General features: G+C 65.4%; 105 protein-coding genes and 1 pseudogene (2 of these 106 running past the window's edge). 54 read left to right on the forward strand and 52 right to left on the reverse strand.

What is annotated here, in order from left to right:
* Positions 1-4,036: the 3' portion of an HAD-IC family P-type ATPase gene (locus tag ACQPYR_RS36790; protein WP_433623802.1), read on the forward strand. It extends 806 nt beyond the left edge of the window; only the last 4,036 of its 4,842 coding nucleotides appear in the window; the start codon falls outside the window, past its left edge; it ends in the stop codon at positions 4,034-4,036.
* 22 nt (positions 4,037-4,058) lie between these two features.
* On the opposite strand, the gene ACQPYR_RS36795 is transcribed toward ACQPYR_RS36790, so the two are convergent.
* The 9 genes from ACQPYR_RS36795 to ACQPYR_RS36835 are packed head-to-tail and all read right to left on the reverse strand — an operon-like array spanning position 4,059 to position 10,583.
* Positions 4,059-5,885: a complex I subunit 5 family protein gene (locus tag ACQPYR_RS36795; RefSeq protein ID WP_433623804.1), complete on the reverse strand. Its 1,827-nt coding sequence runs from the start codon at positions 5,883-5,885 to the stop codon at positions 4,059-4,061.
* A complete protein-coding gene (locus ACQPYR_RS36800; RefSeq protein WP_433623806.1) occupies positions 5,885-6,232 on the reverse strand; it encodes a sodium:proton antiporter in 348 nt (115 codons plus the stop codon). Before ACQPYR_RS36800 ends, ACQPYR_RS36795 begins: the two co-directional genes overlap by 1 nt.
* Entirely contained in the window at positions 6,229-6,969 is a 741-nt protein-coding gene (locus tag ACQPYR_RS36805) for an MnhB domain-containing protein (RefSeq protein WP_433623808.1), read from the reverse strand. Before ACQPYR_RS36805 ends, ACQPYR_RS36800 begins: the two co-directional genes overlap by 4 nt.
* Entirely contained in the window at positions 6,966-7,208 is a 243-nt protein-coding gene (locus tag ACQPYR_RS36810; RefSeq protein ID WP_433623810.1) for a Na(+)/H(+) antiporter subunit B, read from the reverse strand. The genes ACQPYR_RS36805 and ACQPYR_RS36810 overlap by 4 nt, the downstream gene beginning before the upstream one ends.
* Complete coding sequence (locus ACQPYR_RS36815; protein ID WP_387292066.1) at positions 7,205-7,501, reverse strand: monovalent cation/H(+) antiporter subunit G; 297 nt, start codon at positions 7,499-7,501, stop codon at positions 7,205-7,207. The genes ACQPYR_RS36810 and ACQPYR_RS36815 overlap by 4 nt, the downstream gene beginning before the upstream one ends.
* Positions 7,494-7,757, reverse strand: coding sequence for a monovalent cation/H+ antiporter complex subunit F (locus ACQPYR_RS36820; protein ID WP_063043067.1), 264 nt, complete (start codon positions 7,755-7,757; stop codon positions 7,494-7,496). The genes ACQPYR_RS36815 and ACQPYR_RS36820 overlap by 8 nt, the downstream gene beginning before the upstream one ends.
* Positions 7,758-7,762: 5 nt before the next feature.
* Positions 7,763-8,227, reverse strand: a complete 465-nt coding sequence (locus tag ACQPYR_RS36825) for a Na+/H+ antiporter subunit E (protein WP_433623812.1) — start codon at positions 8,225-8,227, stop codon at positions 7,763-7,765.
* Positions 8,224-8,790: a hemerythrin domain-containing protein gene (locus tag ACQPYR_RS36830; protein ID WP_433623814.1), complete on the reverse strand. Its 567-nt coding sequence runs from the start codon at positions 8,788-8,790 to the stop codon at positions 8,224-8,226. The genes ACQPYR_RS36825 and ACQPYR_RS36830 overlap by 4 nt, the downstream gene beginning before the upstream one ends.
* Positions 8,787-10,583, reverse strand: coding sequence for a thiamine pyrophosphate-requiring protein (locus tag ACQPYR_RS36835; protein WP_433623816.1), 1,797 nt, complete (start codon positions 10,581-10,583; stop codon positions 8,787-8,789). Before ACQPYR_RS36835 ends, ACQPYR_RS36830 begins: the two co-directional genes overlap by 4 nt.
* A 127-nt stretch (positions 10,584-10,710) precedes the next feature.
* On the opposite strand from ACQPYR_RS36835, the gene ACQPYR_RS36840 reads away from it, so the two are divergent.
* On the forward strand, positions 10,711-13,560 hold the full coding sequence (locus ACQPYR_RS36840; RefSeq protein ID WP_433623818.1) for an FAD-binding and (Fe-S)-binding domain-containing protein: 2,850 nt from the start codon (positions 10,711-10,713) through the stop codon (positions 13,558-13,560).
* Between the two features lies 1 nt (position 13,561).
* Here the strand turns inward: ACQPYR_RS36840 and ACQPYR_RS36845 are convergent, their stop codons facing one another.
* Positions 13,562-14,818 (reverse strand): serine hydrolase domain-containing protein, encoded by a 1,257-nt coding sequence (locus ACQPYR_RS36845; RefSeq protein WP_433623820.1) that lies wholly within the window; start codon positions 14,816-14,818, stop codon positions 13,562-13,564.
* A 95-nt stretch (positions 14,819-14,913) separates the two neighbouring features.
* On the opposite strand from ACQPYR_RS36845, the gene ACQPYR_RS36850 reads away from it, so the two are divergent.
* From ACQPYR_RS36850 to ACQPYR_RS36885, 8 genes are read left to right on the forward strand one after another with little or no spacing between them, the layout of a single operon-like run.
* Positions 14,914-15,243 carry a plasmid stabilization protein gene (locus ACQPYR_RS36850; RefSeq protein WP_433623822.1) on the forward strand — a complete coding sequence of 110 codons (330 nt, stop codon included), beginning with the start codon at positions 14,914-14,916 and terminating at the stop codon, positions 15,241-15,243.
* A 4-nt stretch (positions 15,244-15,247) separates the two neighbouring features.
* A complete protein-coding gene (locus ACQPYR_RS36855) occupies positions 15,248-15,874 on the forward strand; it encodes a UdgX family uracil-DNA binding protein (protein ID WP_433623824.1) in 627 nt (208 codons plus the stop codon).
* Complete coding sequence (locus tag ACQPYR_RS36860; protein ID WP_433623826.1) at positions 15,871-17,625, forward strand: glycoside hydrolase family 15 protein; 1,755 nt, start codon at positions 15,871-15,873, stop codon at positions 17,623-17,625. The genes ACQPYR_RS36855 and ACQPYR_RS36860 overlap by 4 nt, the downstream gene beginning before the upstream one ends.
* 9 nt (positions 17,626-17,634) lie before the next feature.
* Positions 17,635-18,606 (forward strand): SDR family oxidoreductase, encoded by a 972-nt coding sequence (locus ACQPYR_RS36865; protein WP_433623828.1) that lies wholly within the window; start codon positions 17,635-17,637, stop codon positions 18,604-18,606.
* Positions 18,607-18,642: 36 nt separating this feature from the next.
* On the forward strand, positions 18,643-19,206 hold the full coding sequence (locus ACQPYR_RS36870) for a nucleotidyltransferase family protein (RefSeq protein WP_433623830.1): 564 nt from the start codon (positions 18,643-18,645) through the stop codon (positions 19,204-19,206).
* Positions 19,207-19,458: a BON domain-containing protein gene (locus ACQPYR_RS36875; RefSeq protein ID WP_433623833.1), complete on the forward strand. Its 252-nt coding sequence runs from the start codon at positions 19,207-19,209 to the stop codon at positions 19,456-19,458. It abuts the gene before it with no gap.
* Positions 19,459-19,476: 18 nt separating this feature from the next.
* On the forward strand, positions 19,477-20,199 hold the full coding sequence (locus ACQPYR_RS36880) for a metallophosphoesterase family protein (RefSeq protein WP_433623836.1): 723 nt from the start codon (positions 19,477-19,479) through the stop codon (positions 20,197-20,199).
* A gap of 12 nt (positions 20,200-20,211) precedes the next feature.
* Positions 20,212-20,664 (forward strand): hypothetical protein, encoded by a 453-nt coding sequence (locus ACQPYR_RS36885; RefSeq protein ID WP_433623838.1) that lies wholly within the window; start codon positions 20,212-20,214, stop codon positions 20,662-20,664.
* A 4-nt stretch (positions 20,665-20,668) separates the two neighbouring features.
* Here the strand turns inward: ACQPYR_RS36885 and ACQPYR_RS36890 are convergent, their stop codons facing one another.
* Positions 20,669-21,310 carry a TetR/AcrR family transcriptional regulator C-terminal domain-containing protein gene (locus ACQPYR_RS36890; protein WP_433623840.1) on the reverse strand — a complete coding sequence of 214 codons (642 nt, stop codon included), beginning with the start codon at positions 21,308-21,310 and terminating at the stop codon, positions 20,669-20,671.
* Positions 21,311-21,402: 92 nt separating this feature from the next.
* Between ACQPYR_RS36890 and ACQPYR_RS36895 the strand changes: the two genes are divergently transcribed.
* The 7 genes from ACQPYR_RS36895 to ACQPYR_RS36925 all read left to right on the forward strand — a co-directional run bounded on the left by ACQPYR_RS36895 (position 21,403) and on the right by ACQPYR_RS36925 (position 26,716).
* Positions 21,403-22,893, forward strand: a complete 1,491-nt coding sequence (locus ACQPYR_RS36895) for an FAD-dependent monooxygenase (protein WP_433623842.1) — start codon at positions 21,403-21,405, stop codon at positions 22,891-22,893.
* 408 nt (positions 22,894-23,301) lie between these two features.
* Complete coding sequence (locus ACQPYR_RS36900) at positions 23,302-23,706, forward strand: ATP synthase subunit I (RefSeq protein ID WP_433599346.1); 405 nt, start codon at positions 23,302-23,304, stop codon at positions 23,704-23,706.
* Entirely contained in the window at positions 23,703-24,491 is a 789-nt protein-coding gene (atpB, locus tag ACQPYR_RS36905) for a F0F1 ATP synthase subunit A (protein WP_433623844.1), read from the forward strand. Before ACQPYR_RS36900 ends, atpB begins: the two co-directional genes overlap by 4 nt.
* 82 nt (positions 24,492-24,573) lie before the next feature.
* Positions 24,574-24,831, forward strand: coding sequence for a F0F1 ATP synthase subunit C (locus ACQPYR_RS36910; protein WP_040687366.1), 258 nt, complete (start codon positions 24,574-24,576; stop codon positions 24,829-24,831).
* Between the two features lie 6 nt (positions 24,832-24,837).
* Positions 24,838-25,341: a F0F1 ATP synthase subunit B gene (locus ACQPYR_RS36915; protein WP_063043055.1), complete on the forward strand. Its 504-nt coding sequence runs from the start codon at positions 24,838-24,840 to the stop codon at positions 25,339-25,341.
* Between the two features lie 3 nt (positions 25,342-25,344).
* A complete protein-coding gene (locus ACQPYR_RS36920; RefSeq protein ID WP_433623846.1) occupies positions 25,345-25,953 on the forward strand; it encodes a hypothetical protein in 609 nt (202 codons plus the stop codon).
* 43 nt (positions 25,954-25,996) lie between these two features.
* The gene (locus ACQPYR_RS36925) at positions 25,997-26,716 is read left to right on the forward strand and encodes a Mut7-C RNAse domain-containing protein (RefSeq protein WP_433623848.1); all 720 of its coding nucleotides are present in this window, start codon (positions 25,997-25,999) and stop codon (positions 26,714-26,716) included.
* Between the two features lie 404 nt (positions 26,717-27,120).
* On the opposite strand, the gene hutC is transcribed toward ACQPYR_RS36925, so the two are convergent.
* On the reverse strand, positions 27,121-27,876 hold the full coding sequence (gene hutC, locus ACQPYR_RS36930) for a histidine utilization repressor (RefSeq protein ID WP_433623850.1): 756 nt from the start codon (positions 27,874-27,876) through the stop codon (positions 27,121-27,123).
* A 128-nt stretch (positions 27,877-28,004) separates the two neighbouring features.
* Here hutC and ACQPYR_RS36935 point away from each other — a divergent pair, with 128 nt between their 5' ends.
* Complete coding sequence (locus ACQPYR_RS36935) at positions 28,005-29,447, forward strand: purine-cytosine permease family protein (protein ID WP_433623852.1); 1,443 nt, start codon at positions 28,005-28,007, stop codon at positions 29,445-29,447.
* A gap of 141 nt (positions 29,448-29,588) precedes the next feature.
* Positions 29,589-31,865 carry an Rv1355c family protein gene (locus ACQPYR_RS36940; RefSeq protein ID WP_433623854.1) on the forward strand — a complete coding sequence of 759 codons (2,277 nt, stop codon included), beginning with the start codon at positions 29,589-29,591 and terminating at the stop codon, positions 31,863-31,865.
* A gap of 15 nt (positions 31,866-31,880) precedes the next feature.
* Here ACQPYR_RS36940 and ACQPYR_RS36945 read toward each other — a convergent pair whose 3' ends face one another.
* The 5 genes from ACQPYR_RS36945 to ACQPYR_RS36965 form a co-directional block, all read right to left on the reverse strand.
* Entirely contained in the window at positions 31,881-32,180 is a 300-nt protein-coding gene (locus ACQPYR_RS36945; protein ID WP_433623856.1) for a hypothetical protein, read from the reverse strand.
* 330 nt (positions 32,181-32,510) lie between these two features.
* Positions 32,511-33,812: a glycosyltransferase 87 family protein gene (locus tag ACQPYR_RS36950; protein WP_433623858.1), complete on the reverse strand. Its 1,302-nt coding sequence runs from the start codon at positions 33,810-33,812 to the stop codon at positions 32,511-32,513.
* 197 nt (positions 33,813-34,009) lie between these two features.
* Positions 34,010-35,593: a hypothetical protein gene (locus tag ACQPYR_RS36955; protein WP_433623860.1), complete on the reverse strand. Its 1,584-nt coding sequence runs from the start codon at positions 35,591-35,593 to the stop codon at positions 34,010-34,012.
* Between the two features lie 382 nt (positions 35,594-35,975).
* Entirely contained in the window at positions 35,976-36,377 is a 402-nt protein-coding gene (locus tag ACQPYR_RS36960; RefSeq protein WP_433623862.1) for a nuclear transport factor 2 family protein, read from the reverse strand.
* A gap of 71 nt (positions 36,378-36,448) precedes the next feature.
* Positions 36,449-37,747 (reverse strand): MFS transporter, encoded by a 1,299-nt coding sequence (locus ACQPYR_RS36965; protein ID WP_433623864.1) that lies wholly within the window; start codon positions 37,745-37,747, stop codon positions 36,449-36,451.
* Positions 37,748-37,900: 153 nt separating this feature from the next.
* Here ACQPYR_RS36965 and ACQPYR_RS36970 point away from each other — a divergent pair, with 153 nt between their 5' ends.
* The 5 genes from ACQPYR_RS36970 (at position 37,901) to ACQPYR_RS36990 (ending at position 42,408) form a co-directional block, all read left to right on the forward strand.
* Positions 37,901-39,286 carry a metallophosphoesterase gene (locus ACQPYR_RS36970; RefSeq protein ID WP_433623866.1) on the forward strand — a complete coding sequence of 462 codons (1,386 nt, stop codon included), beginning with the start codon at positions 37,901-37,903 and terminating at the stop codon, positions 39,284-39,286.
* A 12-nt stretch (positions 39,287-39,298) separates the two neighbouring features.
* A complete protein-coding gene (locus ACQPYR_RS36975; protein WP_433623868.1) occupies positions 39,299-39,457 on the forward strand; it encodes an SRPBCC family protein in 159 nt (52 codons plus the stop codon).
* Positions 39,458-39,544: 87 nt separating this feature from the next.
* Positions 39,545-40,570 carry an alpha/beta hydrolase gene (locus ACQPYR_RS36980; RefSeq protein ID WP_433623870.1) on the forward strand — a complete coding sequence of 342 codons (1,026 nt, stop codon included), beginning with the start codon at positions 39,545-39,547 and terminating at the stop codon, positions 40,568-40,570.
* Positions 40,571-40,699: 129 nt separating this feature from the next.
* Positions 40,700-41,785, forward strand: coding sequence for an S-(hydroxymethyl)mycothiol dehydrogenase (locus tag ACQPYR_RS36985; protein ID WP_433623872.1), 1,086 nt, complete (start codon positions 40,700-40,702; stop codon positions 41,783-41,785).
* On the forward strand, positions 41,782-42,408 hold the full coding sequence (locus ACQPYR_RS36990; protein WP_433623874.1) for an MBL fold metallo-hydrolase: 627 nt from the start codon (positions 41,782-41,784) through the stop codon (positions 42,406-42,408). The genes ACQPYR_RS36985 and ACQPYR_RS36990 overlap by 4 nt, the downstream gene beginning before the upstream one ends.
* Before the next feature lie 78 nt (positions 42,409-42,486).
* Here the strand turns inward: ACQPYR_RS36990 and ACQPYR_RS36995 are convergent, their stop codons facing one another.
* The 3 genes from ACQPYR_RS36995 to ACQPYR_RS37005 form a co-directional block, all read right to left on the reverse strand.
* Complete coding sequence (locus ACQPYR_RS36995) at positions 42,487-42,945, reverse strand: SRPBCC family protein (protein WP_433623876.1); 459 nt, start codon at positions 42,943-42,945, stop codon at positions 42,487-42,489.
* A gap of 38 nt (positions 42,946-42,983) precedes the next feature.
* Positions 42,984-43,826 carry an alpha/beta fold hydrolase gene (locus tag ACQPYR_RS37000; RefSeq protein ID WP_433623878.1) on the reverse strand — a complete coding sequence of 281 codons (843 nt, stop codon included), beginning with the start codon at positions 43,824-43,826 and terminating at the stop codon, positions 42,984-42,986.
* Positions 43,827-43,913: 87 nt separating this feature from the next.
* Positions 43,914-44,753 (reverse strand): DUF72 domain-containing protein, encoded by an 840-nt coding sequence (locus tag ACQPYR_RS37005; RefSeq protein ID WP_433623880.1) that lies wholly within the window; start codon positions 44,751-44,753, stop codon positions 43,914-43,916.
* Between the two features lie 66 nt (positions 44,754-44,819).
* Between ACQPYR_RS37005 and ACQPYR_RS37010 the strand changes: the two genes are divergently transcribed.
* Positions 44,820-45,131, forward strand: a complete 312-nt coding sequence (locus ACQPYR_RS37010; RefSeq protein WP_433623882.1) for a pyrimidine/purine nucleoside phosphorylase — start codon at positions 44,820-44,822, stop codon at positions 45,129-45,131.
* Here the strand turns inward: ACQPYR_RS37010 and ACQPYR_RS37015 are convergent.
* The 4 genes from ACQPYR_RS37015 to ACQPYR_RS37030 form a co-directional block, all read right to left on the reverse strand.
* The gene (locus ACQPYR_RS37015; protein ID WP_433623884.1) at positions 45,078-45,989 is read right to left on the reverse strand and encodes an NAD-dependent protein deacetylase; all 912 of its coding nucleotides are present in this window, start codon (positions 45,987-45,989) and stop codon (positions 45,078-45,080) included. The genes ACQPYR_RS37010 and ACQPYR_RS37015 overlap by 54 nt on opposite strands.
* Before the next feature lie 112 nt (positions 45,990-46,101).
* On the reverse strand, positions 46,102-46,650 hold the full coding sequence (locus ACQPYR_RS37020) for a YceI family protein (RefSeq protein ID WP_433599364.1): 549 nt from the start codon (positions 46,648-46,650) through the stop codon (positions 46,102-46,104).
* 131 nt (positions 46,651-46,781) lie between these two features.
* The gene (locus ACQPYR_RS37025) at positions 46,782-47,879 is read right to left on the reverse strand and encodes an LLM class flavin-dependent oxidoreductase (protein WP_433623886.1); all 1,098 of its coding nucleotides are present in this window, start codon (positions 47,877-47,879) and stop codon (positions 46,782-46,784) included.
* 82 nt (positions 47,880-47,961) lie between these two features.
* Entirely contained in the window at positions 47,962-48,663 is a 702-nt protein-coding gene (locus ACQPYR_RS37030) for a TetR/AcrR family transcriptional regulator C-terminal domain-containing protein (RefSeq protein WP_433623888.1), read from the reverse strand.
* 53 nt (positions 48,664-48,716) lie between these two features.
* Between ACQPYR_RS37030 and ACQPYR_RS37035 the strand changes: the two genes are divergently transcribed.
* Positions 48,717-50,174 carry an MFS transporter gene (locus ACQPYR_RS37035; protein WP_433623890.1) on the forward strand — a complete coding sequence of 486 codons (1,458 nt, stop codon included), beginning with the start codon at positions 48,717-48,719 and terminating at the stop codon, positions 50,172-50,174.
* Positions 50,175-50,355: 181 nt separating this feature from the next.
* Entirely contained in the window at positions 50,356-51,138 is a 783-nt protein-coding gene (locus ACQPYR_RS37040) for a hypothetical protein (RefSeq protein WP_433623892.1), read from the forward strand.
* Between the two features lie 18 nt (positions 51,139-51,156).
* Here ACQPYR_RS37040 and ACQPYR_RS37045 read toward each other — a convergent pair whose 3' ends face one another.
* Both ACQPYR_RS37045 and ACQPYR_RS37050 read right to left on the reverse strand, forming a co-directional pair.
* Positions 51,157-52,284 carry a serine hydrolase domain-containing protein gene (locus ACQPYR_RS37045; RefSeq protein WP_433623894.1) on the reverse strand — a complete coding sequence of 376 codons (1,128 nt, stop codon included), beginning with the start codon at positions 52,282-52,284 and terminating at the stop codon, positions 51,157-51,159.
* A 60-nt stretch (positions 52,285-52,344) separates the two neighbouring features.
* On the reverse strand, positions 52,345-52,998 hold the full coding sequence (locus tag ACQPYR_RS37050; protein ID WP_433623896.1) for an SDR family NAD(P)-dependent oxidoreductase: 654 nt from the start codon (positions 52,996-52,998) through the stop codon (positions 52,345-52,347).
* Between the two features lie 229 nt (positions 52,999-53,227).
* On the opposite strand from ACQPYR_RS37050, the gene ACQPYR_RS37055 reads away from it, so the two are divergent.
* From ACQPYR_RS37055 to ACQPYR_RS37065, 3 genes are all read left to right on the forward strand, one after another.
* On the forward strand, positions 53,228-54,781 hold the full coding sequence (locus ACQPYR_RS37055; RefSeq protein WP_433623898.1) for an LCP family protein: 1,554 nt from the start codon (positions 53,228-53,230) through the stop codon (positions 54,779-54,781).
* 126 nt (positions 54,782-54,907) lie between these two features.
* Positions 54,908-56,122 (forward strand): L,D-transpeptidase, encoded by a 1,215-nt coding sequence (locus tag ACQPYR_RS37060; protein ID WP_433623900.1) that lies wholly within the window; start codon positions 54,908-54,910, stop codon positions 56,120-56,122.
* A 63-nt stretch (positions 56,123-56,185) separates the two neighbouring features.
* A complete protein-coding gene (locus ACQPYR_RS37065) occupies positions 56,186-56,842 on the forward strand; it encodes a TetR/AcrR family transcriptional regulator (RefSeq protein ID WP_433623902.1) in 657 nt (218 codons plus the stop codon).
* A 1-nt stretch (position 56,843) separates the two neighbouring features.
* On the opposite strand, the gene ACQPYR_RS37070 is transcribed toward ACQPYR_RS37065, so the two are convergent.
* The 5 genes from ACQPYR_RS37070 to ACQPYR_RS37090 form a co-directional block, all read right to left on the reverse strand.
* Positions 56,844-58,874 carry a CocE/NonD family hydrolase gene (locus ACQPYR_RS37070; RefSeq protein WP_433623904.1) on the reverse strand — a complete coding sequence of 677 codons (2,031 nt, stop codon included), beginning with the start codon at positions 58,872-58,874 and terminating at the stop codon, positions 56,844-56,846.
* Positions 58,875-59,137: 263 nt separating this feature from the next.
* Entirely contained in the window at positions 59,138-59,332 is a 195-nt protein-coding gene (locus tag ACQPYR_RS37075) for a hypothetical protein (RefSeq protein ID WP_433623906.1), read from the reverse strand.
* Positions 59,333-59,408: 76 nt separating this feature from the next.
* Entirely contained in the window at positions 59,409-60,869 is a 1,461-nt protein-coding gene (locus ACQPYR_RS37080) for a flavin-containing monooxygenase (protein ID WP_433623908.1), read from the reverse strand.
* Between the two features lie 5 nt (positions 60,870-60,874).
* Positions 60,875-62,275 carry a wax ester/triacylglycerol synthase family O-acyltransferase gene (locus ACQPYR_RS37085; protein ID WP_433623910.1) on the reverse strand — a complete coding sequence of 467 codons (1,401 nt, stop codon included), beginning with the start codon at positions 62,273-62,275 and terminating at the stop codon, positions 60,875-60,877.
* Between the two features lie 33 nt (positions 62,276-62,308).
* On the reverse strand, positions 62,309-63,664 hold the full coding sequence (locus ACQPYR_RS37090) for a cytochrome P450 (RefSeq protein WP_433623912.1): 1,356 nt from the start codon (positions 63,662-63,664) through the stop codon (positions 62,309-62,311).
* A gap of 598 nt (positions 63,665-64,262) precedes the next feature.
* Here ACQPYR_RS37090 and ACQPYR_RS37095 point away from each other — a divergent pair.
* Entirely contained in the window at positions 64,263-65,165 is a 903-nt protein-coding gene (locus ACQPYR_RS37095) for an SGNH/GDSL hydrolase family protein (protein ID WP_433623914.1), read from the forward strand.
* 33 nt (positions 65,166-65,198) lie between these two features.
* On the opposite strand, the gene ACQPYR_RS37100 is transcribed toward ACQPYR_RS37095, so the two are convergent.
* Positions 65,199-66,080, reverse strand: coding sequence for an SDR family oxidoreductase (locus tag ACQPYR_RS37100; RefSeq protein ID WP_433623916.1), 882 nt, complete (start codon positions 66,078-66,080; stop codon positions 65,199-65,201).
* Positions 66,081-66,220: 140 nt separating this feature from the next.
* Between ACQPYR_RS37100 and ACQPYR_RS37105 the strand changes: the two genes are divergently transcribed.
* The 4 genes from ACQPYR_RS37105 to ACQPYR_RS37120 all read left to right on the forward strand — a co-directional run bounded on the left by ACQPYR_RS37105 (position 66,221) and on the right by ACQPYR_RS37120 (position 70,882).
* Positions 66,221-66,817, forward strand: coding sequence for a TetR/AcrR family transcriptional regulator (locus tag ACQPYR_RS37105; RefSeq protein WP_433623918.1), 597 nt, complete (start codon positions 66,221-66,223; stop codon positions 66,815-66,817).
* A 96-nt stretch (positions 66,818-66,913) separates the two neighbouring features.
* The gene (locus tag ACQPYR_RS37110; protein ID WP_433623920.1) at positions 66,914-69,352 is read left to right on the forward strand and encodes a beta-glucosidase H; all 2,439 of its coding nucleotides are present in this window, start codon (positions 66,914-66,916) and stop codon (positions 69,350-69,352) included.
* A 194-nt stretch (positions 69,353-69,546) separates the two neighbouring features.
* Positions 69,547-69,744, forward strand: a complete 198-nt coding sequence (locus ACQPYR_RS37115) for a hypothetical protein (protein WP_433635446.1) — start codon at positions 69,547-69,549, stop codon at positions 69,742-69,744.
* Positions 69,745-69,979: 235 nt separating this feature from the next.
* The gene (locus ACQPYR_RS37120; protein WP_433623922.1) at positions 69,980-70,882 is read left to right on the forward strand and encodes an aromatic prenyltransferase; all 903 of its coding nucleotides are present in this window, start codon (positions 69,980-69,982) and stop codon (positions 70,880-70,882) included.
* Between the two features lie 14 nt (positions 70,883-70,896).
* On the opposite strand, the gene ACQPYR_RS37125 is transcribed toward ACQPYR_RS37120, so the two are convergent.
* Together ACQPYR_RS37125 and ACQPYR_RS37130 are read right to left on the reverse strand one after the other, a co-directional pair.
* Entirely contained in the window at positions 70,897-71,700 is an 804-nt protein-coding gene (locus ACQPYR_RS37125) for a helix-turn-helix domain-containing protein (RefSeq protein ID WP_433635343.1), read from the reverse strand.
* A gap of 48 nt (positions 71,701-71,748) precedes the next feature.
* Positions 71,749-71,883, reverse strand: a pseudogene (locus ACQPYR_RS37130) (Ada metal-binding domain-containing protein); the annotation flags it as partial.
* 104 nt (positions 71,884-71,987) lie between these two features.
* On the opposite strand from ACQPYR_RS37130, the gene ACQPYR_RS37135 reads away from it, so the two are divergent.
* Positions 71,988-72,407, forward strand: a complete 420-nt coding sequence (locus ACQPYR_RS37135; RefSeq protein WP_433623924.1) for a nuclear transport factor 2 family protein — start codon at positions 71,988-71,990, stop codon at positions 72,405-72,407.
* Positions 72,408-72,482: 75 nt separating this feature from the next.
* On the opposite strand, the gene ACQPYR_RS37140 is transcribed toward ACQPYR_RS37135, so the two are convergent.
* Complete coding sequence (locus ACQPYR_RS37140) at positions 72,483-73,844, reverse strand: lipase family protein (protein WP_433635344.1); 1,362 nt, start codon at positions 73,842-73,844, stop codon at positions 72,483-72,485.
* A 489-nt stretch (positions 73,845-74,333) separates the two neighbouring features.
* On the opposite strand from ACQPYR_RS37140, the gene ACQPYR_RS37145 reads away from it, so the two are divergent.
* Together ACQPYR_RS37145 and ACQPYR_RS37150 are read left to right on the forward strand one after the other, a co-directional pair.
* Entirely contained in the window at positions 74,334-74,966 is a 633-nt protein-coding gene (locus ACQPYR_RS37145; protein ID WP_433623926.1) for a TetR/AcrR family transcriptional regulator, read from the forward strand.
* A gap of 32 nt (positions 74,967-74,998) precedes the next feature.
* Complete coding sequence (locus ACQPYR_RS37150) at positions 74,999-75,853, forward strand: class I SAM-dependent methyltransferase (RefSeq protein ID WP_433623928.1); 855 nt, start codon at positions 74,999-75,001, stop codon at positions 75,851-75,853.
* Position 75,854: 1 nt separating this feature from the next.
* Here the strand turns inward: ACQPYR_RS37150 and ACQPYR_RS37155 are convergent, their stop codons facing one another.
* The 8 genes from ACQPYR_RS37155 to ACQPYR_RS37190 form a co-directional block, all read right to left on the reverse strand.
* Positions 75,855-76,562, reverse strand: a complete 708-nt coding sequence (locus ACQPYR_RS37155) for a haloacid dehalogenase type II (RefSeq protein ID WP_433623930.1) — start codon at positions 76,560-76,562, stop codon at positions 75,855-75,857.
* Between the two features lie 6 nt (positions 76,563-76,568).
* Positions 76,569-77,207 carry a class I SAM-dependent methyltransferase gene (locus ACQPYR_RS37160; RefSeq protein WP_433623932.1) on the reverse strand — a complete coding sequence of 213 codons (639 nt, stop codon included), beginning with the start codon at positions 77,205-77,207 and terminating at the stop codon, positions 76,569-76,571.
* 309 nt (positions 77,208-77,516) lie between these two features.
* Positions 77,517-78,740, reverse strand: coding sequence for an FAD-dependent monooxygenase (locus ACQPYR_RS37165; protein ID WP_433623934.1), 1,224 nt, complete (start codon positions 78,738-78,740; stop codon positions 77,517-77,519).
* 357 nt (positions 78,741-79,097) lie between these two features.
* The gene (locus tag ACQPYR_RS37170) at positions 79,098-79,643 is read right to left on the reverse strand and encodes an Rv3235 family protein (protein ID WP_433623936.1); all 546 of its coding nucleotides are present in this window, start codon (positions 79,641-79,643) and stop codon (positions 79,098-79,100) included.
* Positions 79,644-79,813: 170 nt separating this feature from the next.
* The gene (locus tag ACQPYR_RS37175; protein WP_433623938.1) at positions 79,814-81,007 is read right to left on the reverse strand and encodes an ROK family protein; all 1,194 of its coding nucleotides are present in this window, start codon (positions 81,005-81,007) and stop codon (positions 79,814-79,816) included.
* 62 nt (positions 81,008-81,069) lie between these two features.
* A complete protein-coding gene (locus ACQPYR_RS37180) occupies positions 81,070-82,311 on the reverse strand; it encodes a sugar ABC transporter permease (RefSeq protein ID WP_433623940.1) in 1,242 nt (413 codons plus the stop codon).
* Positions 82,308-83,078, reverse strand: coding sequence for an ATP-binding cassette domain-containing protein (locus ACQPYR_RS37185; protein WP_433623942.1), 771 nt, complete (start codon positions 83,076-83,078; stop codon positions 82,308-82,310). Before ACQPYR_RS37185 ends, ACQPYR_RS37180 begins: the two co-directional genes overlap by 4 nt.
* A 75-nt stretch (positions 83,079-83,153) precedes the next feature.
* Positions 83,154-84,236 (reverse strand): sugar ABC transporter substrate-binding protein, encoded by a 1,083-nt coding sequence (locus tag ACQPYR_RS37190; RefSeq protein WP_433623944.1) that lies wholly within the window; start codon positions 84,234-84,236, stop codon positions 83,154-83,156.
* Positions 84,237-84,470: 234 nt separating this feature from the next.
* On the opposite strand from ACQPYR_RS37190, the gene ACQPYR_RS37195 reads away from it, so the two are divergent.
* The 9 genes from ACQPYR_RS37195 to ACQPYR_RS37235 all read left to right on the forward strand — a co-directional run bounded on the left by ACQPYR_RS37195 (position 84,471) and on the right by ACQPYR_RS37235 (position 90,328).
* Positions 84,471-84,953: a VOC family protein gene (locus tag ACQPYR_RS37195; protein WP_433623946.1), complete on the forward strand. Its 483-nt coding sequence runs from the start codon at positions 84,471-84,473 to the stop codon at positions 84,951-84,953.
* A gap of 530 nt (positions 84,954-85,483) precedes the next feature.
* On the forward strand, positions 85,484-85,813 hold the full coding sequence (locus ACQPYR_RS37200; RefSeq protein ID WP_433623948.1) for a type VII secretion target: 330 nt from the start codon (positions 85,484-85,486) through the stop codon (positions 85,811-85,813).
* Entirely contained in the window at positions 85,813-86,538 is a 726-nt protein-coding gene (locus ACQPYR_RS37205; RefSeq protein ID WP_433623950.1) for a WXG100 family type VII secretion target, read from the forward strand. Before ACQPYR_RS37200 ends, ACQPYR_RS37205 begins: the two co-directional genes overlap by 1 nt.
* Complete coding sequence (locus ACQPYR_RS37210; protein WP_433623952.1) at positions 86,539-87,027, forward strand: hypothetical protein; 489 nt, start codon at positions 86,539-86,541, stop codon at positions 87,025-87,027.
* Complete coding sequence (locus tag ACQPYR_RS37215; RefSeq protein ID WP_433623954.1) at positions 87,015-87,599, forward strand: hypothetical protein; 585 nt, start codon at positions 87,015-87,017, stop codon at positions 87,597-87,599. Before ACQPYR_RS37210 ends, ACQPYR_RS37215 begins: the two co-directional genes overlap by 13 nt.
* 144 nt (positions 87,600-87,743) lie before the next feature.
* Entirely contained in the window at positions 87,744-88,370 is a 627-nt protein-coding gene (locus ACQPYR_RS37220; RefSeq protein WP_433623956.1) for a dihydrofolate reductase family protein, read from the forward strand.
* An 80-nt stretch (positions 88,371-88,450) separates the two neighbouring features.
* On the forward strand, positions 88,451-88,681 hold the full coding sequence (locus tag ACQPYR_RS37225) for a hypothetical protein (RefSeq protein WP_433623958.1): 231 nt from the start codon (positions 88,451-88,453) through the stop codon (positions 88,679-88,681).
* 189 nt (positions 88,682-88,870) lie between these two features.
* On the forward strand, positions 88,871-89,893 hold the full coding sequence (locus tag ACQPYR_RS37230; protein ID WP_433623960.1) for a cytochrome P450: 1,023 nt from the start codon (positions 88,871-88,873) through the stop codon (positions 89,891-89,893).
* A 36-nt stretch (positions 89,894-89,929) separates the two neighbouring features.
* Positions 89,930-90,328: a hypothetical protein gene (locus tag ACQPYR_RS37235; RefSeq protein WP_433623962.1), complete on the forward strand. Its 399-nt coding sequence runs from the start codon at positions 89,930-89,932 to the stop codon at positions 90,326-90,328.
* A gap of 190 nt (positions 90,329-90,518) precedes the next feature.
* On the opposite strand, the gene ACQPYR_RS37240 is transcribed toward ACQPYR_RS37235, so the two are convergent.
* From ACQPYR_RS37240 to ACQPYR_RS37250, 3 genes are all read right to left on the reverse strand, one after another.
* Positions 90,519-91,019 carry a CGNR zinc finger domain-containing protein gene (locus tag ACQPYR_RS37240; protein WP_433623964.1) on the reverse strand — a complete coding sequence of 167 codons (501 nt, stop codon included), beginning with the start codon at positions 91,017-91,019 and terminating at the stop codon, positions 90,519-90,521.
* A 429-nt stretch (positions 91,020-91,448) separates the two neighbouring features.
* The gene (locus ACQPYR_RS37245; RefSeq protein ID WP_433623966.1) at positions 91,449-92,729 is read right to left on the reverse strand and encodes a diguanylate cyclase domain-containing protein; all 1,281 of its coding nucleotides are present in this window, start codon (positions 92,727-92,729) and stop codon (positions 91,449-91,451) included.
* 24 nt (positions 92,730-92,753) lie between these two features.
* A complete protein-coding gene (locus tag ACQPYR_RS37250) occupies positions 92,754-93,734 on the reverse strand; it encodes an SAM-dependent methyltransferase (protein WP_433623968.1) in 981 nt (326 codons plus the stop codon).
* An 8-nt stretch (positions 93,735-93,742) separates the two neighbouring features.
* On the opposite strand from ACQPYR_RS37250, the gene ACQPYR_RS37255 reads away from it, so the two are divergent.
* From ACQPYR_RS37255 to ACQPYR_RS37265, 3 genes are read left to right on the forward strand one after another with little or no spacing between them, the layout of a single operon-like run.
* On the forward strand, positions 93,743-94,849 hold the full coding sequence (locus tag ACQPYR_RS37255; RefSeq protein WP_433623970.1) for a cation diffusion facilitator family transporter: 1,107 nt from the start codon (positions 93,743-93,745) through the stop codon (positions 94,847-94,849).
* A 44-nt stretch (positions 94,850-94,893) separates the two neighbouring features.
* Positions 94,894-96,033, forward strand: coding sequence for a MerR family transcriptional regulator (locus ACQPYR_RS37260; RefSeq protein ID WP_433623972.1), 1,140 nt, complete (start codon positions 94,894-94,896; stop codon positions 96,031-96,033).
* Positions 96,030-96,530: a hypothetical protein gene (locus ACQPYR_RS37265; protein ID WP_433623974.1), complete on the forward strand. Its 501-nt coding sequence runs from the start codon at positions 96,030-96,032 to the stop codon at positions 96,528-96,530. Before ACQPYR_RS37260 ends, ACQPYR_RS37265 begins: the two co-directional genes overlap by 4 nt.
* A gap of 143 nt (positions 96,531-96,673) precedes the next feature.
* Here ACQPYR_RS37265 and ACQPYR_RS37270 read toward each other — a convergent pair whose 3' ends face one another.
* Together ACQPYR_RS37270 and ACQPYR_RS37275 are read right to left on the reverse strand one after the other, a co-directional pair.
* Positions 96,674-100,939 (reverse strand): TIR domain-containing protein, encoded by a 4,266-nt coding sequence (locus tag ACQPYR_RS37270; RefSeq protein WP_433623975.1) that lies wholly within the window; start codon positions 100,937-100,939, stop codon positions 96,674-96,676.
* A gap of 457 nt (positions 100,940-101,396) precedes the next feature.
* Positions 101,397-102,284, reverse strand: coding sequence for a sigma-70 family RNA polymerase sigma factor (locus ACQPYR_RS37275; RefSeq protein WP_433623977.1), 888 nt, complete (start codon positions 102,282-102,284; stop codon positions 101,397-101,399).
* A 113-nt stretch (positions 102,285-102,397) separates the two neighbouring features.
* Between ACQPYR_RS37275 and ACQPYR_RS37280 the strand changes: the two genes are divergently transcribed.
* Genes ACQPYR_RS37280 through ACQPYR_RS37295 form a run of 4 tightly spaced genes read left to right on the forward strand, consistent with a single transcriptional unit; the run spans position 102,398 to position 105,936 of the window.
* Positions 102,398-104,119: an MFS transporter gene (locus ACQPYR_RS37280; protein WP_433623979.1), complete on the forward strand. Its 1,722-nt coding sequence runs from the start codon at positions 102,398-102,400 to the stop codon at positions 104,117-104,119.
* Entirely contained in the window at positions 104,106-104,267 is a 162-nt protein-coding gene (locus ACQPYR_RS37285; protein WP_433623981.1) for a hypothetical protein, read from the forward strand. Before ACQPYR_RS37280 ends, ACQPYR_RS37285 begins: the two co-directional genes overlap by 14 nt.
* Positions 104,268-104,327: 60 nt before the next feature.
* The gene (locus ACQPYR_RS37290) at positions 104,328-105,185 is read left to right on the forward strand and encodes a class I SAM-dependent methyltransferase (RefSeq protein WP_433623983.1); all 858 of its coding nucleotides are present in this window, start codon (positions 104,328-104,330) and stop codon (positions 105,183-105,185) included.
* A 16-nt stretch (positions 105,186-105,201) separates the two neighbouring features.
* A complete protein-coding gene (locus ACQPYR_RS37295; RefSeq protein WP_433623985.1) occupies positions 105,202-105,936 on the forward strand; it encodes a thioesterase II family protein in 735 nt (244 codons plus the stop codon).
* A 63-nt stretch (positions 105,937-105,999) separates the two neighbouring features.
* Here ACQPYR_RS37295 and ACQPYR_RS37300 read toward each other — a convergent pair whose 3' ends face one another.
* From ACQPYR_RS37300 to ACQPYR_RS37315, 4 genes are all read right to left on the reverse strand, one after another.
* Entirely contained in the window at positions 106,000-107,415 is a 1,416-nt protein-coding gene (locus ACQPYR_RS37300) for an aminotransferase class I/II-fold pyridoxal phosphate-dependent enzyme (protein WP_433623987.1), read from the reverse strand.
* Between the two features lie 225 nt (positions 107,416-107,640).
* Complete coding sequence (locus ACQPYR_RS37305) at positions 107,641-114,006, reverse strand: SDR family NAD(P)-dependent oxidoreductase (protein ID WP_433623989.1); 6,366 nt, start codon at positions 114,004-114,006, stop codon at positions 107,641-107,643.
* A gap of 115 nt (positions 114,007-114,121) precedes the next feature.
* The gene (locus tag ACQPYR_RS37310; RefSeq protein ID WP_433623991.1) at positions 114,122-114,751 is read right to left on the reverse strand and encodes a GNAT family N-acetyltransferase; all 630 of its coding nucleotides are present in this window, start codon (positions 114,749-114,751) and stop codon (positions 114,122-114,124) included.
* A gap of 124 nt (positions 114,752-114,875) precedes the next feature.
* Positions 114,876-115,343, reverse strand: the final stretch of a protein-coding gene (locus ACQPYR_RS37315; protein ID WP_433623993.1) for a type I polyketide synthase. It continues 5,052 nt past the right edge of the window; 468 of the gene's 5,520 nt are visible here — the last part of the coding sequence; the start codon falls outside the window, past its right edge — the gene reads right to left on this strand; it ends in the stop codon at positions 114,876-114,878.

Here is a 115,343-nt window from a genome sequence, read left to right on the forward strand (position 1 = left end):
GCTGGCCGATACAGCCCAGCGCACCTTCCTCCTCGGCGAAGCCGTCGCCCAGCGTCTGGAGTGGCGCAACTGGGAGTCCGACCTGGTGTGCCGCGAACACCCCGACGTAACCGAACCCCTACCGCCCTATACCCGCCCCACCGACCTGCCACCCGGCCCGATCGAGCGCGTCGGCGACGAAACAGCAGCCGGATCGCTGATCGGCACCGCCGCATTCGTCGGCGTCGGCCGCATAGGCGACGCCGCCGATGCCCTCGGCCTCGGCGCACCGAAAGCTGCCCGGGCCTCCCGCGAGGCCTACGCCGCGAGCGTCAACATGGTCCTCGCGCGGACGGGGGTACTCACACTGCATCGAGGTGCGTGGCGTCGTTTGGACCGGCTGAGCACGCTGGTAATCGACGGCGAAGCACTGCTCACCTCGCGACGGCTGGTACTCGACGTCGAGTCGGCCGATGACGAATGGTCTACCGGGAAGGTCTGGAGCGCAGCACAGCGACTGCTGTGGTCGTCGGAGGGTGACGATGAAGCCTCGCCCGCGGACCGGGAGGCCGCGACAGCGGGGGACGCGGGAGGCACGACCGGGAGGAACAAGCAAGCCTCGAGTGAGGGCAACAAGGAAGCCGCCACCAACGGCCACAAGCCGGCCGCAACCGGAGGCAAGGCGCGAGCCACCACCGAGAGCGACGAACAAGCCACCGCCCGGACTGACGGGGAGGCCGCGGCACGGGGCGCCGCAACCGACGGCCACAACAAGGGCTCGACGGAGGGCGACAAGCAGGCCGCCACCGTGGGGGACGAAGAGAAACCAGAGGACCAGTCACTGCGACTGGTGCATCCCAACTCTGGGGCTCGGGACCGGGGTGCCACCATTCGGCCGGTCTGGCGCGAATTGCGCGATGGGGACCGCACGGTCGGGCGGGTATTGCTCGGGCGGGAGCTCGATTCGAGCGCGCATGATGTGTTGACCGCGGCGCGGCGGGCCGGGTTGCGGGTGGTGCTTGTCGCGCATGAGGATGCGCACGAATTACGTTCGCTTGCTGATGAATTCGTCTCGGCGACGGCATCGATGAGCAAGCTGGTCGAGCGACTGCAGCAGGACGGGCAGGTTGTCGCGGTGCTGAGCCCGCGTGCCCATAAGGCGTTGGCCCGAGCTGATGTGGCGCTCGGGTTGTTCACTGCCGATCACTGCGAACCACCGTGGGCCGCGGACGCCATCTGCCGGGATCTGGGGCAGGTGCAGCGCGTACTCGCGACTGTCGCGCCCGCTCGGGTGGTCAGCGATCGTGGCCGCACCCTGGCCTTGTCGGCGTGTGCGCTCGGTGGGTTGCTGCTCGCCGTCACTCCGACCAGGAACGCCCGGACGACACCGATGGTCGCCGCACAGCTGACCGCCCTGATAACCGGGGCGCGCAAGGGCATTCGAGCCGCCGCGTCCGCACCGCCCACCACAATTGCACCCCTATTACCTTGGCACGCATTGGAATCCAACGAAGTACTCGGACGCCTACCGCAACCTCCGGCGCTCGACGAGCGCGCGATTCCGGCCCGAGCCGAACAGAGCTTGCTCACAAGAACTTTCGCACCGATGACGACCTACGCCCGCCATCTGCGACGCGAACTGGATGATCCGCTGACACCGATCCTCAGCGTCGGCGCCGTCGCCACCGCCATACTCGGCGAGCCGTCCGATGCCATACTTCTCGCCTCCGTGCTGACCGTGAATGCGGTGATCTCGGCCGCTCAGCGCCAGCGTGCCGAGAGCGAATTGCAGGACCTGCTCGAAGGCGAACAACTCACCGGTCGCCTGATCGACCGCGATGCGATCGACGAGGCCGACCCGACCACAGAATCCGTGCCCGCGGACGCTCTCGCCATCGGCGACATCCTGGTCGTCCGCGCGGGCGATGTGGTGCCCGCCGATGCCCGATTACTACGCGTGGACGAACTCGAAATGGATGAGTCCGGTCTGACCGGCGAATCGGTGACGGTCGAAAAGAATCTCGCCGCCACACCCGGCATGGCACTCGGCGAACGCACCTGCATGATCTTCGCGGGCAGCACCGTCGTGAACGGGTCAGGTCTGGCAGTCGTGGTCGCGGTCGGCCCCGACACCCAAGCCGGTCGCGCGGCCGCGGGCGCGGTGCCGCCGGACAAGGGCGGCGTACAGGCCCAATTGCGGCAGCTCACCAATCACGCCCTACCGCTCACCCTTTCGGGCGGGGCGCTGGTCACCGCGCTGGGCGGCCTGCGTGGCCGGATGCTGCGCGATGCGATCTCCGACGGCGTCGCCGTCGCGGTGGCCGCGGTACCGGAAGGATTGCCCCTGGTCGCCACCGTGGCACAGCTGGCGGCCGCGCGTCGGCTGTCGCGCTACGGCGTGCTGGTCCGCGCCAGCCGCACCGTCGAGGCACTCGGCCGCGTCGACACCCTGTGCTTCGACAAGACCGGCACCCTCACCGAGGGACGGCTGCGGCTCACCATGCTGGCCGACCTGGACAACCAGTGGTCACCAGACGACGAATCCGACGATGCGCGCCGACTGCTGCGCGCCGCCGCCCGCGCCTGCCCGGATCCGGACGCCGGACCGGTGCTGCACGCCACCGACCGCGCCGTACTGGATGCCGCCGAAAACCTCGGCGACGATGCACACCAGTGGGATCAGATCGAGGAGATCCCATTCGAATCCAATCGTGGCTACGCCGCGGTGCTCGGCCAAACGACGCGCAAGCTGCGCCTGATCGTGAAGGGCGCGCCCGAAGTCGTACTCCCCCGCTGCACCAAAGCACTTACCGCGGAACAGATCTCCGAAGACGTGCACAAGCGCGCGCGGGCGGTCATCGATGATCTCGCCGAACAGGGCCTGCGCGTACTCGTCGTCGCCCGCCGCGACCTCCCCGACGAGCCCGATGACGTCGAACGCGCCGTAGACGAACTCACGCTGCTCGGCTTCATCGGCATCGCCGACACCCCGCGACCCCAGACGCTGCCACTGGTAACCGCCTTGCAGGACAACGATATCGGCGTGCGCATGATCACCGGCGATCATCCGGTCACGGCGGCGGCGGTGGCCCGCCAACTCGGCATCACCGTGGATACCGTCACCACCGGCGCCGATCTGGATCGGCTCGACGATACCGAGCAGGCCGAGCTCATCGAACGCAGCACCGTCTTCGCCAGGGTCGATCCGGAGCAGAAGGTGCGCATCGTGGCCGCGCTGCGTCGCAATGGACACGTGGTCGGCATGACCGGCGACGGCAGCAATGACGCCGCCGCAATCCGCAGCGCGGACATCGGAATCGGTTTGGCCGCACGCGGATCCGCGGCCGCCCGCAATGCGGCGGATCTGGTGCTCACCGATCCGAATCCGCTCGCCCTGCTGCACGCCCTGGTAGAAGGACGCGGCATGTGGCAGCGCATTACCGACGCGGTGGGCGTGCTGGTCGGTGGCAATGCCGGCGAGATCGCCTTCACCATCTACGGCACCGTGGTCGGCGGACAGGCACCACTGGGCACCAGGCAATTCCTGCTGGTGAACATGCTCACCGATATGTTTCCCGCGCTGGCCCTGGCCCTTTCACCGGACCGCGACAGCCCGGATCCGCACGATGCGGAGCACGGTGCCGAGCAGCGGGCACGGCAGTTGGCGGAAATCCCGCCTGCCCATCTTGGTCCCGACCTCACCCGCACCATCGCAGTACGCGGCATAGCCACGGCGGCGGGTGCATGCACGGCGTGGACGCTCGGCCGCTACACCGGAACCCGACGCCGCGCGGCCACCATCGGACTGGTCGCGCTCATCGGCACCCAACTAGGCCAGACACTCGTCTCCGGCCACCGCAGTCCCCTGGTCTGGGTCACCACCGCAGCCAGCGGCGTGGTTCTCGGCGCGGTCGTCATGGTCCCGGGGCTGTCCGCCTATTTCGGTTGCACGCCACTGGGTCCCGTCGGCTGGACCATAGCCACAACCTCCGCTGCCGCAGCAACCGCGGGCTCGACCGTCCTTCCGCGCTTACTGCCCGGCGCTCACGAAGGCTGACCTCGCCGGGCTACCGCGCCTACTACAACCACCCGCTGGCAACCAGTCCGGCAACGGCTGCCGTGCCGAAGACCAGCCAAGCGGCGTAATCGCCCACATGCCCACTGTGCAGTCGGTGTAATGCGATCACCGCCAACTCGATTGGACGAATCGGAGGCTTTCCCCGTGCGCGCAGCGTGCCGTAATACAGTGCGCCAAGTGCCGTGAGCACGGCCAGCACGGTCGACAGCAGACAGAGCGCCAGCCCTGCGCCTGTCCACTCGATATGCGGGGCCGCACCAGAGTGGCCGGTTGTATTGCCGATCAGCGCCGCCGCCCGGTAAGCGTCGGGATCGACGAACGTCGCGGCAGCGGGTCCGATAGCGCGGGTGAATCTGGTTGGCAGACCAAGTAATAGCGCGACCGACAACAAAGCCAGCACCGCACCGATCATCGTGGCCGGCGTCCGGTTGCGCGGCGCGGCGACATCGGGCACCTCGTATTCCCCGGTGGTCTCCTCAGGATCGAGCTTGTGCTCGGGCACCGCGCCCACACCGAAACACACCCGCAGCCCCACACGCAACGCCGCACCGCCGGTCAACGCCGACACAACGATTACCAGCGCCACCAAGAAAATCGACGCGTCGGATTCCTCGAGCAACGCCTTGCCGAGCCCCGCACCGAATGGCGGCAACCCGGCCAATACCAACGCCGAAAGCACAAACAGCACACCAATGGTCCGCTGACCACGCGCTCGACCATGCAAGCTGAACTCGTCGACACTGCGGTAGCGCGACAGCAGCACACCGGTCAGCAAGAACAGCGCACCTTTCACCGCGGCATGACCACCGAGATACAGCGCCGACGCGGCCACACCGAGCGGTGACAGCGCGGCGAGTCCGAGAATGAACAGCCCGATATGCGCGATCGTCGAATACGCGAGCAGCCGTTTGATATGCCGTTGCAGCACACACATCACCGCACCGAGCAAGGCCGTAAAGATGCCCAACACCAACAGCATTCGACGCACCCCCGGAGCCGGAAGCACGCCATCGAAAACCGTCCAATACACCCGTGCCAGCCCATAAACGCCCAACGGTGCCATCACACCGGAGAACAGCACGCAGACCGGCGACGGTGCGACGGCATGCGCATCTGCCAGCCAGAAATGAAACGGTACCGCCGCGGCTTTGACCAGCCACCCGGTAGCGATCAGCACGAATGCGGCCAGCACAAGGGCGTCACCCGCCCGCGCCTCGACCGCAATTCCCAACTGCGCCAGCCCGAGTTGTCCGGTTCGCGCGTACAGCAGTCCGATTCCGAACAGGCAGAGATATGCGCCGAGCGAGTTGATCACCCCGAAATTCAGTCCGGCCTGGACGGATTCGGGTTCCTCTATCTTCAGCCCGGTCAGCGCATAAGCCGCCACGCCCATCAACTCGAAGAAGACGAACATGTCGAAAAGGTCACCGGTCAGCGCGAATCCGGTCATACCGGTGGCAAAGAGTAGAACCAGCGCCGGATAGTGCGCATGCAGATTGTCGAAGTAGCGCCAGCCGAACAGCAGTGCGGTCGTAGTGAGCAATGCGATCAGCAAAGCCATCGCGGCACCGATCCGATCGGCGACCAGCACAATCCCCACGGTCAGGCCCGGTCGCGGCTCCCAACCACCAGACCAGGAAACCACTGTGCCCGCACCGGTCTCATACAGCAGCCATCCGGCCAGGATCGTCCCCGCGAGCGCGGTTCCGGTGCCGAGCACATCGATCAGCAACCTGGGCAGAATGCGCCCGAAGGCGAGCAGCACGCAGGAACCGGCGACCGGCAACGCGATCAGGAGTGCCGGGAGTGCCTGATCGAAGGGGACCATCAGCCACGCAGCGCGTGCAGTTCGTCGGGTACGACCGTGCCGTGCCGCTTGGCGATCTGCACGACCAGCGCCAACAGCAATGCGGTCACCGTCGCGGACACGACGATGTCGGTCAGCGCCATCGCCTGCACCACCGGATCGACCACGGGCGAACCTGGCGGGTTCGCGGAGCTGAAAATAGGTGCGGACGCGCCTTTTTGGTAGCCGATGGCCAATAGCAGGACATAGGTTCCCGATTGTCCGATGGATACGCACACCACGGTGTGCACCAGATGTGTACTGCGTACCACGCCGTAAATGCCGATCAGCATGAGCCAACCGGCGATCGCATAGGGAAATACGGTCATCGTGACGCCCGCCTCTCCGTAGTCAGATACTCGTCGAGGAACTGCGCGAGCAGTACGACGACACCACTGCCGACCGCGAGTCCGACCGCCACGCTGAACAGCGGCAGCGTGCCGGCCGACAGCAGGCGGCCGAATTGTCCGAGCGGCAGGATATTCGCCAGATATCCTGCACCACTGAGGATTCCGGCCAGACCGAGCGCCACCACGGTACCCATGCCCACGGCCTCACCGAATTCGTACCAGGCCAGCGGCCGCACCCGCCGCAGTGCGCGATAATTGCCCGCCACGTACAGCAGATGCAGGCCGGTGGCCAGCACCACACCACCCTGGAAGCCGCCGCCCGGCGTCAGATGTCCGTGCACGACCACATCCGCGCCGATCATCAGGGTCACCGGTAACAGGGCATAGCCCAGAAATCGGGTCGCCTGCGCGATGCGACCGACATCCTCCGACTGCCGTTGCGACCGATGTCCTTCCGGACGCAATAGCGTCGCCGCACCGAGCACCGCGGCCACCAGAATGGCCTCCTCACCGAACGTATCGAGCCCACGCTGATCGAAATTGACCGAGGAAACCGCGTTCGGGCTGTGCTGCTCCAGCGACGCTCGGACCGCGGCGTCCCGATACGGATGGTCGCTACCGCCGAACCCGGGCATCCGCAACAGCGCGAGTCCGAGCAATACGACAAATCCGACCCCGCCGACGAGGAAGACCACCAGTCGAGCACTGTGCTTCACGACTTTCGCCTCCGCTGCACGGCGCGCACGGCGAGCAACACCATCAGCGGCACCACCGCGGTACCCACCGCGACCTGTGACAACGCCACATCCGGTGCCCCGAGCACAAGAAATGCCGGTGCCAGCAGCGCACCGAATACCGCGAGCGATACCGCCTGCCGCTGCGGCTGAGTGGTGAATACGACGACCGTGCCCGCCACCGCGACAAGTCCGAGGGTGATCACGATCAGGGCGGTCATCGCGGAGCCTCGATCCTGCCGTCGGTGCGGGCATTGAGCCTGCCGATGGCGGCACTCAGTACCGGGGCGGTGAGCGCCAGCAGCAAGAGGGTCACCGCGACGATGGCCGTCGTCAGTCCAGGCCCCTCGGCGATAAGCACCGCGAGCACGATGAAGGGGCCGGTGACCGAGCTGATAATCGACGAATAGTGCAGTCGCGCATAGACCGAACGCGGCCGCAGCGCCGCCACCGAGGCGGCCACCGCAACCAGGGTGCCGATCGCGAGCAGAGTGTCGACGAAGAAACTAGTCATCGCGCACCCCCAGCAGGCGCGTGAAAACCAGCGTGCCCGCGAAGGACAGCAGGACGAGCACCAGCGGCACTATCAAATAGTCCGGCCTGCCGAGTCCCAGACTCAGCAATATCAAGACGACGATCAACAGCGAACTGACCAGTTGCAGCCCGACGAGCCGATGCGCCGCGGTGCCGCGAGCCGACAGCAGCAACGCCGGTCCGATCCCACCGACCAGCAGCACACCCGATGCGAGCAGCCAAGGCGCGGTGGACATTTCGATCAGCCCCCGAACATCCGGCGCAGTCGGGTCGCGGGCATCGCGAGTACATGCAGTAGCAGGTCGTCCTCGGCATCGATGACCAGCGAGCCTGGCGTCGCCGAGAGCACGCCGGTGATTAATGCCGCCCGCCCTGCTCGCCGCTGCGCGTCGGCCTCTGCGGCGAGTTCGTCCTCCTCGAACCGCCCGACCGGCCTGCCGCGCGCGGCGATCAACAGGGCAGCCCAGCTGTCGCGCACGACTGCGCCGGGCAGCGCGGCCAACAACTGCGGAACCCTATCCGGCAGTCGCCAATTACCCTGCACCGCGATACGTCCCACGCGACCAGCGAACGCAGCAGGTAATGCGAGCACGGCTGCCGCGACCAACTCCTGGAGACCGAACGTCGTCAGCGTCGCCAGCCACAACAACACCAGCACCACCCACCAGCCGACGACTTCCGCCGCCGCCGCGCTGCGCCCACTCATCCGCCGTCTTCTCGACGCCAGTCCCGCACCGCATCGCGCGCCCGGTCGAATACCGCCAGCGGCGGACCGGCCAGCAGATTCGCCAGCGCGGATTCCCCGGTCTTCGGATGCGGCCGGGTCGGTGCGACCGCTTCGGCGGCCCGCACCGAACCCGCCATTCGCTCCAACTGATGCACCGAAAATTGTTGGCGCAAAAGGGCGAATTCCTCGTTCTCCTCGCGGTTGGCATGGTCGATCACCGCATCGGCGAATTCGGCCAGCTTGCCATCGAAGTCCGGGTGGTCGACACCGAGGTCGTAGAGGTCGGCGAGCGCACGCTTGGCGTGGTTCTCCTCGTCCCTGCGGTCTCCGACCATCTTGTCCGCCCCGAAACGGGCACGGGCGGCGACGGGATGCACGGCCTCCTCTTCGGCGCTCTCGTGCACCGCGAGCAACCGGACCAGTTCCTTGAACAGCTCCGACTTATTGCCCTGCCCGGATTTCAGTTGGGCGAAAAGCTCTTTGATCTGCTTGTGCTGTGCCGTCAGCAGATCCACGACGTCCTCGGTCGATGGCAAGGTCATGACGAACGCCGATGCGGCACGAATTCCTGCGCCTTGGTCTTGACGCCCTGCCACATCAGATGCCAGCCATCCGGATCGCCGCGCATAACCGCCTCCGCGGTGTCCTTCATCTGCTCATAGGTCGCATGCGGCGGAATCGGCGGCACCTCGGGATCGCAGCGCACATCGATCAGCACCGGCCGATCCGCGCTCAGCGCCAGGCTCCATGCGTCGGCGAGCTGGTCCGGATCGTCGATCGCGACCGACGGCAGACCCATACAGCGCGCGAGATCGGCGTAGGAAGTGTCCGGAAGTATCTGCGACTCTTCGAATTTCGGTGCGCCGCCCATGGAACGCAGCTCCCAGGTGACCTGGTTCAGATCATTATTGTGGAAGACGCAGACGATCAGCCGGGGATCACTCCACTGCCGGTAATAGCGTGCGATGGTGAGCAGTTCGGCCATTCCGTTCATCTGCATGGCACCGTCACCGACCAATGCGATCGCCGGTCGTTCCGGATGCGCGAACTTGGCGCCAATGGCATAGGGCACGCCGGGCCCCATGGTCGCCAGGGTGCCCGAGAGCGAGCCGCGCGTGCCGATGCGGAATCGCAGGCAGCGGGCATACCAGTTGGTGGACGAGCCGGAGTCCGCGGTGACGATCGCATTATCCGGAAGCTGTTTCGACAGTTCCCAAACCACGCGCATCGGGTTGACCGGTTTGGCCTGCAACATCGCCTGCCGCTCGACCGTCTCCCACCAGCGGACCACATCCTGCTCTATCTTCTCCCGCCAGGATCGGTCCTCCTTGCGACGCAGGAGCGGAATGAGTTCGGCCAGTGTGGCTTTCGCGTCACCGACCAGATTCACCTCGGTCGGATAGCGCATGCCGATCAAGGTGCCGTCGATATCGATCTGCACGGCACGCGCCTGACCGAACTCCGGCATGAACTGGGTATAGGGGAAATTCGACCCGACGATGACCAAAGTGTCGCAGTCGCGCATCATCTCATAACTCGGCCTGCTGCCGAGCAACCCGATCGGCCCGGTGACGAACGGCAGATCATCCGGCAGCACATCCTTGCCGAGCAGCGCCTTCGCCACACCCGCACCGGTGAGTTCCGCGAGTTCGACCACCTCGCGCGCGGCCGAGCGTGCGCCCTGGCCGACGAGCACCGCGACCTTGGAGCCGGCCTCGATGATCTCGGCGGCGCGTTCGATCTCGTTGTAGGGCGCGACCACCGTCGCGGTCAGCGCATGCGGTGGGCTGGACGGCACCTGCTTGAACTCGTGTTCGGGCGGCTCGTAGGGCTCTTCCTGCAGATCGGCGGGGATGATCACCGCGGTGGGCGCATGCCGGGTCATCGCCGTTCGGAATGCCCGGTCCAGCGCGTTGGGCAATTGGCTCGAGACATTTACCTCGACCAGATAGTCGCTGGCCACATCCTTGAACAGACTCTGCAGGTCGACTTCCTGCTGATAGCTGCCGCCCATGGCGCTGCGCGCGGTCTGACCGACGATCGCCACGACCGGGACATGGTCCAGTTTGGCGTCGTAGAGGCCGTTCAGCAGATGGATCGCACCGGGTCCCGAGGTGGCCGTGCAGACGCCGACCGTCCCACTGAACTTGGCGAACCCGGTGGCTTGGAAGGCCGCCATCTCTTCGTGCCTGGCCTGCACGAACTGTGGTTTGTTGTGCGCGCGGCCGAAAGCGGCGACCAGACCGTTGATGCCGTCGCCGGGGTATCCGAAGACTTGGTTAACGCCCCACTCGCGTAGTCGCTGCAAGACGTAGTCACCAACCTGTTGCTTCATGAGGATCTCCTGTTGGTATCCGGGTTGGTCAGACCGGTGATACCCAGCGAATGGGCGGGCAATCAGCGGGTGTGCCGCGCACCGGAGTGGGTAGCCGCACTGTGCCGAGACAGGAGGGATTGGGCGAATGATTGATCTCCCGCTGGCGCGACTCGCGGCCGACCTCACCGGAAAGGTGGCCGGCGAGGTGCGCTTCGATCCCGGATCCCGGGCCACGTACTCCACCGATGCCTCGAACTACCGCGCGGTGCCGCTCGGCGTGGTGCTGCCACGCACACCCGAGGATGCGGCCGCCGCCATCGCGGTGTGCCGCGAGCACGATATGCCGGTGCTCTCGCGTGGCGGTGGCACCAGTCTGGCCGGTCAATGCTGCAACGTGGCCGTAGTGCTGGATTGGAGCAAGTACTGCGATCGGCTGATCTCGGTCGATACGGCGGCCCGCACCGCGATCGTGGAACCGGGCATCGCGCTCGACCCGCTGAATGCGCAGTTGGCGCGCTACGACCTGATGGTCGGCCCGAAACCCGCGACCCATGTCAGCTGCACGATCGGCGGAATGGTCGGCAACAACTCCTGCGGTTCTACCGCGCAGGCGTACGGGAAGATGGTCGATTCGGTACGTCGGCTGGAAATCCTGACCTACGACGGTTTACGAGGTTGGGTCGGCGCGGACTGCCACGATGGGTTCGCCGAACTGCGGGACGGACTGCGCCAGATCCGTGATGAGTACGCGACCGACATCCGTGGGCACTATCCCGATATTCCGCGCCGGGTGTCGGGCTACAACCTCGATTCCCTGCTGCCGGAGCACGGGTTCGATCTCGCGAAACTGCTCGTCGGCAGCGAGTCCACGCTGGTGACGGTGTTGCGCGCCGAAATCGAACTCGTGCAACGCCCGAAAGCGGTGGCGCTGACCGTACTCGGCTATCCCGATATCTACGACGCCGCCGATGCGGTGCCGATCGTGTTGCAGCACAACCCGATAGCGCTGGAAGGGGTGGACCACCGGCTGGTCGACCTGGAGCATCTCGAACATCTGGCCGGGGGCGCCATCGCGCAGCTGCCGGACGGAAACGGTTGGCTGATGGCGCAATTCGAGGGTGCCGACCAGGACGAAGCCGACCGCAGGGCCCAGACGATGGTCGAGGAAGTAACCATGAAAACCGGTGCTACCTCGACAATGATCGACGACCCCGCCCGGGAGGCGGAGATCTGGATGGCCCGGGAAGCGGGCCTCGGTGCCACCGCCTATCCACCGGACAGTCCGGAAACCCATGAGGGTTGGGAGGACGCCGCGGTGCCGCCCGACCGGCTCGGCGACTATCTTCGCGATTTCGAAAGTCTGCTGGACGATTTCGACTACCAGTCGTCCTCGCTGTACGGCCATTTCGGCCAGGGCTGCGTCCACACCCGCATTCCGTTCGATCTCCGTAGCGCGGAAGGCATTTCGAAGTACCGCGGCTTCGCCGAGCAGAGCGCACAGTTGGTTACGCGGTACGGCGGATCGCTGTCCGGTGAACACGGCGACGGTCAGGCGCGCGGCGAACTGCTGCCGATCATGTTCGGCGAGCGGATCGTCGAGGCATTCGGCGCGGTCAAACATCTCTTCGATCCGCGCAATCGGATGAATCCCGGCAAGGTCGTGCACCCGCGACCACTGGATCAGGACCTGCGCCAAGGTGCGAATTATCGACCGTGGGAGCCGGCGACCCACTTCGCCTTCCCGGAGGACGACCACCGTTTCAGCGTCGCCGCCGCGCGCTGTGTCGGCGTCGGCAAGTGCCGCGGTCACGAGGGCGGCGTGATGTGCCCGAGCTACCGGGCGACCAGGGAGGAGGAACATTCCACCCGTGGCCGCGCCCGACTTCTGTTCGAAATGCTCCAGGGCGAGGTGATCACCGATGGCTGGCGCTCCACCGAGGTGCGCGATGCCCTCGATCTGTGCCTGGCCTGCAAAGGCTGCCGCAGCGACTGCCCGGTCGATGTCGATATGGCCACCTACAAGGCCGAATTCCTCTCCCACCACTACGAACACCGCGTCCGGCCGATGGCGCACTATTCGATGGGCTGGATCCCGCTGTGGGCCCGCCTCGCCACCGCCGTGTCCGCACCGGCCAATGCACTGGCGCAGAGCCGGGGCACGGGTGGGCTGCTCAAACGGCTCGGCGGTGTGGACCCGCGCCGCGAACTACCGCGCTTCGCCCGCCAGCGCTTCACCGAGAAGTTCGCCCGCCGCGCACCGGACGAGCGCGGCCACCGCGGCCGAGTGCTGCTGTGGCCCGACACCTTCACCAATAACTTCGCCCCCGAAATAGCCGAAGCAGCGGTGACCGTGTTGGAGGCGGCCGGATTCGAGATCGAAATACCAAGGCGCGCTGTCTGTTGCGGCTTGACCTGGATTTCCACCGGCCAACTCCCGACCGCGAAACGGGTATTGCGTCGCACGTTGCGTCAGCTCGAACCCCAATTGCGCTCGAGCACCCCGATCGTCGTGCTCGAACCGAGCTGCGCCGCCGTCTTCCGCTCCGATCTCACCGAATTACTCTCCGGCGACGAGGACGCCCACCGCCTGGCCAACCAGGTCCGCACCCTCGGCGAAATCCTCACCGAACAGGCCGACGACTGGGAACCCCCGCGCATCGACGCGCACGCCATGGTCCAACCGCACTGCCACCAGCACGCGATCCTGCATTACGAGGCCGACCAAAGGCTCTTGACCGCAACCGGACTCGACGTCGAAGTATTGGATACCGGATGCTGCGGCCTGGCAGGCAACTTCGGCTTCGAACGCGGCCACTACGACGTCTCGATAGCCTGCGCCGAAGACAAACTCATGCCGGCCATCCGCAAGCGCGAGCCCGGAGCCCTGGTCCTGGCAGATGGTTTCAGCTGCCGAACCCAAATCGAGCACCTGGATCCGCAAGCCCGGCCTCGGCACGCGGCACAAATCCTCGCCGAGGCGATCCGCGACAACTGAATCAGTCGGTGTCGAACAGCCGATCGGCGGGCGCGAGTTGGCCGATGGTGTCCGAGATCTGGGCAACCAGAGCCCAGGGGCGCTGGGTATCGGTGGTGGCCTTGCCGCTGGTGAGGATCGCGCCGGAGAGTCCGCGGGTGGGATCGGCCCAGCCGTATTGGGTCGTCAGGCCGCTGCGGCCGAAGTGCGACTGGGTGTTGCGCCCGAACTTCGAGCGACGAGCGCCGAGTTCGAAGCCCGCGGTGCTGACTCGTCCGGCCAGACCGGGTAGGCGGCGTGCCGGGCGGATCGCTTCGCGGAGGGTGCCGGGCTCGATGATTCGGACGCCGTCGAGTTCGCCACCACGAGTGAGGATTTCGTAGAAGCGGGACAGCTCGTAGGCGGTGGTGACGATATTTCCCGACGGCAGTTCGGCGGTGAGGAAATCCCGATTCGCGGATTTGGCGGTCGCACCGTCCATCCGGCCGCCGAGGGCCTTGCGCGCCAAAAGTATCGACATGCGCGACGGTGGCGGGCCGGTCTTCACGCTTGGCACGACCTTGTCGACGTCCTCGGGCCGGACCCCGAAGTTGTTCCAGCGGAAGCCCAGCGGTTCGAGCACCTGTTCGGCGAGATGTTCGCGCATCCGCTTCCCGGTGGCCCGCCGCACCAGCAGCCGTTGGATCAAACCGCTGGTCAATGCGTGGTAGACCCGGAACCGCCCCCGCGGCCAACTCGGCACCAGATCGGCCAACCCCTGTACGGCCAACTCCTCGTCGAGCACCAGCTCGACGCCCTTGTACGGCGGCGTAATGAACGGCACTCCGGCCGAATGCGACAGCACATCGCCGATGGTGATCGCGTCCTTGCCGTGCGCCGCGAACTCCGGAATGTATTCGCACACCGGATCGTTCAGCGCGAACGCACCCTGTTCGATGAGCATGAACATCACCGTCGCGGCCACCCCCTTGGCCGTGGAGAACCCGCAGAACAGCGTCTCCGGCGTCGCGAGCACCTGCTCCGCATCCGGACCGTCTTTCGGCGCATTCCCCCAGCCGTGCCCGATCGCCCGGTTCAGCACGATTTTTCCATTGCGCCGCAGACAGGTCTGAATCGCGGGCGTCGTCCCCATCCGGTACCACGCCTGCACCGACGCCCACAGCGCCGCGACGTCGTCGTTCGTCAACCCGGCATCGACCGGATCGTCCTCGTGCCCGACCGTCGTCACCGCGTCCAGATCATCGGCGACGGTCACCAACGTGCCAGGAACCACCTTCACCCGGCCAGCATATCGACGCTGATCTTTCCCCCGATCGAGCCCACGCCCTGGTTTCACGAAACGAGCGGGGGTACTCGACTGACAGGAGGTGTGACATGCCAAAGGAATGGAGCAACAAGCAGGAACGGCAGTACGAGCACATCAAGGACTCGGCAGAGGATCGCGGCGAGAGCGAGAAGCGGGCGAAGGAAATCGCCGCGCGGACGGTCAACAAGAATCGCGCCCAAGCCGGGCAGTCGAAGACCGCAAGCCGTTCCTCGATAAAGGACAAGTCGCCACAGCAGCGCGGTGGGCAGCGCTCGGGCCGCAGTGGTCCGAAGGGTCCGACCCGCGACCAGCTGTACAACGAGGCCAAGAAGCGCAATATCAAAGGCCGCTCGAAGATGAGCAAGGGCCAGCTCGAGCGGGCATTGGGTAGGGGCTGAGGATATGGCCGTGCCGGGCGCCGCGGAATTCGTGCCGCCGCACGCGAGCCTCGCCGAGTTGCGGCGGGCCTCGTGCGGCTGCCACGGCTGCGATCTCTACCGGCACGCCACCCAGACGGTTTTCGGCGAGGGCCCGGAAAACGCCGACGTCGTAATGATCGGTGAGCAGCCCGGCGACCAGGAGGACGTGCGGGGACACCCGTTCGTCGGCCCCGCCGGGCGGCTGCTCGACCGTGCCATCGCCGAGGTCGGGATCGACCGCGACCGGATCTATGTGACCAATGCGGTGAAGCACTTCAAATTCGAGGAGCGCGGTAAGCGCCGCATCCACAAACAACCCGGACGCACCGAAATCGTCGCCTGTTCGGCCTGGCTCGACGCCGAGTTGCGGGTCATCGAGCCGCAACTCGTGGTCTGCCTCGGCGCGATCGCGGCAAAGGCCGTGCTCGGTCCCTCGTTCAAGGTCTCCGAACGGCGCGGCGAGCTCGTGACGATGCCGGATTACGCGGTGATCGCGACCGTGCACCCGTCGTCGGTGCTGCGCGCGCCCGATCGCGACGAGGCCTACGCCGGATTCGTCGCAGACTTGAAACGGTTGCGAACGGTGTGCGGTGGTATACGACCGACGTGACGGCCGAAAATATCACCCGGCCCCATGTACTGCGCGAATACGCATTCCTCGCGGACGGCGAGCGCGGTGTGCTGGTCGGTCCACGCGGTGACTTCGCCTGGATGTGCGCACCACGCTGGCACAGCGACGCGGTTTTCGCAGGCCTGGTCGGCGGGGACGGCGCGTATTCGGTGACGCCGTCCGGGCGCTACGTATGGGGCGGTTACTACCGGACGGGCACATTGATCTGGAATTCACACTGGCTGGTCGGCTCGTCGGTGGTCGAATGCCGGGAGGCGCTGGCCTTTCCCGGTGATCCGCATCGGGTTGTGGTGCTGCGCCGGATCGTCGCGGTGCACGGTGATGCCGAGGTCGATGTGGTGCTGCGCCCGGCCGGGCAGTTCGGCAAGGCGAAGACACGCGACCTGCACCGCACCGAAGACGGGGTGTGGCTCGCGCGAGTCGGAGACCTCGCACTGCGTTGGACGGGCGGCGCGGCCGCCTCGGTCCGCGATGATCGCGGCTGGTCCGATCGGATAACGCTGCGGCAAGGCCAGACTCATGATCTTGTCCTCGAATTGTCCGATACCGCACTGCCCGACGAACCACCCGATCCGCACACCGCATGGGCGCAGACCGAATCCGCTTGGCAGCGTGGGGTTCCGAAGCTGGGCCCGTGCGCCGCATCCCGCGATACCGCACAGGCCTACGCGGTCATGCGCGGTATGACCAGTTCCACCAACGGTATGGTCGCCGCGGCCACCACAGGCCTGCCCGAACGCGCGGACCGCGCCGAGAACTACGACTACCGCTACGTGTGGCTCCGCGACCAATGCTTCGCCGGTCAAGCTGTGGCAGCAGACGGCCCACACCCGTTGCTGGACAATGCGTTACGTTTCGTGGCCGAGCGGCTGCTCGCCGAAGGACCCGACGTATTGCCTGCGTGTACGATCACCGGCCAACCCATCCCGGAGCCGAGCAATCTGGACCTACCCGACTATCCGGGCGGTCGTACGGTAGTCGGCAACAGAGTGCGCGACCAGTCCCAGCTCGACGTATTCGGCGAGACACTGCTGTTGTTCGCCGCGGGTGCGCGGCACGACCGGCTCACCGAGGACAGCCGCAAGGCGGTTTCGGTGGCGGTCGGCGCGATCGCCGAACGCTGGCGTCGACCGGATGCGGGCATCTGGGAGATCGAGGACCGGCACTGGACACACTCCAGGCTGGCCTGCGTCAGTGGTCTACGCGCGGTTGCCGCTGTGGCCGAGACCGGTGCCGACCCGGTGTTCTGCACGGCGCTCGCCGACACCATCATGGCCGAAACCGCCCGCACCAGTGTGCATCCCAGTGGTGCGTGGCAGCAGGCGCCGGATGCCACGGGTGTCGACGCGGCCCTGCTGCTGCCCGCCATCCGTGGCGGGGTACCCGCCGACGATCCGCGCAGCCTCGCCACCTATCGGGCGGTCGAGCGCGAATTGTGCACGGATTACTACGTTTATCGCTACCGCCACGACGAACAGCCGCTGGAGACGAACGAGGGCGCATTCCTGTTCTGCGGATTCACTATGGCGATCGCGGCCGCCCAACTCGGACACCAGGTTTCGGCGGCACGCTATTTCGAGCGCAATCGCGCCGCATGCGGCACGCCCGGATTGTTCGCCGAGGAATTCGATGTCCGGCAGCGTCAGCTACGCGGCAATATGCCGCAGGCCTTCGTGCACGCGATGCTGTTCGAATCCTCGGTCCAGCTCACCCGATTCGGCGACGAGTAAGGAGTTGTGATGGGTTTCGAACCCCGAGTAGTGGTGATCACCGGGGCCAGTGCGGGCATCGGTCGCGCGGCCGCACGCGAATTCGCTTCGAGCGGTTGTAAAGTCGCACTGCTCGCCCGCGGCGATGCCGGACTCGCGGCCGCCGCAGATGATGTCCGCGCGGCGGGTGGTGAGCCGCTGACGATTCCGGTCGATGTCGCGGATTACCCGGCGGTCGAGGCCGCGGCGACGCAGGCAGAACAGGTGTTCGGACCCATCGATGTCTGGGTGAACTCGGCCTTCACCTCGGTCTTCGCACCGTTCGACCAGATTGCGGCCGCGGAGTTCCGACGCGTCACCGAAGTCACCTATCTCGGCACCGTGCACGGCACCATGGCCGCGCTGTCCCGGATGCGGGCGCGTGACCGCGGCGCTGTCGTGCAGGTCGGCTCCGCGCTCGGCGCCCGCTCGATTCCGCTGCAGTCGGCCTATTGCGCCGCCAAGCACGCAATCAACGGATTCACCGAGTCGGTGCGGGTCGAACTGATGCACGAAGGCAGCAATGTGCACATCACGCTGGTGCAAGCACCGGCGGTCAATACGCCCCAATTCTCCTGGGTACTGTCGCGATTGCCGAAGCGGCCACAGCCGGTACCGCCGATCTACCAACCCGAGGTCATCGCGCGCTCGATCGCGTTCGCCGCGAAACATCCTGAGCGCAAAGAATATTGGGTCGGCGCGAGCACGACGGGGACACTGCTCGCCCAACGGCTCGCACCCAGCCTGCTCGATCGATATCTCGCCCGCACCGGCTACGACTCGCAGCAGACCGATGCCGACGCCGACACACGGGCCGACAATCTCTGGGAGCCGGTCGACCGGGCCGGTGGCTACGACTTCGGCGCGCACGGCGAGTTCGATGACCGTGCGCACCGGCGCAGTACACAGGCGTGGTTGAGCCGCGGGCTCGAGACATTGGCCAGCGGGTTGCGTCGGCATTAGGCGATTAGCCGACCGAACCGCGGGTATGGCGCACATATGGTCCCGACGATCGACCAACTGCTGCACGCGCTCACCCGGGCGGTGAACACGCTGGCGGATGCCGGTATCCGCTTCGCGGTCGCGGGTGGTTGCGCGGTGTACGCGCGCGGCGGGCCCGCCTCCGAGCACGACGTCGACATCTTCATCAAACCCGCCGACCTGTCGCAGGCCCGCGGTGCGCTGGCCCGCGGCGGATTGCGGGTCGCCGATCCGCCCGAGGACTGGCTGACCAAGGTCTATGACGGCGGCGTCCTCATCGACCTGATCTACCGGCCGAACAACCGTGCCGTCACCGACGAATTGCTCGATCGCGCCGACATGATGCGTGTCGGCCCGACGATGGCGCCGGTGATCAGCGCGACCGACCTGATGATCGACAAATTACTGGTCTTCGATGCGCACCGACTCGACCTGAGCCCATTGCTGACGATCGCACGCGATCTGCGCGAACAAGTGGATTGGGATCGGGTGCGCAAGGAAACCGACATTTCGCCCTACGCCCGGGCCTTCCTCGGATTGCTCGACGATCTCGGAGTAATCGAACCGAAGCGGGTGGTGTGAATGGACCGACCGCAATATCTGGTCGCGCACCTACGCCGGGCGCTGGCCGAGGATCCGCGCACCGCCGAGCTCGGGGTGCAGGTGACGATCCGCGGCGATGTCGTCGTCCTCGGCGGCGAGGTCAGCAGTATCGAACGCAAGCTGCAGATGGAAAAGGTGGTGCGCGAACAGCTTCCGGGCGCCCACATCCACAACGACGTGCACGTCACGCCGCCCTGCGCACCGGGAGCCGCCGAGGCGCTGGCGGACTGAGACCGGAAGGAGTGTGGCATGCGGATCGCGGCAATCGGCGATATCCATCTCGGCGCCGAATCGGGCGGCGAACTCCGCCCGGCACTCGCGGAACTGCACGATCGCGCCGATGTGCTGCTGCTGGCCGGTGACCTCACCCGGCACGGCACGGTCGAGGAAGGCCGCGTCGTCGCCGCGGAATTCGCCGATCTCGGCGTTCCGGTCGTCGCGGTGCTCGGCAATCACGACCACCACAGCGACGCGCAGCACGAGATCACGGCTGAGCTCACCGATCACGGCATTACCGTATTGGAGGGCACCGCAATGGAATTCGCGGTCGACGGACATACCCTCGGCATCGCGGGGACGAAGGGCTTCGGCGGTGGTTTCGCGGGCAAATGCGCGAGCGTCTTCGGTGAACGCGTGATGCGCGAATTCGCCTCGCACACCGTCGACCTCGCGGAGATGCTGCGCGACGCGCTGGCGGGCCTGCACACCGACATCACGATCGCGCTGACCCACTACTCCCCGATCAGCGACACCCTGCACGGCGAGCCACGCGAGATCTACCCGTTCCTCGGTTCCTATCTACTCGGCGAAACCATCGATGACCAGCGCGCCGACCTCGCGATCCACGGGCACGCGCACGCGGGCACCGAACGCGGCACCACCCCGGGCGGCATCCGGGTACGCAATGTGGCTCAACCGGTGGTGCGCACCGCCTACGTCGTCTACGAGCTCTCACCGGAAACAAAAGAATAATAAGGAGTACCGATGCCCTCGATCGGATCCATCGCCACGCTGGCCGCGGCGACCGTGGCGGTTGCCCTGCTCGCCGGCTGCGGCGGCAACGGCCCCCTCGACCCGGTGCCCGCCACCCCGACCTCCCATCCCGACATCACCATCACCTTCTCGTCCCCGGGCAGCTCCGCACAGGTGCCCAATCCGGACGAGATCACCCCGACGGCGGCAAAACAGCTGTGCGACATGCTCAAACCCGAGGTCGACCGTTGGCGCACCGAGGGCGCGCAGCTCGGCAAGCTCGGCTTCAACGGCACAGTGCACGATTGGGCGGCTCGCAACGGCGGCCTCAACGACACCGTCCTGAAGGACCGGGCCATCGTCGATCGCATCACCACCACCCAATGTCCGGACATCCGGCAACAGGTGCTCGACGCGCTGAATATCAGCACGCTCGCCGACGGTCTGGTGGGGTTGGGCCGCTGAGCGGTCACGAGGATCGCGTGGCGAGAATTCCAGCCAGGATGATCCGCAGGCCGCGTTCGAATTCGACATCGGCATCGGCGTCGAACAGCTCGGCCACCATCCTGGCGGTCCGCGGATAGCGCTCGGCATCGACGGTGTGCGCCATCCGCGCGGGATCGTAGGGATTGCCGTCGGCGTACTCCGCGCCGGATTGCGCCTGTTCCTCGATGACGAACCCGACCGTGTAATGCAGCAGGATCGGAAACACCCGCTCGGCATGGTCGACCGAGAAACCCGCGTCCTCGAGCGTGCGCAAGGTCAGTTCGGTGGTGCGCCACATAGCTTCATCGCTGACATAGGTTCCGGCCAGCACCTTCGCCCCATCCCGATAGCGCAGCATCGACCGGCGCAACCGCCCGGCCACGGCCACCACCCAGTTCTGCCAGTCCTCGCCCTGCCGCGGCGCCTCGATCCCGTCGACAGCGGAGACGAATACCCGCCGTGCCATCGCATCGAGTAGTTCGCGCTTGTTCTTGACATGCCAGTAGAGAGCGGGCGCCTGCACGTCCAGGGCCCCGGCCACCTTCCGCATGGTCAGTCCGTCGAGACCGACCTCGTCGAGCAAACCCAGCGCTGCCTCGGCGATCACCGTCGCATCGATCTTCACTGTCACCTCCTGTGTCCGACCCCTTGACACCTTAACAATGTTCTGGTCTCCTTAACAACGTTAAATAGCTTAACAACGTTAAGGAGACCGACATGGAAACGACCGATGTGGTGATCGCCGGCGCCGGACCGACCGGCCTGATGCTGGCCTACGAACTGCGCTTGGCCGGCGTGGACGTCGCGCTCGTCGATGGACTTGCGGCGCGCACCGGCGAATCGCGGGCGGGTGGGATCCACGCCCGCACCATGGAAATGCTCGATCAGCGCGGCCTGCTCGACGACCTATTCCCGCTCGGCCGCGTCATGCAGGCCGGGCACTTCGGCGGCCTGCGCTTGGACTTCAGCGACTTCAATACCCGCTACCCCTACACCCTCGCCGTCCTGCAGTCGGTGATCGAGTGCGAACTCGACCGGCACGCAACCGAACTCGGCGCGGTCGTGCAGTGGGGCTCGCCCGTTGTCGGCTTCCGGCAGGACGCGGCGGGTGTCGAGGTGGAGATCGGTGGCCCGAATCCACGCCGGATTCGCGCGGCCTACCTGGTCGGCTGCGATGGCGGCCGCAGCGCGGTACGCAAACTGGCGGGCATCGACTACGTCGGCACCGACGCGACCGCGACGGGCATGCTCGCCGATGTCGAATTGGCCGATCCGCCCACAGGGACCGTCTTCGCGCACCGCGCCGGTGCGGGCGACTTCTCCGTGGTCCAATTCGAACCCGGCTGGTACCGACTGCTCGTGCAGCGCCACGACCTCGTCCTGGAACGCGGCGCCGAACTGAGCTTCGAGGACTTCCGCACCAACTTCACCGAACTCGCGGACACCGACTTCGGCATGCACAGCCCGCGCTGGATCTCGCACTACAGCGATGCCGCCCGCCAGGCCGACCGCTATCGCGTTGGCCGCGTCTTCCTGGCCGGGGATGCCGCGCACATCCACTACCCGGCCGGCGGTCAGGGCCAGAACCTGGGGTTGCAGGACGCGATGAATCTCGGCTGGAAGCTCGCCGCCACCTTGCGCGGCAACGCATCCGACGAACTGCTCGACACCTATGAGTCCGAACGCCACCCCATCGCCGCCCGCGTCCTGCACAACACCCGCGCCCAGACCGCGCTCGGACGCCCCGGCCCGCACACCGACGCACTGCGCGACATCATGTGCGACCTGGTCGATATGGACCAGGTGCGCCACCGTCTCGGCCTGATGATCACCGCACTCGATATCCGCTACGACATCAAGGGCGAGCACCCACTCATCGGCAGGCGCGTCCCCGACGCCGATATCAGCACCGCCGACAGCGACACCCGAGTCCACGCACTGCTGCGCGCGGGCCGCCCGGTCCTGCTGGTACTCAACGGAAACGACGTCCCCGCAGTCCCGCAATGGCACGACCGGGTCGAGATCATCAGCGCCGCCAGCCGCACCGAACACTGGCCGATCCCCGGTTTCGGTGAGATCCCGGCCCCCGCCACCGTCCTGCTGCGCCCGGACGGTTACGTCGCGTGGGCAACCGACGAACCCACCACCGCGGGCTTGGCCGAAGCACTCACCACCTGGGTCGGCGCCACCGACCTCGACTTCACCTGAACCACGCGACCCCGTACAGTGCGGACCGAACGGCAGCGCACCAGCTATCGAGAGTTCCACCCGGACGCGGTATCCGGATACCGCGCCCATCGCGCGATCGGCTGCCGCGAGCCGACTCCAGCTCGACATACTGGCGAGTGCTTTAGAATCTCTTTACAAATACATGACCGAAATTGGGCGCCGAACTCGAATAAGCCGAGCAATAGCGGCAAGTGATGCGGTGACCGTTTTGTCCGATTTACCCGGCGTGCACCAAGATCTTCGGTTGATCAAGTTGTCTTCGGCATGACACTGTCCCCCGATGGACATCGTACGAAAACCCGCCCGAGAAAGATCAAAAACATTGCCTCGCAAAAGGGTTCCTAATGTGTATGCTATCGATCAATCAAGACCCCACTACGAGGTGGGATGATGACCGAGGACGGTGTCGAGGTGGATGTCAATGCACTCCGAATGCGCCGTGCGACCGTCTTCGCAATAGGTGTCGGCGTACTGACCCTTGCTGCGGCCGGTCCGCTCAACGGGCTGCTGGTCGGCCTGTTCATCTGCATCGGACTCGGACTCGGTTGGGTGAATGCGCAACTGACCCGATTGACGGTCAACCGCGTCGCCGACGCCGAGAAACCGAGGAAACAGGGGTTGTACCTCTCCTCGGCGACTCGGCTGATCGTAATAACCGGCGGTTCGCTCGCAGTGGGTTTCCTGGCAAGGCCGCACGGCATCGGAATCTTCTTCGGCCTGGCCGCCTTTCAAGTGATTCTGGTGCTGGTCACCGTCTTGCCTGAAGTGAAGGAGCTTCGCCAGCAATCATGACGAACCAACTCGCCTTCATCGCCCGGTCGGCGCTTCCGGTGCTCGCACAGGAAGCGCCCGCCGAAGAGCCGAAAATCAAGGTCGGCGAACATGCGGTCGCGCACCTGTGGGGTATGGACTTCAATGTCGACACGATCATTTCGACCGCCCTCGCGGCGGCGATCGTGCTCGGTCTGGCGTTCTACCTGCGGGCGAAGCTGACTTCGGGCGTACCCAACGGCGTGCAACTGTTCTTCGAGACCGTCACGGTCCAGATGCGCAACCAGGTGGAAAGCGCCATCGGCATGAAGGTCGCGCCGTTCGCGCTGCCACTGGCCGTCACGCTGTTCATCTACATCCTGTTGTCGAACTGGTTGTCCGTGCTGCCGGTGCAGTACGGACACGGCGAATTGATCGCACCGCCTGCGTCGGACGTCAATTTCGTCTACGCGCTGGCCCTGTTCGTCTTCATCATGTACCAGGGTGCGGGTATTTATCGGCGCGGTCCCGGTGGCCATGCCAAGCAGTTGCTGAAGGGGCACACCGGATGGGGCCCGATGGTTTTCATCAATGTCATCGAGGAAGTCGCCAAACCGCTCTCGCTGTCGCTGCGATTGTTCGGCAACATGTTCGCGGGCGGCGTGATGGTCTCGGTGATCGCACTGTTCCCGTTCTGGATCAGCTGGGGGCCGAATGCCATCTGGAAACTCTTCGACCTCTTCGTCGGAGCCATCCAGGCATTCATCTTCTCGCTGTTGACCGTCCTCTACTTCAGCCAGTCGATGTCGCTGGAGCACGAGCATTAGACCCTGCGACGCTTTCAGGTCGCTCGAAACAACTACGGATCGGCGCCGCCGATCGAGCTCAGTAAAGAACAGGAAGTGAAAAATGGCAGACGCAACAACGGCAGCCATCGTCCAGGGCGCGCTCATCGGCGGCGGCATAATTATGGGCGGTGGCGCCATCGGCGCGGGTATCGGTGACGGACTCGCCGGCGCCGCGTTGATCAACGGCGTTGCCCGTCAGCCCGAAGCCGAGGGTCGCCTCCGCGGTAACTTCTTCCTGACCGTCGGTCTGGTCGAGGCGGCGTACTTCATCAATCTAGCGTTCATGGCGCTTTTCGTATTCGCTACTCCAGGTAAGTAATTCAGTATGACTCCGCGAACGGATGTTGTTGCCGAGGGGAACTTCCTGATCCCCAACGGCACATTCTTCGCCGAGCTGTTGATCTTCCTGATCGTGCTCGGGGTCATGTGGTTCTTCGTCGTTCCGCCGATACGCAAGGTATTGGCGGAACGCGAGGCGAGAGTCGCCGAAACCGCGGTCGACAACAAGGAAGCCAAGTCCTTGTTCGCCGACGCCGAAGCGAAATACCAGGCCGCCGTCGCGCAGGCGCGCAGTGAAGCGGTCGAGATCAGGAACCAGGCGAGGCACGAGGGCCGAATTATCCTCGAGCAGTTGCGAAGTGAGGCGCAGGACGAGGCCGACAGGATCGTCGCGGAATCCGCGACGGAACTGCGGGCCCAGGCGGACCAAGTGGCCGCGGAGCTGCGTGAGGCTGTCGAACCGCTCGCCGAGACATTGGCCGATCGAGTGCTCGGCATCAAGGATCGGCACGCCGGCACCAGCGCCGGCCACAAATCAGAACGAGCGTAGCCAATGAACCTCAATAGCGGCATCCTTGCCGAAGGGGCTATCCGCGCAGCCGGGTCCGAGGACTCGGGCATTTTCCACATCACCTTCGACTGGCCGATCTTCTTCAGCCAGCTCTTCGGTTTCGCGGTCATCATCTTCGTCATCGTCAAATGGGTGGCGCCGCCGGTCAAGCGGCTGATGGCCAAGGCGCAGAACAATATTCAGAAACAGCTCGAGGAGAACCAGCAGGCGGCCGACCGCCTCGTCGAGGCCAAACGCGCCTACGACAATGCGGTCACCGACGCGCAGGCCGAACTCGAGCACATCCGCGAGGACGCGCGCGCCGACGCCGAACGCATCATCGCCAAGATGCGCGAATTCGCCGACGCCGAGGTCGCCCGGGTCCGCAGCCAAGGCCGCGACCAGATCGCCCAGATGCGCACTCAGCTCATCCGTGATCTGAAGGACGAGCTCATCACCACGGTCATGGACAGCACCGAGGAAAAGGTCCGCTACGAGATCGGCTCCACACACGTGGCGGCCGACAGTATCGACAAATTCCTCGAGGACCTCGAGGCGATGGCCAACGCCGAGCCACCGATCCGCCGCCGCGCCGAGCCCTGGACTTTGTAAAACCGGGTGGTCGCCGGACCGCATGCCCTGGCATGCTGGCCGCGTGAGCATCGCGCAGATCACGATTGATTTCGCGCCCGAATTGCGGCTGTTCGTCGCGGCCGCACAGCGGGACGGTCGCTCGTCCGTGCGGATCGACACCGCGTCGACGCTCGGACATATCGTGGAATCGCTCGGCGTGCCGCTCACCGAGGTGGGCGAGCTGCTGGTCGATGGCCGGTCCGTGGATCCGTCGTATCTGCCCACCGACGGCGAGTCGGTGTCGGTGCGCGCTGTGGTGCGCCCGCAGCGATTCGACGAACCGCTGCGTTTCCTGCTGGATATCCACCTCGGCACCCTGGCGCGGCGGCTGCGCCTGCTCGGCGTCGACACCGCCTACGAAAATCCGGATATCGGCGACGCTGCACTCGCCACACGTTCGGCGACCGAACATCGCATCCTGCTCTCCCGCGATCGCGGACTGCTGCATCGACGCGAAATCTTCGCTGGCGCATACATTTACAGTCACCGTCCCGTCGAGCAACTCGACGACGTGCTATCGCGTTTCGCACCGCCCCTTGCGCCATGGACCCGCTGCACCGCCTGCAACGGCCCGCTGCGGGTAACCGAAAAGCAGACCCTGCGCGGCCGGCTCCCGAACGAGACCGAACGCACCTACGACGCGTTCGCACAGTGCGTCGACTGCGGCCGAACCTATTGGAAGGGCGCCCATCACGCGCGCCTCGACGCCATCGTCACCCACGCCCTCCACTTCGGCACCTGACCGCGCCGCCGCGCACCTTCCCGCGCCGCCGCACACTCTTCCCACGACGCCGCACACCCCCTCCGCGCCGCACACCCTCGCGCCGCACACCCCTCCGCGCCACACCCCCTCCGCGCCGCACACCCTCGCGCCGCACACCCCTCCGCGCCACACACCCCTTGTCGCCGCACACCCCTTGTCGCCGCACACCCCTCGCGCCGCACACCCCCTCCGCGCCGCACACCCCTTGTCGCCGCACACCCCCTCCGCGCCGCACACCCTCCGCACCGCACACCCTCGCGCCGCACACCCTCCGCACCGCACACCCTCGCGCCGCAAACCCTTCCACGGCGGTGCGCACGAAGTCTGGGGCGAATTGGGCGTGGCGCGGATCGATGCGTGGGAGACGTTCCCGACCAGCCGGATCAGGCGCCGAACGCACCTTCGAGGCGGCTGCGGGAGCCGGGATGGACCAGGCGGGCCACGCTGACCAAAGCAGTCGCGGACCAAGTGCGGCGACGGATCTGCAGGCACGGTTCGGTGCGGCGGATGCGCAGTAGCCTGCAGTCCTCCTGGCTGCCCTGGACCGCCTCGACGACGTGTTCGCCGCGCACCAGCGGGGCCACCTCGCTGAGGTACCGGTTCGGGGTGATCTCGGCGAAGTTCTGGTCGAGGTAGCCGGGTGCGGCCGTGGGGTTGACGTAGCGGTCCTCCATCTGGATCGGCACCTCGTCGTCGAAATGCACCAGCAGCGAATGGAATACCGAATCGCTCGGCCAATCGTCGAGCAGTGGATCGGCGGTGTCGAGGGGTTCGCTGCGCAGGAAGATGACCTCGGTGCGGTGCAGGTGACCGCGCTGCTGGATCTCGTCGGCGATATTGCGGACCTCGAACAGCGGCGAGGCCACTTTCGCGGGTGCGACGAAGGTACCGACCCCCATCATCCGAACGACCACCCCGGCCGCGGCCAACTCACGCAGCGCCCGATTGACGGTCATACGGGAGATCCCGAGCGCGTCGACCAGTTGATGCTCCGAGGGCAGCTGATCCCCCGCGACCCAGCGTCCGGCACCGATCTGCGTGCGGATCAGCGTCTTGATCCGCTCGTACGCCGGTGCCGTATCGGGTCCGGACGCCGCGAACAAGACCGCCAGGTCTGCATCACCCACCGGGCGGGCCATCGCCACCACCTCTCACCTCGCCTGGCCGCAACCATAGCCGTTCCGGTTGACAGTCACTTGTATATACAGGACTATGCATCTGGGCAGGCTGTCCCAGCTGCCTTCTTCTCCTGATGGAAGGCGGATCCATGCCGCACCACGACGAAATCGACGCCGGACTGCAGATCGAGCGCCGCACCATCGAAGTGATTCCCGATGCCGAACGCCACGGCACGCCGCGCAATCAATTCACCCTCTGGTTCGGGGCGAATATGCAGATCACCGCGATCGTCGACGGTGCGTTAGCAGTGGTATTCGGCGCCGACGCGCTGTGGGCGATCATCGGCTTGCTGCTCGGCAATATTCTCGGCGGCATCGTGATGGCGCTGCATTCGGCGCAGGGTCCACGGCTCGGGTTGCCGCAAATGATCTCCAGCAGAGCGCAATTCGGCGTCCTCGGTGCGGTGATGCCGCTGTTGCTGGTGATCGTGATGTATCTCGGTTTCGCCGCGACCGGTACGGTATTGGCCGGTCAGGCGGTGAACAAGATTCTGCACGTGGACAATTCGACCGTCGGCATACTCGTCTTCGGTGCGCTCACGGCCGTGGTCGCGGTGACCGGCTATCGGCTGATCCACGTGATCGGGCGAATCGCCACGGTGGTCGGCATCATCGGCTTCACCTACCTGACCATCCGACTGTTCGCCGAATACGACGTCAGCGCCTACGTCGGTACCGAATCCTTCGACATCGCGACCTTCGTCCTCGCGGTCTCCCTCGGCGCGGGATGGCAGCTGACATTCGGACCGTACGTCGCGGACTATTCGCGCTATCTGCCCCGCGCGACCAGTGCGCGCACCACGTTCTGGTCCACCTTCGCGGGCAGCGTGCTCGGCTCGCAGTGGGCGATGACGCTCGGCGCGCTGGTTGCCGCCGTCGCCGGAAAAGCGTTCCTGGGCAATCAAGTCGGCTTCATCGGTGACCTCGCCGGACCGTCGGCGATCGCACTGCTGATCTACCTGGTGATCGTGGTCGGCAAGTTGACGGTGAACTGTCTCAATGCCTATGGCGGGTTCATGTCCATCCTGACCTCGGTGACCGCATTCAACGGTCGGTCGCATACCACGCAGGCCGCGCGGGCGGCCTATATCATCGGCTTCACCGTGGTGTCGATGCTGATCGCCATCGGGGCCAGCGCCGACTTCCTCAACAACTTCAAGAATTTCGTGCTCGTCCTGCTCATGGTCTTCACCCCCTGGAGTGCGATCAACCTGATCGACTACTACCTGATCTCGCGTGAGCGCATCGATATCCCGGCGCTCTACGATCCGGACGGCCGCTACGGACGCTGGAACCTCGCCGCGCTGGCTTGCTACACCCTCGGCATTCTCGCCCAGATCCCGTTCCTCGCGCAGAAGCTCTACACCGGCCCGATCACCGATCTGCTCGGCGGCGCGGATATCTCCTGGATCGTCGGCATCGTCTTCACAGCGGCCATCTATTACCCGCTGGCACGTCGCACGAGCAACCCGCCGGACCGGATGATCTACCCCGCGGACACGGTTGCGACGACCCACGCTTCAGCCGAGTAGTACGCGCACCTCTGCCGCGAATCCACTGACGCGCTGGTCGATTTCGGCGATCTCCACCGGCTTGCTCAATCATAACTAGTTACCGGCTGGTCGGGTGTAGACCTTGGTAGAGCGATCCGCACGCACACGCCGGGAGGGGTTTTGCGCATCGATTTGGGCCGGGATCTACGGGAGCGCGCCGACAAGAACGATGACATTCCTGAATGGCGGCCAATTCATTTCGAACTGGCCCTCGATAGGGACCGGTCGGCATTATCCGAACTACTGGCGACAACGGACGTGCGGGTACACGACACGCTTTCCGAACAATTGCGACAACTCGTGCTCGCACGCGAACCCGCTTGTCCCGATATCGAGTTGGACGAACGCGTAGGGCAGCTGCATGGCCCGGATCCCGCCGAATACGGCAGGTGGGTGTGGTACCCGTGGTCGGCCGATCTCGTACATGTGCTGCCCGAGACGGAATTTCGGGAGGTTCGCACCGACCGCAACCGCTACCGGATCACCCGGGAAGAACAGCAGCGGCTGGCGCGGATGCGGGTCGGCGTGGTCGGGCTGTCGGTCGGCAGCGCTGCCGCCCTCACCCTCGCACTCGAAGGTATCGGCGGTTCGTTCAAGATCGCGGACCTCGACCGGCTCGGCATCTCGAATCTGAATCGCATCCGCGCCCGCGTGGCCGACCTCGGCATCGAGAAGTCCGTCATCGCGGCGCGGCAGATGTTCGAGATCGATCCGTATCTCCGAATCGAACGGTGCCCGAGGGGAATTCGGCCGGAGGCCATCGATGACTTCCTGCTCGGCGGCGGCGGTCTCGATCTGCTGGTCGAGGGGTGCGACGATCTGCACACCAAGGTCCTGCTCCGGGAGCGGGCACGCGTCCACGGCATTCCGGTGCTCATGCAGACCAGCGATCGCGGCCTACTCGATATCGAGCGCTTCGATATCGAACCGGATCGGCCGATCTTGCACGGTCTGCTCGGTTCGGTACGGGCCGCGGATCTGCGCGATGTCACGACACCGGAGAAGATCCCGTACGTCCTCGAAATCCTCGACGCGGCCCGGCTCAGCACTCGCGCGGCGGCCTCGCTGCCCGAGGTCGGGCGGACGATCGGCAGCTGGCCTCAGCTGGCCTCCGGCGTGGCGCTCGGCGGCGCGATCGTCGCGGATGCGGCGCGACGACTGCTGCTCGGCGAACCGGTCGGATCCGGGCGCTACTACGTCGATCCAGGCGAGTTGATCGACGCGAAGCATTGTCTCTATCGCGAACCAGCCGCGCCCGCACCATTATTCGCGATCGCCGAGGAGGCCCGAAGGGATCCGCCGCTGCCACCGCAACCAGCGGAGCGCGCAACGGTATCCGACGATGCCGTGCGGTGGATAGCGGCCATGGGCACACTGGCGCCCTCCGCACACAATGCGCAGCCGTGGGCGCTGATCTGGCGGCGCGACAAGGCGGTCCTGGAGTGCCGTCACGACCCGAGACGTGACCTGCCCAGCCTCGACTTCGCGCACGGCGCGACGTGGGTCGCGTTCGGTGCGCTGCTGGAGAATATCGAGCTCGCAGCCGGGCAGCTCGGATTGCGCACGCAGATCCGGACGTGGCCAAGAGCCGACCTCGTCGCCACGGTCGAACTGTCCGGCGCACCAGAATCGGCGGCGTCACCGCTCGTCGCGCATATCCCGACCCGGGTCACCAACCGGCGTCGCGAGTTGCGGCGTCCGCTCGATGCGCAGACGGCGCAAGCGCTGGTCACCGCCTGTGCCGAATTCGGCGGACGATTGCAACTGTCCTGCGAGAGAACGGAATTAGCGGAGCTCGGCGCATTGATCGGCGCCGGCGATCGCATCGGTCTGCTGAACCGGGCGATGCACCGCGACGCGATGAGCGGCTACCGGTGGACACCCGAGGAGGTGCGAGCCGAACCCTACGGTCTCGACATCGCCACCGCCGAGCTCAGCGCGGCGGAGCGGGGCGCGCTGCGCCTGCTGAGTCAGTGGCGGGTCGCGGAATGTCTGGCCGAGATCGGCGGCGGCCGTGCGCTGGAAGACCTTTCGCGGCGCGCGGTGGCCGGCGCCGCCGCGGTCGGGCTGCTGACGATGCCGGGTGTGTCACGCGAAAGCTATCTGCGCGGCGGGCGCGCCATGCAGCGGATGTGGCTCACCGCGACGGCGAAAGGTATTGCACTGCAACCGATGACCGCACTGCCCTACTTCTTCGCCCGCCTCGAACGCGGCGCCGGCCACGGCCTCTGTAAACGCGAGCAGGCCGAACTCCGCGAGCTGCGCGTGCGCTATCAACGGGTGTTCGAGACCGATGCGGACCATGCCGAGGTGCTGCTGTTCCGACTCGCGTACGCCGGACCTCCGACGGCGCGTTCGCTGCGCCGTCCGTTGGTTCAGGTCCTCGATCTCGCCTGACTCGCGAACCGCCGACTACGAGGCGTGGTGCGTCGGGTGGTAGTGCTCCCAGGCGTCGGCCAATGCCTTGCGCACATCCGTGGGCAGGTAGTCCCGGATTTCCGCACACAGATGGACGCTGTTCCCGCAGTCGTCACACCAGATCCGGACCGTACGCGCGTCCTTGGCAACGGCTGCCGCGATCCAGTCGGCGCGCATATTCCCGTGATCGACGGTGGCTACCCATCTGTCCCCGTAGCCATCGACATCCTGATGGATGGCATTGACCATGGTCACCGCGAACATCGGGTTGGGCTGAGCCTTCTTCTTCGTCATAGCGGGAAAACCTCCGGCCCTGTCGAGCGAAATTGTTCGTGCGACATCGAAGTAATACCTCCCGGCGACCGGGAGGTCCAGCAACCTGGCGGTGACCGATTGCTTCGCGACGCAAGAAGCAACCGTAACCCCGGCCGACCTGCCCGGCAAGAATCGATTTCGGGTGGAAACCGAAGGGAATCCGCAGGTAAAGAGATCGCAAAGGCTCTAGGGCTGTTGGCGGTATGGCACCGCCGCCACTCGCGCCTGCGCGCTGAACGCCCGCATGATCCGGGCCACAGCAACCCCCTCGGCCGGAACCTGGTCTACGCTACCGGGTTCCGGAATCGGTCAGGGGGAAGGTGTTGGGCACGAAGGCGACTCCGGATCACGGCGGCGCGGGAGCGGGAATCGGATCGAGCGCTCGGCCGAATGCGCGCTGAGGGCCGACCGGCCGTCCCTGCGCAGGTGTATCCAGGCCGCGATCAGAACGATCAGAAATTCGATGACGTAGCCGTTGATCAAGACCTTGGTGATCGGCCACCACGGCGGCAGCAGGAACACACCGATCGACACCCAGGTCTTGCTCCAGTGGTAGGTCCACGAGGCGGTCACCGTGAACAGCAGCGCCGCCGCCACCCACCAGCGCCAGTTGTGCAGCCCCTTGTGCACGAGGAAGACGAACAGCGGAACGAACCACACCCAGTGGTGTCCCCAGGAGAACGGCGACACCGCGCAGGCGGTGAGACCGGCCAGGGTGATCGACAGCAGCCGCTCACCTCGCTGATACAGCGCCGTCGTGACCATCATGCTGGCGATCGTGACCGAGCCCGCGATGAGCAACCACAACCACACCGGTGCGGGCCCGTCGAGCAGATGCGCGATGACACCGCGGATGGACTGGTTGGATGGGTGGTTGTCCGGCGCGATCCGGTTGGATTGGAAGAACGTCGAGGTCCAGTACTGCCGGGAATCGGCGGGCAGGATGACCCAGGCGAAGGCGACCGAGGCGATGAAGACGGCGAATGCGGTTACCGCCGCGCGCCATTGCCGCAGGGCCACGAAATAGGCGACGAAGTAGATCGGAGTGAGTTTGATGCCCGCCGCGAGTCCGACGCCGAGGCCACGCAGTTTGCTTCGGTCCCCGCGCAGCGCGTCCAACAGCACCAGCAGCATCAGCACCAGGTTGATCTGCCCGAAGTAGAGCGTTTGGCGGACCGGCTCGATGAATACGCAGGTGGCCGCGATCAGCACGCTGACCACCACCAGCCGAGTCGTGATCCGATAGCCCAGCAGCCGCCAGCTGAGCAGCACACAGGCGATGAGTACGGAGAGGTTGACCGCCAACCAGGTGTTCGTCACGTACCCCCACGGCACCATGTAGATCGGCACGAACGCGATGGTGGAGAAGGGCGTGTAGGTGTAGAGGAGGCCGCGCATGGTCGGCTCGGTGTACAGCGGCAGATCGTGCACGATGCGCCACGCACCGTCCCGGTAGATGTGCACGTCGAGGCCACCGACCAGGAACCCGCCCTTGTCCAGGAAGGGATCGATGGTGGTGAAGAGCAGGATCACCGACAGCAGGGCGCTCCCGGCGAGCAGGTATATCGCTGGTCCCGTACGCGGAAACTCCAGCTTCCGGGTGTCTCGCACCGATCCGCTACGACCGAGGCAACACCGTCGCAGGATTCGAAGTACAGGATCCTGTTGGGTGATAAGACCTCATCACGTCGACCGATCCATCCCTTCGTCCCGCACCTGCTGCACTACGGCGATAACCAGTTTTTAACGTACCTAATGACCCGCGCCTGCATCATGCCCCGAAGTGCCGGGGCAAGCAAGCCGCGTGATCATCGTTGCCTGCTGGCCCTGGCCCGCCTGCGCTCCGCCTGTAGTTCGGCAAGTTCTTGTTCGAGCATCTCGGCGATGCGGAACTGTCCGGTGTCGTGGATGTCGGGCGTGCGAACCACCTGGAGGTGCGAATCCGGCTCGGCGGGTGCGCTGCCCTTGCCGCGCGCGTTCTCGGTCGTCCTGCTGTCCTTCCTGCCCTCAAGTGAACTGGGCTTGCGCGCCGTAGCCGCGGCCGAACCGTTGCCCCTGCGCAGTGCCGACACGACCGACGGCTTGTTCTCCGCGGCGGGCTTCTCCTGGCTCACCGGGACGGCCTTGCGCGCGGGCGCCTTGGCCGGGGGCGGGCTCTCGACCTTCGCGACGGGCTGGGTCTCGGCCGTAGCGACCGGCTCGGGTATGGCCGGTGCGAAGGGGTTGTTCTTCGCGACCACCGGCTTCGCGGCCACCGGTGCGGTCGGCTCCTTGACGACCGCAGGGCGGTTCGCGGCCTTCGCGGGAGCGGGCCGCTGCTCGGCCGCCTGGGGCTCCGCATTGTCCGGGGCCTCGCCGTTGGTCGGCGCGCGACGCTTCTCGGGTGCTTCCGAACCCTCCTGCGCAGCAGGACTTTCCCCGTCCGGCGACTCCTCGACCTCGACCGCTTCGGCCTCCACGATCTCATCGACTGCCAGCTCGGCGTCCTGTTCCGCACCTTCGGCACGCGGTGCCGCATGTTCCGCGGACTCCCGCTCCGCCCCCGGCGCCACCAGGGCCGCCTGGGTGTTCGCGCGGTAGGACGCGATCGACGGCATCGTCTGCTTGAGTTGTTCGGCCGGATCGGGCAGCTCGCGGACCTGCTCGGTGGCCCGGTAGATGGCCAGGCCGTAACGTGCGCTGGCCGCGTCGTGAATGAGTAGGGCGACACCGATCATCACCGGCGCGACCGCGTGCACACCGGTCTCGTACCACTCCCCGTCGCGCAGATAGGGGTAGGTGTTGAGGGTGACGGTCAGTGACAGCAGGGCGATTTCGGCCGCGGCGACCTGTCGGCGGTTGTCGATCACGCCCCATTCGGCGACCTTGTTGGTGCCGACCATGATGATGATCAAGCAGACGCTGATCATCGCCTCGATAAGGTAGCTGAACCAGTACAGCGGATCAGAAGGCCCGCCGGGCGCGATGTTGTGCTGCACATTGACCGCGGACCACAGCATGCCCGCCGCCACCACACCGGCCAGCGCACGCAGTGACCATCCCCGGTGCCGGTACAGCGACGCCAATTTGGCGTGCGGGCTGGATTCCCGCCGCTGTGCCGCAATTGCCTTGCGGGCTACCAATAGATCTCTGATGTCGGCCTTCTCGATTGCTTCAGTGGTCTGCCTGGCGCGGTCGGCCGCGGAGGCCGCAGCCTGAACCTGTTTCCATCGCTGTGCGCGATCCTCGCCGCGGATCTTCTCCGCGAGCTCACGTTCGGCGATCAGTTCGTCCTCGGACAGCGCCTCGGTCAGCGCGGGATCGAACTGGTAGGCCAGTCGGCCCCGGGCCCGCTCGACCCTTCGCGCGAGCTGTCCGACCTCGTCCTCGACAGGATGATGCTCGATGGTCAATTCGACTCCCCGCGGGAGAGATTCGACGGCAGACAGGTGATCACGCGTGGGAACGGCACCAGACATTCATAGTCGATTCACCGTTGCCAGCGAAACTGTCAATTTGCCGCCGGTGGGTCGTCCTGCGGCGTGCCGCGCGCGACACACGCATGCGAAGTTTCGATTTAACGACGATTCGGCACTCGCGGACGCCGCCCGCGGCGCAATGAACATACGGTTCACCGGCCCGGACTTGCTGCGGCGCGACTGCTTGCCACCAGCAAACAGCCAACAAGTCGGTTCATTCAAGGGGTGTCGACACATTCGGGCGTGTCGCCGCCAACTGGTCGATAGGTCAGGCGATTTCGGATCCGCAGGGCCGGTGCGCCGCGACATAGTGCGTTCAGGCCGCGTCCGACAGCGCCTCGTGCCAGTGCCAGGTGTCGGTGTATTGGTGCAGGGCGAACAGCTTTTCGTCGGCGATATGCCAGATGTGGGCGAATTCGGCGGCCACCTGCTTGCCGGTCGCACGCGCGGTGCCGCGGTAGTGGCCGGTGACGATGACGGTGTTCGGATAGGCGTCGAACCACTCCTCGGCGAAGGGGGCGATCTCGTATTCGCGGAACACCGGCTGCCAGATACCCGCGAGTGCCGCCTCCGGGCTCTGCGCCTGCGTGACGGTCACGCTGGGCATCCCGGGAGCCACCCAGCCTTGGAAGCGCGGATGCAGCGCAGCGAGGATGCCGGCCGCGTCCCCGGATTGCGTTGCTTTGTAGAACTTTTCGACTACGTCTCGGTTGCTCATATCCTCATATTAGAGGGATCATTCTATATCGACCAGAGAGAGCGGCCCGTGATACGCGGCACAGCCACTCGCTAACTAGTGCGGATTCGGGATCGCAGTGCGAGAACGCCTGCGGCCGAGCCGATCATCGCCAGGCCGACGACCCACAGTCCGGCTCGCTGGGTGCCGGTGAGGTCCTTCAGCGCTCCGGTGACATACGGTGCGACGAATCCGCTGACATTGCCGATGGAGTTGATCAGGGCGATGCCGCCCGCCGCGGCCGCACCGGACAGAAAGGTGCTCGGCAGCGCCCAGAAGGTGGGCAGCGCGGCAAGCACGCCGACGGCACAGACGGTCACCGCGACCATGGCGGCGAACGGATTGCCCAGATACAGCGCCACCGGAATCGCGAGTCCACCGACCAGCGCGGGCAGCGCGACATGCCAGACCCGCTCCCCGGTGCGGTCACCGTGCCTGCTCCACAGCACCATCACGACGGCACCGATCACATAGGGCACCGCATTGATGAGCCCACGCTGCACCACCGAATAGTGGGTGCCGTACTGCTGCTGGAAGCCGTTGATGATCGTGGGCAGGAAGAATCCGAGCGCATACAGGCCGTAGACGATGCCGCCGTAGATGAAGGCGAGGCCGAGCACGCGTGGATGGGTGAGCGCCTTGCGCACCGTCCAGTGTTCGACCCGCGCGGCCTGCTCTTTGTCGAGTTCCGAGGTGAGCCAGTCCCTTTCGGTCGCGGTCAGCCACTCGGCCTGGGTGGGCCGGTCGGTGAGGAAGAACCAGGTGACCACCGCGAGGGCGATCGCGGGCACGCCCTCGACCAGGAACATGAATCGCCAACCGCTGAGGCCGAAGACACCGTCGCCGTACTGGATGATCAGGCTCGATACCGTCGAGCCCAAAGCCGTTGAAATCGGGACCGCCGTCATGAACAGCGCGACGATCTTCGCGCGCTGGGTCTGCGGAAACCAGTAGGTGAGATACAGCAGGATGCCGGGAAAGAATCCGGCCTCCACCACGCCGAGGGTGAATCGCAGGATATAGAGCCAGGTTTCGTTCGGCACGAATGCCATGGCGATGGCGACCGCACCCCAACTCACCATGATTCTGGCTATCCAGCGGCGCGCACCGAACCGGTGCAGCGCCAGATTGCTCGGCACCTCGAGTACGAGATAGCCGATGAAGAAGATGCCGGAGGCGAACCCGAAGGCCGTCTCGGTCAGTCCCAGCTCTGTTTTCATACCGCTGGGCCCGGCGAATCCGATATTGACCCGGTCCAGGTAATTGATGAAATACAGCAGCCCGAGATAGGGCACCAGTCGAATCGTGACCTTGCGCAACGTCGCGCGGGACACCTCGGGCGTTCCGTCCATCCGCGAACTCTCGACCGGCATCCGCCCAGCAGTCAAATTCCCAGACTCGGCGATACGAATGTTCGACGCCGGACAGCCGACACGTCATGTGCGGGGACCCGAGCGTTCAACCGGCAACCGTACCGTTCGAGCCAGAAGCGAACGGAGATTCCCATGCTCGAGCCGCGACTTCGAACCCTATGGCTGGCGAATGTGGCCGCGGGCGCGGCCGCTGTGACCGTGCGCACCCCACTCTACGCCCGCCCCAGACCCACCCATTCCGTTCGTGTGCAACGGGATTCGATACTGGCCACGGACCTCGAGGTCGTCACGGTGACCGACCGCTCGGTCATCCTGACCTGGACCACGTGCGCCCGCGACCGCTATGGCCGCACCCGTCCGGTCTCGGCCGATACCGAGGTCCGCATCGCACCGGTCGACGGCCGGTCGGCGGCACGACCGCGCTATCTGGACTCCCGGCCGACCGCCTTTCACTATGCGGAGCTCGACGGCCTCGAACCCGGCCGTACCTATCGATTCGAGGCCTACTCGGACGGCCACCGCGCCGTCCCCGCCCGCACCCTGGTGACCCGCCGCTCGGGAACACCGGAAGCCACCGGCACATTCACCACGGCCGATCCGCCGCCGGGACGACTGCTGCACACCATCGCACTCGCCAACGACGTGCACTTCGGCGAGCACAGCAGCGGCCTGATCGTGGCCGGGCTTCCCACCGGCCTGCGTCACGAGACCGAGCACTATCCGGAGTTCATGCTGACCGCGTTGCTCGACGATCTGCGCCGACCGGACCGCGCGGCCGATCAACTGATCGTCGCGGGCGATCTCACCGATACCGGCACCCTCGAACAAAGCCTCGGCGTGCGGGCTCGGCTGGACGAGTGGGGCGTGCTCGGCCGCGATTACTTCGTCTGCCGCGGTAACCACGACAAGCCCGACGAGCACCGAATCGACCACTGGGGCGCGGTATTTCACGCACGTCAGCGGCTGGTCGAATATCGTGTCGGCGAGCTGCGCATGATCGGCCTCGACACCACCCGACTGCGTGGATCCGGTGGCACAATCGTCGCACCGCAAATCGCGCATCTGCGCGAACTCCTGGCGGCCGATCCGGATCGGCCCACCCTTGTTTTCGGGCACCATCCGGTGACTTCCCATGCGGCGGTGAGCAATCCGGGCGGCCCAGGGTTCGTTCTCGATCGCACGAATGCCGCCGCGCTCGGCGCGCTCTATCGCGACGCGCCCGGCGTATTCCTGCACCACTGCGGCCACACCCACCGCAACCGGCGCAACCGCCCGGACTCCGGTGTCGATGTCGAGTTCCTGGAAGTAGCTGCCACCAAGGAATATCCGGGCGGCTACAGCCTGCTGCGCGTCTACGAGGGCGGCTACACGGTCAACTTCTACAAGACCCGCACCGAGTCGGCCCGCTGCTGGAGCACTCGCACCCGCCGCCAATACCTCGGCCTGCATCCGGATCACGCCCTCGGCAGCTGCGCCGACCGCAACCACGTTGTCCAGCGCGATTTCTCCGGGTTGTAGTTACAGTCGGTCATGCGGACAGTAACGGTGCGGCGCACCATCGCGGCGCCGATCGAGCAGGTTTTCGATTGGATCACCGACGCGGCGAACTACCGTCAGGTGCCGGGCGTGCTCCGGGCCGAGGTGACGCGGGTCGGGATCGACGGCGGCCGAGCGCAAATCACCGGCTGACGCCTCGCTCGCTCTACCGGTAATCCCGCTACTGTCGCAGACGGGCGCGAGACTTCGGGAAGGCCGAGCCGGAGAGGTTGGTAGCTGATGAGCGTTGGTGGTCTTCGATTGGCCTCGGTTGTCGCCGCCGTTATGCTCGGATCCGTTGTGGCCGGACCTCGTTCGTACGCGGCACCGGACGAACCGGGATCGGTGGTGACCACGAATGGATCGAGGATTACCGGGGTTCAGGTTCGCGATGACCGGCATCTCACGTTGACGGTGTATTCGGGGGCGATGGGGCGGGAGTTATCGGTGCAGGTGCAGCGGCCCGCGGAAACCGGAGTGCCGCGGCCGACGTTGTACCTGTTGGCCGGGGTGGATGGTGGGGTCGATGGGGCGACGTGGGGGTCGAAGACCGATGTCATGGGGTTTTTCGGGGACAAGAACGTCAATGTGGTGCAGCCGCTCGGTGGGGCGTACAGCTATTACGCCGATTGGCGGGCGGCCGATCCGGCGTTGGGGGTCAACAAGTGGCAGACGTATTTGACTCGGGAATTGCCGACGCTGATCGATGCCGCGTTGGGCACCAATGGGCGCAATGCGATTGCCGGGATCTCCACCTCCGGTACGTCGGTGCTTTCGCTGGCGATTTCGAGTCCGGGGTTGTACCGGTCCGTCGGCGCGTTCAGTGGGTGTGCGCAGATCAGCGATCCGGTTGGGCAGGCGTTCGTCGGGATGTCGGTGCGCAAGGGTGGCGGCGATCCGGTGAATATGTATGGGCCGCCGCAGGATCCGATGTGGGCGGCGCATGATCCGTATGTCAATGCCGAAGGCCTGCGCGGGTTGAATTTGTTCCTGTCGGCGGGGAGTGGACTACCCGGGCCCTACGACAATCCCACCGATCCGCACACGCAGAGCTGGGCCGAGGGCGGACTGCCCCTGCAGGTGACGATGGGCGGTGCGATCGAAGGATCGACCGCCTGGTGCACCCGCAACATGCGGCACCGGCTGAACCAACTCGGCATTCCGGCCACCTACGACCTCGAGCCCACCGGCACCCACTCCTGGGGTTACTGGGAACGTGCACTGAAGGAATCGTGGCCGGTTCTCGCCAACGGACTCGGCGCCTGACCTCCCGACGTGGCCTTCATCGGACGCGAGTATTTCCCGAAGTCGAAATAGTCCACGGTCACTCTCATAGGCTTTGGTACGAGTGGAACGGCGTGTGTCTCGAGCACTCGGCGACATCTAGGAGGAATCGTGTCCGAAACCGTGCGTGGCGTGGTTGCCCGTAGTAAGGGCGCACCGGTCGAACTCGTCGATATCGTGATCCCGGATCCCGGGCCGCACGATGTGGTGGTGCGGATCCAGTCCTGCGGGGTGTGCCATACCGATCTGCACTACCGCGAGGGCGGCATCAACGACGAATTCCCGTTCCTGCTCGGGCACGAGGCCGCGGGCATCGTGGAGACTGTCGGGGATGCGGTCACCCATGTCGTCGCGGGCGATTTCGTCATCCTGAACTGGCGCGCGGTGTGCGGTGAATGTCGCGCGTGTAAGCGCGGCCGCCCGTGGTACTGCTTCGCCAGCCACAATGCCAGCACGAAGATGACCCTCACCGACGGCACCGAACTCAGCCCCGCCCTCGGCATCGGCGCATTCGCGGATAAGACGCTGGTGCACGAGGGTCAGTGCACCAAGGTCGACCCGAATGCCGACCCGGCCGTCGCCGGACTGCTCGGCTGCGGCGTGATGGCGGGCCTCGGCGCGGCGATGAATACCGGCAGTGTGTCGCGCGGCGATACGGTCGCCGTCATCGGCTGCGGCGGTGTCGGCGATGCCGCCATCGCGGGTGCCCGGCTGGCCGGTGCGCGGGCCATTATCGCGATCGATCGCGATCCCCAGAAGCTCAGCTGGGCAACGGAATTCGGCGCAACTCACACGATCGATGCGACCAAGACCGATGTCGTCGAACAGATCCAGGAATACACCGACGGTTTCGGCGCGGATGTGGTCATCGATGCGGTCGGGCGCCCGGAAACCTGGAAGCAAGCCTTCTACGGACGCGACCTGGCGGGCACCGTGGTGCTGGTCGGCGTTCCGACCCCGGATATGACCATCGATATGCCGCTGATCGACCTGTTCTCCCGTGGCGGCGCACTGAAATCCTCCTGGTACGGCGACAGCCTGCCCGAACGCGATTTCCCGATGCTTGTCGATCTGTATCTGCAGGGCCGACTCCCGTTGGAGCGCTTCGTTACCGAGCGCATCGCCCTGGACCAGGTCGAAAAGGCCTTCTCCGCGATGCATGCGGGTGAAGTGCTGCGTTCGGTGGTGGTCTGGTGAACCTGCGCATCGATCGGGTCGTCACCTCCGGCACCTTCTCACTCGACGGCGGCACCTGGGATGTCGACAACAATGTGTGGTTGATCGGCGACGATGTCGAGGTGGTCATCGTCGACGCGGCGCATGATGCCGACGCGATCATCGCAGCCGTCGGCAACCGCGATGTCCGCGCGGTCGTCTGCACCCACGGTCACAACGACCACGTCACCGTCGCACCGGAACTCGCGAAACGCCTCGACGCCCCGATCCTGCTGCATCCGGGCGACGATCCGCTCTGGCGCATGACCCACCCCGACGTCGACTACCGATCACTGGCCGATACCCAGCGAATCACCGTGGCGGGCACCGATATCGAAGTCCTGCACACCCCGGGCCACTCCCCCGGCTCGGTCTCCCTGTACCTGCCCGAGGCCACCGCCCTGTTCACGGGCGACACCCTGTTCAACGGCGGCCCCGGCGCCACCGGCCGCTCGTTCTCCGACTTCGGCACCATCATCGATTCCATCCGCCACCGCCTGCTGACCCTCCCTGAGGAAACCACGGTCCACACCGGCCACGGCGACACCACCACCATCGGCGCCGAAAAACCCGCACTAGCCGACTGGGTCGCCCGGGGCCACTGACGAGAATCAAGATCAGGTGGAACTGCTGTAGGCGGCGGCTTCTCGACCGATGCCGCCATGGATTCCACCTGATCTTGATTACTGTTCGGCGTCGGCTTTGATGCGCTCGAGGGTCTGGCGCATGCCGTCGCGGTTGGTTTTGCCGCGGGCGCGCCCGGCTACGAGCCAGTAGAGGCGCAGGGGGAGGTTGTTTTCGTTCAGCTGGAACGATTCGGTCACGTCGGTGCCGCCCTCGACCGGCTCGAAACGGTAGCGCCAGGTATTGACCGCCATCCCGCGCGGTCCGAGCACGGTGAATGCGAACTCACGTCCGGGCTCGCACGCGACGATCCGGCAGACCGTCCAATACTTCAGTCCCCAGCCATTGCGGTTGACGTGGCCGCGGAATTTGACGCCCACCGCGGGAGCCGTTGCGCCACCGAGCCATTCGGTGTCGAAGGTCTCCGGTGAGAACTTCCCGGTATTCGTGATATCGCTGACCAAGGCCCAGATCTTGTCTGCGGGTGCCGCCATTCGAACCGTCACGCTATCGTGCATGCCTGCACGCTAGCAGGAGCCTTCTCAGACAGGTCCGCTCAGTGCGGATCGATGCCGGTCCAGAATGCGACCAGATCGGCGCACACGCGGGCCGGACGCTCCTCGTTCGGTAGGTGGCCCACACCGTCGTAAACCACAGTGCGCGCGCCCAATTCCTCGGCATAGCGTTCGTGGACGCTCGGCGGCCAGAGATCGCCGGAGTTGCCGTAGGCGATGAGAATCGGGAGACCGGTGGCGCGCAGGGCGGCGGTGCAGTCGGTCGGGCCCTCCATGACCCGCATGATGCCGATCAGATTCGCCTTCTTGGTCGTGAAGATGCGGTTGCGCAGGAATTCGAGCTTTGCCGGTGGCACCAGGGCTGCCACGGCCTGACTCATCTGCTCCCACAGTGCCCGCTGGCCACCGCTTTCGATGAGTTGGGCGACCAATTGCGGTGGCGCGAAGTTGATATCGGAGGTCGAGGACGGACCGGAGGCGAGCAAGCTGAGGCTGCGGAAGCGGTCCGGATGGGCGGCGAACGCCGCGCGTGCGACGTAGCCGCCGAATGAGTGGCCCACCAGGTGAATCGGTGTGTCGTCCGAGATCTGATCGGCGACGAGGATCAGATCGTCGGCGAAATCGGCCATCGTGTATCCCGATGCCTCATCGGGACCGTCGGACTGCCACTGCCCGCGCTGATCGTAAGCGACACAACGGAATCCGGCTGCCGAGAGAATGGGCACCATGGCCTCGAAGTCCTCTTTGGAGCCGGTGAAGCCGGGGACCAACAGCACAGTGCCGCGCATTTCGACGTCGTGCGGCGGTACGGATTCCCAGGCAGCCAGCGCGCCCGCCGCGCCGCGCAGGGTGAAGGACGTGGACTGCGCGGTGGCGTGGCTCATCGGTTCCTCCATCGTGCTCGACACTAGTGCGGCAACACCTCCAGTCTATCCGAGCAAACATTCGGAATCGTTACTTATTCGAGATATTCAGAACAAAGTCATCGGCTCGGTCGGAATGGGTTCGGGCAGCGGCTCGAGTTCGGGCAGGCGGGCGCGGACCTCGTCGTGGAAGCGACGGGCGAGGTGCAGGGAGGAGGCATTGTCGGGGGTATGGATGAAAACCGTTGGTGAGCGGCCCTCGCGCAGCCAAGCGATGACGATGTCGAGCCAGGGCTGCCAACCGGCAACTGTGCGCTCGGCCGAATCGCGGCCGTGATAGCGGACTATCGGGAATTCGGTGAGCGCTCGCGTGCGGCGCGGCACCCGCGGTTTCTTCGCCCGCGCCTCGGCCTCCGCGGCGCTCTCGGCGGGTCCTTCGAAAAGCAAAGTGGTGTCGAAGGGCACCCATTCGGCGCCTACGCGCGCGAGCACCTGCTCCAGCTGCCTTGCGGCGCTGTCATTTTCGAAGAATGCGGGATGCCGGACCTCGACGGCCGATCGGTAGGAGTCGGGCAGCGCGCGCAGGAATCCGGCCAGCGTCCCGAGATCGGTCGGACCGAACGAGCCCGGCAACTGCACCCACAACGAGTGGATGCGCGATCCGAGCGGTTCCATCGCGTCCAGAAAGGTGCGCAGTTCGGCTTCGGCGCCGTGCAGCCTGCGCTCGTGCGTGATCGGCTTGGGCAGTTTGACGACGAAGCGGAAGTCGGGATCGGTCTGCTTCGCCCACGACTCGACCGTGTTGCGCGTCGGCGTCGCATAGAACGTCGTATTGCCTTCCACCGCGGTGCACCACGACGCGTAGTGCCGCAACCGCTCGGCCGGAACCGGTTGATATTCCTGCCATGCCGCGTGCGTCCACATCGCACATCCCACGTGAAGCCGCATGACAGGGACGCTAACGCACGTCGCGTACGCTGACGGCTCCACCTCCAGCACCTCGGGAAAGAGATCATGACGCGGTTCGACAATGTCAGTGTGGCCAAGAAGGCCAATGTGTACTTCGACGGCAAGTGCATCAGTCACAGCATCGAGCTGGCCGACGGCACCGCGAAGTCGGTGGGCGTCATCCTGCCGTCCACCCTGACGTTCAATACGGTCGAGCCGGAAATCATGGAGTTGATCCAGGGCGAGTGCAAAGTCACCCTCGCCGGCGAGACCGAAGCGGTGACCTACCGCGGCGGCGAATCGTTCTCGGTGCCGGGCAACAGCTCATTCGAGATCGAAGCGCTCACGACGCTGCACTACGTCTGCCACTTCGGCTGAGCCGGTCAGACGCCGAACGCCCTCGGCACCCAGTGCATCCGCCAGCGCGCTCAGCACATCCGCGCACCCGGCGTCGACGGTGAGCGCGGCGAGTTCATCACCTCGGGTCCGGCCGCGGTTCACGATGACGACCGGCTTGCCCTGTTTCGCCGCATATCGCACGAACCGCAGCCCGGACATCACCGTCAACGACGATCCCGCCACCAGCAGCGCGTCCGCCGCCTCGACCATTTCGAACGCGGTGGCGACGCGCTCCTTGGGGACGTTCTCCCCGAAGTACACGATGTCCGGCTTGAGCATGCCGCCGCAGCGCGCGCAGTCCACCATCCGGAAATTCGCGGTATCGGCGACCACCGCATCGGCATCGGGGGCCACCTCCACCCCGGTGGCCGTCGCCGAAGCCGCGAAACCCGGATTCGCGGCCTCCAACCGCTCGGCCAAGGTCATCCGCGAAATCAGCGCCGCACAGCCGAGGCACCGCACCCGCGCATAGGTCCCGTGCAGATCGATGACCCGCCGATGACCCGCCTTCGTATGCAGCAGATCCACATTCTGCGTAATCAATCCGGTGACGACGCCGGCCCGCTCCAACCGTGCCAACGCCCGATGGGCCGCATTCGGCCGTGACCCGTCCATGGCCCGCCACCCGATGTGGTTGCGCGCCCAATACCGCTGCCGAAACGCCGCATCCCCCACGAACTGCTGATACGTCATCGGAGTCCGCACCGGCGACCCCGGTCCCCGATAATCCGGAATCCCGCTGTCGGTCGACACCCCGGCCCCCGTCAGCACCGCGACCCGACGCCCAGCCAGCAGCCCGCACAACCGCTCGACAGTGGATGCGTCGAATCTGGACATGGAATTCAGAGTAAGCGCAGGGGAAGGCAGCCGGCGGAGCCGGCGGGGTGGGTAGGTACAGCCGCCCGGTCGGTGACCCCGGGCGGCTGCGAAGGCACTACGTCGGTCCTGATCAGGCCTGCAGGCCGAGCTCGATCTCCAGGGTGAGGGTGATCTTGTCGCCGATCACCGCGCCGCCGTCGGGCAGCGGCATATCGATGGTGATGCCGAAGTCGCGACGGTTGATGACGGTCTTGGCCTCGAAACCGGCGACCGGGCCGTGGCCCATGCCGGGGTTGACGCCGAGGAATTCGACATCGAGGGAGACCGGGCGGGTGGCGCCGCGGATGGTGAACTCACCGTCGACGACGAAATCCTCGCCATCGACGCGGAATCCGGTCGACTTGAAGGTGGCCACGGGGAAATCGGCGGCGTGGAAGAAGTCGGCGGTGCGCAGGTGCGCGTCGCGCTGTTCGTTGTCGGTGGTCACCGACTCGACCAGGATCTCGGCCTCGGCCGAGGCGGTGCCGTCTTCATTGATGACCAGCTTGCCGGAGAAGTCGGCGAAGCGACCGCGGACCTTGCTGACCATCAGGTGACGCACGGTGAAGCCGAGGGTGGAGTGGGCGGGATCGATGACCCAGGTGCCCGCGGTCAGATCCTTGGCGGTGCTGGTCGACATTGTCGGTCTCCTCATGTGGTTGATATTTCAATTACTTGTACATCGAACGAGTATTCAGTTCTGGCATTTCAGGACCGGTGCGCCATTGCACCGGGGCGATCAGGTCGGATCGGCGAATTCCGAGATCACAGTCACTGCGCGACCACAGTGCTGTCCTGGGCACGAGCCGCGACCGATGACGCATGAGTCGGCGCATCCGGGACGTGGGCCGGACGCAGTGCGTCGAACTCCTTGCGCAGCACCGGAACTACCTCCGCACCGAGCAGATCGAGTTGCTCCAGCACCGTTTGCAACGGTAGACCGGCGTGGTCCATCAGGAACAGCTGTCGCTGATAGTCGCCGAAGCTTTCCCGGAACGTCATGGTCTTTTCGATGACCTGCTGTGGACTGCCGACGGTCAGCGGCGTCTGCTCGGTGAAATCCTCCAGCGACGGACCGTGACCGTAGACCGGCGCATTGTCGAAGTAGGGCCGGAATTCGCGCACCGCGTCCTGGGAGTTCTTGCGCATGAACACCTGTCCACCGAGCCCGACAATGGCCTGGTCGGCGGAGCCGTGGCCGTAATGCTCGAAGCGGCGCCGATACAGCTCGATCAGGCGCTGGAAGTGCTCCTTGGGCCAGAAGATATTGTTCGCGAAGAAGCCGTCGCCGTAATAGGCGGCCTGCTCGGCGATTTCGGGACTGCGGATCGACCCGTGCCACACGAACGGCGGTACGCCGTCCAGCGGTCGCGGCGTTGCGGTGAACGCCTGCAACGGGGTACGGAAGCGGCCTTCCCAGTCGACCACATCCTCGCGCCAGAGCCGGTGCAGCAGATGATAGTTCTCGATCGCCAGCGGGATGCCTTCGCGAATGTCCTTGCCGAACCACGGGTAGACCGGACCGGTATTGCCGCGGCCGAGCATCAGATCGACGCGACCGTCGGCCAGATGCTGCAGCATGGCGAAGTCCTCGGCGATCTTCACCGGATCATTGGTGGTGATGAGTGTCGTGGCCGTCGACAGCTGCAACCGCTCGGTCTGCGCCGCGATATAGCCGAGCATCGTGGTCGGTGACGACGGCACGAACGGCGGGTTGTGATGCTCGCCGGTGGCGAATACGTCCAGGCCGACCTCTTCGGCCTTGCGCGCGATCGCGACCATCGCCTTGATGCGCTCGTGCTCGGTAGGGGCCCGACCCGTCGTCGGGTCGACCGTCACATCGCCCACCGTGAAGATTCCGAACTGCACCACGCCTCCTCTCGGAAAGTCTGACACCTATTTGGTGGATATGGCAACCAACAGGGCCGTATCGCCATCTATTCCCGAGGGGTCACTTGCGCAGCCGTGATTCCAGACCGTCCATGACGCAGAGCAGACCGAAATCGAAGGCCATCGCGCGGGCGGTCTGATAATCGGCGGGTTGCATCTTGCGGTAGTCGGCGAGCATCTCCGGGTAGTCGGAGGCGAGTTCGTCCATGACGTCGAGCACCATCTCCTTGTCGAAACCCTTGTCGCCGAATGCCTTCGCCGCCGTGATCTCCGGGATGACCTGTCCGAGTACATAACTCGTCACAGTGCCACTCGCGAGGTAGATATCGACGCCGGTGAATCCGGCGTCGATGAAGGTGCGGCGCAGTCGATCACTGAGTTCGAAGGCCTTCGGGCCGACGCTCGGCAGGGAGCCGATCAAGGCGGTCACCCAGGTGTGGTCGAGCATGGTGAGCCGGAAGTTATAGGCGTAGGTCGTGACGACCTCACGCCAGGAGGCCTGGTCCGGATCGGGAATTCGTATCAGACCCCAGATCTCGTCGAGGACGAGTTCGAGCAGTTCATCCTTATTCGCGACATGCCAGTAGAGGCTGGTCGCGCCCGCATCGAGCTTCGCGCCGAGCTTTCGCATGCTCAGCGCGGCGAGTCCGTCGGCGTCCAATACCTCGATTGCGGCGGCCACGATCTGGTCGCGGCGCAGTCCGGCCGCCTTCGGCTGGCGCGGCTCGCGGGTCCACACCGAGGAGAACTGCTGCTTGGTCACCCGGTCAGCATAATTCCCTCGCACATTGTGCGATTCTATCGTACGGTGTTCGAGTGGAATCGAACGTTGTACGAGATCCTCGCCGTTGGTGGATTCTGGGGGTCCTCTGTCTGTCTCTGCTGGTGCTGATGATCGATGGCACCGTGCTCAATATCGCCATTCCGTCTTTGATCTGGGAACTCGACGCGACGCCGTCGGATGTCCAGTGGATCCTCGACGCCTACGTCCTGGTCTTCGCCGGACTGTTGCTCACCGCGGGCAGCCTGTCCGACCGGTTCGGCCGGCGGCGCATGCTGGTGATCGGGTTGGCACTGTTCGGCGCGGCATCGCTTGCGGCAGTGTTGGCCACCGAGCCGTGGCAGGTGGTCGGGGCGCGCGCCCTGATGGGCGTCGGCGGATCGCTGCTCATGCCGTCGACCCTGTCCATCCTGATGACCACCTTCGCCGAGGACGAGCGGCGCAAGGCGATGGCGGCCTGGTCCACCGTGTCGATGGTCGGCATCGTGCTCGGGCCGACGCTGGGCGGCTTTCTGCTACAGCACTATTGGTGGGGTTCGGTGTTTCTGCTCAATATCCCGGTCGCGGTGCTCGCGATTGTCGCCGCGCTGGTGCTGATGCCGGAATCCACCGGTGAGCAGCGGCCGGTCGACCTGATCGGCGTGCTGCTGTCCATCGTCGCGCTCACCTCGACGGTCTACGTGATCATCGAGCGCGAGTGGAACATTCCGATGATCGGACTCGCCGTCGTCACGGGGCTGGCGTTCGTGGTCTGGGAGAGCCGGTCGGCGCATCCGATGCTGCCGCTGGCGGTGTTCCGCAATCGCGATTTCACCGGCACCTGCTGCACGCTGCTGCTGATGGTGTTCGGCATGGGCGCGATCATGCTGATGCTCACCCAGTACCTGCAGTTCGTACTCGGCTACGGGCCGATGAAGGCGGGGCTGGCACTGCTGCCGTATGCGGTCGCCGCCGCGGTGTGCAACGGTCTCGGTGCGACGCTGGGCAAGAAGTTGAGCAATAAGACGCTCATCGTCGCCGGTCTGCTCGTCATGGGCGGGGCGTTCGCGATCCTGGCCGTCGGTTCCGGATATTTCGCGGTGCTGGCCAGCATGCTGGTCATGGGGATCGGCGGCGGTCTGGCGGGTCCGGCCGCGTATGCCGCGATCATGAGCGCCATTCCGCTCGAGCACGCGGGCGTCGGCTCGGCCATGAACGACACGCTGCAGCAGGTCGGCATGGCGATCAGCATCGCGATCCTGGGTAGCGTACTGGCCGGTGTGTTCACGTCGCATATGCCCGAAGACGCACCCGATGCCGCACGTGAATCCATCGGCGCCGCATTCCAACTCGGATATGTCGAACCGGCCAAGGAAGCGTTCACCGACGCCATGTCGACCGGCGCGTGGATCAGTGCGGGCTTCAGCATCGCTGCAGCACTACTCGGTTTGCTACTGCTGCGGACACGGCCCGCGCCGCAGGTCGACACACCGAAGGAAGTAACCGTGTCATAGCTGGCATCGATTTTTTCGCTCCGAATACGGTCGCTTCGCACCGCAGGCTCGGCTAGGCTCCCCTCGACCTCCTTGCCGCGCATACGAGTACATTGCACGGGGAGTTGCTCGAGCAGGCGAGCCGAGCCTGCACGGGGCGTTGCGAAGAGCGAATAATCTGATGACTGAACGGAATACCCGAATGAAGCTTTGCGATAGCACTGCGGCGGCGATCCTTGTCATCGGTGCCGTGACCTTGGGCGCCGGAGTTTCGCATGCCGAGCCGGTCGCCGCGCCCCCGCGGCAGGACATCACCTACTCGGTCAAGCTAGTCGACAAGACGGTGGTGGCCAGCGTGCGCAACGGCACCTTCACCCTGTCCAAGGCGGCGGAAAGCGAGCTCGCGGCCGGCGGCGGCGGGCGGCTGGTCGACAAGGACGGCACGCTGGTCGATAAAGACGGCAACGCCGCCGATATCGCCGACGTGGTCGATGTCGTCGATCTGGCCGACACCGACGGTCACGTCGTCCTTACGCTGCCGCTGCGGTTCCGGGCCGCCGATACCGACATTCCGGTCAAGCCGGTCGTCGAAAAGGACGGCACGGTACTGGAACTGGCGCCGCAGAAGCCCGCCGGACTCGACATCTCGCAGCCACTGGCCATCAAGCCGGTCGCATCGATGGCTGAGAACAACCGTGCCCGTGATGAATTCGCCATGCAGTTCGGCCTGGCCACGGCGATCGGCGGCTTCGTCGGCACCGCAATCGGCGCGGTCGTCGGATGTGTCGCCACCATTGCCGCAGGCTGCATCCTCGGCTTGACCACCGGCGCAGCCCTCGGCGGGATCATCGGCACGATCGCCATCGGCGGACCGGTCCTGATCGCCTCCGGTGTGGATTACGTCAACACGATGATGTCTCCGGACGGCACCACCCGGTTCGCGGACAAGACGACGACCCAACCTGTGCCGCCCGCACCGAAGTAGTACCGCAGAACTGACCCCTCACCCGCAGAAGGCACCGTCTACCAGGCTGTCCATGGCGCCCTTGTAGCCGAGGCCGAACAGGGGTGGGACTTGGTTGAGGCTGACTGTTATCGCGCGGTTGGGGGTGTAGCCGCCGAAGACGAAGAAGCCGTCCATGGCGCCGCCGTGGCTCCAGATATCGATGCCGCACGCGTTGGTGCGGTGGTACAGGCCGAGGCCGACATCGTCGGGAAGGGCTGGGTCGCCGCCGTGGATGGTGTGCTGCATTTCGGCGAGTTCGGTTGGGCGAAGCAGTTTTCCGGAGAGAAGGGCGGTGAAGAAGCGGTTCAGGTCGGCATCGGTGGAGACGAGCGCGCCATCGGCCAGGCCCCAGCCCGGGTCGATATCGGTGATGTCGACCTGGGCGCCGTTGAAGATCTGATATGCGCGCGGGTGTGGACCGCGAATCACGTTCTCCTGCGGGAATGCGGGCCAATAGGTGTCTTGGAGATCCAGCGGAATCAGGATCCGGGAGGTCACCTCGACGCCCAGCGGCCGTCCCGTGACCTGCTCGATCAGCTTTCCGGCCAGCAGATAATTGGTATTGGAGTAGCTGAAACGCGAGCCGGGCGCGAACAGCGCGGGCATATCCAAACCGAGTCGGATCAGCTGATCCGCCGTTTGGTACCGCTGCAACGACTCGACCGACCCCCAGTCCAATCGAAGGAGATAATCCGGGATACCGCTGGTGTGCTGCAACAGACTTCGGACGGTGATCAGATTCCCGTCGCCGCCGGGGCCGCGCACAACACCGGGCAGATAACGCTCGATCGGAGCGTCCAGCTCGACTCGTCCCTCCCCCACCAACTGCAGCACGACGGTCGCCACGAATGTCTTGGTATTGCTGGCGATCCGAACCTGTGCGTCATCCGGGAACGGAGCGCCCGTCGCGAGATCGCCGACGCCGCTATTGATCTGAGTCGCGTCGCCGTCGGCGGTCACGACCAGTTGCCCACCTGGAACGAAAGCCGAACGGACCAGGTCATCCAGCCTGGCTTGCAACACCTGGGGGTGCACCGCGGCCGGTTGGGCCGAGGACGCCGCGAGATGCGGCAGCGAAATCATCAGTGCGGCAACCAAAGCCGTCGCTACATTGGACCACCGCATCCATCCTCCTTCGTCGCGACCCGCTCGGCCGCACGTCGTTGGTCGGAATGTCTTGTCGGCTCAGCCGTTGTAGGACACATGCGGTGTCCAGTCGTCGAGGGGGCGGACGGCGGCGGCGTGCAATGCCGCGGCGACCCGCTCCCGGGTGAACGCACCCTCGCCGAGCACACCATTGATCTGTACCGCGACGGCGCGGAAACCGTCGGGCGCCATGGTGGTGTCCAGGCTGGTGACGAGATTGCGCACCGCCGCCTTCTGCACACCGAGCGATGCCGCCTCATGCCACGGCTTATCCGCCGCCGCGCTACCCGTGACGAGCACGCGCGCACCGGGGGCGAAGAACGGCCGTGCCGCCTGTACCGCGGGCAGCAGCGCCGCGGCGCCGATCGTGAAGTCCTCGATCAACTCCGCGACCGTCAACCGCAGCGGATCCGCCTGCCGGAAGATGCTCGGATTGAAATGCAGCACGTCGATGCGCCCGTGCCGCTCGCCCACCTCGGTCACAACTCGACTGACATCGTCGGGATCGGCCAGATCCACACCGACACCTTCGGCAGCGAAACCTTCGCCCAGCAATTCCTTCGCCAACGGCTCGGCCTCCGCGCCGAGCCGGCACGCCAGCACCACTACATACTCGTCGCGCGCGAAAAGACGGCCGACGGACAGCCCGACACCGGGACCGGCACCGAGCACGAGCAACACGGGAGCAGCCATGTATACGAGACTAGATCGTCAAGCTGTGCAGATCACAATGTCTGATTCTTGCCTGCCTCGAGCGGTGTCGGTAACACTGGGAAGGTTGAGCAGGCCCTTTCGAGTGACCTGCAAGCAGTCACTAGCGGGTGCAACTAGTCGTCAGCGGGTATGACCCGGACATGCGCTGTGTCGTGACCCGAGACGAAAGCTGAGGCGGCGAGAATGACCCGGGACCTAGGCCGCCGCCATGGATGACGACACCGTCGAGCTTCCCAAAATCACCGAGGCTCGCCCCGCCGGGAACCGGCGAGCAGCGCACCGACGAGCGGAACCGAAACCCCATCGCGCGCGCAAAGCGGCAAAGATCGCAATGCGCGTCCTGACATCGATCGCCGCTCTCGCCGTTGTGTCCGGCACCGGATTCGCCTGGTCCGCCAAGAACGAATTCGATAGCGGCTTCACCCACACCGACGCGATCGGCAAGGACGCACCACGCTCACTCGGCGGCGATCTGAATATCCTGCTGATCGGCCTGGATACCCGCAAGGACCTCGACGGCAACGACTTGCCGAAGGCGATCCTGGACCAGTTGCACGCCGGCGACGGCGACAACGGCGGCTACAACGCGAATTCGCTGATCCTGCTGCATATTCCCGCGGATATGCACAAGATCGTCGCGTTCTCCATTCCACGCGACGACTATGTCGCGGTCTCCGGCATTCCGGGCTACGACCACGCCAAGATCAAGGAGGCCTACGGGCTGAAGAAGGCCGCCACCGAGACCAAGCTGGAAAACTCGGGCATGAAGGACAAGGTGGCCCTGGAACGCGCGGGCCGCGAGGCGGGACGGGCATCGATCGTGCAGACCGTGCGCAATCTGGTCGGCGTCCCCATCGACCGCTTCGCCGAAATCTCGCTCGTCGGCTTCTACGATCTGGCCGATAAGCTCGGCGGCGTCGATGTCTGCCTCAACCACGCGGTCAACGACAGCTACTACTCCGGCGCCGTCTTCCCCGCGGGGCCGCAGCATCTCGATGCCGCCAATGCGCTGTCCTTCGTGCGGCAACGCCACGGATTGGAGAACGGCGACCTCGACCGCACCCACCGCCAACAGGCCTTCCTCACCTCGGTCGCCAAATCGCTGAAGGACGCGGGCACGCTGACCAACTTCAGCAAGCTCTCCGGACTCATGGATGTGGCGCACCGCGATGTCGTGCTGTCCGACGGCTGGAACCTGCTCGACTTCGCCCGCGACCTCGGTTCGGCGGGCTCGATCTCGGTCGAATTCCGGACACTGCCGGTGCTGCGCTACGACAATATCGACGGTCAGGACGTCAATATCGTCGATCCGGCGGCCATCAAGAAGGAAGTGCGCGCCGCCTTCGGCATCGAAACCACGCCGACCACCTCGACGCGTGCCCCCACCAGCATCGTCGATGTCCGCAATGCGAGCGGATACACCGGCCGGGCCGCCCAACTCTCCACCGCTCTCACCAAGCGTGGCTATACGGCGGGCACGCTGGACAGCACCACCACCCGCACCACCTCCACCATCACCTACGGCACCGGCGCCGAGACCGATGCCGCGCAGCTGGGCGACATCCTCGGCCTCACCGCGGCCGTATCGCCGAATGTCGAACCCGGCCACATCAGCGTGGTCGTGGGCACCGATTTCACCATGCCCACCGAACTCGTGCCGACCACCAGCGCGTCCGCGACCACCACCTCCGTCACACCCGCACCCGATGCGGGCAAGCCAGTCGCGACCACGATCGGCAGCAGCGTGCCCTGCGTCAACTGAGGCCGGATGTTCGCGCAGGTCACACCCGCGGCGGCGAACCACGCCCGAAATGGCCGGTAAACTACGGCACGGGCCAGTACGTCGTAGGTGCGCCGCAGGGAACGCACGGCGAAACACAGGAGAGTCATGTCGAGTCGCCGCTTCCGGTGGAGAGCAGCTGCGGGTTTTGCATTGGTGATGATGTTGCTCGTCGCCGGATGTTCATCGAAGTCGCAAGCGCCGACCACCCAGGCCGGACCGCCGCCGCCCCCGATAGTCATCACGCCGGGCGGTGGCAACAATATCGATCCGCTCGCGCCGGTCGTGGTGACCGCGAACGACGGCATGCTCACCTCGGTGAAACTCACCAATGAGGGGGGCCGTTCGATCGAAGGCATCTACACCCCGGACAAGACGGCGTGGAAGCCCGTCGATCCGCTCGGCTACGGGCACACCTACACGATCAGCGCCGAAAGCCTCACCATCACCGGCCGCGTCGGGCCGACCACCTCGACTTTCAGCACGCTGGCGCCGAACAACCAAACCAAGGTCTATATGACCACCACCGGCGGCACACCGCTGGCAGATGGCGGCACCTTCGGTGTCGGCACCGTCGTGGTCGCGCATTTCGACGAGGATGTCCCGGATAAGGCCGTTGCCGAGAAGCGGCTCTCGGTGACGACCGACCCGCCGGTCGAGGGTTCCTGGTATTGGCTCGACAAGCGCAACGCGCACTGGCGGCCGCAGCAGTATTTCGCGCCGGGCACCAAGGTGACCGCCACGGCCAGCATCTACGGCGCGGACCTCGGCGGCGGCCTCTACGGCCAGGAGGACACCAAGACCACCTTCACCATCGGCCCGTCGCATGTCTCCATTGCCGATGACAACACCAAACAGGTGCAGGTCTTCGAGAACGGCAACCTGATCCGCACCATGCCCACCTCGATGGGTAGAGGTGGCAGCGAGGTCATCGCGGGCAAGACGCTGAGCTTCTGGACCCAGCCGGGCATCTACACCGTGATGGACAAGGGCAATCCGGTGATCATGGACTCCTCCACCTACGGTCTGCCGGTCAATTCCCGGCTCGGCTACAAGGAAGCCATCGGCTGGGCCACCCGCATCAGCACCGACGGCATCTATCTGCACCAGCTCGATTCCACGGTCTGGGCGCAGGGCAGCCAGAACCTCTCGCACGGCTGTCTGAACCTGAGCCTCGCGAATGCCCAGTGGTTCTACAATTTTGCGATTCCGGGTGATGTGGTCGAGGTCCGCAATACCGGCGGCGCACCGCTCGAGGTCTGGCAGAACGGGGACTGGGGCGTGCCCTGGGACGAGTGGGTCCAGGGCAGCGCGCTGCACTGAGTCTTTGTCACCCGGAAAGAATTTCCGGGCGAAAGTTCCAGGTGTGGCAGAATCGTCGGCATTATGACCGTCTTGACCAGCGCTTCTCCGGACCGATTGCCCCGAGGGCCGCATCGCTTGACCCGGGACGAAGTCGTGACGTCACAGCGCGAGCGGCTATATATCGCCGCTCTGGAGGCGGTCGCCGAACTCGGGTACGGCCCGACCACGATCACCGATATCGTCGGTCGGGCCCGGGTGGCCCGGCGCACGTTCTACGGGCTGTTCGAGAGCAAAGAGGAATGCTTCACCGCCGCTTTCGACTTCGCGGTCGACGTCATCACCCGTGAACTCGACCGGGTGGTCACGGAATCGGGTGCGGACACCTTCGTCGAGCTGGTGCGCACGACGCTGGAAACGTATCTGGAGTTCCTGGCCGCGGAGCCGGCCGCCGCACGCGCGCTGCATATCGAAACCCTCGCCGCCGGACCGGGACTCATCGCCCGCCGGGCCCGCACGCACCGCATGTTCGGCTATCGGATGGTGGCGGCGGCGCGAATCGGTGTGCGCGCGGGCGAAGTTCGCGCCGAACCCGATCCCGGACTCATCGATGTGCTGCTCGGCGGCATCGACGATCGAGTCCGGGCCACCCTGATCGAATCCGGGCCGCAGGAGCTACCGGCCTTGGCGCCCACACTGACTCGCGCCGCACTGGTCTTGCTCGGCTCCGGCCCGGCCTGATTCACCAGCCCGGCTCGCCGTCGACCGGAATGTTCACCCAGCTCGGCTGATTCGGGTCCAGCTCGATGTACTGCGGCTTCAACCCGCTCTCGTTCAGCAACGGGCGCAACGGAAGACTGCTCGGGAAGTTTCCGGCGAAGATGTCGACGCGCAGCCGGTGTCCCGGTTGCAGCACACCGTCGGTGGCGAACATGCCGATATCGATGACCGTCGGCTGACCGGGCACGATCGGTTCGCGGGTATCCAGGGTCAGGTAGGGGTACGGGTCGGTGTAGTCGCCATTGGCGGAGCGGGTGGCCTTGCTCTGGTCGACAGCGCGCAGGGATGCGGTGCGCTGGCCGTGTGTCCACTGGGTCGAACGTCCGTCCGGGGCAACGTCGTTCAGTGTCACGGTCCAGTAGCCGTCGGTGGCGTCCAGGACGGTATCGAGGTGTATCGCGATCGGTCCGGAGATCTGCGTCGGTACGGCGACCGGCGCGCTGGTGAAGGTGAGGCCATTGGTCTCGGCGATCCGCGAATCCTTTGTGCAGATATCCGGGAGCGGCAGGATGCCCGCTGTCCCCTGTGCACCGTCGCGTGAGCAGAGCGTGGTCAAGCCGGGTCCGATCGAAACCCGTGCGGGTCCACCCGGCTCCCCGGTGAGGCTGCCGTCGTAGGCGCTGCCGGGCGCGGTCCCCGAGGCGGCCGCGTTCAAATACATACGGCGGTAGTCCATATCGGGCCGCGGGAAGGCCGAGGTGTGGGTCCAGCCGCCGCCCTGCTGCCACAGGGTGACCTGGTCGTAGTCATCGATGCCGTTGTCGATGCCCTTGAGCCACTTGTCGAACCATGCGCGCTGCAATACATCCAGGGCCGCTGGTCCGTCGGCGTCACCCATGCCCGAGCCGGTGGTGATGTGATAGTTGTTGTCCATCACCAGCTTCTTCTGGCTGTCGGGCACATTGATCGCGTTGTAGACCCGCGGCGAGGAGTAGGCGAAGATGTCCTGCCAGCCGCCGTAGACGAAGGTCGGCACATCGATGCGATCGGGATGTCCGATCCAGGCGGTGCGCAACGGGCTTTGATCGTCGAGCACCGAATACATTTCGGGCGGAATCTGATCCATGCTCTGGGTGCCCAGCGCCATGATGATCATATTGAAGAAGGTGAACGGGTCACGGACCCGATCCGCCAGCCAGGTCCAGTCGAACTTGCCCGCCAGCATGGAGACCACGTCGGGAATCAATTTCGTGCCGTCGACGGCGAGCAGCCATTCCGGGATGAACCCGATACCGAGTGCGCCACCGGGTGCGGCCACGTCGCGGATCAGATCGCTGCCCGGCACGATCGGGAAGATCGCCTGCAGCGCAGCGGGTCTGCGCTCCGCGGTCTGCAACTGGTTGATGGCCGAATAGGAGATCCCGCTCATGCCGATCTTGCCGTTGGACCACGGCTGCGCGGCCGCCCAGTCGACGACCTCGACGCCGTCCTGCTGCTCGCGATCGCCGAACACCTGCCAGATGCCCTCGGAGAAGCCGGTGCCGCGCACGTCGACGACCACCTGGGTGTAGCCGCTCTGCACGAGTTTGCGATCCACCGCGAAGGTGCGCGCGGTACCGCCCGCCAATGCCTGTGCCAGATCGCTGATTCCGCTCAGGCCGTATGCCGAGAGATCGAAGCCGTGCAGCGCCTGCATCAGCGGCTCGGCCAGGCCGGGGATGGCCAGCACGGAGTCGGCGATATTCGCCACCAGCTTGGTGTAGGGCGTGAGGTTCACGATGGTCGGCGTGGGCTCGACGATGGGTCGGCCGGAAGCGTCGGCCGGGTGGTACACATTCGCCTTCAGCACCGTGCCGTCACTCATGGTGATCGGGATGTCCCAGTCGATGTAGACGTTCGGATACTGTTGCGGCCCCGCGTAAGTCGCGGTCAACTGCGCATCGCGGCCGAGCGTGGCCTGGGTCGGCGCGGCGGCGACCACGGCTCCGGCAAACACGGTGAAGGTGGCTATCGCAGCAGCCACTGCCTTAATCGGACGTCGACGTCGGATCATGCTTGCCAAACCCTCCCGGCAATGAGGAACTACCCCGTTCCCATCAACGAGTGGGTACAGTAACGTGCATCACCGTTGGTGCGCAACCATGACTCACACAACGCTCTGTGCAGCACACCTTTGACCGCGGACCGCAGCTAAGTTGCCAGGCATTCTGCCCGAACCGGCTGTGCCGCAATCGGACCGGTGTCACGCAGCCCCGGGGTCCGGCGCTGCCCCTCCCGCCACGTGAACGGTCCGCTCTGGCGTCAACACAATCAAGATCAGGTGGAATCCATGGCGGCATCGGCGAAGAGGACGCTGGTGCCGAGCAGTTTCCGTGCGCGCGTGACCCATTCGCGCTCGGTCCGCTCGGACGGGCTGTGGCGGCGCCGCTGTCCTCGCGGCATGTCGAGCAGATCACCGACATGCTGCCGACATGATCGGCGGCGGTGCTGCGGCCGTCCTGCTGCGGCCATAGGAATAGTTGATTCGCGGCGACGGCGAAGTGCGGGTGTGCGACGTGCGGAAACCGTCGGGGTTGCGAGGCTTTTGTCAGGGCCGTCCGGTATCCCAGTCCTGCGGTCGGATGCGACGCCGGTCGAGTCGGACGCTGAACGTTCCGCCCGGCCAGGTCAAGGTGTTGGTGCCGTCCTCATCGATGAAGTAGCTGGTGCATCCGCCGGTCGACCACACCCGGCTGCCGAGCAGTTGCCGTGCGCGCGTGACCCATTCGCGCTCGGCCTGCTCGGACGGGCTGTAGCGGCGAATGCCCTTGGCCCGCATGTGCTCGATCGTCTTGGCGATCAGCTTCGTGGTGGGTTCGATGGCGAGGAACTGCGAGGTGTGCGGCAGTGCGGTATTCGGTCCGGTGACCGCGAACAGATTCGGCAGCCCCGCGAAGGCGATGCCGCGATACGCGCGAAAACCATCGCGCCGGAACTTCTTTCGCGTCGAGGTCGCCGCAGCGCGGAACTCCGGGAAGTGTGCGATGGAATCCTGGACGTGGAATCCGGTGGCCCACACGATCGCATCGACCTCGTGCAACGCCCCGTCGGCGGTGCGGAGGCCGGTGGCGGTGATCTCGGTGATCTTCTCGGTGCTCAGCCGCACATTCGGGCAGGTGAACGAGCGGTAGTACTCGTCGGAGACCATCGGTCGCTTGCAGCCGAATGCGTAGTCGGGTGTGAGTTTGCGCCGCAGCTCGGGATCGGGCACCTGCTCGGCAAGCACCTTGCGGACGACCCATTCATAGACCGAAACCAGCCGCGGATGAAACACCGCGAAATGCATGGCCTCCAGGAACAGGAAGACGAATCCCCTTGCTGCCAGCCTGACCGGCGGAACGTGGCGCAGAATCTTGCGCACCGTCGGCGGAATCGGCCGGTCCAGTCGCGGAATCACCCAGGCCGGAGTGCGCTGGAACGAGATGAGCTCACCAGCCGACTTCGCAAGCGCAGGCACGATCTGCACCGCGCTCGCCCCGGCCCCGACCACCGCGACCCGCTTGCCCGCCGGTTCGAACGACGGATCCCACTTGCTCGAATGCATCTGCGGCCCAGCGAAATCGGCGCGACCGGGGATATCCGGAATAGCCTCGGCATGTAGCGAGAAGTAGCCCATGACGACAGCGCGCGCCCGGACCAGTCTGCCGTCGCTCAGCCGCAGCACCCACTGTTCGGCCTCGTCGTCGAAATCGGCCTCGACCACGTCGCTGTTGCGCCGCACATGCCTTCGCAGATCGAAGGTGTCGACGACCTGCTCGGTGTAGGCGCGCAATTCGGGCTGGGTCGCGTACACGCGGGTCCAATCCGCGTTCGGCGCAAAGGAATACGAGTACAGCACCGATGGCACGTCAACCGCGCAGCCGGGATAGACGTTGTCGCGCCAAGTGCCGCCGACGGCATCGGCGCGTTCCAGGATGACGAAGTTGTCATTGCCGAGGCGCCGCAGATTCACCGCGACGCCGAGCCCGCTGAAGCCCGAGCCGATAATCGCCACGTCGTAATTCGACACCGACGTCATCCAGCGGCCAGCTGTGTGCGGTCCGGCAGGAGCAGTTCGGTGAGCTCATCGAGCGCGGCATCCATGGCCCCGGTGAGATACGACATCGGCGGCAGCTTGTCCTGGACACCGAGCACGCCGAAGTGCAGCCCGCCCGAGTACCCGATGCAGGTGAAGTTCAGCGAATTGCCGTGCATGAGCAGCGAGATCGGATAGATCGTCTCGAGCCGAGCACCGTTCCAGTACAGCGGGTTTCGCGGTCCCGGCACGTTGGAGACGCCCATCGGATGGGAGGATGCGGTGTTGGTGAAGCCGAAGCTGAGCCCGAGGATCCACGGCAGGGTGACCGCGAGTCCATAGCCGATGACCTCGTTCGGGGCCATCTCGCCCATATGCTGCTTCGCGGCGCGGATGTAGTACTTGACCGCACTCAACCGGTCGCGCGGATCGGCGATATCGGTGGCCAGCGCGGTGAACATCATGCCCGCGCGAGTGCCGGCGCGAGCGTCGTCCTGCTCGCGCAGATCGGTGGGCACGCCCGCGGTCAACGACTCTTCGGGCAACGTGGCGTGATCGGTCAGGTAGGTGCGCAGCGCCGTGCTCACGAGGTACAGCACGATGTCGTTGATCGTGCAGTCACCCGCCTTCGCCAACCGCTTGAACAGCGCGAGGTCGTAGCGACGCCTGGACAGATCGCGCGCGCCGGTGATGGTGCCGTTGAGAATCGTCTCCGGCTGCTGATATGCCTTCTGCGCCATCGTCTTATCGCCGCGTGCACGCCGAAAGGCATCGCGGGCGGCGGATCCGACACCGCGCAACAAGGCCAGCACGCCGGTCAATGCGGCGAGCAGGGCACGGAACGGATTCGCCGTACCGGCTTCCGCCGACTCGGCCGCCGGGCGCACGGTGAACAGGTCCGGCACATCGCGGGCGGCGGCATCCTCGGTGAACGTATCGGTGAACAACCGCATGGCCGATGCGCCGTCGAGCAGGCTGTGGTGCACCTTGAGCAGGAGCGCGAAACGATCCTGCGCCAGCCCCTCGATGACGTGCAATTCCCATGGCGGACGGCTCATATCGAGCTGCTTCTGATGGATCGACGATACGAGCTCGGTCAGCTGGTCCTGGCTGCCCGGCTCCGGCAGCGTCCACTCCCGGATGTGCTCGCTCAGGTCGATATCGTCGACCTCACGCACCATGGCCGCGACACCCGGCGGCGGGAACTTCAGCGGGCGGAAGTTCCACGGTTGCGGCAGGCTCGCCGGTGCGTCCAGTCCGGCCCGCCACTGTCGCAGGAACTGGGCCGCCCCACCCTCGGGTGCGGTGAATTCCAGCAGGAAGGCGATATGCATCGGCATATCGGGGGATTCGAGCGACAGCCAGACACCGTCGGTCGCGGTCAATCGATGCAACGACATCTACATCCTTAGAGTGTGCTCGGCGAATGGGGGTCAGACGGGCCGTCGGATCAGGTCGAGATCGAGATCGATGGGGATGACGGCGAAGTGGAAACGATCCTTCGGCGCCTGCGCACCCGCGGGCAGACGCACCTCGAAATTCCGGCAGACCATGCCGGTCACGTTCTTGATCTCCAACATCGCCAACCCCCGTCCCGGACAGAAGCGCGGACCGGCCCCGAACGGCGTGGAGACCTCGGGTCGATGCGTGCCGTGCTCGGTGCGCAGCCAGCGGTCCGGGTCGAAGCGCAGTGCGTCCTCGAAGTTCTTCTCCTGCAGGCTCGCATGCTGCACATTGACGATCACCCAGGTGCCCGCCGGGATGTGCACACCGTCGATCGTCGTGTCGACGGTGGCCTCCAGTCCGACGATCGGGGTCGTCGGCCGCAGCCGCATCGATTCGGCGACAACGGCTTCCAGATATGGCTGCCGGTCCAGCGCCGAGGGAATCGCGGCGACCTCCTCGCGAATCCGTTCCTGCACAGCCGGATTGCCCGCGAGGTGGTAGAGCAGCCAGGCCATGGCATTGCTGGTGGTGTCCTGACCGGCGATCAGGATGGTCAGCGCCTCGGCGAACAGTTGGTCATCGGTGAAGGAGGTGCTGCCGTCCTGCGCCAGCAGGAAGGCCTCGATGAAATTCGTCGGCGCCGCAGGCAGATTCGCGCGGGCCCGACTGATGACACCGGTGAGATCGGTGCGCAGCGCGGCCAGCGCGCGCTCGAGCGCTCGGTCGTCCGGGAGTTTGACGTAACGCCAGTACGGAAGCGGGCTGTTGATCCGCCGGTTGATGAGCGGGAAGATCAGTTCCAGGTGCCGCTGGATGACGTCGCCGGACTGTTCGATGGTGTTGATGTCGTAGTCGAAGGTCAGTTTAGCGGTGACGTCCACCGTGTAGCGGGTCAGGTCGGCACGAATGTCCTTGGGCGACTGCCGTTCCCAGCGATGTTGCAATCGTCCGGTGATCGTCTCCAGGATGGGATGGAAGCTGCGCAGGTGCGAGGCATTGAAGGCGGGCATTGCCAGCTTTCGACGCAGCCGCCACGCCTCACCCTCCAGCGAGAACAGGCCGTTGGAACCCATCTCGTCCATGACCGATTCGATCGCCGACTGCCGCCGGAACCCACCCGGGCGGTCACGGAAGATCTCGCGGTTCAGATCGGGATCACTCACTACCACGATGTGCCGCCCCGGCATTTTCAACTGGTAGAGCGGGCCGTACTCATCGCACCACTCGTCGAACTGACGGTGCAGCAACGCGGGTCGCATCTGCGGGAGATTCCCCAGCAACGGCCACCGGCTCGGCCCCGGGAGGTCGTCCACGGTCTTGGCGGGTGAGATCGAGACGGACAAAGCTGGCGCCTAACGTCTAAAGGAACTGGTGGAGCCTCGGCGGGCGAGAAAAAGGAACGAGAATCTTGTCTCGAAGCACAAAGAAAGGTCGGCCGAGTTTGTTCATGAATGCGACCAGGGTCGAAGAATAACGACGGCCTCCCCGCAGTCGAAACATTTCGGCCAGACCATTTGGACAGCCTGCTGCCATTAATGCCGAGGCGGGCGATGACTCAGCGCGAACAATCGCGACCGTAGCCAGCGCGAGCAGGCGGTGTCAACCCTTACGATTCGTCATCGCTGACTTTTCGCAGGTAGATGCGAAATAGTGAGGAACGCAACAGTACCCTATCTTGGAGCATGAATCTGAAACAAGGCCTGGTCGCTGACGTTCTGACGAAATGCGCTATCCCCCAACGCCGCCCGAGGTCGTCGCATGCGGCCGAGCCCGGAGCGACCAGAATTGCGAGCGGGAAAACCGAAACTTATTCGGGATTGGCGAATCGCGGCTAGACTCTGCCCGTACCGGTCGGATGTCCAGGGTCGATCCCGCCTGCGCGAGTTACTCCTGGGAGTTCAGGCCAGAATTCGTCCGGTCATGGGCTCACAAGGAGACGCAATGCGAGTTTTCGGCAGCTGGAACGACCTATTCGGAAAGGTGAGACCGGCGGTCGCCGCCGCCGCGATGACAGTCGTGGCGAGCGCCGCTATCACCGGGCAAGCGAGCGCGGACCCGGCCGCAGAAACCCACTATGTGGCCCTCGGCGATTCCTTCGCCGCGGGCGCGGGCGTATTTCCGCAAACCGAGCTCGCCACGTGTGCACGCTCCGCGGTCAACTACCCGTCGCTGGTCGCGAAGGAGCTCGGCGTCGCGACCTTCCAGGACGTCACCTGCGGCGGGGCCACATTGCGCGACCTCGCGAGCCCGCAGCGCGGAGTCGTCTCCGGAACCGCCGCACCGCAGTTCGATGCACTGACACCGGACACCACCCTGGTGACAATGACCATGGGCGGCAACGATATCGGCCTGGCGAGCCAGGCCCTGCGGTGCGGAAATCTCCTGCCGGAGCCCTACGGCACGTCATGCGCGGACACCTTCACCGCGAACGGCGTCGACACTTTCGCGGAACGGACCAAGGCCCTGGCACCCGTCTACGGCACCGCGATCGATGAGATCCGCTCGCGCGCACCCGAAGCCACGATCGTGATCGTCGGATACCCCACCGCCTCGCGCGAAGGCGCCTGCCCCGCGCAACAGCCCGCCTGGCCGCGCGACGCCGACTACCTCCAGGACGTGCTGGTCAACCTCAATACGCTGCTGCGCAGCGTCTCCGCCGCACACGGCGCGATCTTCGTCGACACCGCCGCCTCCAGCGTCGGACACGATATGTGCGCCGCACCCGACCAGCAGTGGATCAACGGACTCATCCCCTCGCTGTCGACCCCATCGATTGTCCCGCTGCACCCCAACACCTTCGGTGAGCAGAACATCGCACAGCAGGTTGTCGCCGCACTGCGCTGAGATAGCGCCGCTTGCGCGGTACGGCGCCCAGCGTCACTGTGACACCGAGTCAGGCATCGACAGACTGTCGAGCCAATCGGTCAGTCGAACAGGCACGATGCCCAGTTCCTCCCAGACCGCGCCCGCGTCAACGGTCTGTGGGCGGGAATCCAATAGCGCCCCCAAGCGCATTCGCCGAGCCTGCACCTCATTGAACGGGCGCACCGCCGTGGCGGACATCCGCAGCATGCGGGCCGACAGTGCGGTCTCCTTGCCGATCGCGATGCCGAGCCGCTGCGCGATCTGCGTATTCAACTCGCGCAACGTCCAGTTTTCCGGCCCGCCGAGCTCCACGGTTCGACGAATGCCCTCGCGCGATGCGAATTGCGCTGCGGCCGCGGCGATATCCGCACCGGCAACGAATGGGACCGGATTGGTCCCGGATCCGAAGACGAGTGCGCGCGATGATTTCACCAGCGAGTCGGCCAGCATCGGCACCCAGGTCTCCATCAGATGCGTCGGCCGCAGCACCGTATACGGCATCCGGCCGCGGTCGAGCAGCGCCTCCACCTGCGCCTTGCCGCGGAAGAGATCGACCGGACTGTCCACATCGGCACTCGTCGCGGACAGATATACGAAATTCGTGACTCGGGCCTCGGTGGCGGCATCGATCAGGCCGGGCAGCGCCGCACCTTCCAGTCCACGAGGTCCGTTGCGGCCCTTGCCTTCTCCGCCGTGCACGGTGCACACCACGCGCGTCACACCACCTAGGGCGGATACAACCGAGCCGTCATGGAGATCACCAACCGTGACCTCCACACCCGGCGGCGCATGGGCCGGATTGCGGGTGAGCACACGCACCGACGCACCCGCTGCCACCAATCTCTCGACCACTTGCCGTCCTACGACGCCGGTTCCGCCGACCACCAAGAACATGACACGCCCACTTCTATCATTGCTCTGATATCTACCAACGCTAGATCTAGCATTGGTAGATAGTAGACGCGCCGAAACCGCCGCTGTCAATGGCGATTCGCTAGTCTGCGAACAATGGACGCAGCAAAAGAGTGCACCGCATGAGGCGGGCCCAGGGCCGGGCCGGTCACGAGGATCGTCGCCGAGCGATCCTGGAGGCGGCACTCGAGGTTTTCGCGGAACGCGGCTATCAGGGCGCGACCATTGCGATCGTCGCGGAGCGGGTCGGACTCAGCCAGCAGGGCGTGCTGCACTACTTCCCCAATAAGCAGACACTGCTGGCGAATGTGCTCGCACTGCGCGACCAGAACGATCTCGATGTCCTGCTCGCCACCGCACAGGGCCGTGCGACAACCCTGGAACTCCTTGCCGAACTGGTGGAACGCAATGCCGAGCGCCCCGGAATCGTGCAGTCGTTCACGGTGCTCGCGGCCGAGAGTGTCACCCAGGATCATCCCGCGCGCGACTACTTCGTCGATCGGTACACGCAGGCCAGGGAGATGCTGACCGCCTTCCTGGAGCGCGCGCTGGGTGGCGATCCACCGCATGGCGTCTCGCATCGGGATGCCGCCGTATTGCTGATCGCGGTTCTGGACGGTTTACAGCAGCAGTGGTTGCTGTCCCCGGACGAGGTGGATATGCCCGCACTACTGCGCAAGTTCCTGCAATTGATCCGCCCGGATGGCGATCCGAATTAATAACACATCGATAACATTACCTACTGGCTACTAGGTAGTTCGGACATACTTCGAGGTAGATGCCCGCGCGTCATACGAACAAGGGAGTCGACCGACATGGCGAATCACCGAGCCGACCGCGAGGCAGTGATCGAAAAGGCGTTGGCCGCACTGGATTTGGATGCACGTTGCCGCCTGCTCGCCGGACAGGACATGTGGTCCCTGCCCGCGATGCCGGAGATCGGGCTGGCGTCCCTCGTTATGTCCGACGGTCCGATCGGTGTGCGCGGCGTGCACTGGAGTCCGGAGGATCCCTCGATCGCCCTGCCGAGCCCGACCGCGCTGGCCGCCACCTGGGATCCGACTCTGGCCCGGCGGGCCGGGCAGCTGCTCGCGCAGGAGGCGCGACGCAAGGGCGTGCACATGCTGCTTGCCCCGACGCTCAATCTGCATCGAAGCCCATTGGGCGGCAGGCATTTCGAGTGCTATTCCGAGGATCCGCTGCTGACCGGCGCGATCGGCGCGGCCTATGTGACCGGCGTGCAGGAGGGTGGTGTGGCTGCGACGCCGAAGCATTTCGTGGCCAATGATTCCGAGACCGACCGATTCACTGTTGATGTGCGCGTGTCCCAGCGGGCACTGCACGAGCTGTATCTGGCTCCGTTCGAAGCCGTAGTCGAGCAGGCCCGGCCGTGGGCTTTGATGGCGGCATACAACAGTGTCAACGGCACTACGATGACCGAGCACAATGCGCTGCAGAACGAAATCCTGCGTGCACGTTGGGGTTTCGATGGCGCCGTCGTTTCGGACTGGACGGCGGCGCGCAATACCGTCGGCGCGGCCGTCGGCGGGCTCGATATCGCGATGCCGGGACCGCAGAGCGTTTTCGGCCACGCACTCGCGGAAGCCGTTCGCGCAGGCCAGGTTCCGGCCGAGACGGTCGAGCAGATGGCAAGGCATGTGCTCCGGCTCGCCGCCCGGGTCGGCGCGTTGGCCGGGGCACCACCAGAAGTCGCCACGGTGCCCGCGACGATCAACGGCGACGCGCTGGCTCGCGAGCTCGCCCAACGCTCGATTGTGCTGCTGCGCAACCAGAGTGGTGTGCTTCCGCTCGGCAAGGTGCGGCGCATTGCGCTGATCGGCCAGACCGCCGACCAGCCGAGGGCGCTCGGTGGCGGTAGCGCCCAAGTGTTCCCACCGCATACCGTCTCGCCGCTCGAGGGTCTGCGGACCGTGCTCGATGCGGATACCGAACTGGTCTATGCCGTCGGTGCGGACCCCCGGGTCAAGATTCCCACCGCCAAGGAAGGTTTCGATCTTCGGGTCCACCTGTACGGCGCGAGTGACCGCCTGCTCGGCGAGCATCCGCTGCCGGAGGCCGCGATCGAATGGATCGGCGAATTCCCGGACGCGATCGCGGTCGGGGAACTACATCAGGTCTTTGTCACCGGCACCTTCACGCCGCGGGCGACGGGAACGCATACCTTGGCCATCGCGGGCGTCGGGCCGTTCCGGCTGAGGGTCGGCGATGTGACCTGTTTCGACGACACGATCGTCCCCGAGGGCGACCCGGTGGCGGCCTTCCTCCAGCCGCCGGAGCTGCTTTTCGAGGTCGAACTCACTGCAGGACAACAGGTTGCGGTCAGCCTTAGACATACCGTGACGACGCTGCCCGAGATGCCCATCGCCTTCGAGAAGTTCGCGCTCGGACATCAGGATCCGAATATCGACCCCGAGGCGCTTATCGAAGAAGCAGTCGCCGCAGCGGCTGCGGCCGAGGTGGCGGTGGTGGTCGTCGCCACTACCCCCGAGGTGGAGAGCGAAAGCTTCGACCGGACAACGCTTTCGCTGCCCGGTCTACAGGATGAGCTCGTCGCGCGGGTCGCCGCTGCCAATCCGCGCACCGTGGTCGTGGTGAATACCGGGTCCCCCGTGCACATGCCGTGGGCCTCGGATGTCGCGGCGATTCTGCTCACCTGGTTTCCAGGGCAGGAAGGCGGTGCCGCGCTCGCTGATGTGCTCATGGGGCGGACCGAACCGAGCGGACGGCTGCCCACCACTTGGCCCGCTCATCAGGACGATGCGCCGGTGCTGAATGTCACGCCGACCGATGGTGTCCTCGCCTACGAGGAGGACACCGACATCGGATACCGCGCGTGGCAACGACTTTCGACCGCACCGGCGTACTGGTTCGGGCACGGAATCGGTTACACCACCTGGGAATACGAGAGCGCTACCTTCGCTCCCGATCCGGCATCTGGTCTCGGCACGCTTACTGTGACGGTTCGCAATACCGGCGATCGTCCCGGCCGCGAAACGATCCAGACGTATATCGCTCATTCAGGTCAACCGGAACCCCGGCTGGCCGCCTTCGCGGTCGTCGAAGCCGAGCCGGGCGAGACGGCCGAGGTGGCGATTCCGATCCCTCGCCGAGCCGCGGAATCCTGGGATGAGGCAACGGATGCCTGGGTACTACCGGCCAGCGCATACGAGCTGCTGACCGGTCGATCGGTTGCCGATATCCGTCTGACCACCGCCATTCAAGGACCGCGCTGACCACCCGGCTCGGCGTCCCGAAGGTCGACCTGATCGGCCATTCCGAGGGCGGCATCATGGCGCAGGTGCGCCCGATTCCGTGCCAGGACGACTCAATCGGTTAGTACAGCGGACCTGATAGTGGTCCAGGTCCTCGGCCCCACAGTCGACTACTCCGCGGGCGGCATTCGGCGATCGATATCGACTCGGGGACAATGTCGTCGGACAACGATGTCTCCCAGATCAAGGCCGCCGACGGCACCGCAGTCGCCGCGGTGGGCTGTCTCGGCGGCGTCATCGCCGTCGGCGCGCTCGGCACCATTGCGGGGCAGCTCTTGGTCACCGCACCGGTGATCGTCGCGGCCGCGATCCAGTACTTCACCACGATCAATTCGCCACTCCCGCAGCGGTGATCGGGTCACCCCCGGGGACGGTTGGAGGCGGGCGCCAAGTTGTATTTCGTTGTGCGGCAACGAGTCCAGCCCTGGCCGCGGATTGCGCGGTGAACGCGAGTGCGACTGGGCCTGCGCCACCCTCCCCATCTTCGGCGACATCCCTGACCACGGAAGGTCGCTAAACTTGCTGTCTCGCCGACTGGGGTTGGCGAGACAGCGATGTTGTTCGTAGCGCTCATCTTTGGAAGGACGCATGCCCACCACCGAATCCGAGCTGAACGATCTCTATGCGGCCATTGAGAAATCCGCGCGGTTGTGGAACGTCCCCTGCACGCGAGACACGATCTGGCCCAACCTAACCGCATACGGCACGATGCTCATTCAGTCCGTGATCTCTTTCAGAGTGGTCACCGACGCCCGCCGCTCGGGAGACGTCGACTACCGTTTTCTGACGCTGCCGAAAGACATCGACCCGTACTACATCGCCCTTTCCAACAGACTGATTTCCGAGACCGATCATCCGGTCGGCACTCTGCTGGACCAGGTCCGGAAACAGTGCCCGATTGACAGTTACGGCATCGACATCGGTGTAGTCGGTGGCTTCAAGAAAATCTGGCCGTTCTTTCCTGCCGATGGCGTGCAAAAGGTATCCGAGCTTGCCGCACTCCCGTCCATGCCGCCCGGTCTCGGCGACCATGTCCGCATGTTCGCACGTCACGGCCTGGAGGACAGAGTCGGCTTGCTCGGCATCGACTACCACGACAAGACGATGAACGTGTATTTCCCCGGTCTGCCTGCCGACTGCTTCGAACCCCGCGCCATTACGTCACTGCACCGAGAAGCCGGATTTCCGGACCCCAGCGATCAATTCCTCTCGCTCACCGAGAAAGCATTCGATATATACGCCACCTTCAGCTGGGAATCTCCTCGGATCGAACGCCTCTGTTTCCCCGTGATTACACCCGACCCGAGAACACTCCCAGTTCAGATCGAACCGCGCTTCGAGCAACTCGTCGACCAAGTTCCGATCAGCACAAACGACCGTCGATTCACCTATGCCGCGACCTCGTCGCCCCAGGGAGAATCGTACAAATTCAGTTGGTTCTACCAATGGCAACCCAGAATACTGGACAAGATGAAGACATCCGGTTCATAGAACGGCCTGGCGTGTCAGCGCACGAGCGCGGTCAGAATCGCCTGTGCGCCAACGGCATCGAGACCGCTCCGGTCAGCGGCGAGCATCGTCGGGGTCGGGAAGAGATGGGAGAGGCCGAACTGCTGCAGGCCGCCGACGGGTTTGCCATAGGCCGCGACGAGATCGTCGAGAGCATCGCTGTTTGACACGACACCGCGAATGTCGTTTTCGAATGGGTCCCACGGCTCCCCCGCGAGCAGCCGCTGCACCCTGGACACCAGATGGATAAGGCCCTCGATATGCGGCACATGCACCACGAGCAACGCGGCATCTGTTGCAGCTGAGGATATTTCGATGACACCCGGATGGCCGTCCAGGTCGATCGTGCGCCGGTAGCGGGCCGGTGTGGCGCTCTCGACACCAGCGATCGCGGTGCACGCCAGCTGGGCCAATCGCCGCTCGATATCCGTCCCCTCGGCCACCGGCATCCGCAGCGCGAGACCGCCGTCCGCGACAAGCCGATCCGCACGCCGCCGACGTTTGCGCAACTCGACAGGCGTTGCGCGAAATATCGCGACCATCACCCGATTGAATTGACGTAGGCTCCCGAATCCGGCGGCAAAGGCGATATCGGTGACCGACAGATCGGTATCGTCGAGTAGCCGTCGCGCGAAATGTGCACGCCGCGAACGGGCCAGCTGATCCGGCGTCGCTCCGACCTGCTCGTGGAACATCCGTCGCAGATGGCGTTCCGACACCGCCAGCCGCGCGGCGAGTTCCGCCTCATTGCCCTCGTCCAGTGCACCCAGAGCAATGAGATCAATAGCGCGACAGACCAATTCGGATGCGCTCGTAGGCTTTCGATCACTCCGATAGGGCCGACAGCGGTGGCACGCCCGAAACCCCGCCACCTCAGCACCCGCAGCGGAGGTAAAGGAGACGACATTGTCCGCCCGAGGGCGTCCGGGACACGGCGGCAAGCAGTAGATGCCGGTCGTGACGACGCCTTCGAACGATCCCATCCCCCGAGTCTGCGCGCCGAGCCGCGCACCGACCAGCCATATCCGGACACAGTCTGTCCGGATATGGCGTGATCGGCGATCGCGGCCCACCCAGGATTGGCCGAATGGACGCACAGACGAGCAAAGACGTGATCATCCGAGCCTGGCGCGAATTCGCGACCCAGGACGCCGACCGCATTGCCGCGGTATTCACCCCGGATGCCGAATGGCTCGCACCGCCGCAGAACGCCACCGCCCGCGCCCTCGATGGCACCGGTCACCTGGTCGGCCGTGACCGCATTGTGCGGTTCCTGGCCAAAGAGTTTCCGACCGTGTTCGTTTCCGATCGAAGCGTGGAGTTCACCGCCGTCATCGCCGATGGCACGACGGTTGTCGTCGAGGAGCGGATGCGGGCGACATTGATGAACGGCAACCACTACGACAACGACTACTGCTTCGTCTTCGAACTGCGCGACGGTCTGATCCACCGCGTGCGCGAGTACATGGACACCCGTCGCGCGGCGGAAATGTTTGGCACCGACTGACGGCGACGACTTGGGCCCGATCATCGGCAGCTTGGACGATTGAACCTCCGGCACGGATCCAGCCGGAGGCGCGGCTCACTTCACGCCGATCGGCTTACCGAAGAATGAAGCGAAGGTCTCACCGAACGTCGCCTTCGACAGCTCGATTCCGTTCGGGTCCAAGGCCAGCCAACCGACATCGGCGGTGCTGCAACCCTGTTGCGCCGGAACACCATTGAGCCGGTCACGCAACCACAGGAGGGCGGGCGCAGTCCCCGAAACCTCGGTGACAACATGCTCCGCAAAGTGCTCGCGGGTGTATTGCACACTCGCGGAAGGGCTTTGGCAGTAAGTATCGACCAGCGTGTTGACCTGACCCACCGGAATGATTTCATCCGGATTGCCCTGCCAGATGTACATCGGCATATCGGGTACCGACTTACCCATGCGGGTCTTGTCCAGCACCTCGACGACCGCCGGATGCTGGACCGGATCGCCGGGCACGCGGAGCATGCCCTTCAGATTCAGGAACGGCAGCAACGCGGATACATACTGCACACACAGCCCGCCCTGCACAGTCGACACCGCCCGGCCGAGCAGATCGATATTCCCGTCGATGAATCGGGCGAAATCCGGATACTCGCGGGTGAGCCCGTTGATGGCGCCCAGGACCAGACCGGAGGTGAGCTGGTTGTTCGCGACATTCAGCGTCACCCCGAGATCGGCGGGCACACCGCCCTCGGCCGCGCCGACGATATCGAGTTCAGGCGCATAGCCCTGCTTCAACTCGGCCGCGTGACCGGTGGCAATGGCCCCGCCCGAGTAGCCGTACATCCCGATCCGGGTATCCGGTGCGAGCCGCATCGGCTCGAGATTGCGCGCCGCGCGGATGCCGTCGAGAGTGATCCGCCCGGCCAGCGGTCCGGCCGCATAGGCATTGTTCGGCCCCTGATGATCGGGAATGACGACCGCCCAACCTTGCTGCACTGCCCCCTGCGCGATCACCCACTCGGCAGGCGCGACGATCTGCCCGACCAGCGGGCTGACCGAAAACTGTTGCAGCGCATAGGAAGGCGCACAGTACCCGGCCAGCGAATCCTCGGCGATCTGCATCGATACGAGCTTGTCCGGCGCCGAACCGCGCGGCTTCACCAACGTCGCGACCGCTGGAATCGCCTCGTCCCGACTGTTGTTCGAGCGGTAGGAAACCTGCCACGCATCGACATTCACCGGAATCAACCCGAGGTTGGCGACATTGACCTGCCGCGCCGAGATGATCTCGCCCGGCGCCTTGCTCGCTACGAGTTCTGCGGCCGGATGGTAGAAACCCGGATCCAATTCGGGCGGCAGTGGAACCGGCGCCGCCGGTTGCACCGCCGCCGGTTCTTCCGGCGGCTCGGCGACCGCGACCGCGGTCGTCGCGAGCAGTGCGGTGGCCGTGACTCCGGCCGAGAACATGATTCGCCGGGCGCGACCCGCCAGCGGATTGATCAACTTCCAGCCCCTTCGCCGACTGTGAGACCACTCCGTCTCACATGTTGGCGACTATGGCACAGACGTGATGTGCATCGCAACAACGGCCGCGATCATGGGCAGAAATAGACCCGATTTGGCGACTCGATGTGCCGAGCGTCGGAATATGCCGTAACTTTCGGTTCACCGAACCGGCCGGTTGGTGCCGGATAGCTTGCTGGGGAAGCTCCGAGGAAACATGCACGTGCTCAATGAACCGGTCTCGACGGTTCTGTATTACGTCTTCTTGCTCTTCTATGGCGCACAGGATGCGCTGGGCAGATCGTTCATTCTGGGCTGACCGAACCGTCACAGCACACCGAGCAGTCCGCGTAGCTGCTCGGATACCGTGGTGCTTGTGACCGAGCACAGCGAGGGAACCAAAGACACAGCACCCGTGGTCGCAGCGGAGCCGAGCGCTGGCGAGGCGGAGCTGTGACCATCGTGGACAGGCAGTACGGCGGGCGCGCGGTGAGCGAGCGGAAGGCCGAGCGACGGCAGCGGTTCCTGGACGCCGCCATCCGGACCTTCGCCGAGCGCGGCTATGCGGACTGCTCGCTGGCCGATGTGTGCACCGCGGCCGGACTGTCCAAGCGGCAGTTCTACGAGGAGTTCCAGACCAGGGAAGACGTGCTCATCGCGTCCTACGACTACATCCAGGACCAGTCCGCCGCGGTCGTCGGGCAGGCCGTCGCGACGCTGGGGCCGGATACCGATATCGCGGCCGGGCTCACCGCGGTGCTGACGGCGTTCATCGGTTCGATCAGTTCCGATCCGTATCGAGCCAAGGTCGCCTTCGTCGAGGTGGTCGGGGTCAGCGAACGCATGGAGAAGCACCGCCGTGAGCGCCGCCACGCGTGGGCGGAGGCAATCGAGGCGCTGCTCATCTCGATCGCGGGCCCGGAGATCCGCGTCCGCGGCGGAATCACCTGGGCGGCAAGCGCACTCATCGGCGCGATCAACGGCGTCGCGCACGAATGGATTCTGGCCGACCCGCGCCCGCCGATCACGCAACTGGTCGAGGTGCTCGCTCCCATCGCCACCTCGCTGATCATCACCGAGGAATAGCGCGCTGGGCAGCGTCCACGTAAGTTCGGCATATGCAACTCGGTCAGCCAAGTCGCACCGCGCTCGCCACCGCCTACGCTCGCGCCTACCACCAGATCGCGAGTGAGCCGCGCATCTTCACCGATCCGCTGGCCGTTCGGATCGCCGGCATCACGCCAGATCAACTGACCGACCTGGAGACCACGACATATCAGGATGACTCCGACATGCGTCGCCGGCGCCGCCTGTTCCTGGCCGCCCGCGCCCGATTCGCCGAGGACACCGTTGCCGACGCCGTGGCGGCGGGCACCCGGCAGGTGGTGATCCTCGGTGCCGGACTGGACACCTTCGCCTACCGCAACCCGCATCCGGATGTGCGGGTGTTCGAGGTCGATCATCCCGATACCCAGGAGTGGAAGCGGCAGCGGCTCGATGCGGCGGGCATCGAACTTCCGTCGTCGCTGACCTTCGCGCCCGTCGACTTCGAAAGCCAGACGCTCGCAGCAGGATTGGCTGCCGCCGGGTTCGATCGGAGTCGTCCGGCCGTTTTCGTGTGGCTCGGCGTCATCATGTATCTGACTCAGGACACGATCCTGGACACCCTACGGTTCGTCGCGGATCAGGCGACACCGGTGCGGTTGGTGTTCGACTATCTCTATCCCGCTTCGGCTTCCAAAGGCGAGGAGATGGATCAGCGCACCGCGCGCGCCGATTTGGTGGCGTCCATCGGCGAGCCTTGGCTCAGCTTCTTCACCGCCGACGAGATCGCCAATGTTTTGCGGGAGACGGGATTCGACCGGGTCGATGATCGCGACGCACCGCATCTCGTCGCCGGTTACCTCGGTAGCAAGCCGCGACAGGGTTCCATCGCTCCACCACATGTGCTGTGTGCCATGCGAACCGGGTAGGTCAGCAGCCGAGTTGGTCTGCGAGATCGAGGAAGTCGGTGGCGTTGACGTCGAAATCGTCGTCGAAGGAAACGTCCACGTCACCACCGGCGCCGAACTCGAGTGGCCGTGCGACGAAGGCCGTGCGGAAGCCCAGTGCGCCCGCAGCCTGGATGTCGTATTTGTGGCTGGCGACCATCATGATCTCGGACGGCTCCAGCCCCAGATACCGTGCGGCCATGCGATACACCGTGGGGTCTGGCTTGAACGCACCCGCCATCTCGGCGGTGAACACCGCATCCCACGGCAGCGCGGCTCGCTTCGAGATGTTCACCACTGCGGCGACATCCGCATTCGACAATGTCGCGATCGTGAATTTGTTCGCGAGCCTGGTTAATCCGGCGACGACATCGGGCCACGGTTCGAGTCGTTGCCAGGCGAGGGTGAGATCGGCGCGTTCGTCGGGCAATAGGTCGATGCCGTAGTCACCCAATAGGCCGTCCAGTGCGTTGGCGTAGACCGAATGCACGGTGACCCAGTTGTCTCGGTCGGGCTCCGCCTTCCGCAGCGCGGCGAAGTATTCGGCGCGCCAGTGGTCTACGAAACCGGGCCAATCAATGTGCCGGTATCGCGTACCGCCGATGCGTCGCGCCTCCGCGCAGACAGTCGAATGAAAATCCGTCGCCGTACCCTGCACATCAAAAAGTAATGCTCGCAACACAATTCGCACCTTTCCCTACACGCGCTGGACCAGCAGATAGCTGCGCCGGCTCGGATGTTCGCTATCCGGGTGCGGTGCACGGTCCAAGCGCGCCGCAGGAAACAGACCGGCCGTCGCCAAGGCTTCGGATTCAGCGCCCGGGTCCAGGTAACGAAAGGTGAGGTCAACCTGATGCCCCCACCAATCGGTGAGCGTCTTGGCCCCACCAGCCGGAAAGTCCGCATCACTGGTGTGAAAAGCGATGAGCGCGTACCCACCCGGTCGCAACACCCGCGCGAATTCCGCATAGGCCGCCGCCCGCTGCCGCCCGTCCAAATGGATCACCGCATACAGACAAACCACCCCCGCCAACGATTCCGCCCGCACCGGCAGCGCAGTCATATCGGCCGCCCCAACCGCCATCGAAGCAGTCCGCCGCGCCACCGCACACATCGCAGGCGAAAGATCCATTCCGATAGTCCGCACTCCCCGCCCCGCAAGATATGCGGCGACATGCCCAGGCCCACAACCAATATCCGCGACCACACCCCCGTTGGTGAGTTCGGCGAACACCGCCAAAATCCCGCGATCCAACGGCTTCCCCCGCAACTCATCCCCGAGCTCATCGGCATAACGCTCGGCCACCAGGTCATAACTGCGCCGCGTGCCGATCATCCAGCCAGCGTAGTTCCGCCCCGCAACCCGCGCCCGCCGTGGACTTACCGACCCCGGGAGACGGCCAGCCACTGTCGGCACCACGGCGACGCCCAGCCAGGCCGGATCGAGCGGCGCATTGCCGAACTCGCCGGGCAGTCGGTGGGAACGTAGGACCGACGGGCTGTCCGAACGCGAGATCATCCGCTGCCTCGAACGCCCTAGGCAACACGCGGCAACCGTTGCCTAGGGCGCGGATCGCGGTATGAGCGGACGCAGTCCGGCGGGGGCCGACCGAGGCGTTGTCCCGCTCGACACGTTTTGTGACACCTACGGCCTGGCCGACGAGATGATCGGCGGTCCGGCCGGGGCTCCGGAGTCCGGCACCCCCGCGTAGTCGGGCAGTTCGACACCGTTGATCGCACGCTCGACCAGCTCGGCGAACCACGCTCCGGTGAAATCGGGACCCGGCTCGGCGTCCGGCCCGGGGACATCGCGGCTGCGGGCGTTCAATTGGGCGATCTCCTGGTTGGCCTCGACGAACGAGCGCATCCGGGCCTCGTAGGCGGTGAACCCGGCCTCCGGGTCCCACCCGGCGGCGGCCAGCTCACCGGCCAGCAGGTAGGCGCCGACCAGGGCCAGCCCGGTGCCCTGCCCAGACATCGGGGACGAGCTGAACGCCGCGTCCCCGAGCAGCCCCACCCGTCCGCTCGACCAGCGGTCCATCACCACCTGGGCGACCTGGTCGAGGTAGAAGTCCGGGGTGTCGTCCAGGTGCGCGAGGATGCCCGGGGTCAACCAGCCCAGGCCGGTCATCCGCTCGCGCAGCAGGCGCTTCTGGGCCTCGATGTCGCGGTAGTCGACGTCGAGGTCGGCCGAGGGAAAGGAGAACATGGCCATCGCCCGGGTGGCGTCCTGGATGGGCCGCAGCCCGGCCGAGCGCCCGGACTCCTGGTACTCGATCAGCCAGCGGTCCAGCCCGAACTCGTTGGGCACACTGTAGAAGGCCAGCACGTGCCCGAGGTGACGGACGAACTGCTCGTGTGGCCCGAAAACCATTGTGCGCAGCGCCGAATGCAGCCCGTCCGCTCCGATCACCAGGTCGAAGCGTCGCCGGTCGCCGCCCGCGAAGACCACGTCGACCCCGTCGGCGTCCTGGGTGAGTTCGGCGATCCGGTCGCCGAAAATGTATTCGACACCGTCGCGGGTGTCGTCGTAGAGCACCTGCGACAAGTCACCGCGCAGGATCTCGATCTCCGCGATGAATCCGTCGCCGCCGTCGTCGTCCACGCGGAAGGTCTCCAGCACGTTGCCGTCCGCGTCCACGGTGTGCGCGCCGATCGTCTGGGTGCAAGCCGCGCGCACCGCCGCGTCCAGCCCCATGCGCCGGATGACCTCCTTGGTCACCCCGCGCGCGTCCACCGCCTGCCCACCCGGACGCAGCTCGGGGGCCCGCTCCACCACGGTCACCTCGGCTCCCCTTCGGCGCAGCCAGTGGGCCAGCGCGGGCCCCGCGATGCTCGCCCCCGCCACCAACACTCTGGTACCGCTCACTGTTGCCTCCCACTCACCCCGCCGGATCACTGTCCGGATCGATTGCTTCTGCTCTGACCCACCGCTGTCGGTGTATTCAGAGGTATGGACGACGGATCCACCCAGAATTCATCGGTGCGGCTGAGCGTAAATCGTTTTGCAAAGTCGCGCGGTGCCTGCGCGGCTGGGTACCGGAGGTCCACTCCAGGAGCGCCACACCATCGACGAATCCAACTCGCCCACAGCACGATCCAACACCACCCAACCGGTCTACCAGCACCGATCCCCTGCTCGACTATCGTCCGGCGAGTTCGGCGACGATCGGAGCGAACCTGTCGGCGAAGTCGGCGCCGTCCGCACCGTGGCGCGCATCGGGAATTACCGCACCCGGAAAACGGTGAGCCGCCAGTCCGGTGAGCGGGTGCGGGCGATGCGGGCGGCGATGGCGAAGTGTTGGCGGCCACGGTCGTAGGTGGCGAAGACTTCCGCGGTCGAGGCGTCGACCATCATGAGGCCCGCGCGGTGGAGCACCGCTACGCCGAGTGTGCGGCCGGGTGCGAGGTCGGCTCGGACTATGGTCCGCACCGCAGAGACCACCGCGGGCGTTGCCATGGCGGTGAGTTGGGCGACGGGGCGGCGGTGGTCGAGTATCTCGAGTGCCAGCCGAAGCGCACGCTCGACGAATTGCTGTGCCGTCGAATCCAATTCGACGACCGGCGGCAACTCGGCATGCCCGGCACTGAGCGCCCGCCGCACACCCGGGGGACCGAATCGTCCGGTCTGATCGTTCCGCGATAACGGCGTACGGCAGGGCGAGGCACGCGGCGGATCCTCGAAGTCCGCGCGGCTCCCGGCCGGACGGTACGGCAGTAACGGCGGCTCGGTCCTCGGCGCATACGAAAGCCCCGACGGATGTCGCTCCATGAAAGCACCCCCAAATGAGTTCGAACTATTACCCCCAAGCTCGGACCGCGACAGCATTCCACGAATATCGCCGCAGGTAAACCACCCAAGCGACCGCTCTGGCGTCAACAATCAAGATCAGGTGGCACTCGGCCGACGCCGACAAAGATTGCGCCTGATCTTCATGCGAGTCAGCCTGAGATGCGCGCCAGAGTTTGCAACGGGTCGGTCAGCACGTCGGCGAAGGCCAGTTCAGCGGCACCGACCAAGGGCGCATCGTCGGCAAGTGCGGAGGTGCGCAAGCGAACCCGCTCACGAACCGCGAGCAATCCGTTCACCGCCAGCCTGCTGCGAACTTGCGCGGCGGAGGCAAGGTAGATCTCGCGAAGCACCCCACCGAACACAACCATCGTCGGATTGAAGATATTGACCAGGTTGGCAACGCCGTACCCGAGCCAATCCCCCACCCGGTGCAATGCATCTCGGGCAGTGGCATCACCACGCGCAGCAGCATCCACGATCGCCTCCACCGCCGCCCGCCCGGTGAGGTCGGCCCGCCCGGCAGCCGCAATGAGCGCGAGCTCCCCCGCCTCGGCCTCCAAACAGCCATGCGACCCACACGTGCAAGCCCGCCCACCCGGATTCACGATCATGTGCCCGACCTCGCCGCCATATCCGCCCTCACCACCGAGCAGCTTGCCGCCCATGATGATTCCGCCCCCGATACCGACCTCACCGTGCAGATAGATCATGTCCGCAACCCCGATGCCGACACCGCGCTCCCGTTCGGCAAGCGCACCGAGGTTGGCATTATTGCCGACCACCACGCGCAACCCGAGCCGCTCCGAAAGCAGCGCCCCGACCGGCACATCCACCCACCCGATATTCGGCCCGTACCGAACGACACCGTCCTCCTCGCGCACCATCCCGCAGAACGCGACTCCCACACCCACACACACCGTTTCGGACCCGGACCCGCGAATCATGTTCTCCGCGAGGTCGGCCAGCGCACCGATCACATCAGTCGGATCGAATGTCCCACTGGGACGGCGCGCTTCCCGCCGATCGAGAATCACTCCGCCCAAGCCGACCCGAGCCACCGCGAGCCGGTCCGCCCCGACATCCAGCGCCAACCCGTAGACCCGCTCCGATTCGGGCCGCACCACCAGCGACGGCCGCCCCGCCTTCCCCGTCTGCCCGGGCAGTTCCTCGCTGACCAGACCGGCCGCGGCGAGGTCGGCGGTCAGCGCCAGAATGGTGCTGCGATTGAGCCCCATTCGCTCGGCGAGCGCCGCTCGCGACATGGGTCCGCTCGAGTGGACATGCCGCAGCAGCACGGCAAGGTTCTGCCGCCGGATCTCGTCCGGGGAAGGTGCAGCTCTCATTCGGGCGAACCTCCTCCCGGTCGCTAGCGACTGCTTGCAGGTCGCTCGAAATGGTCAGTTGGTCAACTTCCTGGCAACGCACGCTTGCGCGAGAGCGCATCCACTCCCGCTGCCAACAGCAGCACGAATCCTGTCACAACGAATTTTGTGCCCGCGCTGTAGCCCATCAGGCCCATTCCGTTATTGATCACCGCGACCACCGCCGCACCGAGCACCGCGTCGAGCATCCGACCGCGCCCGCCGAACAGACTCGTACCGCCGATCACGGCCGCTCCGACAGCGGTCAGCAACACATCGCTGCCACCGGTATTCGGATCGACGGAGTTGGCCCGCGACGCCGCGATCAGCCCGCCCACCGCGGCCATCGTCGAACACAGCACGAAGGCACAGATTTTGATCCGATCGACCGGAATGCCCGCCCGCCGAGCGGCTTCCGCACTGCCGCCGACCGCGTAGATATGTCTGCCGAACGAGGTGCGGTTGAGCACGAACGTCCAAAGCAGTAGCAGCGCAACTATCAACGGCACCACGATCGGCATGCCCCTGAGCGAGTTGATCGCCGGGTTGCGGCTGCGTTCGTCATTGAGGATCAGCACCGCAGCGCCCGCCACCACGGCGACCGCCGCGATCCGCAGTGCGATCACCGGCGCGGCCTCACCGGTGAGACCGAGTTTGGTGCGTGCCCGCAGTTTCCGATATTGGATCACCGCGAATCCGGCCAGCAGCACCACGTACATGATCCAGCCGAGCCAAGGCGGCACATTCTTATTGGCGATCGCGACGATCGTCTCGTCGTGGATCGAGATATTGCGCCCGTTGTCCATGATCTTCAGCGCGACACCCTGCAATGCCAGGAACGCCGCCAATGTCACCACGAACGAAGGGATTCCGATCTTCACCACGATCGTCCCGATGGTCAGCCCGATCGCGACGCCGGTGAGCAGCGAGACGAGCACCGCCGCGTACCAGGGCCATCCCTTATCGGTGAGCAATACCGCGAGCACCGCCGCACACACGCCACTTGCGAATCCGGCCGACAGATCGATCTCGCCGAGCAGCAAAACGAAGATCAGTCCCATGGCGATCACCGCAATGGCCGCGCCCTGGGTCAGGAGATTCGCGAAATTGCCCTGCGTCATGAACACCGGTCGCGCGATCCAGAACACCACCGACAGCACGGCCAGCGCGATAATCGATGGCAGCGCACCCATATTCCCGCTGCGCACCCGTCCGACATACGAGTTGACCAGCTCGGTCACCGGCGAGGACGTGGCCTCGAACTTATCCGTAACCACGGCGCTCATACGCTTGCTCCATTTCCGAGGCCGAGACTTCCGCTGCGACCGGCGGTGATCAGTTCGACGACCTGCGCGTGCGTCACGTCGGCGGTGCGCACCTGGGCCGCCATCCGGCCGAGATACAGCGCGGCGATCCGATCCGAGACCGCGAAAACGTCGTTCATATTGTGCGAAATCAACACCACCGCAAGGCCTTTGTCGGCGAGTCGGCGAACCAGCTCGAGCACCTGCTGGGTCTGAGCGACACCCAGCGCGGCCGTCGGCTCGTCCAGGATCACCACTTTGCTGTTCCACAGCACGGCTTTCGCGATCGCGACCGTCTGACGCTGACCACCGGACAGGCTCGCCACCTGCTGTCGCACCGACTTCACCGTCCGAACCGATAAGCCCGCCAAGGTCTTTCCGGCCAGCTCCTCCATCCCGTACTCGTCGAGGACCAGGCCGTGCTTCTTCTCTCGGCCGAGGAACATGTTCTGCACGATGTCGAGGTTGTCGCAGAGCGCGAGATCCTGGTAGACGATCTCGATCCCCAGGTCGGCGGCGTCCCGCGGACTGTGCACACGCACCGGCCTGCCCGCGAACAGGAATTCACCCGAATCGATCGGATGGGTGCCGCCGATGCACTTGACCAGGGTGGACTTGCCCGCGCCGTTATCGCCGACCAGCGCCGTCACCTCACCCGAGTACGCGGCGAACGCGACCTCGTGCAAGACATGGACGGGACCGAAACTCTTTTCTATCCCGCGTAATTCGATGACCGGGGTATCCGGCATGGGTGCAGCTCCTCAAGTTGGGGCGCCCCTTCCGCGGTCCCCTCATCGAATCGCGGAAGGGGCGTGGTAACACGATCAGCGGACCCCGTTATCCGCGCAGAGCTTGGCGAATTCGCCGGTGCACAGTTCGGCCTTGGTGACATAGCCGTCCGCGACGACGTCGTTCACGTTGTCCTTGAAGATCGCCTTCGGTTCCAGCAGCACCGCGGGCACTTTCGCCTTCGCCTCGGGATCGTCGACGGTGCTGTTCGCCTCGCCCTTCTCCCCCTTCGCGAGTGCGATCGCCAACTTCGCGCCGGCGTCGGCCTCCAATTTGATGGCCTTGTAGACGGTCATGCACTGATCGCCCGCGAGCACGTTCTGCAAGCCCTGGACCGTGGCATCCTGGCCGGTCACCGGGATCTGGCCGTTCAGCTTCTGCTTCTTCAGCACCGCGATCGCGGCATTGCCGAGCCCGTCGTTGGCCGCGACCACACCGCCGAGATTCGGCGTGCCGGTGAGCATCTGCTCGAAGATCGTGCCCGCCTTGGTGTTATCCCACTCCGGCACCGCCTGATCCGGCCCCTTCACATACTCACCGGAATCGAACTTCGGCCCGAGCACGCTGTCGTAACCGTTCTTGAACAGCGTCGCGTTGTTGTCGGTGGGTCCGCCGTTCAGATACGCGACGACCGGATTGACCGCCTTCTTATCGGTGAGGCACTTGGACAGCCCGTCCCCCATCAACTTGCCGACCTTCACATTGTCGAACGACACATAGAACGGCGCCCCGCCGCCGAGAGTCAGTCTGTCGTAATCGATTACGGTCACACCCTGCGACTTCGCCTTCTGGATCACGGCCTTGCCGGTCCCGCTGTCGAGGTTGGTGATCATCAGCACCGAGGCGCCATTGGTGATCATCTGATCCGCGATGGTCTGGAAGGCGTTCTTATCCCCCTGCGCGTTCTGGATATCCGCCTTGATCCCGGCCGCGTCGAACGCCGCCTGCAGATACTTCCGATCCGCCGTCTCCCACCGCGCGGAGGTCTTGCTGTCCGGCAGGATCACCCCGATCTTGGCACCCCCACCCCCGGAGTCCTTGTTGTCGTCCCCGCAGGCAGTGAGCGAGGTGAGAAGCGCGACCGATACGGCCGCAATGCCGAGGATCCCCTTACGCATGAGGGCGAGCCTTTCGTCGAACCACCGCCCGATCGGACCGGGCGGTCGAGCAAGAGCGAATGTTGTTCGGCACAACATATTGCACTGTGACCCGAAGCACAGCCGTTTCGCAAAGATATTTGTTGTTCGCGATAACAATCTGGCCACAGCGCGGCGCGCCGCTGATCGATAGCCCACCCCTCGCCCCACCGAGTAGCGTTACCCAAACCGCCGTCGACGCAGAGGACCCCGCCGATGCCGCTCGGAATCAACAAGATCCGCCAGGTAAAGCTCCCCGTCAGCAACCTCGCCAAGAGCGTCGCCTGGTACCGCCGACTCCTGGACCTCGAACCCGTCTTCGAGTTCTACGAGGAAGACGCCGTCCGCGGCGTAGTCCTCCTGGAACCCAACGCCGACCTCCACATCGGCCTCCGCGAACGCGCCTACTGCGCGAGCCACCCCCACCTGAACGACTTCGACGCCTTCGCCCTCAAAGTCGACTCTCTCGAGACTTTCACCGAGCTGATCCGGCGCGCCGATGAACTAGGCGCACCCCACGGCGAGATCCACGACCGCGGGCCATACGGTGCCGCCCTCGACATCAGCGATCCCGACGGCACGGTGATTCGCTTTCTTTACGAACCGGACACCTATCCAATCGGTTTCGCCGGCCTGGAATTCGGGCCGGACGGCACACCGATCAGCTACGAGCAACCGCGGCTCCGCGACAAGTCGTGAATCCGGTTGGGCACGTTCGCGTCGAGGGCCGTAGCGATCACATCCAACGGGTTGTGGCTATGTTCGGTTGCATGCCGACTGCGGGCGCGCGCAATTCGACGGCGACAACCAGTTGATCAGCGTTGTATGCCCCGCCGCCCGCTGTGGCTCGGTCCCGGTGTCCGACAACCGGATCGGCGAACACCGCACATGGGACGCCCAACCATGCCAGTGGATCGGAGCGCGCACCGCCGACGCGTTCATCCCCGCTGCCCGCTTGCGGACAGCACCAGCCCGCATCGATGATGAACTCCCGGCAACCACCACAACAGTGGCCCAAGCGTTTTCGCAGGTCAGCCGACCCGGTTCGCTAAACGATCAGTTCGGCTCACAGGCACCAAGACGCGCACAGGGTGCCGCAGATCGTCCGCAGTCGGGACGGTTGCCACGCGCCGCCGCCCGAGATGTCGGCGAAGTTGCGCTGAGCAGGAATTTTGTGTGAAGGTGCTTCGGTGTAGAGCGGCCGGCGCACGGCCGAGAGGGGAGGTCCGATGTCGGAGACTTTCAAAGTCGACCCAGCCGCAGTGGACACGTTCGCCGCGGCTTTGAAGACGCTGGCCGAGGCCAATGCGAATGTCGCGACCTATCTGGACAAGTGGCTGGTCTTGGACAACACCGTGTGGGGCGACGGCGGGCTCATCCGGGTCGGGCTGAGCGCCGTTGCCGAGGCGCACAACAAGCTGAAGCCCAATTACGCCACCCTCGGCACCCTCTCCGAGGCCGCGGCGACCGAATTGACCAAAGTCGCACAGGTTTACCGGACCACCGACCAGGCGCGCGCCGACGAGTTGGACCGCACGTACCCCGCAGGCAGCAACTGATGACCAAGACGCCGTCCGAGCACCTGGCGGAACCTCAGCTCGAGGACCCGCTCAACGACAGTTTCGAGTTCCTCATCACCTCGAACGCCATTTCGCCGACGTACTGGGCTTGTAAGTGGTGCGAAAACGTCCTCGGGACAGACCCGCTGAAGTGGCTCACCACCAAGATCTCCGGTGATTGGGAGGCCCTGCAGAAGGCGGGCAAGGCGGTGGAAAACCTGGCTTCCTACAGCGCGAGCTTCTCCGAATCGGTCAAGTCCGCCGCGACGACTGTCGACGCGACGTGGGACGGTAACGCGGCGACCAGCGCCCAAGCGTATTTCACGGAACTCTCGACAGCCATTTCCGCTCAGGTCGAGCCATTGAAGGAGATGGCGACCGAGATCAACCGCTTCGCGTCGACGGCGTACCACCTCTCCACCGCCATGAGTAATGCCTTGCAGACCTTGCTGGACTGGGGCGCCATGGCGGTGATCGAGTGGGCCGCGGCCGAGGCCTCCGCGCTTACCGGCGTCGGAATTTTCGCGACGGCGGCCCTGGTCGCCGCCGCCACTGCGACCACGGCGAAAGTGATCGCGCAATGGGGCCTGCTGGTCGAGAAGTTCAACGCCGCGTATGTCGCACTCGAGGCCATCGCCGGGGTCGGTTTCGGCGTGGTCGCGGTGGTCGAGTCCGCCGATATGCCGAGCCTGCCCGCCGCCACCTACGACCACCCTGGAGCCTGAATGAAGGTGCCCGAGCCGATTCATGATCTGGCCCACGGCGATCTCGGGGCCTCGCGCCAACTGTCCCGGGCGATTCGGGTGCTGATGGATACCGCCACCGATCCGCAATTGAAGCAGCAGCTGCGCGGTGTCCTCGAAGGCAAGGGCAGCGCACGCGAATTGATGCACAGCGAGGCATTCAATCGGGTGCTCGATCGCACGTTGCCCGCCGCCATGCAGCAGTTCGCGGACATGCCGGAGGAGGAACGGCAACGGCTGGCCGCCCAGGGCGAAGCCGAGTTGGTGCGACTCCGGTCTGAACCATTAGAGGACCAGCGGCCGCCGGACCGGCCGATGCCCCCTCCCGCGGATCGGCCGGCGCCCAGCGGGAACGCCGTCATCCCGGGCACCCGCAAGCCCAACCGCGATCGCGTCGTAACCCCGACTGATGACGACGACGAGGACGACGAATACTTCCGTGACCGCCAGCAGCGCGGATGGCTGCAGTGACCAGGGCGCGGGTGGTCTTCGACACCGAGGTCAACCCGGATTGGACGCCGATTCTCGCGTCGGCCCCGACGGAGCTCGTGCTCACCGAGCCGATGCCGGGGTTGTGCAGCGAGCACGGTTGCACCGCCAGTGAGACCCGTTCCTTCACAGTCAATTCCAGTGGCCCACTATCGGAGCTGCCGACACCGCGAGCCATGTTGCGCTCCATGAAACCCGGGCGGCGGGACCCTGTCCTGGCGCGCGTCCGCTTCGACTGCCCAGCCTGCGAGTTCTGTCTCCACGAGGTCCGGCGCTTCCGTCGAATCGCGCTGCTGGCACTGCTGGCGATACCGCTGACAATCGCGGCCGTCCTTATCGCACGGGCGCTCGAACTCGAATCGCTGTATTTGCCTTTGGCTTTCGTGAGCGTGCCCGGATGCATGCCGATCGCATTGCTGGTGGCGATGCTGTCCTGGAGTCGCTCCCGCTATTTCGCCGATGTCTGGATGAACGAAACAGCCGACCAGCTGATCGTTTCCGCGCACCCGGATTTCGTGGCCGCGGTCGAGCACAATCGGGCCGGGAATCGCTGAACGCTCCACTCGACCCGACCACAAGCCTTTTCGCAGCTCCGTCGTCGTTGCGGACGTCCGCGCACTGAAGTGCGTTCCGACTCGGTCGGCGGCGATTCGACGTGAGACCGCTCAGAATCAGTGCGCCGCTCCGTCTACAGTCACATGAAGCTCACCGTTCAGACATTCCTGACCCTCGACGGCGTTATGCAGGCCCCCGGCGGGCCTGAGGAGGATCCCAGCGACGCGTTCACCCACGGCGGCTGGCAGGCCCCGTTCCCGGACCAGGCCGTAGGCGAGTTCGTCACCGAGCTCAACAGCCACGCCAGCGCATTCCTGTTCGGTCGCAGAACGTTCGACATCTTCCGCGGCTACTGGCCTGATCAGACCGAACCCGGCAACCCCATTGCCACGGCGATCAACTCGCTGCCCAAGTACGTGGTGTCCAATTCGCTCAGCGAGGCCGACGCCACGTGGCGCGGCGGGCACCCTGATACCGCTCGCCTCCTGACGGGTGACGTCGTCGCGGCGGTGCGGGCGCTGAAGGACGAACCCGGCGACGAGTTGCAGATCTGGGGAAGCGGCAAACTGCTCCAGACGCTGTTGCGGCACGAGCTCGTCGACCGCTTCCGCCTGATGACGTTTCCGCTGGTGCTCGGCTCCGGTCGCCGCTTGTTCAACGACGGCATCCTCCCGGCGACGATGCGCCCAGTCGACCTCACCCTGACCGATCTCGGCATCGTCCTGGGCACCTACGAACCAGCAGGCCCGGTTCGCCACGGCCAGATGTAACCGGCTGCGTGGCCGTGTGCGATTTCACGAGTCAGGTGCAGGTTCAGTACAGCTTGCCGGTTCTTCTTCCGGTGCGGGACATGGTGATCGATCAGTCGTGGTTGCCTGCGCATCCGACGTTTGCGGTGGGGACGCATACGTTGCCGGGTGGTAATCCGGGTCTGGTGGATGTGAAGACGGGCGATGGTACGTGGGGCGCGTATATCGAGCATGCAGGGGCGCGGTGTGAGTCCGGGTTCCATGGCAGTTTCAGTTGCAAATCCAAGGGGCGGACCTGGGGTATTTACAGCGGGATCATTTCTGCTTCGTGACGTGGCGGGGCCTGGGACGGGGACGTTCCGGGCTCGTCCGGCGCAATACCCTCGAAGGGATGGTATTGAGGAGTTGTGGTGGATAGGTGTCCGGTTGGGATCTCCGGTCGAACTCGGTGGCGGGAGCATGGTGGGTGGCGTGGGGCGGTTCGGAACGCTGAACTGCCTGGTGGGCAGCAGGTTTGGGTAGTGAGCGGGTATGACGCGGCGGCGGGGTTGTTGGCGGATGCGCGGCTCAGTGTGGACAAGCGGTATTCCGGGGGTGGGTATTCGGGATTTTCGTTGCCGCCGGCATTGGATCGGAATCTGCTGAATTTGGATGGGGCGGAGCATGGGCGGCTGCGGCGGCTTGCGGCGCCTGCGTTTTCGCGGAGGTCGGCGGATTCGCTCAGGAAGTTGGTTCAGCGGATCAGCGCGGGCACATTCCGAGGCCTGGACGAAAATACCAGTGGCACAGTTGATCTGCTGGAGCAGCTCTGTGTTCCGGTGCCCGCGCTCGTGATCGGTGAGCTGCTCGGTGTGCCCGCCGATCGGTATGGCGAGTTGCGCGCTGCTGCGACTGCGATGGTGACGTTCGATGCCTCGTCGAAGGAGTCTGCGGTCCGGCTGGCAGAGGCGGTCCAGTGGCTGGCGGGGACGTTTACGGGTGTGGTGCGAGCCAAGCGAGATGAGCCGGGCGATGATCTGATCAGTGGGTGGGTGCGGGCTCGGGATGACGCGGATTTGTTGTCCGAGGACGAGTTGATTTCGCTGGCCTTTCTGATGATGCTGGCGGGGCTGGAGAATGTGGTTCATCTGTGCGGCAACATATTTGCGGCGCTCTTGGCCACTGGTGTACCAGCAGACTGGAAGGATCGGCGTGGTGAGTTGATGGAGGCCGCCAATCCGTTGCCGTTCGCTATTCGGCGATTCGCGGTCAGCGACTTGACGATTGGCGACCGGGTCATCCCCAAGGGCGACACCGTGCTGTTGTCGGTATTCGGTGCCGATTCGGATCCTGCCCGCAACGGGCGTCCGAGCCTGATGTTCGGGCGCGGACCCCACTATTGCCTGGGCGCACAGGTCAGCGATCTGATCGTCGACGCGGTGGTGCCGGAATTGTTCGTTCGGTATCCGCGAGTGCGCCTGGCTGTGCCGGAATCCGAGCTGGAGTATCGGGCATCATGGCGGTCTCATGGGTTGGTTGCATTGCCTGTGCTGCTCCGGGAATGATTCGTCTCCCAGGAGAATTCGGTAAGAATGCACGGCATGAACGAAATGGTTGCAGTCAGGGCGACGAGCGCGGCTCCGGATCGTCCGGTCGACAACCCGTCCGACGAAGTCCTGCACGACCTGCTCGCCAGCATGAACTTCAGGTATCCGTACGTCATTGTCGAACGCCCGAATCTGGTTCCGTTCGGCCACTACTACATCCAGGTTCATATGGATGAGCAAGTGGATCCGGAGGACGGTCACGGATATTTCGTCGAATACCGCGACGGCGGGCCCGATCGACATTTCCGAGCTACGGTGCACGATTCGGAGCCGTGGGGCACTGCTTACTCACCCGCCCTCGAGCTGGTGGTGAAAGTGGTGCAGGACTGGGCTTCTCAGCGGCCTGGGTGGCGGGCGACACTGTCGTGGGAACGGATCGACTTCCAGAACTAGGCGAGCCTGCACCCCGTCCAGATAGGTTGCCGCGCGATCACATCCGGTTCGCCCCTCGAACGCGGTCGAAACGCCCCGCGGTACCGCCATTCGACTGCGCTCGACGGATCTCGATGACCGCAGAGGCTAGCTGGACGCGGCACTAGCGTCGACGCGATCGCAGCCGAACGCGGCAGCCGCGCACCCAAGATCAGGCGGAGCGACGGGTGCGGTGCTCCGCGACGTGCACGCGGGTCGAACAGCGGGTGGAACAGTATCTGCGCCTGCCGTTGCGTGAGGTGTCGACGAAGACAACGCCGCACCCCGCGCGAGCGCAGCGTCCGATTCGGCCCGGATCCTGACAGAAGAGCTCCGCGAGTCCGGCCGCGGTGTAGGCCTTGACGCGCTCGTCAGTGGGCGCGTCCTCGCGGGCATAGTGCAGGTGGGGCGCGCGGCCGTCGTGCGTGGAGATGTAGGGCTGGCTGGTGGTCTCGGCCAGTAAGGCGTTGAGCAGGTCGACGCTCGGTTCGGTGAAGACCTCGTCGAGACGCACTATCCAGCGGCGCAACTCGGCGGTCTGCCTGGTGTTGAGGGTGCCGAGTGGCTTGTAGCCGGAATCGGCGAGCAGTTGCAGCAGGTCTTGCCGCGGTTTCGCGTTCACCAGGCGGGCAGCGAGTTCGGCCGCCGCGCCTCCGTAAGGGTTGAAATGCACTAAGTCATTACATCAGGCTGGATGCATGATCGCTACCTGCCCTTCTTGCTCCTGGTCGTCCCCAACTCTTGTTTCCTCGCACGGCGCAACCAGCTACCTGCGCTGCATCTGCGGGCGGTGGCTGATCAGCGAGCACGGATCGGTGGTGGCGCTGGCGGGGACCAGCACAATGGGCCTAGCCGCCGCCCGCCCGCCGCTCCGGAGCCAGCACTGACCAGACCTCCACATCGAGCCGCCGCCCCCGATGCGGGTAAAACTCCCGCAGCACACCGTCTTTGGTCATCCCCAACCGCCGCGCCACGGCCATGCCGGCGTGGTTCGGCGACGCGACCAGCCACTCCACCCGGTGGATGCCGCGATTCGAGCGGACGCAGCTCGGCGCCGTCCACACCGAGGGATATCGCGAACATCGTGACCTTCCGTCGGTAGCTACTGCCGGAGCCTGCGTCCTCCCGTGGTTTTGTTGCGGTACATCGCGGTGTCGACGGCGTGCATCATTTCGTCGATGTCGGTGGGACGGTCTTCGGCGAAAACCGTTCCGATGCTTGCACCTACGACCACGGGACGCCCGGCCACCTGTATCGGGGTGCCGAGCCCGTCGAGCAACAGTGCGGAAATTGTTTCCAATTGCTCTGTGCCAGTGCACTTCTCGACGAGTACGATGAACTCGTCGCCGCCGATTCGCGCGACCAATCCGCCGACGGATTCGACGGATTCACGAAGACGCTGGGCAACGTCGCGCAGCACCCGATCCCCTACCGTATGCCCCCACACATCGTTCACTTCCTTGAACCCGTCGAGGTCCAGATAGCAAACACCAACTGGCGGAATCGCATTGGCCAGTCGATTGAAGAAGAGGACACGATTGGGCAGACCGGTCAGGCTGTCGTGGTTGGCATCGTGCCACAGCTGGTCGGCCAGTTGTTTGCGTTCGGTGACGTCGACGGCGACACCGATCAGGAAGCGGACCTGCCCACTGTTGTCACGGACCGCGGACATGGACAGGTCGATGCTGGTGATGGTGCCGTCGCGTCGGAGATGGTCGGTTTCGAGGCGGAAGCGGTCGGTCCGACCGCTGAGTAGGTGCTCCAAATTGGCATATGCGTCACCGATATTCGCGGGACCGAGCAATTCGGCGACCGACCGACCCGGCATCATCGCCGCGGGTAGTCCGAGCATATCGGCCATGGCCGCGTTCACCTCCAGTACCCGACCGGTGACGTCGACCGTCCCGATCCCAACCGATGCTCCCGCGAAGACCGCTTCGAACCTGGCCTCCGACAATTGCCTTCGCACCTCGGCCTCCTGCGCGGCCGAAAACACCGCTGCGAGTGTGGTTTCCTGCTCCCCTAACGCCGCGTTCCGCAGCGCAGAGGTGAAACCCGCGGCGAACTCGGCAGCGACAACTATCGCACGCTCGCGAACCGGCTCGTAATCGGATTCGGTTCCGGTTGGGCAGATTTCACGAACGATCTCCCGGCAGATAACCAGAACTGAACGGCTGACGGCAATTTGGTCACGATAGTTCGCCGCGACGAGCACCGCGGCGGCGTCCTGCGCGACCGTGACCTCCCGCGTCCCGCGCACGGCCGCGATCAGCACATCGGCGAGTTCCGCTAGCAGAGTTTCGATTTGGCTTCGGGTGAGGATCGGAGCGACAGCGCCGTCGAGCGCATCCGCCCATCGCATCGCCAGCTCACGTGTCCCCACACGAATCCCCTGCCACGGCTCCGGTCAGACCTTCCGGCCGACGCCCGCCAGGCCGAGCGATCGGCCCGGCGTCTCGTATAGGTCGCGTTCGGATTCCGGCCGCCAGGCGGGTAGCTCGACGACGCCGGGTTCGACCAGCTCCCACTCGTCGAACATCGCGGAGATGCCATCCTTCGAACGGAAGTAGATGCCGACATGGGTCACATCGGCCGCATTGCGGCCGAGCTTGCCCGCATCTTCGGGACGCGACTCCGATGTCAGGTGCGAGATCGCGACGTAGCTTCCGGCGGGGACGGCCGCATGCAGGGCGGCAACCTTCTCGACCGGCCGCTCCTCGTCGGATAGCAGGTGCAGCACCGCCACCAGCAACACTGCGACCGGTTGTGCGAAATCGATCAGGCCGGTCGCGCGGACTCGGGCGAGCAGCTCGTCGGGCTTGCGCAGATCCGCTTCGATGGCCGCGGCCTTGTCGTTGTCCATCAGGATCGCGCGGGCGTGGGCGACCGCGACCGGATCGATATCGGCGTAGAGCACGCGAATCTCCGGATCAACCGACTGCGCGACCTCGTGCACATTGCCCGCGGTCGGAATGCCCGAACCGATATCGAGGAACTGACGCACGCCCTGGTCGGCCAGGAAGCGGACCGCGCGGCGCAGGAAAGCCCGGTTGCTCAGCGCCAAGCGGGGGAGGTCGGGCACCAGCTGTTTGCCGGCCTCGGCGGCCTTGCGATCGATCTCGAAGTTGTGCGAACCGCCCAGCAAGGCGTCATACATCCGTGCGGGACTCGCCTGTTGCAGATCCACGCCCTCGGGCGCCCACGCCGGCCTGTCCATCGCAACCCCTCTGCATTCACCATCGGACCAACCATCCAGATCCGCACCGCCGGATACCGCGTTGTTGATCACCGAATGGTGCAGTCCGCAATAGTAGTCGGGCCGGTCGGTCCGAATGATCACGAATTCGCCACTGTTGATCTGGGTCTTCCAGGCGCGATCCATATTCATACATGCGCATGAGTGCAAGATCCGCTACGCTGACGAACGGCAGCAATATCAACTGGGAGGAGCGTTCGACTATGGGCGAGCAGTGCGTGTCGCCGAAGCGGTCCGCAGTGGTGGTCAGCGAGGCTGAACACATCGATCATGACCACTGGCATGACCACGCACAGTCCGGCCATGCGGACAAACACGGCCACAGCCACGACCACGGCGTCTCGGCGGATTCGAATCCGCGCTGGCTTGCCATCGCGCTCGGTTTGATCGTCGCGTTCATGGTGGCCGAGGTGGTCGTCGGCCTGCTCGCGCAATCGCTCGCGCTGATCTCCGATGCCGCGCACATGCTCACCGATGCCGCCTCGATCGTGCTCGCGATGATCGCCATCCGGTTGGCTCGACGTCCGGCGCAGGGGCGATACACCTACGGATTCAAGCGGGTCGAGATCCTTTCGGCGCAGGCCAATGGGATTACCTTGCTGCTGCTCGCGGCGTGGTTCGTGTACGAGGGCATCAATCGGCTGATCAATCCACCGGATGTCGAAGGGCCCCTGGTGTTGATCACGGCGCTGGTCGGGATCGTGGTCAATATCGCGGCCGCGTGGAGCATCAGCCGCGCCAACCGGACCAGCCTGAATGTCGAGGGCGCATTCCAGCACATCCTCAACGACCTCTATGCCTTCATCGGAACCGCCATCGCGGGCGCGGTGGTGTGGCTGGCCGGATTCGCCCGTGCCGATGCGATCGCCGCACTGGTCGTCGCGGCTTTGATGATCAAGGCGGGCTGGTCCCTGGTCCGGGAATCGGGGCGGATCTTCTTGGAGGCCGCGCCCGCCCATCTCAATCCCGACGCCATCGGAGCGCGCATTGTCGCGCTCGAGCAGGTGACCGAGGTCCACGACCTGCACGTCTGGCAGATCACCTCCGGACAGCCGTCGCTGTCGGCGCATATCCTCGTCGACAACGCAGCCGACTGCCATGCGATTCGATCGAAGATCGAGACCGTGCTGCACGACGAATTCGGGTTGGAACATACGACTTTGCAGGTGGACCACTCGTCGGAACTGACGGTTACCGCCGACGATGCGCACTGCGTGGAGGCGCATGGGCCGGTGCACCGGTCCTGACCGGCGCTTGACCTTCGAGCTACCTGAGACTCCATGATGAGCGGGTGGCGGGCGATGGGTTGATCACGATCGGCGGGTTGGCGCGGGCCTGTGGGCTCACGGCCAGTGCGCTGCGGTTTTATGACGATTGCGGGTTGCTGGTTCCGGTTCGGGTGGATGAGGTGACCGGATATCGGTACTACGGCGAGGCGCAGGTCGAGCGCGGGGTGATGATTCGGCGGCTGCGGGGAATCGGGGTGCCGCTGGAGGTTGTTTCGGAGATTTTGAACGGGGACGCGGCCCGGGCGGGACGGTTGCTCGATGAGCATGTGGCGGAGCTTGCGCAGCGGGCTCGGGAGGCCGCTGCGGTTGCGCGGTTGATCAAGGAGGAGTTCGGGGCGGTCGTGGTGTTGTCCGCGGCGGTGTTGGCGGCGGCCATCGAGCAGGTGCGCTCGGCCGCGGCGTTGGATCGTGAAATACCGGTGTTGGCTGGGGTTTTGGTGGAGTCGGATGCGGATTCGGTTACGTTGACGGCAACGGACCGGTATCGGCTTTCGACGCGGGCGATGGTGCCGGTGCGGCCGAGTGGTGGGGCGTGGTCGGTGGTAGTAGATGCGGGTGAGTTGGGTGGAATCGGTTCCTGGCTGCGGGGATTGGATGAGGTCACCGTACGTGCTTTGGACGATGGGCTCGTTCTGGCCGGTGACGATTCCGAGCTTCGGTGCGGGACCATCGATCAAGCGTTTCCGGATTATCGGGCGATGTTGGCGGGGCTGGGCGCTGTTCGGACGCGGGTGATGGTGGGGCGGGATGCGTTGCTCGCAGTGCTCGAGGCGGGCGGTGCAGCACCCGTTGTCTTCGCCGTCGATCAGTCTGGGCTTTTGGCGACCGGCAATGGGCAACTCAGACCCGGCTCACCCAGCTCACCGGGCTCACCCGGCTCACCCGGGTCACCCATCTCACCTCGGTATACCGACTCACTTGCGCGCCTGCACATTCCGGCAACCGTTACCGGACCGGGTATCGAACTTGCCTTCTCCCCCACGACATTACGACCCGCATTGGTGAGTGCGATCGGTCCGGAAATCATGCTCGATATCACTGCCGCCGGCGCACCCGTGGTCGTTCGCTCCGCGACGGACGGTGAGCTGACCACGCTCGTTATGCCTACTGCCATACCGAATTCGAAGGAGTACGGCGGATGAATGCCGCTACCGAAACCATGGCCGCCATTACCCAGGCGGTCGAGCTCGGACGAACAGGCTCCCCGGAGACCGCGCGGGAGGCGCTGCTCGGGATATGGGCGGCGCTCGGTCCGCAGGGCGATCCATTGCATCGGTGCACGTTGGCGCACTATCTCGCGGATCTGTACGACGATGCGGCACAGGCGCTTTGCTGGGATGTCCGGGCGCTGGACGCTGCGGACAGTCTGACCGATGAGCGGTTGCATCAGCATGATGCGAATTTGGTTGTGCGGGGCTTTTACCCGTCGCTGCATTTGAATTTGGCGGACAACTATCGGCGGCTCGGTTCATTCGATGCGGCGCAATGCGAGATCGACGCGGCGCGAGAGTGTGTGGATGCGCTCGGCGATGATGGTTACGGGGCAATGATCCGCACCGCCATTGATGAAGTCGCCGAAGCGATTCGGACGCGGACGACCGCTCGCCGGGCCTCCGCGCCAAATGCGCGAGAACGGTGACACGGTCGGTAACCCCGGTCGCGGGACTGCCCACGACCGTCCGGAGATACCGATTACCGGACGCTTGTCGACAACTTCGGGTGTTCCCGATCTGCCGAGGTGGGTTCGGGTGACGGAGACAGCATCCGAGCCCAAGACCGAAATCACCGGTCCGACACGGACGAGACGGGTTTGCCCGGGCACAGCTCGATGTACGCGATGTCGGGTGAGATCCAGTCGTTCCACTGCTCGCGGCTCGGATTCACGGCCAGCTTGTCGCACAGCACGTCCGCCCAGGCGGCAGGCGCGGGAAGCTGCCATGCGCCGCCACCGATAAATGGCGGTTTGCCGTCAAGGGACGTCTCGACGGAAGCAACGAGAACACGGCGGCCGTCGTGGGTGAAACTGACCTGTACGGTGGTGCCCGCTGGGGTGGTGTCGACCGGCTCGCCGATCTGGCGTCCGTCGGTGGTATCCCAGAACCGCACCGTGTAGTCCGAGCTGACCGAGACCAGATAGCGACCGTCGGGACTGTAGGCGATGTCCAGGACCTGGTCGTCATGACCCTTCATCGGCGGACCGACGGCCTCGCCGCTCTCAGCGTCCCACTGCTGAAGTGTGCCCCAACTTGCCGCTGCGATACGCCGGCCGTCCGGACTGACCTTCATGGCCGTGAAATTGTAATTAGTGCCGGGGCCGCCGATCGGCTTGCCGATCGCTTGTCTCGTCGTGGTGTTCCAGATCCGAATCGAGTCCAGGCTGTGGGAGTACAGGCGACGGCCGTCCTCGCTGAAGGTGACCGATTTGACGCGATATTCGTGACCGGTCATCGGCTCGCCGATCTGTCGACCGCTTCGCCAGTCCCAAAGCCGAACCGTCTTGTCATCACTTGCCGTTGCCAGTGTCTGCCCATCGGGGCTGAATTCCACCGTGTTCACATTGCCGTCATGCCCTTTGATCGGGTCGCCGTGCGGCTGACCGTTCGAGGTGTCCACGACGCGTATGTCTTTGTCGGATCCGTCGACAGCGAGCCACCGGTTGTCCGGGCTGAAGTCGTACTGGCTGATTCCTCGAAGTGCCTCGGAAACGATGGCCTGGCCGACCGGTTCACCGGTGTCGGCATCGAACCGTCGGAAGGTGCCGTCTCTGACCACGACGATTCGCGGGCCATCCGTCGCGCTCTCCAACCCGTATGGTGGCTGAGCCACCCTGCTGCCACCCAACTGTGTGGTCAGTGCGGAATCGAGATCGGCATTCAATACCTGGACGGTTTGGCCGGATACCGAAACGATCCGATTTCCTTGCCGGGTGAAGGCGACGCCCCACACCGGTTCCTGGAACCTGAGCGGATTGCCGATCGGCTGACCGGTGTGCGCGTCCGACAGTCGTACGGTCTTGTCGGTGCCACCGGTGACGATTCGGCCCCCATCCGGGCTGAATGCCACCGACCAGATATCTCCGTAGTTTCCGAAGACCGGTGTGCCGATCGCCGCGCCGGTATCGGCGTTCCACAACCGTAGCGGCGACCCGGCACTCAAGAATGCACCCAGGCCCACGGTCGAGCCGCCAGCGGCGACGGTGTGGCCATCGGGGCTGAAGGCGACGCTGCGGACCCCGTCCGCCTCGCGCATGCGTGGGTCGCCGCCCCGCAGCGGTTCGCCGAGCCGTGCCCCATTACTCGCGTCCCACAGCCGAACGGTGTTGTCCCGACCGGCCGAAGCCAGGCGGCGCCCGTCCGGGCTGAAGGCCAGTGCGGTCACTGATCCCTCGTGTCCGGTCAGCGGACTCCCGATCTGCCGCCCGGTCTCAGCGTCCCACAACCGCAAGGTGGCCTCATGATCTACCGCAGCGACCCGGTGCCCGCCCGAACTGACCGCCGCGTTACTGCCGACCCAACCGACACTGCCCGTCATCGGTTGACCGATGGGCTGGCGGGTGGCGGAGTCCCAGACGCGGATCGTATTGTCCTCGCTGACCATCGCGACAAATCGCCCGTCCAGGCTCACCCCGTTGGGGTTGGTGGTCTTGGGATCTGCGAACGGCTCTCCGATCGGCTGCCCGGTCTCGGTGTCGAGCAGCTCAGTTCCCGATTGGGTTTCCGTTGCGATCCGTTGACCGTCGGCACTGAGGAAACCGCCCCGGGCCAGGTCGACGATCTTGTGCAGTTCCGCCTTGTTGCTCAATGCGGTGAGCAGCGCGCCGATGTTCGGATTCGCCGAGATATGTTGCGCTGCAAGCAGTTTGTCGATTGCCTGCAGTTCGCTGCCGGGCTGGCCGCCAGCCAGCATCGCCTGTGCTTGCGAGGTCAGCCGTTCGGAGAGTGCCGCACGGCTGCGCTCGTCGGCCTCCTGACGTTTCGCATTGGCGTCGTTGCGAGCAACGACCGCCAGTACGAGGCCGGTGACCGCGACCAGTGCCACTACCAGTGTCAGGACGAGCACGGCGCGTAGGACCTGCGTGCGTTTGTGCAATACAGCCGCGTGTGCTTGCGCCTCATCTCGACGTTGCTTCGCGTTCTGCAGTTCGGCCTCTCGGCGTTGCCTCTCGGCGTCCGCTTCGGCGTCCTCGCGCTCTCGCGAAGCCCGCAGAAATTCTGCCGCGTGACGTACCCGGTCCCCGAACACCGGGGAGTCCGCCAGCTTCTCCGCCGCGGCGAGTCGCACGCCTTCGATCAGCCACTCCGGGCTGCGCCCGTTGCGCTCCCAGTCCGCGGCCGCGCGATCGAGGTTGTCTGCCTCCTTCAGATCCTCAGCCTGTTCACGCAGCCACCGTGCCAGCGGGTCCCATTGCCGGAAGAGGCTTTCCAGCGCTACCTCGATCACGGTCTCGCCGCCACGCTCATCCTTGACGAGCAGTCGCCGATCGACCATCGCATTGATCAGGTCGTGGCTCGACGGCGGAAGTTCGCTCCAGCGCGCGACTCGGCGCGAGGGCTGGTCGGTGTTCGGATCGAGGGTGGCAAGCCACGGAATGAATGCCGCGCGCAGCGTGTCGAGTTGCTGTGCTCGCATGTCGGGATCTGCGGCGAGCAACGTATCGATCTCGGCGTGAACGATGTGCTGCAGGCCGCCCATCGCGTGATAGTTGGCGAGGGTGAGTTGCCCGGTGCCGGCGTAATCGAGGTAGAGCCGCGAAAGCGTCAGCGCGAGCAACGGCAGACTGTCCGCCCCACCGGTGGCGTCGTTCAGCAGCCGGGCAACGAGCGCAGGATCGAGACTAGAGCGCAGGCCCGCGGCGGTCGCACGAGCGGCCGGTCCGGTGATCACCTCTTTGAATTCGGTGACCGGCATCGGCTTCAGGTCACCGAATTCCCTGGCCCGCACGCCGAGCAATTCCGGCGCAGTCTGTAGCGCCTCGTAGCGGTCGGCTCGAATGGTCACCACCGCGATCATCGGCAATTCGGCCAGTGCGGCGGACTGCAGCAGACCGCCGAGCAGGCCTAGGCATCGAGCTGCCTCCGGCCCGGCGTCGGCGGTGAACAGTTCCTCGGCCTGGTCTATCGGCAGTACCAGAGTCGGAGCTACACCCTGGTCGACCTCATGACGCTGCACCTCGCGCAGCCAATTCGTCAGCTGGCTGGTGTCGTCGGCAAGGCATGCGGCCTTGATAGCACCGAGCGTCGGACTGGCCAGCCCCGCGCGGACTCTGAGCTCGTGTACCGCCCGAGCCAGGCCTCGGTCGCCGGTCACGGGGGCGCGTTCGGGGCGGACAATGTCACCCACCAGGAAGTTCTGGCGGTCACGACGCAGCCTGGGAAGTAGACCGGCGCGCAGGAATGACGACTTCCCGACACCGGATGGACCGAGCACAACGAACATGCCCTCGACGCCCGTCGAGCGCATGCCGCGAAGCGCGTCCAGGCCCCGCAGGATCTGAGGATCGCGGCCGAAGAAAATGGCCGCGTCGACGTCCTCCATCGATTGCCAGCCCCGGTACGGGGCGCGTCCGCAGTCGCCCGGAGGTGGCCACGGGAAGTGTGCGGCGCCGATTCCGGCCTCGCGTAGACCGCGGAGTAATCGCTGTAGGCCGTCAGTGGCGAAGACGACCGATGCGCCATCGTTCTTGGATGCGACCGTGATGACGGGGCTGTGCCCGTCGGTGAACAGATCACAGAACTGCCACTCGCGCGCTTTCTCACCGCGGGCCCGCGGGTCGATCCGAGCGCAGAAGATTCGTTTGTTGAGAGATTCCGCGTGCCGGAATTCGGCGAGGCACTCGGTCGAATTTTCCCATTCCGGAGAGATCAGGCAGATGACAGCTTCGCAGCGATCAACCGCGCGAACGAGTTCGGACTTCCAGCGGATCCCCGGCGCGATACCGGTTTCGGAGTCGACATCGAGAAAGATCTCCCCGCTCAGACTCGGTTCATTCTCGGTCAGCCACCGGGTGATGGCCACCGCGGACACGTTGTCCCGGCTGGAATGGCTCATGAACACCCGATACATGGGCAAATAGTGGCTCCGGACAGCATCGAGTATCGCGAGTAGTGGACTACTCGTTCAGCTCCTCGAGCCCGATCCCTCGCCGATCAACGGCGGTGGCGGGATGACAGCCGGTGCGATATGTCCGCTCACGCTGACAGGGAGCACTCGCGCGGGCGACGGATACGACCCGCAGTGACAACCACCTGTTGTCGGCACCGCTCTCGACCAGCAGTGGCCGCAGCCGGGTCTCGAAGCACTCGGTGAATTCGGTGAGCGGTGCACGGGCGGCCGGAAGCGCGAAAACCCTTTGCGGCTAGCGCATTCCGGTCCCGACACAGATGCATCCGATGTCCACCGCGCGTTCGATCACGTATCGCTGGATGTGCCGACGATCGAGGTCGACACGACCGAGGGGTATCGACCTGGATTCGATGAGATCGTGGCATTCGTCAACAGGGGGACGTTACTCATCGGGAACGGCGAGAGACATGTCGGCGATGCGGTCCGGGTCGGCGATGATGTCGATGGTGGTTATCCGTTGGTCGGTGATGGTGAAGGCCAGGAGGAGGTTCAGGTTTCCGCTGGGGGCAACGACCAGGCCCATGTGGCCATCGATCAGGGCGGGGCGGGTGTAGGGGGCCTGGCTGGAGAACATCAGGGCGCTGGAGGCGACGCGGCGGGCGCCACTCATGCGGATCGCGTGTCCACTGGGGGCGGCGACGGCGTCGGCGTGCAGTTCGACGTCCGGGTCGAGTACGGCTATCAGTGCGTCGAAGTCACCGGTGCGGGCGGCCTGCAGGAAGGCGTCTACGACCACACGTTCATCGACGATGCGGTTGGTCTCGGCCATAGGTGCGCCACGGACGCGGCGACGGGCGCGGGCGGCCAGTTGTGCGGCCGCGGCGGGGGTGCGGCCGAGGATGGGCGCGAGTTCGGCGTATGGCAGATCGAAGAGGTCGTGCAGCACGAAAGTCAGCCGCTCGGCGGGAGTAAGGGTGTCGAGCACGACCAGTAATGCGAGCCCGACCGAGTCGGCCAGCACCGCCTCCGCTTCCGGATTCACGCTGTCCGCGGGGATGGCGGGCAACTCGGTCGGTAGCGCGCCGACCGGGTCTTCACGGCGGGCCTTGCGGGCGCGCAACATATCCAGGCAGATGTGAGCGACGACTGCGGTCAACCAGTTCCGCAGGTTGCGCACGCCTGCGGTGTCGGCGCGGTCCAGGCGCAGCCACGCCTGTTGGACGGCGTCGTCGGCCTCGTTGGCCGACCCGAGCATGCGGTAGGCGACCGCGCCGAGGTGGGCGCGGTGGTCTTCGAAGCGCTGCGCCAGCCACTGGGTCTCGTCGGTCATCGGCGGTCTCCTTCCCGTCATGTCGATGTGTCGTGCTCCGTCATATCTATGACGGCCGAAACCGCGGTGACATGACACGCCCGCGGATCCACCTCGGACAGGAGGACGAGCTGATGCGCGAGACATCTGAACTGCGCCCCACACTGGAGCCGACACCGGACCGGCGGCGCTGGCTCGCACTGGTGGTATTGCTGGTGGCCGGGTTCATGGATCTACTCGATGTGACGATCGTGAATGTGGCGCTGCCGACGATCCAAAGCGATCTGAACGCACCCTACGCGGATCTGGAGTGGGTGGTGTCGGGTTATCTGCTCGGATTCGCAGCCATGCTGATCACCGGCGGCCGACTCGGCGACCTGATCGGCCGCAAAACCATCCTGCTCGCCGGCCTGACCCTTTTCACGCTCGCATCGCTGGCATGTGGAATCGCGCCGGGCCCGGCGTGGCTGATCGCCGCACGGATAGTCCAGGGCGCGACGGCGGGGTTGATGATCCCGCAGATCCTGGCGATCATGCACGTATCGTTCCCCGCCGCCGAGCGCGGGAAGGTGCTCGGCATCTGGGGCGGTGTGCTCGGTTCGGCATCGGTGGCCGGGTTGATCGTGGGTGGAATCCTGGTGCAGGCCAACCTTTTCGGCTGGGCATGGCGGCCGATCTTCCTGGTCAATGTGCCCGTCGGGGTGCTCGCGATTCCCGCGGCGATGGTGCTGGTGCGACAGTCTCGCTCGGCCACGGCGGATCGATTGGATCCGATCGGCACCGTGCTCGCGATCGGCGTGGTACTGCTGTTGGCGTATCCGTTGACCGAGGGACGCGCCCTCGGCTGGCCGGTCTGGACCTTCGTGCTGATGGCCGCCGCCGTGCTCGTCCTTGCGGTATTCGTCGCCTATGAGCGACGCCGAAGCGAAACGGTCGGTTCGCCGCTGGTGGTGCTGAATCTGTTCCGGGAGCGCACATTCAGTACCGGTATGGCGGTGTGGCTGTTGTTCTGGATCGCCCTCGGCGGCTACTTCCTGGTGTGGACGCTGTATCTGCAAGCAGGACTCGGCTGGACGCCGCTGCGGGCCGGGCTGAGTGCAGCACCGTTCGCGATAGCCGCCGCCGCGGGGGCGGGAACCAGTGTGGAGGTGTTCGTGCCGCGCTATGGGCGGATGGTTCTGCTCGCGGGCGCGATGATCAATGCCGCCGGGTTCGGGCTGTACCTCTATCTGGCCGCGCACTACGGCCCCGGCATAACCTCCGCGCAGATGTTCGTACCGCTCGCGATCAGCGGATTCGGGTTCGGACTCTTCGTCGCCCCCACCGTCGATCTGATCTTGTCCGGGGTTCCCGGCCACGATGCCGGGTCCGCCTCCGGACAGTTGTCGACCATCCAGCAGGTCGGTATGGCGCTCGGTGTCGCGCTGGCCGGAGTCTTCTTCTTCACCCAGATCGACAACACCTCTGCCCACGGCACCACCGCGGCCATCCCTGCCCTCCAACAGCAACTCACCGACCTGAACATCCCCGCCACCGCCCAAGACCAGATACTCACCCAGTTCCGTGCCTGCGTACACGATCGCTCCGCCGCCACTGACCCCACCGCCATGCCATCCAGCTGCCGGCCCGCACCCGGACAGCCGTTCTCCGAGCCGTTACAGCAAGCGCTGACCGAGGCGGGGCTAGAAGCCAACGCGCACAACATGTCTCACACGTTCGCACAAACACTGTGGTGGGCCATCGGCATTCTCGTCGCCGTCGCGGCAGCTGTGTTCGCACTCCCGCGCCGATTGACCGCAGAACCCGAAACCGATCGGCCCGGCGTGGATTCTCTTGCATCGGATGCCGTGCACTGAAACGGCCCGGCCGATGCCGGACGAGTACTACGAGCGACGTTTCGGCGCGACCGGTGGCAGCAGCTACAAGGTCGAATTCCGCGATGCCGACCACGCGGTCGTCTTCGACTCCGCAGGCACCCGCCTGTACGAACTCGAGCGGTTCTGAGCCCGGCCCGGAATAGTCCAGGCCAGAGCATCATTTCGCTTACTGTGCCAGACTGCACTGGTGCCCGAGACCGCTGAACTTGTTACAAATGTTTCCGACACCGCACGCTGGGTGGCCGCTTTCCGCGCCGCCGAATCCGCGCGCCCGGACGCGCTGTTTCACGATCCCCTCGCCGACCGAGTCGCCGGGGAGCGGGGCCGCGCCATAGCCGCCCACACACCGCGCCTGATGCTCAATGGCTGGAGCCTGGTCGCGCGGACCAAACTCGTCGACGACCTGGTCTTGAAGACCATCGCGGAGGGCTGCGATCGGGTGGTCAATATGGCCGCGGGTATGGATACCCGCCCGTACCGTTTGGATCTGCCCAGCGAATTCTCTTGGATCGAGGCCGATCTCCCCGAATTGGTCGCCGAGAAGAACGAGCTGCTGGACGGAGAGTCGCCGCGCTGCGCGTTCTCCCGCGCGCCGGTGGATCTCGCCGATCCCGAGGCGCGGCGGCAGTTCCTGGACGAGGCCCTCGAGGGTGCGCAGCGGGCGCTGGTGCTCACCGAGGGGCTGGTCTACTACCTCGGCGAGGACGATGTCACCAGCTTGGCCGCAGCGCTGATTCGTCCTGAAATCGCTTGGTGGGCACTGGATGTCAATAACCAGGCGGTTGTGAAGCGGATGCGCAAAGCCACCGCCGAACTGCTGGCCAATGCCCCATGGAAGTTCGGTCCGGTCGATCCGCTGCGCTTCTTCGCCGACCTCGGCTGGACGGCCGACGAGGTGGAACCTATAGTCTCGGCGGCACAACGGTTCCACCGACTGCCCTGGTTCATGAAGCCGTTCATGCTCTTCCCACAGCCGGATCCCCGCAAGCCGATCGACAATTCGCGGCAGCCTTGGAGTGCGGTGGTGCGGGTAACCCATGGGTAATAGCTGGCTACGTCGCATGTCCCCCGCGTCGGCGGCTGAATCTCACAAACTGATCTGCTTCCCGCACGCCGGCGGCTCCGCCATATCTTTCGGCCCATTGGCCGAATGCGTCGGGCCGGAGTACGAGGTTTTCGCCGTCCAGTATCCGGGGCGACAAGACCGAAGACGAGAACCGCTCGTGGGGAATATTCCGGACCTCGTCGACGGCCTGCTGCCCGAACTGATAGCAACAGTCGGGGATGCCGAGGACTTCTCCTTGTTCGGGCACAGCATGGGATCCGTCGTAGCTTTCGAGGCATGCCGACGGCTCGAGCAAGAATCGGGATCGAGCGCGCGCGTCCTGTTCGCTTCCGGTCGGCGCGCGCCTTCGGCAGCGTTGCCCGAGCGGCGAGTGCACCTGCTGAACGATCGCGAACTCGGTGAGCAGCTGCTGCGATTCGGCGGTACACCGGCGGCGTTGCTCGAGGATCCCGAATTTCGAGAGCTGATCCTGTCGATCGTCAGGAACGACTATCGGGCCATCGAGACCTACGAGTGCAGCGCGGACGCGATGGTCAGCTGCCCTATCGTCGCGATTGTCGGCGACCGTGACCCCGATGCGAGTTTCGCGGAAATCCAGGTATGGGGCTCGCACACCACTGGAAGCTTCTTCGCGAAATCATTTCCGGGCGGCCATTTCTTCATCGATTCGAATCGCCAACCGATCGGACAGCTGATTCGCGATCATTGCGCCCGGGCACTGTCGAGCTAGAGCCGGAACGACCGGGTGAGCAACTCGCCCACCCGGTCGTTGTTCCCAGCCGCTCGGCGAGGCTCAACCCGTGACGGTTGGGCCGGACAGGCGGTCGAGGGTTGCCGTTACCTCGGTGAGGAGGTCGACCGTCGAATCCAGTTGCTGTTCAGTGTGTTCCGAGGTGAGGAAGAAGCGCACGCGCTCCTTTCCCGCCGGAACGGTCGGAGCGGCGATAGCGGGGGCGTAGACGCCGTTTTCGAGTAACGCCGTCGAGGCGAAACCAGCCTGGGTCTCACCGGGAATGATGACCGGGCAGATCGGGGTCTGCTGGGAGTCACCCAGGTCCATACCGCGCTCGCGTAGCGCCGTGTGGAAGTGTTTGGTGTTGTCCCACAGACGAGTCAGGCGTTCGGGCTCGTCGGCCAGCACGTTCAGACCCGCCAGGGCGGCGGCGATCGCCGACGGTGCCGGCGCCCCGGTGAGCATCGCTACGCCCGGTGCGCTGGACTTCATCGCCCCGATCAGGTCGGCGTCGCCGGCGATGAAGCCGCCGCAGCTGCCCAGGGCCTTGGACAGTGTGCCCATCCAGATGTCGACGTCGGCGCCCGCCATCCCGTAGTGCTCGCGGATACCGTGACCGCTCGCGCCGAACACACCGAACGAGTGCGCCTCGTCGACCATGACCGCGCAGTCGTATTCCCTCGCAACAGCGGCTAGTTCGGCGACCCGGCCGACGGTACCGTCCATGCTGTAGTGGCCCTCGAGCACCACCAGCGCGCGGTCGAAAGCCGCTCGCGACGTGCGCAATACCACGCGCAACGATTCCGGATCGTTGTGCCGGAAGTTGATTCGGCGGCATCCCGCCCACTGAGTGCCCGAGACCACACTGCCGTGAATCAGCGTGTCGCAGAACGCGACATCGCCCGCACCGAGCAGATATCCGATGACACCGGCATTGGTGAGGTAGCCGCTGGTGGTGACCATCGCATCGCCGACATCGTAGATCCCGGCCAGACGCTGCTCGAGTTCATGGTAGAGCGGGATCTCACCGCCGACGATCCGGCTCGCCGACGCGGAGGCACCGTACTCGCCCAACGCCGAAGTGGCGGCCTGCACTACTCGGGGATGACTGGCCAGACCCAGATAATTGTAGGCGCTGAAATTCACCAGTTCACCTGCGGCGGAGCGGATTACGTGGTCGTTGGGGCTGTTCCGCGGCAGGAAATACGGGCTGGGCAGGCCGGACTGCTCGGTCAGCGCGGCGATCGTGGCGCGTTGCGTCGCAGCCGCGACCACCCCGGGATGATCGGCGAACTGCTTCCCGGGGCCGCGCATGGTACGGTCCGGGCGCGGTGGGATGGACGCGCGGGAGGCTGTGGTGGCGGCACTCCCGCCACCCGCGTTGGGAACCCGGATGCCGCCCGTAGCGACCCTATTGCCCTCCATGGCAGGAATCGACAACAGTTTCCTGGCCAGATCCCGAGCCGACTCGCTCATAACTCCACCTCGCCAGCGCTCGGCACGGCCACGAGCAAGCAGCTCGGCTGTGTCCATTGCTCGCTCGCAAGCTCGCTCATTAGTTCCACCTCTCCGGTATTCGGTGCCGCCCCGAGCGCGCACTCGGCTGGGTACATTCGATCGCTGCGCTCGCTCATGCCTGCGCCTCGATGACGCTCGGTTCCAGCACGAGCGAATGCTCGGCTGTGCCTACTGTTCGCTCGTTCATGCGGGCACCGCCTCGGCCACCGGTTCCGCCGCGTCCTCGCCGGTCTCGCCGACCAGCATCGCGGCGACCGTCGCCCCGGCCTGAGCCAGCGTGAACGTGCGGCCGAGCTGCACCGACGTCATGTCGACGCCCAGATTCTTGGTGACCAGCGCGGAGAATTCCACGGTCATCAGCGAATTGAGGCCGATATCGGGCACCGGCACCGTCTGGTCGATCGACTCAGCGGCCACACCCATGACGGTCGCCAGCTGTTCGGCGAGCATGTACGCCACCACCTCGTTGCGTTTGCCGACCTCCAATTCCCGCAGGGCCGCGGCCAATTGGGCGGACGCCGAATCGCCCTCGGCGGAGGCGGCGATGACCGCTTCGACTCGTCCGGTGCCGGCGAACAGGCCGTTGGCCGCGACGACCTTGTTCCAGTCGACCGGAGCGATGTCGGCGTGGTGGTGCAGGCCGAGTTGCAGTGCGGCTTCGAGGTATTCCGGACCTTCGTCCATTTCGATGGCATCGAGACCGGTACTGAGAAGGTAGCGGGCCGTGTCGGTGTCGACCATTCCCGCGCCGCGCATATGGCCCCAGCCGATGGCCAGCGCGGTGCCGCCGCAGCGCACGATTTCGTCGGCGAGCGCGTTGAGCGCTAGGTTCGCCGCCGTGTAGGTGTACTGACCAGGTGCACCGAAAATCACACCGCCGGAGGAGAACAGCACGAGCATGTCCGGTGTAGCGCCGGCCGCCGCGAGTCCGTCGACCAATGCGCGGGCACCGGTCACCTTGGGGGTGACGACCTTGACGAGGCTGTCGTAGTCGAAGTCGGCGAGGAGTTTGTCGTCGACGGTGCCCGCGGCGTGGAAGACGCCGCGCAGCGGATGGTCGGCGGTGTGTGCCCGCGCGATCATCGCTTTGACGGCCCCCGAATCAGCAATGTCGAGCCGCTCGCTGACAACTTCGACGCCCATCGCCTGCCAGGCGCGCAGCTGTGCTTGTGCCGCTCCGGTTTTCGCTCCGCCCCGGCCCACCAGGGTCAGCCGCCGCGCACCCTTGCCGACCAGCCAGCGGCCGACGGCCAGGCCGAAGCCGCCGAAACCGCCGGTGATGAGGTACTGGGCGTCCGGCGCGACCGCGACCTCCCGTAGCGCAGGCCGGACCAGTGGTGCGGCCTCGCCGAGGTCCAGGACCACGCGCCCGATCTTGGTGGAGCGCGCGACCTCGTCGAATGCCTTGGCAACCTCGGCGGTGCCGTATCGTTCGTACGGCAGTGCCGTGTATTCGCCCGCGTAGATTGCGGAGTTGATGCGCTCCAACGCCGCCATGGATTCGGCAGTCTTCTTCGCCAGCATTCGGTCGATGTCGATGGAGTGGTACGACACGTTCTTTTCGAAGTGCCGCAGGTCCAGAACCCCGCCGTGGTAGCTGTCGGTCTTGCCGACCTCCACGATCCGCCCGAATTCGGCGACGGCGTCGAAGTTCTTGCGCAGCAGATCGCCAGGGGTCGTGCTGATCACGATGTCGGCCCCACGCCCGTCGGTGAGCGCAAGAACCTCGTCGGCGAAGTTCAGCGACCGCGAATTCAGCACGTGATCGGCGCCATGGGCGAGCACGTAGTCGCGACGTTCGGCGGTACCGGCGGTGCCGATGACGGTGGCGCCGTGGCGTTTCGCGATCTGCACAGCGGCCGAACCGACACCGCCGGCTGCACCGTGTACCAGCACCGTCTCCCCGGCGCGCAGCCGGACCAGTTCGAGCAGCGAATATTCGGCGCTGAAGAAGGCCATTCCGTTACTGCAGATTCCGGGATCACTATCGACGGGGGTGCCGAACGCCATGGCCGCGTCCACGGTGTTGAAGCGCCGGATCATGCCGCGTTTGCAGAAGCCCACCCATTCACCGACCGCGAAGTCCTCGACGCCCGGTCCGACCCGCACCACCTCGCCGAGGCCCTCCATGCCCGGTTCGAGGCCGAAATAGGTTGCGCCCAACTGCCGTTCGGTGAGCACACCCGTGACCTTCATCGTGTCCTTGAAGTTCAAGCCGATCGACTTGGTGCGGATCTCGATCTCGCCGGGGCCGGGTTCCTGCCGGTCGCAGCGCCGCCAGGCGAGCTGTGAGAGCACCCGGGTTTTGGGGATCTCCAGGGCGAAGTTGGCTTCCGGATCCACCAGGGGCGCAGCCTGATCGAGGGCGTCGAGACGGCCCTCCAGGGTCCTGGTGACCACCGGCACCCAGCGCAGGCCGTCGCGCAGGTACACCTCGTCGGCATGGTCGTAGGTGAACGCGCCGGGAATGGCGAGTTCGGCGGTCAGGTCGGCGAGCTCGGTCTGCGGGTCGATATCGACCAAACGCCAGCGCAGCACGGACTGTTCGTTGAGCAGGACCCGTCGCGCACCCGCCAGGGCGGCATGCCGCGAGTTCGGCGGCTGGTCGGCTTCCGGATGCGCGAAGGCCCGTTCGGTAATGACGGTGGCGTGGATGCTGCCGTTCCCGGTCATCGGTCGTTCGCCGGTTTCGCCGTGCTGCTCGTCGTCGTATTCGTGCAGGGTCAGTGCCAGCCTGCGCAGCGTCCACAGATTGGTCAATTCGTCGTATTCGGTGCCGGCGACCACGACCACCTGCAACCGCGCCGCATTCGGATCGGTGTCTCGAAGCTGTTGCGCGAAAGCGGTTTCCAGGTCATCGCGGGATGGGTCGCCGACGGTGAAGCTGGAATTCGACGGTGTCAGCGAGGCGATGTCGGCGGCCAGCGCACTCGGCTCCGAGCCGAGCGTGACGACGAGGGTGTGGACGTTCTCGGTCGGTGGCAGGGCCGAGGTGTCCACGGGATCGCGAAGTTCCCAGGTGGTTTCGTAGAAGAAATCCGTCATCCGTTGCAGCGCACTGCGGCCCGGGTCTATCGCGCCCAGCCGCAGTCCGATCATCTGCATGAGCACCTGCCCCTGCGCGTCGAGAAGGTCGTAGTCGATGATCAGCGCGTCCGGATCCTTCAGCCGGGTCACCACGGTCACCGCGGCGGGCAGCGGTGCGAACACCCGCACCGCGTCGACCGCGACCGGCACCATCGGGCTGCCGTTGCGGCCGACGCCCTCCCGCAGGGCTCCGATGCTCTGCACTGCGGCGTCCACGACACCTGGGTGCACGAGGTGTCCGGACCCGGCGGCAATCGACCCGTCCAGGGTGGCCACCACGGTCTTGCCGGATGCCCGCAGCGAGGTGAACCGCCGGAAGGCCGGACCGTACCGCAGTCCGCTCTGCTCCATTGCGGCGTGCACCGATTCTGGATCCACCGTGAGCAATTCGTCGGCATCGGGGACCGTCACCCGCTCCGGCGGATCGTAGGCTCCGTCGACCAGACGGCCGGTCGCATTGACAGTCCACAGGTCCCCGTCGGCGGGCCGGGAGCGAATGGTGAATCGCCGGGTCGATTCCTCGACCCGCAGCTCGACCACCGGCACGTCGCCGTCGGCGATGAGGAGCGGGGCCAGGAAGCGCACGTCCTCCACCGCCACCCGAGCGAACCCCGCCGGGCCGACAAGATCGGAGCGCGCCGCGGCGGCGCTGAGTGCCGCGTCCAGATACGCGGCGCCGGGCAGGATCCGGGAGCCGCCAACGACGTGGTCGTCGAGCCAGGGCAGCGCGGCGACACTCAGGTGCGTCCGCCAAAGGTGCTGGGGTTCGGCCAGATCGGGGTCACCGAGCATCGGATACGAGCCGGTCGTACCGCGGCGCGCCTGCGCGAACGCGGGCAGCTCATTGTGCAGTGCGCTGTGCTGCCACGGGTAGCGGGGCAGCTCGACATGTGGAGTGGGTCCGGCGTGCACGGAGGCGAACAGCGCGTCGATATCGAGGACGCCCGCGGCGTAGAGCCCGACAATCAGCTGCCGCACGCTGACGCCGTCGTCCTGTTTGCGGTTGAGGGTGGCGATGGTCGTGCCGGTTTCGCCCGCGCCGATGAGGATTTCGCGAATGTTGGCGCCCAGCACCGGATGCGGGCCGACCTCGACGAAGATGCGGCTGCCCGCACCGACCAGTGCGGCGGCGGCGTCGGCGAACCGCACCGGCCGCCGGACGTTGCGGCACCAGTACTCGGCATCCCAGTCCGGGCCGTCCACCTCGGCACCGGTCACGGTGGAGAACAGCGGGACGGTCGGCTCGGCCGGCTTCAGATCGGCCAGGGCGGAACGTAATTCGTCGAGAATCGGATCCATCAGGTAGCTGTGGTACGGCACTTCCACCTGTAGTCGCCTGGCGAAAACGCCTTCGGTGACAAGTTTTTCGGCGATCTCGTCGAGCCGTTCCTCGTTGCCCGCGAGGGTCACTCCGCTCGAGCTGTTGATCGCGGCGATGTCGACCAGGTCGTCACCGGACAGCAACTCCCGCGCCGCCTGCTCGGAGACGCCGACTGCCAGCATCCCGCCGGAACCCGCTGTGGTGGCCTGTAATCGGGCCCGGTGGTAGGCCACGGTGACGGCGTCGCGCAGTGACAGCATCCCGGTGACGTAGGCGGCGGCGACCTCGCCGACACTGTGCCCGACCACCGCGGCGGGTTGCATGCCGTGCTCGGTCAGCCACGCGTACAGTGCCACCTGCACCAGGAAGTTGGCGGGCTGGGCCACCACGGTGGTGGTGACCCGGGACTCCTCCTCGGGTTTCAGTAGTTCCTCGATGATGGACCAGCCGGCGATCTCGATGAACACCGCGTCGATCTTCTTCGCCTCGGCGGCGAAAGTGCCGTCACCGGTGAGCAATTCGCGCCCCATGGCCCAGTGTTGCGGCCCCATGCCGGTGAAGACGAATACCGGTTCGGCCACCGTGCGGGGAATAACCTTCCCCACCCGGCCTTCGCCGCCCGCGAATTCGATCAGGCCGCGAACCAATTCGGCATCGTCGCCGAAGGTGATCGCGGCGCGCACCGTATTGTGCTGACGCCGCGTCCAGGCCGCCTCGGCCAGCAGTCCGGGGTCCGCGCCGTCGGCGATCTGCTCGGCGAACCGCCGCGCCAGCTCACGCACGGCCGTCTCGGTCCGGCCCGACAACGGCAGCACTCCGAAATGAACCGGGGTATGCGGGGTGCCGGTGGCCGCCCGGTGTTCGGTGAGGATCGCGTGGGCGTTCGTTCCACCGAAGCCGAAACCGTTGATCGCGACCGTCATTCGCTCGGCGGGCGACACGGGACGCGGCTCCAGCTGCAGTGCCAGGTTGAGTTCGGCGAACGGGATATCGGGGTTGGGCGTGTGCAGCCACCCCTGTGGGGCGATGGTCCGATGCGAGATGGCCAGCGCCGACTTGATCACGCTTGCGATGCCGGACGCGGCCTCGGTGTGCCCGATCTGTGCCTTCACCGATCCGACTCCCAGGGGTTCGGTGCGCCCGTCGACCGCGCCATAGGCCCGGCCGATCGCCTGCAGTTCCAGGGGGTCGCCGACCGCGGTGCCGGTGCCGTGCGCCTCCACATAGGTCACTTCGTGCGGTGCGATACCCGCGCGCGCGGTGACCGATTTGGCCAGTGCCTCTTGCAGATCCGCGTTCGGCACGGTGATAGCGGTGGTGCGCCCGTCCTGGTTCGACCCGGTCGCCTTGACCACCGCGTAGATGCGGTCGCCGTCGCGTTCGGCATCGGCCAGCTTCTTCAGCACCACGATGCCCGCGCCCTCGCCACGCCCGTACCCGTCGGCGGCGGCGTCGAACGGTTTGCTGCGCCCGTCGGCGGCCAGGAAGCCGCCCTTGCACATCGAGATGAAGTATTCCGGCCCCATCAAGACTGTGACACCGCCGGCCAGGGCCATCTCGCAGTCACCGTCGGCGATCGCCCGGCAGGCCAGGTGGAAGGCCACCAGCGACGACGAGCACGCCGTATCGACGGTGATCGCGGGTCCGATCATGTTGAGCGCGTATGCGATTCGGTTCGAGATCATCGTGTACGAGGCGCCCGCCGCGGTGTGCATGTCCACATGGGCCAGCGCCGGGCCGCCCAGCGCGGTGATCGTCTGGTCCATGGTGAACGCGCCCATGTAGACACCGACAGGCGCACCGCCGACACGGCCGGCGAGACCCGCGTCGTCCAATGCCTCCCAGGCGACTTCGAGCGCGAGGCGCTGCTGCGGATCCAGTGCGGCGGCCTCACGCGGGGAGATGCCGAAGAAGTCGGGATCGAATTCCCATGGGTCGCTGGTCATGAACCCGGCCCGCTTGGTGTACATGCGGCCCGGTGCGCGGCGGTCCGGGTCGTAGTAGCGGCGGTAGTCCCACCGCTCAGCGGGGATATCGACGACCCCGTCACGCTTATTCAGCACGAAATCCCAGAAGGATCGGGGGGATTCGATACCGCCCGCATAGCGGCAGCCGATACCGACAATGGCAATGTCAGACACTGGAACTCCTCGGAAACTCTGATCGAACTGTGGGTCCCCCCTGAGAAAGACGTTGTGGGACAACGGGACCCACCCGCCGCGAGCGGTGCGCAATATTCCCCTTGCGCTCAATGCTTCAGGTGGCGTCAGCTTTAACCGCCGGGCGCAGTACAAAGTTCATCTCGGGACCCTTACGTCCAATCTTGATCTTGGTGACGAATTCGCCGCCGAACGCCTCGTAGAAGGGCAGGTTCGCGTCCTTGCAGATCCCGCCGACGGTGGCGCCGTGCTTGTCGGCGTCCGCGGCGGCCCAGGAGGCCAAGGTCAGGCCCACACCGGAGGTCTGCCACTCGGGTTCACAGGCGAGATAGACCAGCGAGCTGTGCGGCTGTGGCGGGGAAACCCGGGCGATGGCGGCGTCGACGTCCATGCCGCGGCGCGTCGCAGTGCCCATGACCTTCAGCAGCAGCAGACCCGAAATCGTCTCTCGCCACAGCGAAGCGCGGAAACCGGGGGGATACCACAGCAGCGCGGCCACGATCTTGCCGTCGACTGTGGCCACTGCCGCACCGTCGCCGGGCAGGAACCGGTACTTGATCATGAGGCGCACCATGTCCGACGACCGCCGGTGGCGCACTGCCGGATTCGGGAAGATGTACTCCTCGACCGGGTCGTCGACGTCGAACGCTCGCGCGACGACCCTGGCTATTTCCTCGATATCGTGCTCGGTAGCCCGGCGGATGACCGGTGTGGCCGACTGATTCAACGCTCGCACCCTAACGCTCTCTCGTGCCCCTGCTCCCGATTCAGTAGGCGGTACAACATTTCCGGGAGTGCCACCGGAAGGCCGGTGGCAGAGAATAATTCGCGTAGCCCGTGGTGACCGAGATTCACCGTGCCGTCCGCTCGGATCGCGAAATGAGCTTCCGCCACCGGCTCGACGGTGTGCGCGCAACCTCACGATCGCCGTTGGTATTCATGCGATCAGCCCAGCCGGTCGTAATGGACTGCAGCCGAGTCACGATTCGCCGCTTTTCCGGATCACCCCAATCCCCGGCCCCGAGGGCGGCTTCCAATTCGTCGAATACCGCATCGATCGACCGGACCTGGATTTCTTGGTGCTTATCGCCGAGTTTTTCGTGGAGATGGGCGGCGAGCGCGGCGGGGGTGGGGTATTCGAAGACGACCGCAGGCGGCAGCGACAGGCCGGTGGCGGTTTGCAGCCGGTTGCGCAGCTCGACCGCGCCCAGGGAGTCGAAACCATGGTCGGTGAACGAGCGCTCGGGATCGATCGCGGACGCACTGTCGTGACCGAGCACGGCCGCGAGGTGGCTGATGACGGTATCGATGACCGTCTG

This window comes from Nocardia sp. CA-120079 (assembly GCF_050955745.1).
In the GTDB taxonomy this organism is placed as follows: Bacteria; Actinomycetota; Actinomycetes; order Mycobacteriales; family Mycobacteriaceae; genus Nocardia.

Bases quoted from the DNA above. Each gene is read 5' to 3' on its own strand.
- ACQPYR_RS37190 (WP_433623944.1), bottom strand. From the start codon at position 84,236: ATGCGTAAGGGGATCCTCGGCATTGCGGCCGTATCGGTCGCGCTTCTC.
- ACQPYR_RS37185 (WP_433623942.1), bottom strand. From the start codon at position 83,078: ATGCCGGATACCCCGGTCATCGAATTACGCGGGATAGAAAAGAGTTTC.
- ACQPYR_RS37195 (WP_433623946.1), top strand. From the start codon at position 84,471: ATGCCGCTCGGAATCAACAAGATCCGCCAGGTAAAGCTCCCCGTCAGC.
- ACQPYR_RS36820 (WP_063043067.1), bottom strand. From the start codon at position 7,757: ATGTCCACCGCGCCTTGGCTGCTCGCATCGGGTGTGCTGCTGGTCGGT.
- ACQPYR_RS36825 (WP_433623812.1), bottom strand. From the start codon at position 8,227: ATGAGTGGGCGCAGCGCGGCGGCGGCGGAAGTCGTCGGCTGGTGGGTG.
- ACQPYR_RS36895 (WP_433623842.1), top strand. From the start codon at position 21,403: ATGGAAACGACCGATGTGGTGATCGCCGGCGCCGGACCGACCGGCCTG.
- ACQPYR_RS36855 (WP_433623824.1), top strand. From the start codon at position 15,248: ATGGCCGTGCCGGGCGCCGCGGAATTCGTGCCGCCGCACGCGAGCCTC.
- ACQPYR_RS37060 (WP_433623900.1), top strand. From the start codon at position 54,908: ATGTCGAGTCGCCGCTTCCGGTGGAGAGCAGCTGCGGGTTTTGCATTG.
- ACQPYR_RS37225 (WP_433623958.1), top strand. From the start codon at position 88,451: ATGGTGATCGATCAGTCGTGGTTGCCTGCGCATCCGACGTTTGCGGTG.
- ACQPYR_RS37250 (WP_433623968.1), bottom strand. From the start codon at position 93,734: ATGAATATGGATCGCGCCTGGAAGACCCAGATCAACAGTGGCGAATTC.
- ACQPYR_RS36800 (WP_433623806.1), bottom strand. From the start codon at position 6,232: ATGACCGTATTTCCCTATGCGATCGCCGGTTGGCTCATGCTGATCGGC.
- ACQPYR_RS37015 (WP_433623884.1), bottom strand. From the start codon at position 45,989: ATGTCCAGATTCGACGCATCCACTGTCGAGCGGTTGTGCGGGCTGCTG.
- ACQPYR_RS37255 (WP_433623970.1), top strand. From the start codon at position 93,743: ATGAGTGCAAGATCCGCTACGCTGACGAACGGCAGCAATATCAACTGG.
- ACQPYR_RS37205 (WP_433623950.1), top strand. From the start codon at position 85,813: ATGACCAAGACGCCGTCCGAGCACCTGGCGGAACCTCAGCTCGAGGAC.
- ACQPYR_RS36875 (WP_433623833.1), top strand. From the start codon at position 19,207: ATGGACCGACCGCAATATCTGGTCGCGCACCTACGCCGGGCGCTGGCC.
- ACQPYR_RS37300 (WP_433623987.1), bottom strand. From the start codon at position 107,415: ATGAGCGAGTCGGCTCGGGATCTGGCCAGGAAACTGTTGTCGATTCCT.
- ACQPYR_RS37135 (WP_433623924.1), top strand. From the start codon at position 71,988: ATGGACGCACAGACGAGCAAAGACGTGATCATCCGAGCCTGGCGCGAA.
- ACQPYR_RS37280 (WP_433623979.1), top strand. From the start codon at position 102,398: ATGCGCGAGACATCTGAACTGCGCCCCACACTGGAGCCGACACCGGAC.
- ACQPYR_RS36865 (WP_433623828.1), top strand. From the start codon at position 17,635: ATGGGTTTCGAACCCCGAGTAGTGGTGATCACCGGGGCCAGTGCGGGC.
- ACQPYR_RS37000 (WP_433623878.1), bottom strand. From the start codon at position 43,826: ATGAGCCACGCCACCGCGCAGTCCACGTCCTTCACCCTGCGCGGCGCG.
- ACQPYR_RS36915 (WP_063043055.1), top strand. From the start codon at position 24,838: ATGACTCCGCGAACGGATGTTGTTGCCGAGGGGAACTTCCTGATCCCC.
- ACQPYR_RS36900 (WP_433599346.1), top strand. From the start codon at position 23,302: ATGATGACCGAGGACGGTGTCGAGGTGGATGTCAATGCACTCCGAATG.
- ACQPYR_RS36835 (WP_433623816.1), bottom strand. From the start codon at position 10,583: ATGAAGCAACAGGTTGGTGACTACGTCTTGCAGCGACTACGCGAGTGG.
- ACQPYR_RS36815 (WP_387292066.1), bottom strand. From the start codon at position 7,501: ATGACTAGTTTCTTCGTCGACACTCTGCTCGCGATCGGCACCCTGGTT.
- ACQPYR_RS37075 (WP_433623906.1), bottom strand. From the start codon at position 59,332: ATGGCCGCAGCAGGACGGCCGCAGCACCGCCGCCGATCATGTCGGCAG.
- ACQPYR_RS37100 (WP_433623916.1), bottom strand. From the start codon at position 66,080: ATGTTCTTGGTGGTCGGCGGAACCGGCGTCGTAGGACGGCAAGTGGTC.
- ACQPYR_RS36935 (WP_433623852.1), top strand. From the start codon at position 28,005: ATGCCGCACCACGACGAAATCGACGCCGGACTGCAGATCGAGCGCCGC.
- ACQPYR_RS37265 (WP_433623974.1), top strand. From the start codon at position 96,030: ATGAATGCCGCTACCGAAACCATGGCCGCCATTACCCAGGCGGTCGAG.
- ACQPYR_RS37200 (WP_433623948.1), top strand. From the start codon at position 85,484: ATGTCGGAGACTTTCAAAGTCGACCCAGCCGCAGTGGACACGTTCGCC.
- ACQPYR_RS36980 (WP_433623870.1), top strand. From the start codon at position 39,545: ATGAGCGTTGGTGGTCTTCGATTGGCCTCGGTTGTCGCCGCCGTTATG.
- ACQPYR_RS36880 (WP_433623836.1), top strand. From the start codon at position 19,477: ATGCGGATCGCGGCAATCGGCGATATCCATCTCGGCGCCGAATCGGGC.
- ACQPYR_RS37120 (WP_433623922.1), top strand. From the start codon at position 69,980: ATGCCCACCACCGAATCCGAGCTGAACGATCTCTATGCGGCCATTGAG.
- ACQPYR_RS37050 (WP_433623896.1), bottom strand. From the start codon at position 52,998: ATGGCTGCTCCCGTGTTGCTCGTGCTCGGTGCCGGTCCCGGTGTCGGG.
- ACQPYR_RS37045 (WP_433623894.1), bottom strand. From the start codon at position 52,284: ATGCGGTGGTCCAATGTAGCGACGGCTTTGGTTGCCGCACTGATGATT.
- ACQPYR_RS36995 (WP_433623876.1), bottom strand. From the start codon at position 42,945: ATGCACGATAGCGTGACGGTTCGAATGGCGGCACCCGCAGACAAGATC.
- ACQPYR_RS37105 (WP_433623918.1), top strand. From the start codon at position 66,221: ATGAGGCGGGCCCAGGGCCGGGCCGGTCACGAGGATCGTCGCCGAGCG.
- ACQPYR_RS37295 (WP_433623985.1), top strand. From the start codon at position 105,202: ATGTCCCCCGCGTCGGCGGCTGAATCTCACAAACTGATCTGCTTCCCG.
- ACQPYR_RS36850 (WP_433623822.1), top strand. From the start codon at position 14,914: ATGCCAAAGGAATGGAGCAACAAGCAGGAACGGCAGTACGAGCACATC.
- atpB (WP_433623844.1), top strand. From the start codon at position 23,703: ATGACGAACCAACTCGCCTTCATCGCCCGGTCGGCGCTTCCGGTGCTC.
- ACQPYR_RS37005 (WP_433623880.1), bottom strand. From the start codon at position 44,753: ATGCGGCTTCACGTGGGATGTGCGATGTGGACGCACGCGGCATGGCAG.
- ACQPYR_RS37235 (WP_433623962.1), top strand. From the start codon at position 89,930: ATGAACGAAATGGTTGCAGTCAGGGCGACGAGCGCGGCTCCGGATCGT.
- ACQPYR_RS36975 (WP_433623868.1), top strand. From the start codon at position 39,299: ATGCGGACAGTAACGGTGCGGCGCACCATCGCGGCGCCGATCGAGCAG.
- ACQPYR_RS36945 (WP_433623856.1), bottom strand. From the start codon at position 32,180: ATGACGAAGAAGAAGGCTCAGCCCAACCCGATGTTCGCGGTGACCATG.
- ACQPYR_RS36885 (WP_433623838.1), top strand. From the start codon at position 20,212: ATGCCCTCGATCGGATCCATCGCCACGCTGGCCGCGGCGACCGTGGCG.
- ACQPYR_RS36810 (WP_433623810.1), bottom strand. From the start codon at position 7,208: ATGACCGCCCTGATCGTGATCACCCTCGGACTTGTCGCGGTGGCGGGC.
- ACQPYR_RS37210 (WP_433623952.1), top strand. From the start codon at position 86,539: ATGAAGGTGCCCGAGCCGATTCATGATCTGGCCCACGGCGATCTCGGG.
- ACQPYR_RS37040 (WP_433623892.1), top strand. From the start codon at position 50,356: ATGAAGCTTTGCGATAGCACTGCGGCGGCGATCCTTGTCATCGGTGCC.
- ACQPYR_RS37175 (WP_433623938.1), bottom strand. From the start codon at position 81,007: ATGAGAGCTGCACCTTCCCCGGACGAGATCCGGCGGCAGAACCTTGCC.
- ACQPYR_RS37170 (WP_433623936.1), bottom strand. From the start codon at position 79,643: ATGGAGCGACATCCGTCGGGGCTTTCGTATGCGCCGAGGACCGAGCCG.
- ACQPYR_RS36870 (WP_433623830.1), top strand. From the start codon at position 18,643: ATGGTCCCGACGATCGACCAACTGCTGCACGCGCTCACCCGGGCGGTG.
- ACQPYR_RS37140 (WP_433635344.1), bottom strand. From the start codon at position 73,844: ATGTTCTCGGCCGGAGTCACGGCCACCGCACTGCTCGCGACGACCGCG.
- ACQPYR_RS37070 (WP_433623904.1), bottom strand. From the start codon at position 58,874: ATGATCCGACGTCGACGTCCGATTAAGGCAGTGGCTGCTGCGATAGCC.
- ACQPYR_RS36910 (WP_040687366.1), top strand. From the start codon at position 24,574: ATGGCAGACGCAACAACGGCAGCCATCGTCCAGGGCGCGCTCATCGGC.
- ACQPYR_RS37285 (WP_433623981.1), top strand. From the start codon at position 104,106: ATGCCGTGCACTGAAACGGCCCGGCCGATGCCGGACGAGTACTACGAG.
- ACQPYR_RS37275 (WP_433623977.1), bottom strand. From the start codon at position 102,284: ATGACCGACGAGACCCAGTGGCTGGCGCAGCGCTTCGAAGACCACCGC.
- ACQPYR_RS37115 (WP_433635446.1), top strand. From the start codon at position 69,547: ATGTCGTCGGACAACGATGTCTCCCAGATCAAGGCCGCCGACGGCACC.
- ACQPYR_RS37270 (WP_433623975.1), bottom strand. From the start codon at position 100,939: ATGAGCCATTCCAGCCGGGACAACGTGTCCGCGGTGGCCATCACCCGG.
- ACQPYR_RS37220 (WP_433623956.1), top strand. From the start codon at position 87,744: ATGAAGCTCACCGTTCAGACATTCCTGACCCTCGACGGCGTTATGCAG.
- ACQPYR_RS36920 (WP_433623846.1), top strand. From the start codon at position 25,345: ATGAACCTCAATAGCGGCATCCTTGCCGAAGGGGCTATCCGCGCAGCC.
- ACQPYR_RS37160 (WP_433623932.1), bottom strand. From the start codon at position 77,207: ATGATCGGCACGCGGCGCAGTTATGACCTGGTGGCCGAGCGTTATGCC.
- ACQPYR_RS37010 (WP_433623882.1), top strand. From the start codon at position 44,820: ATGACGCGGTTCGACAATGTCAGTGTGGCCAAGAAGGCCAATGTGTAC.
- ACQPYR_RS37110 (WP_433623920.1), top strand. From the start codon at position 66,914: ATGGCGAATCACCGAGCCGACCGCGAGGCAGTGATCGAAAAGGCGTTG.
- ACQPYR_RS37020 (WP_433599364.1), bottom strand. From the start codon at position 46,650: ATGTCGACCAGCACCGCCAAGGATCTGACCGCGGGCACCTGGGTCATC.
- ACQPYR_RS36830 (WP_433623814.1), bottom strand. From the start codon at position 8,790: ATGACCTTGCCATCGACCGAGGACGTCGTGGATCTGCTGACGGCACAG.
- hutC (WP_433623850.1), bottom strand. From the start codon at position 27,876: ATGGCCCGCCCGGTGGGTGATGCAGACCTGGCGGTCTTGTTCGCGGCG.
- ACQPYR_RS36795 (WP_433623804.1), bottom strand. From the start codon at position 5,885: ATGGTCCCCTTCGATCAGGCACTCCCGGCACTCCTGATCGCGTTGCCG.
- ACQPYR_RS36970 (WP_433623866.1), top strand. From the start codon at position 37,901: ATGCTCGAGCCGCGACTTCGAACCCTATGGCTGGCGAATGTGGCCGCG.
- ACQPYR_RS37150 (WP_433623928.1), top strand. From the start codon at position 74,999: ATGCAACTCGGTCAGCCAAGTCGCACCGCGCTCGCCACCGCCTACGCT.
- ACQPYR_RS36965 (WP_433623864.1), bottom strand. From the start codon at position 37,747: ATGGACGGAACGCCCGAGGTGTCCCGCGCGACGTTGCGCAAGGTCACG.
- ACQPYR_RS37065 (WP_433623902.1), top strand. From the start codon at position 56,186: ATGACCGTCTTGACCAGCGCTTCTCCGGACCGATTGCCCCGAGGGCCG.
- ACQPYR_RS37055 (WP_433623898.1), top strand. From the start codon at position 53,228: ATGGATGACGACACCGTCGAGCTTCCCAAAATCACCGAGGCTCGCCCC.
- ACQPYR_RS37085 (WP_433623910.1), bottom strand. From the start codon at position 62,275: ATGTCGTTGCATCGATTGACCGCGACCGACGGTGTCTGGCTGTCGCTC.
- ACQPYR_RS36960 (WP_433623862.1), bottom strand. From the start codon at position 36,377: ATGAGCAACCGAGACGTAGTCGAAAAGTTCTACAAAGCAACGCAATCC.
- ACQPYR_RS37180 (WP_433623940.1), bottom strand. From the start codon at position 82,311: ATGAGCGCCGTGGTTACGGATAAGTTCGAGGCCACGTCCTCGCCGGTG.
- ACQPYR_RS37215 (WP_433623954.1), top strand. From the start codon at position 87,015: ATGGCTGCAGTGACCAGGGCGCGGGTGGTCTTCGACACCGAGGTCAAC.
- ACQPYR_RS37095 (WP_433623914.1), top strand. From the start codon at position 64,263: ATGCGAGTTTTCGGCAGCTGGAACGACCTATTCGGAAAGGTGAGACCG.
- ACQPYR_RS36840 (WP_433623818.1), top strand. From the start codon at position 10,711: ATGATTGATCTCCCGCTGGCGCGACTCGCGGCCGACCTCACCGGAAAG.